This window comes from Desulfosarcina sp., from assembly GCF_046496365.1.
Lineage (GTDB): Bacteria > Desulfobacterota > Desulfobacteria > Desulfobacterales > Desulfosarcinaceae > Desulfosarcina.
On sequence record NZ_JAWOHB010000135.1, the window covers coordinates 1 to 115,343 of the forward strand.

General features: G+C 58.3%; 93 protein-coding genes, 1 pseudogene and 1 riboswitch (1 of these 95 running past the window's edge). Of the genes and pseudogenes, 47 read left to right on the plus strand and 47 right to left on the minus strand.

What is annotated here, in order from left to right; all coding sequences use genetic code 11:
* Together R6V78_RS12215 and thiS are read right to left on the minus strand one after the other, a co-directional pair.
* Window positions 1-416 (minus strand): annotated as a pseudogene (locus R6V78_RS12215) (hypothetical protein); the annotation flags it as partial.
* A gap of 4 nt (window positions 417-420) precedes the next feature.
* Window positions 421-624, minus strand: coding sequence for a sulfur carrier protein ThiS (gene thiS, locus R6V78_RS12220; protein ID WP_410289638.1), 204 nt, complete (start codon window positions 622-624; stop codon window positions 421-423).
* 84 nt (window positions 625-708) lie between these two features.
* A riboswitch (TPP riboswitch) is annotated at window positions 709-807 on the minus strand.
* A 211-nt stretch (window positions 808-1,018) separates the two neighbouring features.
* On the opposite strand from thiS, the gene R6V78_RS12225 reads away from it, so the two are divergent.
* From R6V78_RS12225 to R6V78_RS12265, 9 genes are all read left to right on the plus strand, one after another.
* On the plus strand, window positions 1,019-2,722 hold the full coding sequence (locus tag R6V78_RS12225) for a cation:proton antiporter (RefSeq protein WP_410289639.1): 1,704 nt from the start codon (window positions 1,019-1,021) through the stop codon (window positions 2,720-2,722).
* 141 nt (window positions 2,723-2,863) lie between these two features.
* A complete protein-coding gene (locus R6V78_RS12230) occupies window positions 2,864-4,477 on the plus strand; it encodes a glutamate synthase-related protein (RefSeq protein WP_410289640.1) in 1,614 nt (537 codons plus the stop codon).
* Window positions 4,478-4,615: 138 nt separating this feature from the next.
* Window positions 4,616-5,992, plus strand: coding sequence for a DUF2254 domain-containing protein (locus tag R6V78_RS12235; RefSeq protein WP_410289641.1), 1,377 nt, complete (start codon window positions 4,616-4,618; stop codon window positions 5,990-5,992).
* A 120-nt stretch (window positions 5,993-6,112) separates the two neighbouring features.
* Window positions 6,113-6,451 carry a tRNA-binding protein gene (locus R6V78_RS12240; protein ID WP_410289642.1) on the plus strand — a complete coding sequence of 113 codons (339 nt, stop codon included), beginning with the start codon at window positions 6,113-6,115 and terminating at the stop codon, window positions 6,449-6,451.
* Between the two features lie 17 nt (window positions 6,452-6,468).
* On the plus strand, window positions 6,469-8,196 hold the full coding sequence (locus tag R6V78_RS12245; RefSeq protein ID WP_410289643.1) for a thiamine pyrophosphate-binding protein: 1,728 nt from the start codon (window positions 6,469-6,471) through the stop codon (window positions 8,194-8,196).
* Window positions 8,197-8,243: 47 nt separating this feature from the next.
* Entirely contained in the window at window positions 8,244-9,518 is a 1,275-nt protein-coding gene (locus R6V78_RS12250) for an FAD-dependent oxidoreductase (protein WP_410289644.1), read from the plus strand.
* Window positions 9,519-9,550: 32 nt separating this feature from the next.
* Window positions 9,551-10,945, plus strand: coding sequence for a hypothetical protein (locus R6V78_RS12255; RefSeq protein ID WP_410289645.1), 1,395 nt, complete (start codon window positions 9,551-9,553; stop codon window positions 10,943-10,945).
* Between the two features lie 43 nt (window positions 10,946-10,988).
* Window positions 10,989-11,243, plus strand: a complete 255-nt coding sequence (locus R6V78_RS12260) for a GlsB/YeaQ/YmgE family stress response membrane protein (RefSeq protein ID WP_410289646.1) — start codon at window positions 10,989-10,991, stop codon at window positions 11,241-11,243.
* Between the two features lie 314 nt (window positions 11,244-11,557).
* Window positions 11,558-11,974, plus strand: a complete 417-nt coding sequence (locus R6V78_RS12265) for a hypothetical protein (RefSeq protein WP_410289647.1) — start codon at window positions 11,558-11,560, stop codon at window positions 11,972-11,974.
* 181 nt (window positions 11,975-12,155) lie between these two features.
* Here the strand turns inward: R6V78_RS12265 and R6V78_RS12270 are convergent, their stop codons facing one another.
* The 5 genes from R6V78_RS12270 to R6V78_RS12290 all read right to left on the minus strand — a co-directional run bounded on the left by R6V78_RS12270 (window position 12,156) and on the right by R6V78_RS12290 (window position 18,104).
* Window positions 12,156-12,893 carry a dienelactone hydrolase family protein gene (locus R6V78_RS12270; RefSeq protein WP_410289648.1) on the minus strand — a complete coding sequence of 246 codons (738 nt, stop codon included), beginning with the start codon at window positions 12,891-12,893 and terminating at the stop codon, window positions 12,156-12,158.
* Between the two features lie 74 nt (window positions 12,894-12,967).
* The gene (locus tag R6V78_RS12275) at window positions 12,968-14,527 is read right to left on the minus strand and encodes an FAD-dependent oxidoreductase (RefSeq protein ID WP_410289649.1); all 1,560 of its coding nucleotides are present in this window, start codon (window positions 14,525-14,527) and stop codon (window positions 12,968-12,970) included.
* A 121-nt stretch (window positions 14,528-14,648) separates the two neighbouring features.
* Window positions 14,649-16,307, minus strand: coding sequence for an adenosylcobalamin-dependent ribonucleoside-diphosphate reductase (locus R6V78_RS12280; RefSeq protein ID WP_410289650.1), 1,659 nt, complete (start codon window positions 16,305-16,307; stop codon window positions 14,649-14,651).
* Window positions 16,308-16,484: 177 nt separating this feature from the next.
* Window positions 16,485-17,480, minus strand: a complete 996-nt coding sequence (locus R6V78_RS12285) for a calcium/sodium antiporter (protein WP_410289651.1) — start codon at window positions 17,478-17,480, stop codon at window positions 16,485-16,487.
* Between the two features lie 60 nt (window positions 17,481-17,540).
* Window positions 17,541-18,104, minus strand: coding sequence for a DUF2179 domain-containing protein (locus R6V78_RS12290; protein WP_410289652.1), 564 nt, complete (start codon window positions 18,102-18,104; stop codon window positions 17,541-17,543).
* Window positions 18,105-18,290: 186 nt separating this feature from the next.
* Here R6V78_RS12290 and R6V78_RS12295 point away from each other — a divergent pair, with 186 nt between their 5' ends.
* Complete coding sequence (locus tag R6V78_RS12295) at window positions 18,291-18,473, plus strand: hypothetical protein (protein ID WP_410289653.1); 183 nt, start codon at window positions 18,291-18,293, stop codon at window positions 18,471-18,473.
* A gap of 39 nt (window positions 18,474-18,512) precedes the next feature.
* On the opposite strand, the gene R6V78_RS12300 is transcribed toward R6V78_RS12295, so the two are convergent.
* The 22 genes from R6V78_RS12300 to R6V78_RS12405 all read right to left on the minus strand — a co-directional run bounded on the left by R6V78_RS12300 (window position 18,513) and on the right by R6V78_RS12405 (window position 49,348).
* A complete protein-coding gene (locus R6V78_RS12300) occupies window positions 18,513-19,019 on the minus strand; it encodes a hypothetical protein (protein ID WP_410289654.1) in 507 nt (168 codons plus the stop codon).
* Between the two features lie 45 nt (window positions 19,020-19,064).
* Entirely contained in the window at window positions 19,065-22,163 is a 3,099-nt protein-coding gene (locus tag R6V78_RS12305; protein ID WP_410289655.1) for an efflux RND transporter permease subunit, read from the minus strand.
* A gap of 120 nt (window positions 22,164-22,283) precedes the next feature.
* On the minus strand, window positions 22,284-23,414 hold the full coding sequence (locus tag R6V78_RS12310; RefSeq protein WP_410289656.1) for an efflux RND transporter periplasmic adaptor subunit: 1,131 nt from the start codon (window positions 23,412-23,414) through the stop codon (window positions 22,284-22,286).
* 148 nt (window positions 23,415-23,562) lie between these two features.
* Window positions 23,563-24,729, minus strand: coding sequence for a hypothetical protein (locus R6V78_RS12315; protein ID WP_410289657.1), 1,167 nt, complete (start codon window positions 24,727-24,729; stop codon window positions 23,563-23,565).
* A gap of 299 nt (window positions 24,730-25,028) precedes the next feature.
* Window positions 25,029-27,032, minus strand: a complete 2,004-nt coding sequence (locus R6V78_RS12320) for a (Fe-S)-binding protein (RefSeq protein ID WP_410289658.1) — start codon at window positions 27,030-27,032, stop codon at window positions 25,029-25,031.
* A gap of 181 nt (window positions 27,033-27,213) precedes the next feature.
* Entirely contained in the window at window positions 27,214-28,170 is a 957-nt protein-coding gene (locus R6V78_RS12325) for an electron transfer flavoprotein subunit alpha/FixB family protein (protein WP_410289659.1), read from the minus strand.
* Window positions 28,171-28,182: 12 nt separating this feature from the next.
* Window positions 28,183-28,953 (minus strand): electron transfer flavoprotein subunit beta/FixA family protein, encoded by a 771-nt coding sequence (locus R6V78_RS12330; RefSeq protein ID WP_410289660.1) that lies wholly within the window; start codon window positions 28,951-28,953, stop codon window positions 28,183-28,185.
* A gap of 129 nt (window positions 28,954-29,082) precedes the next feature.
* Window positions 29,083-31,500, minus strand: coding sequence for an FAD-dependent oxidoreductase (locus R6V78_RS12335; protein WP_410289661.1), 2,418 nt, complete (start codon window positions 31,498-31,500; stop codon window positions 29,083-29,085).
* A gap of 96 nt (window positions 31,501-31,596) precedes the next feature.
* Window positions 31,597-32,616, minus strand: coding sequence for a branched-chain amino acid ABC transporter permease (locus R6V78_RS12340; RefSeq protein ID WP_410289662.1), 1,020 nt, complete (start codon window positions 32,614-32,616; stop codon window positions 31,597-31,599).
* Window positions 32,617-32,626: 10 nt separating this feature from the next.
* Window positions 32,627-33,667, minus strand: coding sequence for a branched-chain amino acid ABC transporter permease (locus R6V78_RS12345; RefSeq protein WP_410289663.1), 1,041 nt, complete (start codon window positions 33,665-33,667; stop codon window positions 32,627-32,629).
* Between the two features lie 19 nt (window positions 33,668-33,686).
* Entirely contained in the window at window positions 33,687-34,394 is a 708-nt protein-coding gene (locus tag R6V78_RS12350) for an ABC transporter ATP-binding protein (protein WP_410289664.1), read from the minus strand.
* A 12-nt stretch (window positions 34,395-34,406) separates the two neighbouring features.
* On the minus strand, window positions 34,407-35,162 hold the full coding sequence (locus tag R6V78_RS12355) for an ABC transporter ATP-binding protein (RefSeq protein WP_410289665.1): 756 nt from the start codon (window positions 35,160-35,162) through the stop codon (window positions 34,407-34,409).
* Window positions 35,163-35,250: 88 nt separating this feature from the next.
* The gene (locus R6V78_RS12360; protein ID WP_410289666.1) at window positions 35,251-36,507 is read right to left on the minus strand and encodes an ABC transporter substrate-binding protein; all 1,257 of its coding nucleotides are present in this window, start codon (window positions 36,505-36,507) and stop codon (window positions 35,251-35,253) included.
* Between the two features lie 290 nt (window positions 36,508-36,797).
* Window positions 36,798-38,219, minus strand: coding sequence for a trimethylamine methyltransferase family protein (locus R6V78_RS12365; protein ID WP_410289667.1), 1,422 nt, complete (start codon window positions 38,217-38,219; stop codon window positions 36,798-36,800).
* 51 nt (window positions 38,220-38,270) lie between these two features.
* Window positions 38,271-39,164 (minus strand): sugar phosphate isomerase/epimerase family protein, encoded by an 894-nt coding sequence (locus R6V78_RS12370; protein ID WP_410289668.1) that lies wholly within the window; start codon window positions 39,162-39,164, stop codon window positions 38,271-38,273.
* Between the two features lie 59 nt (window positions 39,165-39,223).
* Window positions 39,224-40,435 (minus strand): NAD(P)/FAD-dependent oxidoreductase, encoded by a 1,212-nt coding sequence (locus tag R6V78_RS12375; RefSeq protein ID WP_410289669.1) that lies wholly within the window; start codon window positions 40,433-40,435, stop codon window positions 39,224-39,226.
* 173 nt (window positions 40,436-40,608) lie between these two features.
* Complete coding sequence (locus tag R6V78_RS12380) at window positions 40,609-42,519, minus strand: aldehyde ferredoxin oxidoreductase family protein (protein ID WP_410289670.1); 1,911 nt, start codon at window positions 42,517-42,519, stop codon at window positions 40,609-40,611.
* 12 nt (window positions 42,520-42,531) lie between these two features.
* Entirely contained in the window at window positions 42,532-44,124 is a 1,593-nt protein-coding gene (locus R6V78_RS12385) for a BCCT family transporter (RefSeq protein WP_410289671.1), read from the minus strand.
* 24 nt (window positions 44,125-44,148) lie between these two features.
* On the minus strand, window positions 44,149-44,544 hold the full coding sequence (locus R6V78_RS12390) for a 4Fe-4S binding protein (protein ID WP_410289672.1): 396 nt from the start codon (window positions 44,542-44,544) through the stop codon (window positions 44,149-44,151).
* A 352-nt stretch (window positions 44,545-44,896) separates the two neighbouring features.
* Entirely contained in the window at window positions 44,897-46,639 is a 1,743-nt protein-coding gene (locus R6V78_RS12395; protein ID WP_410289673.1) for a sigma 54-interacting transcriptional regulator, read from the minus strand.
* A 124-nt stretch (window positions 46,640-46,763) separates the two neighbouring features.
* Window positions 46,764-48,287: a sigma-54 interaction domain-containing protein gene (locus R6V78_RS12400; protein ID WP_410289674.1), complete on the minus strand. Its 1,524-nt coding sequence runs from the start codon at window positions 48,285-48,287 to the stop codon at window positions 46,764-46,766.
* Window positions 48,288-48,469: 182 nt separating this feature from the next.
* On the minus strand, window positions 48,470-49,348 hold the full coding sequence (locus tag R6V78_RS12405; protein WP_410289675.1) for a MurR/RpiR family transcriptional regulator: 879 nt from the start codon (window positions 49,346-49,348) through the stop codon (window positions 48,470-48,472).
* A gap of 251 nt (window positions 49,349-49,599) precedes the next feature.
* Between R6V78_RS12405 and R6V78_RS12410 the strand changes: the two genes are divergently transcribed.
* The 7 genes from R6V78_RS12410 (at window position 49,600) to R6V78_RS12440 (ending at window position 58,259) form a co-directional block, all read left to right on the plus strand.
* Window positions 49,600-50,823 (plus strand): FAD-dependent oxidoreductase, encoded by a 1,224-nt coding sequence (locus R6V78_RS12410; protein WP_410289676.1) that lies wholly within the window; start codon window positions 49,600-49,602, stop codon window positions 50,821-50,823.
* A 13-nt stretch (window positions 50,824-50,836) separates the two neighbouring features.
* Window positions 50,837-51,097 carry a sarcosine oxidase subunit delta gene (locus R6V78_RS12415; RefSeq protein ID WP_410289677.1) on the plus strand — a complete coding sequence of 87 codons (261 nt, stop codon included), beginning with the start codon at window positions 50,837-50,839 and terminating at the stop codon, window positions 51,095-51,097.
* On the plus strand, window positions 51,094-54,009 hold the full coding sequence (locus R6V78_RS12420) for a 2Fe-2S iron-sulfur cluster-binding protein (protein WP_410289678.1): 2,916 nt from the start codon (window positions 51,094-51,096) through the stop codon (window positions 54,007-54,009). The genes R6V78_RS12415 and R6V78_RS12420 overlap by 4 nt, the downstream gene beginning before the upstream one ends.
* Window positions 54,010-54,033: 24 nt before the next feature.
* Window positions 54,034-54,678: a sarcosine oxidase subunit gamma SoxG gene (locus tag R6V78_RS12425; protein ID WP_410289679.1), complete on the plus strand. Its 645-nt coding sequence runs from the start codon at window positions 54,034-54,036 to the stop codon at window positions 54,676-54,678.
* A gap of 415 nt (window positions 54,679-55,093) precedes the next feature.
* A complete protein-coding gene (locus R6V78_RS12430; RefSeq protein ID WP_410289680.1) occupies window positions 55,094-56,431 on the plus strand; it encodes an NAD(P)/FAD-dependent oxidoreductase in 1,338 nt (445 codons plus the stop codon).
* 107 nt (window positions 56,432-56,538) lie between these two features.
* Window positions 56,539-57,306: an electron transfer flavoprotein subunit beta/FixA family protein gene (locus R6V78_RS12435; RefSeq protein WP_410289681.1), complete on the plus strand. Its 768-nt coding sequence runs from the start codon at window positions 56,539-56,541 to the stop codon at window positions 57,304-57,306.
* Between the two features lie 2 nt (window positions 57,307-57,308).
* Window positions 57,309-58,259 carry an electron transfer flavoprotein subunit alpha/FixB family protein gene (locus R6V78_RS12440; RefSeq protein ID WP_410289682.1) on the plus strand — a complete coding sequence of 317 codons (951 nt, stop codon included), beginning with the start codon at window positions 57,309-57,311 and terminating at the stop codon, window positions 58,257-58,259.
* Window positions 58,260-58,354: 95 nt separating this feature from the next.
* Here R6V78_RS12440 and R6V78_RS12445 read toward each other — a convergent pair whose 3' ends face one another.
* Both R6V78_RS12445 and trkA read right to left on the minus strand, forming a co-directional pair.
* A complete protein-coding gene (locus R6V78_RS12445; RefSeq protein WP_410289683.1) occupies window positions 58,355-59,803 on the minus strand; it encodes a TrkH family potassium uptake protein in 1,449 nt (482 codons plus the stop codon).
* Complete coding sequence (gene trkA / locus R6V78_RS12450) at window positions 59,804-61,168, minus strand: Trk system potassium transporter TrkA (protein WP_410289684.1); 1,365 nt, start codon at window positions 61,166-61,168, stop codon at window positions 59,804-59,806.
* A gap of 135 nt (window positions 61,169-61,303) precedes the next feature.
* On the opposite strand from trkA, the gene R6V78_RS12455 reads away from it, so the two are divergent.
* From R6V78_RS12455 to R6V78_RS12465, 3 genes are all read left to right on the plus strand, one after another.
* Window positions 61,304-61,510 (plus strand): hypothetical protein, encoded by a 207-nt coding sequence (locus R6V78_RS12455; protein WP_410289685.1) that lies wholly within the window; start codon window positions 61,304-61,306, stop codon window positions 61,508-61,510.
* Between the two features lie 61 nt (window positions 61,511-61,571).
* Window positions 61,572-61,709 (plus strand): hypothetical protein, encoded by a 138-nt coding sequence (locus R6V78_RS12460; protein WP_410289686.1) that lies wholly within the window; start codon window positions 61,572-61,574, stop codon window positions 61,707-61,709.
* Window positions 61,706-62,068 carry a hypothetical protein gene (locus tag R6V78_RS12465; protein ID WP_410289687.1) on the plus strand — a complete coding sequence of 121 codons (363 nt, stop codon included), beginning with the start codon at window positions 61,706-61,708 and terminating at the stop codon, window positions 62,066-62,068. The genes R6V78_RS12460 and R6V78_RS12465 overlap by 4 nt, the downstream gene beginning before the upstream one ends.
* Before the next feature lie 84 nt (window positions 62,069-62,152).
* Here R6V78_RS12465 and R6V78_RS12470 read toward each other — a convergent pair whose 3' ends face one another.
* From R6V78_RS12470 to R6V78_RS12495, 6 genes are all read right to left on the minus strand, one after another.
* Complete coding sequence (locus tag R6V78_RS12470) at window positions 62,153-62,800, minus strand: class I SAM-dependent methyltransferase (RefSeq protein WP_410289688.1); 648 nt, start codon at window positions 62,798-62,800, stop codon at window positions 62,153-62,155.
* A 15-nt stretch (window positions 62,801-62,815) separates the two neighbouring features.
* Window positions 62,816-64,987 (minus strand): DNA translocase FtsK, encoded by a 2,172-nt coding sequence (locus R6V78_RS12475; protein ID WP_410289689.1) that lies wholly within the window; start codon window positions 64,985-64,987, stop codon window positions 62,816-62,818.
* 28 nt (window positions 64,988-65,015) lie between these two features.
* Window positions 65,016-66,665 (minus strand): ribonuclease J, encoded by a 1,650-nt coding sequence (locus tag R6V78_RS12480; protein WP_410289690.1) that lies wholly within the window; start codon window positions 66,663-66,665, stop codon window positions 65,016-65,018.
* A 4-nt stretch (window positions 66,666-66,669) separates the two neighbouring features.
* Window positions 66,670-67,407 carry a lysophospholipid acyltransferase family protein gene (locus R6V78_RS12485; protein WP_410289691.1) on the minus strand — a complete coding sequence of 246 codons (738 nt, stop codon included), beginning with the start codon at window positions 67,405-67,407 and terminating at the stop codon, window positions 66,670-66,672.
* Between the two features lie 21 nt (window positions 67,408-67,428).
* A complete protein-coding gene (locus R6V78_RS12490; RefSeq protein ID WP_410289692.1) occupies window positions 67,429-67,761 on the minus strand; it encodes a hypothetical protein in 333 nt (110 codons plus the stop codon).
* Window positions 67,762-67,952: 191 nt separating this feature from the next.
* Window positions 67,953-68,423: a thioesterase family protein gene (locus tag R6V78_RS12495; protein ID WP_410289693.1), complete on the minus strand. Its 471-nt coding sequence runs from the start codon at window positions 68,421-68,423 to the stop codon at window positions 67,953-67,955.
* Between the two features lie 195 nt (window positions 68,424-68,618).
* Here R6V78_RS12495 and R6V78_RS12500 point away from each other — a divergent pair, with 195 nt between their 5' ends.
* The 10 genes from R6V78_RS12500 to R6V78_RS12545 all read left to right on the plus strand — a co-directional run bounded on the left by R6V78_RS12500 (window position 68,619) and on the right by R6V78_RS12545 (window position 83,675).
* Window positions 68,619-69,104 (plus strand): MFS transporter permease, encoded by a 486-nt coding sequence (locus R6V78_RS12500; RefSeq protein ID WP_410289694.1) that lies wholly within the window; start codon window positions 68,619-68,621, stop codon window positions 69,102-69,104.
* Between the two features lie 430 nt (window positions 69,105-69,534).
* Entirely contained in the window at window positions 69,535-69,930 is a 396-nt protein-coding gene (locus tag R6V78_RS12505; RefSeq protein ID WP_410289695.1) for a response regulator transcription factor, read from the plus strand.
* A 137-nt stretch (window positions 69,931-70,067) separates the two neighbouring features.
* On the plus strand, window positions 70,068-73,475 hold the full coding sequence (locus R6V78_RS12510) for an FAD-dependent oxidoreductase (RefSeq protein ID WP_410289696.1): 3,408 nt from the start codon (window positions 70,068-70,070) through the stop codon (window positions 73,473-73,475).
* 43 nt (window positions 73,476-73,518) lie between these two features.
* Complete coding sequence (locus R6V78_RS12515) at window positions 73,519-73,941, plus strand: hydrogenase iron-sulfur subunit (RefSeq protein WP_410289697.1); 423 nt, start codon at window positions 73,519-73,521, stop codon at window positions 73,939-73,941.
* A 37-nt stretch (window positions 73,942-73,978) separates the two neighbouring features.
* Window positions 73,979-75,127, plus strand: coding sequence for a Coenzyme F420 hydrogenase/dehydrogenase, beta subunit C-terminal domain (locus R6V78_RS12520; protein WP_410289698.1), 1,149 nt, complete (start codon window positions 73,979-73,981; stop codon window positions 75,125-75,127).
* Window positions 75,128-75,208: 81 nt separating this feature from the next.
* Window positions 75,209-78,622 carry a response regulator gene (locus tag R6V78_RS12525; protein WP_410289699.1) on the plus strand — a complete coding sequence of 1,138 codons (3,414 nt, stop codon included), beginning with the start codon at window positions 75,209-75,211 and terminating at the stop codon, window positions 78,620-78,622.
* Between the two features lie 90 nt (window positions 78,623-78,712).
* Entirely contained in the window at window positions 78,713-79,315 is a 603-nt protein-coding gene (locus R6V78_RS12530) for a 4Fe-4S dicluster domain-containing protein (protein ID WP_410289700.1), read from the plus strand.
* Window positions 79,312-80,187 (plus strand): CoB--CoM heterodisulfide reductase iron-sulfur subunit B family protein, encoded by an 876-nt coding sequence (locus R6V78_RS12535; RefSeq protein ID WP_410289701.1) that lies wholly within the window; start codon window positions 79,312-79,314, stop codon window positions 80,185-80,187. Before R6V78_RS12530 ends, R6V78_RS12535 begins: the two co-directional genes overlap by 4 nt.
* Window positions 80,188-80,242: 55 nt before the next feature.
* Complete coding sequence (locus R6V78_RS12540) at window positions 80,243-82,540, plus strand: PAS domain S-box protein (RefSeq protein ID WP_410289702.1); 2,298 nt, start codon at window positions 80,243-80,245, stop codon at window positions 82,538-82,540.
* Entirely contained in the window at window positions 82,533-83,675 is a 1,143-nt protein-coding gene (locus tag R6V78_RS12545) for a sensor histidine kinase (RefSeq protein ID WP_410289703.1), read from the plus strand. Before R6V78_RS12540 ends, R6V78_RS12545 begins: the two co-directional genes overlap by 8 nt.
* Window positions 83,676-83,807: 132 nt before the next feature.
* Here R6V78_RS12545 and miaA read toward each other — a convergent pair whose 3' ends face one another.
* Entirely contained in the window at window positions 83,808-84,743 is a 936-nt protein-coding gene (gene miaA, locus R6V78_RS12550) for a tRNA (adenosine(37)-N6)-dimethylallyltransferase MiaA (protein ID WP_410289704.1), read from the minus strand.
* A gap of 153 nt (window positions 84,744-84,896) precedes the next feature.
* Here miaA and R6V78_RS12555 point away from each other — a divergent pair, with 153 nt between their 5' ends.
* From R6V78_RS12555 to R6V78_RS12620, 14 genes are all read left to right on the plus strand, one after another.
* Window positions 84,897-86,336: a two-component system sensor histidine kinase NtrB gene (locus R6V78_RS12555; RefSeq protein WP_410289705.1), complete on the plus strand. Its 1,440-nt coding sequence runs from the start codon at window positions 84,897-84,899 to the stop codon at window positions 86,334-86,336.
* Window positions 86,326-87,741 (plus strand): sigma-54-dependent transcriptional regulator, encoded by a 1,416-nt coding sequence (locus tag R6V78_RS12560; protein ID WP_410289706.1) that lies wholly within the window; start codon window positions 86,326-86,328, stop codon window positions 87,739-87,741. The genes R6V78_RS12555 and R6V78_RS12560 overlap by 11 nt, the downstream gene beginning before the upstream one ends.
* Window positions 87,742-88,021: 280 nt before the next feature.
* Window positions 88,022-89,680: a response regulator gene (locus tag R6V78_RS12565; protein ID WP_410289707.1), complete on the plus strand. Its 1,659-nt coding sequence runs from the start codon at window positions 88,022-88,024 to the stop codon at window positions 89,678-89,680.
* A gap of 306 nt (window positions 89,681-89,986) precedes the next feature.
* A complete protein-coding gene (locus R6V78_RS12570) occupies window positions 89,987-90,367 on the plus strand; it encodes an FAD-dependent oxidoreductase (protein ID WP_410289708.1) in 381 nt (126 codons plus the stop codon).
* Between the two features lie 56 nt (window positions 90,368-90,423).
* Entirely contained in the window at window positions 90,424-90,924 is a 501-nt protein-coding gene (gene nuoE, locus R6V78_RS12575) for an NADH-quinone oxidoreductase subunit NuoE (RefSeq protein ID WP_410289709.1), read from the plus strand.
* Between the two features lie 21 nt (window positions 90,925-90,945).
* Window positions 90,946-92,850: an NADH-ubiquinone oxidoreductase-F iron-sulfur binding region domain-containing protein gene (locus R6V78_RS12580; protein WP_410289710.1), complete on the plus strand. Its 1,905-nt coding sequence runs from the start codon at window positions 90,946-90,948 to the stop codon at window positions 92,848-92,850.
* A 17-nt stretch (window positions 92,851-92,867) separates the two neighbouring features.
* Window positions 92,868-96,128, plus strand: a complete 3,261-nt coding sequence (locus R6V78_RS12585; RefSeq protein WP_410289711.1) for a 2Fe-2S iron-sulfur cluster-binding protein — start codon at window positions 92,868-92,870, stop codon at window positions 96,126-96,128.
* Window positions 96,129-96,207: 79 nt separating this feature from the next.
* A complete protein-coding gene (locus tag R6V78_RS12590; RefSeq protein WP_410289712.1) occupies window positions 96,208-96,639 on the plus strand; it encodes a hydrogenase iron-sulfur subunit in 432 nt (143 codons plus the stop codon).
* A 1-nt stretch (window position 96,640) separates the two neighbouring features.
* A complete protein-coding gene (locus R6V78_RS12595; RefSeq protein WP_410289713.1) occupies window positions 96,641-97,588 on the plus strand; it encodes a 4Fe-4S dicluster domain-containing protein in 948 nt (315 codons plus the stop codon).
* Between the two features lie 71 nt (window positions 97,589-97,659).
* On the plus strand, window positions 97,660-98,721 hold the full coding sequence (locus tag R6V78_RS12600; protein WP_410289714.1) for a 4Fe-4S dicluster domain-containing protein: 1,062 nt from the start codon (window positions 97,660-97,662) through the stop codon (window positions 98,719-98,721).
* Window positions 98,722-98,736: 15 nt separating this feature from the next.
* On the plus strand, window positions 98,737-99,582 hold the full coding sequence (locus tag R6V78_RS12605; RefSeq protein ID WP_410289715.1) for an FAD/NAD(P)-binding protein: 846 nt from the start codon (window positions 98,737-98,739) through the stop codon (window positions 99,580-99,582).
* Window positions 99,583-99,751: 169 nt separating this feature from the next.
* Window positions 99,752-100,069 (plus strand): TusE/DsrC/DsvC family sulfur relay protein, encoded by a 318-nt coding sequence (locus R6V78_RS12610; protein WP_410289716.1) that lies wholly within the window; start codon window positions 99,752-99,754, stop codon window positions 100,067-100,069.
* Window positions 100,070-100,228: 159 nt separating this feature from the next.
* Entirely contained in the window at window positions 100,229-100,621 is a 393-nt protein-coding gene (locus R6V78_RS12615) for a secondary thiamine-phosphate synthase enzyme YjbQ (RefSeq protein ID WP_410289717.1), read from the plus strand.
* Window positions 100,618-101,457, plus strand: coding sequence for a nitrilase-related carbon-nitrogen hydrolase (locus R6V78_RS12620; protein WP_410289718.1), 840 nt, complete (start codon window positions 100,618-100,620; stop codon window positions 101,455-101,457). The genes R6V78_RS12615 and R6V78_RS12620 overlap by 4 nt, the downstream gene beginning before the upstream one ends.
* Window positions 101,458-101,541: 84 nt before the next feature.
* Here the strand turns inward: R6V78_RS12620 and R6V78_RS12625 are convergent, their stop codons facing one another.
* Genes R6V78_RS12625 through R6V78_RS12645 form a run of 5 tightly spaced genes read right to left on the minus strand, consistent with a single transcriptional unit; the run spans window position 101,542 to window position 108,532 of the window.
* The gene (locus R6V78_RS12625) at window positions 101,542-101,940 is read right to left on the minus strand and encodes a DUF2914 domain-containing protein (RefSeq protein ID WP_410289719.1); all 399 of its coding nucleotides are present in this window, start codon (window positions 101,938-101,940) and stop codon (window positions 101,542-101,544) included.
* A 37-nt stretch (window positions 101,941-101,977) separates the two neighbouring features.
* Window positions 101,978-102,688, minus strand: coding sequence for a YkgJ family cysteine cluster protein (locus R6V78_RS12630; protein WP_410289720.1), 711 nt, complete (start codon window positions 102,686-102,688; stop codon window positions 101,978-101,980).
* 11 nt (window positions 102,689-102,699) lie between these two features.
* The gene (locus tag R6V78_RS12635; RefSeq protein WP_410289721.1) at window positions 102,700-105,834 is read right to left on the minus strand and encodes an efflux RND transporter permease subunit; all 3,135 of its coding nucleotides are present in this window, start codon (window positions 105,832-105,834) and stop codon (window positions 102,700-102,702) included.
* Entirely contained in the window at window positions 105,827-107,095 is a 1,269-nt protein-coding gene (locus tag R6V78_RS12640; RefSeq protein ID WP_410289722.1) for an efflux RND transporter periplasmic adaptor subunit, read from the minus strand. The genes R6V78_RS12635 and R6V78_RS12640 overlap by 8 nt, the downstream gene beginning before the upstream one ends.
* 6 nt (window positions 107,096-107,101) lie before the next feature.
* Entirely contained in the window at window positions 107,102-108,532 is a 1,431-nt protein-coding gene (locus R6V78_RS12645; protein WP_410289723.1) for an efflux transporter outer membrane subunit, read from the minus strand.
* Between the two features lie 361 nt (window positions 108,533-108,893).
* Between R6V78_RS12645 and R6V78_RS12650 the strand changes: the two genes are divergently transcribed.
* Window positions 108,894-109,124, plus strand: coding sequence for a KH domain-containing protein (locus R6V78_RS12650; protein WP_410289724.1), 231 nt, complete (start codon window positions 108,894-108,896; stop codon window positions 109,122-109,124).
* Between the two features lie 159 nt (window positions 109,125-109,283).
* Here the strand turns inward: R6V78_RS12650 and R6V78_RS12655 are convergent, their stop codons facing one another.
* From R6V78_RS12655 to R6V78_RS12670, 4 genes are all read right to left on the minus strand, one after another.
* Entirely contained in the window at window positions 109,284-110,462 is a 1,179-nt protein-coding gene (locus R6V78_RS12655) for an iron-containing alcohol dehydrogenase (protein ID WP_410289725.1), read from the minus strand.
* A 152-nt stretch (window positions 110,463-110,614) separates the two neighbouring features.
* Window positions 110,615-111,379, minus strand: coding sequence for a tryptophan synthase subunit alpha (gene trpA, locus R6V78_RS12660; RefSeq protein ID WP_410289726.1), 765 nt, complete (start codon window positions 111,377-111,379; stop codon window positions 110,615-110,617).
* A complete protein-coding gene (gene trpB, locus R6V78_RS12665; RefSeq protein ID WP_410289727.1) occupies window positions 111,372-112,598 on the minus strand; it encodes a tryptophan synthase subunit beta in 1,227 nt (408 codons plus the stop codon). Before trpB ends, trpA begins: the two co-directional genes overlap by 8 nt.
* Window positions 112,591-113,322, minus strand: coding sequence for a GntR family transcriptional regulator (locus R6V78_RS12670; RefSeq protein ID WP_410289728.1), 732 nt, complete (start codon window positions 113,320-113,322; stop codon window positions 112,591-112,593). The genes trpB and R6V78_RS12670 overlap by 8 nt, the downstream gene beginning before the upstream one ends.
* A gap of 258 nt (window positions 113,323-113,580) precedes the next feature.
* Between R6V78_RS12670 and R6V78_RS12675 the strand changes: the two genes are divergently transcribed.
* Entirely contained in the window at window positions 113,581-115,161 is a 1,581-nt protein-coding gene (locus tag R6V78_RS12675) for a response regulator (protein ID WP_410289729.1), read from the plus strand.
* Window positions 115,158-115,343, plus strand: partial view of a sigma 54-interacting transcriptional regulator gene (locus tag R6V78_RS12680; RefSeq protein WP_410289730.1) — the start only. 1,554 nt of this gene lie beyond the right edge of the window; 186 of the gene's 1,740 nt are visible here — the first part of the coding sequence; its start codon is at window positions 115,158-115,160; the stop codon falls past the right edge of the window. Before R6V78_RS12675 ends, R6V78_RS12680 begins: the two co-directional genes overlap by 4 nt.

The window sequence follows — 115,343 nt, forward strand, 5'->3', positions numbered from 1 at the left end:
GTGGCACCCGTTGCGGATGAGCGAGGGCAGGACGAAGGCGTCGTCCTCCGGTCGCCGGGAGGCCAGGCAATCACTGAGGAGAGTCGTGTCGAGATCGAGGTCGGCCGCCTGCAGCCCTCGATCTTGATGAAGTTGCCGCAGCCCGCCGCCCTTGCAATCCTGGCGATACGCACCGCCTCCTCGGCGGTGCGGGCGCCGGAGGTGTTGGGCAGCAGGACCACGTCTTTGGGGATGAAGTCGAGGATGTTTTCATTGGTGCCTCCGCCGTCAATGCGGCGCAACGCCACGGTGATCATCCCGGAACCGCTCGCCGCAAGCATCCTGGGAATCCAATTTTTGGCGGCAAACTTTCCGGTGCCGGTAAACAAACGGCTGGTAAAGCCGTGTCCAGCGATTATCAATTCTTCATCCTGCATGGACTCAACCTCCCCCGACGAAATTTAACAATTCAAGGACATCTCCCTGCTTGAGCACCACGTTGCTCCAGTCGGCCTGTTTGACGACCCGGCCGTTATATTCAACCACCAACGAAGCGGCAGCCAGGCCCTTGCTGACCACCAGGGCCTCAATGGTGCACGCGCTCAGCGGTTCAACGGTTCCATTAATGCGTACCGCAATTTCCATAGCTCATCCTCTCGGCAAAAAAAAACCGCCTCCCCATCCTACAGGAAAGCGGCATCCGGCCATTCTTTGTGCTTCAAAACCTCGGTTCCAAGCAGGCCGCTTCCCTTCGCCGGCATTGCCCGGATCAGGTTCATAGGGTTGGATATCATCCTCTCAGCATGCGCTGCACCCCTAGCGATATAGAACTTTCCTATTCGACTCGGCCCGATTTGTCAACGCAAGTTCTTGTCGTTTGGCATGCATAACACTTTCTTCTTCCGTTGGGGGAGAGAAAAGTGTTACCCTGATTTTTCAGATTTTGTACGAATTCTTAGTATCACGAACATATATGATGGTTTGTGGGGAACTAAAATATAGACATGTAAAGCGCGTCCATCCATATAAAAACGGCCATATGGAAACGTTGACATCGCATAACATCACCGTGATGTTCCTCTCTTTGGGGGTCCTGCTCTGTGCGGCCCGCCTGCTTGGCGAGATCGCGCAGCGGCTGCAGCAGCCGGCTGTGCTGGGCGAACTGCTCGCGGGAGTCCTGCTTGGCCCGACGGTCCTGGGCAGCCTGGCGCCTGGGCTGAGCGGGTTCCTCTTCCCCTTGCAAGGCGTTAACGCCATTGCCCTGGACGCCTTTGCGGCGCTGGCGATTGTGTTGTTTTTGCTGGTAGCGGGGATGGAAGTCAATCTGTCAACGGTTTGGAAGCAGGGCAAGATCGGCTGCAAAGTCGGGATCGCCAGCATTATCGTTCCTTTTTTTATCGCATTTGCTGCCGCGCTGGTCATTCCCGAAGTGCTTGGTCGGCATGAGGAGGCCGACCCGTTGATATTCGCATTGTTCCTGGCAATTGCCATGTCGATTTCCGCCCTGCCCATTATTGCCAAAACGCTTATGGACATGGGCCTGTATCGCAGCGACCTGGGCATGGTGGTTGTCAGCGCGGCGATCTTCAACGATCTCGTCGGCTGGATCATTTTCGCCGTAGTTTTAGGTTTTATCGGTGACCCTGCCGGCAAAGGCAACGCTATCATGCTGACCATCGTGCTGACGCTGGCATTTGCCGGAGCAATGCTGACGGTCGGCCGCTGGCTGATTCACAAGGTGTTGCCGTTTGTGCAAGCTTACACCCGCTGGCCTGGCGGCGAGCTGAGTTTTGCGTTGATCCTGGGGCTGCTCGGCGCTGCATTTACCGAGTGGATCGGAATTCATGCGATTTTCGGCGCATTCATCGCGGGTGTGGCTATTGGAGACTCATCCCACCTGCGCGAGCGCAGCCGGGTGATCATCGATAAGTTTGTTTCGTTCATTTTTGCCCCTGTTTTTTTTGCGAGCATCGGCCTCAAGGTGAACTTCTTGACTTATTTCGACTTCCGCCTGGTTTTGACGCTCCTTTTGATCGCCTGCGTATGCAAACTCGCCGGTGGCGCCATAGGCGCCCGGTGGGGAGGAATGTTGCCCCGGGAAGCTTGGGCTGTCGGTTTTGCGATGGTTTCCGTAGGCGCCATGGGGATCATTGTGGGAATCATCGCCCTGGAAGCAGGGATCATCCGTCCGCGACTGTTTGTCGCCTTGATCGTTATGGCCATTGTCACGTCCATGCTCAGTGGCCCGTCCATGCGGCTGCTTCTCCGCGCCGAAAAAAAATGGCGGCTGCGGGATATATTATCGTCGAAGCTCTTCCTGCGGGAACTCAAAACCACCTCCCGTCGCGAGGTCATCCACGAAATGACGGTGACGGCATGCGAGGCGGAAGGTTTGGAAGGTTTGGACGCACAAGGCGTGGCCAAAGCCGTCTGGTCGCGCGAGGAGGCGCTGAGCACCGGCATTGGAAATGCCGTGGCGATCCCCCACGCCCGTATCGAGGGGTTGCAGCGATCACTGGTAGTGGTCGGTATTTCCGCGACAGGAATCGATTTCGACGCGCCGGATGGCAAGCCGGCCAAGGTGATCTTTCTGATTCTTACGCCCGGTAACGATCCCAGCCCGCAACTGGGACTTGCTGCCGAAATAGCACGCCTGTTTCGCGATGAGCGCATGGCCGACAACGTGGTCCGCACGAAGAACTTCACTGATTTTTTGGCGCTGTTGCGTGCCGGTACCCAATAATTACAATAATTACAATAAGTAAGGGGCCAAGTCTGCGCTTGACGCGATTAAATAATTCCTTTAATGATTAGACAGGCCGTAATGAATCAAGGGCAGACGCGATCCTATTTTTTGACCCTATTTTGACCAGCACGTCAATGGATGACCCTATTTTCCCTGTTTTTATCAAAGGAGGTGCGCGAAATGAATTTTAGCCCCGACCTCGGTAGCCCGATAACCAATACCCGTTTGCGCAATACCGGCCATGTTGCCGATGTGTCTGGTATGTGCGCCGTCTGCACCGCCGATTGCATCGGCCCCTGCGAGATAGGCCTCTCGGCGGTACGCGGTTCGGAAGCGATCCTGCCCTTCTCGGCTGACACAAACCAGTTTGCTTCCGAGAAGCGCTACCCCCTCGATTTTTCCCACTTCAATATTAACGGCAGGGTATTCGGCGCGATCGGGCGTCCCTCCGATCCGTACGAAGCAAGTTACCCGAACGCCGATATCTCTTCCTCTTTCGGCGCTGTTCAATCGGTTCCGGTCAAGGCTCCCTTTATCCTCCCAGCCATGGCCAAATTGGCCTGGAAGGAATACTTCGCCGGAGCCGCAATTTCCGGGGTGCCCGTCGTCATCGGCGAGGATGTAATCGCCAAGGACAACGGACTTGTCGTCAGCGGTCACAGGGTTATCAAGGCGCCGTTGATAGACGAAATGGTTTCCATATTCAGGCGTTACCAGAATGGTTTCGGCGATATCATGCTTCAGGCCAACTTTGACGATGAATATCACGGCGTACTCGAGTACGCCATTGAACGGCTTGGCGTCAAATCCGTAGAACTGAAATTCGGCCAAGCCGCCAAAGGGATCCAGGGCATGGGTCGGGTTCCGAAAATCGAGGACGCACTTCGATTCAAAGCGCTCGGTTACATCATCCTGCCGGATCCGACAAACCCCACGGTCGCCGAGGCCTATTCAAAGGGAGTCGGCCCCGTGTTCGAAAAAATCGGCAAGCTTCCCATGTGGACCCCCGAAAATCTCATCCAGAGGGTCGCAGTACTGCGTAAGCTGGGCGCCGAGCGCATCTGTTTCAAGACAGGCCCTTTCGACCCTCGGGACATTGCCACGATTCTCGGGATCGCTTCGGAAACTGGCATCGATCTGGTAACACTCGACGGCGCAGGCGGTGGAACCGGCCACAGTCCAGCCAAGATGATGAACGAATGGGGCATGCCGACGGTAACGCTTGAGGCCATTATTTACCGTATCTTGCGCGGATTTGAACAAGCCGGAAAGCCGCTGCCACCGATCGCGATTGCTGGGGGTTTTGCAACCGAGGATCAGGTTTACAAAGGTCTGGCCCTCGGAGCGCCATACGTCCGCATGGTGGCCATTGGCCGCGCTGCCATGGCCGCGGCTACCGTAGGGCGGCAAGTAGGAGAGGCCCTCCGGAACGGTTCCGTACCCAAAGAATATGCCCGCTTTGGCTCGACCGTCGAGGCAATATTCGCTGATTTCCGCCTTCTCAAGGCTGAATATGGCGACGAGACCATGCATATCCCGACTGGGGCTTTAGGGCTTTATTCTTATCTGAACCGCGTATCGGTCGGCCTCAAGCAGTTCATGGCCCTGAATCGAAAATTCGCACTTCGGTATATCGACCGTGAGGATATTGTGCCCCTTACTGAAATTGCCGCGAGGGCAACCGGCCTGGCTACGTATGACGAACTTTTAAACACACCACCCAAAGATGGCACAAACGAGGGTTCTTATTGAAACCACCTTGGCACCAATCTCTTATAATTGCTGTCACTGCTGTCCGATACCCTTGAAAAAAAGAGGATATTGGACAGAATCAGGCGTAATCGGCAGAACTTCGAAGGGATGGTCGGTCCATTCCCATAAAAACAAATCATGAAAACAAGACTAATCAACTTTTGGGAAAGGTTAAGGACGAGTTTCTGGTTTATCCCCGGCCTGATGGTTTTTTCGGCAATCGGATTATCGTTTCTTATCATCGCCATGGATAGAAGGGTTGAACCGGATCAATATCGTCTTTTTGGCCTCTTGTATAACGGAGGAGCGGAAGGGGCGCGTGTTGTTTTGTCTACGATTTCCAGTTCGATGATAACCGTTGCCGGAGTCGCATTCTCAATTACCATTGTCGCCCTTACCCTGGCTTCCTCACAATTCGGGCCCCGTTTGTTAAGGAATTTTATGCGGGACACGGGCAATCAGATCGTCCTCGGTACCTTCATCGCTACCTATATTTACTGCTTGATTGTCCTTCGATCAGTCCATAGCGCTGGGGAAGATGTTTTTGTGCCGGATATCGCAGTTACCTTTGCGATGGCCCTCGCTTTAGTAAACGCCGGCGTGCTGATCTATTTCATTCATCATGTTTCCACTTCGATACATGCGGACCGGGTGATTGCGGCAGTGAACGGTGAACTGTCGGGTCATATACAGCAGCTTTTCCCCGATGAATTAAAAGATGAAATCGAGAAGATCGAAAATGACAGGCGCAGGCCGCAAACAAAAGCAGCCAGACATCATCAATTCCATGACATGGCCGCTTCCCAAAGCGGTTATTTGCAAGCTATTGACATGGACACGCTTATAAAAATCACCACAGAGAGTGACTTTATCATTCACCTCCCGTATCGACCGGGAGATTTCATTGTGGAGGGCGACACACTGGCTAGGGTGGAGAGCGTCCAACAGGTCGCTGACGACCTTGCCGAAAAAATTGTCAACGCTTTTATTGTCGGTCAGCAGCGCACCCCGGAGCAAGACGCAGAATTTGCAATTCATCAACTTGTTGAAATCGCCTTACGCGCCCTTTCACCCGGCATAAATGACCCCTTCACAGCGATTACATGCGTTGATCAGCTTGGCTCGGCGCTATGCCGCTTGACGGGCAGAGCATTCCCGTTAGCCTACCAATATGATGACGACGGTAAACTCCGGGTCATTGCCAACCCGCTGACTTTTGAAGGGGTCACCAACGCCGCTTTTGACCAGATTCGCCAGTTTGGCCGCACGAGTGTTGCCGTGACCATTCGGCTATTGGAAACATTAAAAACCGTCGCAGCGCATGCCCGCAATACAGAGCAGAGAGAGGCCGTGCTTCGGCAGGCTGACATGATTGCACGTGGGAGCATGGCGTCATTACCGGAAAAAAATGATAAGCATGATGTTCAGCAGCGTTACCAGGCCTTGATCGATGCACTCAATCAACACGCACTATCCGATAAAACCCATCCATTTCCTACACATGGAAACACTTGATTTGCTGAGGGATAGGAAGTAAGTTTATTTCACAACCCGATCGTATAACCCGGCTGATTCAGCCGACGCAAAATACCGCACGACCATTTGGCACGGTCAACTGCCGGAAACGTTTTGTTTATGGACGAAATTACATTTGAGGATTTCCTGAAGGTTGAGCTTCGTGTCGGCAGGATCATATCGGCCGAGGGGTTCCCGGAGGCTCGGAAGCCCGCGTACATCCTTCAGATAGATTTCGGCGCTGAATTCGGGATCAGAAAGTCCAGTGCACAAATTACAGATCTCTATGAACCCGATGACCTCATTGGCAAACTGGTGGTCGCTGTAGTGAATTTCCCCCCAAAACAAATTGGGCCGATAAAATCACAGTGCCTGGTTACAGGGTTTTACAACGCGTCCGGTTATGTCGCGCTTTGTGTGCCTGACAAGGCTGTGCTTGTCGGTACAAAACTGCTATGAAAAAGGGAGGAAGTGATGTGAACGGCTCACAAATCATCGTCGAGATGCTGCAGCAATACGGTGTCAATGTCATCTTCGGCGTACCCGGAGACACGAGCATCCCCCTTTACGAAGCCCTTCACGATAAGGGCGGCGCCATCAGGCATGTCATGGCCAGGGATGAACGATCCGCCTCCTTCATGGCCGATGCGTACGCGCGCCTGTCGCATAAACCCGGCGTCTGCGAATGCCCCAGCGGCGCCGGTCCCCTGTACGCGCTGCCGGGCATTGCCGAAGCGAATGCCTCTTCGATTCCGGTCATCCTTATCACATCGGACATACCGCTGTCCGGCGAGGGAAAGAAAACCATTACCGAACTCGACTGCCAGAGGCTGTTCGCTCCGGTGACCAAATGGTCCAGCCAGATCAAACAGGTGGACAAACTGCCGGAGACGATTCGCAGGGTATTTCGGATCGCCACCACGGGACGACCAGGGGCCATTCACCTGGCGATTCCCCAGGAAGTACTGACCGGCGTCTATACGGGCAGCCCGAAAGATCTCTATGCCGAAGCAGACTGCTGCAGCTATCCGGCCTATAGAACCCGTGGCAGCCGTAAATCCCTTGAAACGCTTACCGGACACCTGGAAAAGGCGCAAAGACCGGTGATTATTGCCGGCGGCGGCACCAAGCATTCCCAGGCCGGCGATGAAATCCTTCAACTGGCCAAGATGCTCAACGCACCGGTCGTGACGACGATATCCGGCCAGGGCATCCTTGCCGACCACCATGAAATGGCGCTCGGTGTCATCGGCGACAATGGTTTCCACCCCCACGCCCATCAAGCCGTCGAACAGGGCGATGTACTGCTTTACATCGGCTGCAAGATGGGATCGGTATCCACGATCAACTGGCAGATGCCATCGCCGCAACAGGAACAGATCATCCTGCAGATCGATCTGGATCCGGAATTGCTGGCCAATAACTATCGCAACACCCACAGCGTCGCCGGTGATGCGAAGCTGGTCCTGCAGGATTTGATCGCCCTGCTGAAAATCAATCACTTTAAGGCCAACCAAACCTTTTGGATCGATGAGCTGAATCGTTCAAGAAGGCAGTTCTGGAGCGCGTCCGAGGCGGTACTCCATTCAACGACGGTTCCGCTCAAGCCGCAACGGGTCGTGCACGCCTTGAATCAACGCATATCCGCAAACGCCGTCATCATTGCCGACGCCGGTACACCGACGCCTCACATCTCCCGATACCTCAGACTCCAGGGCCGCAACGCCACATTTATCATCCCCAGGGCCTACGGTGGCCTGGGATATGCCGTGCCCGCCCTGGTGGGCGCTCACTTCGCCCGGCCCGATGCGCAGTTGGTCGGTCTGTTCGGCGACGGCAGCCTGGGAATGTCGGCAGGAGAAATTGAGACGTTGGCCCGGCTGAAGATTCCCGCAGTATTGATGCATTTCAACAACGGGTGCTTCGGCTGGATCAAAGCACTCCAGGCACTGCATGCCAAGGAGAAATTCTATTCGGTGGATTTTTGCCCCACCGACCCGGCCAAGGTGGCCGAAGGGTTCGGCGTCAAAGCCTTGCGGATTCAAACCGCCGATGAACTGGAGGCCGGGCTGGACATGGCTTTTGCCATGGAAACGCCGGTATTTCTTGACATTGTCAGCGAAAGCGAAGTGTCGGAACTGCCCCCTGTCTTTACTTGGCAGAAAGCAGCGGAAAAAAACAAGAAGCCCATCGTTCACACATGATGACCGCTGGATCGCGTTTTTATCAACCCAACAAGGGGAATTGAAAAATGAGAATCGTGGTCGCAGGAGGAGGCTGGGCGGGTTGCGCCGCAGCGCTTTCAGCCAGGAAACAAGGCGCCGACGTGGTGTTGCTGGAACGAACCGACATGCTTCTGGGAACCGGCCTTGTCGGTGGCATCATGAGGAACAACGGCCGCTTCACGGCCACGGAGGAGCTGATCGCCATGGCCGGCGGCGAGATATTCCAGGTGATCGACAACAACCTGCTGCACAAAAATATCGAGTTTCCCGGTCACCACCACGCTTCGCTTTACAACGTCGCCACCATGGAGCCGTTGATCAAAACGTTCCTGGCGGAAAGTGGTCTGAAGATCCACACGGCAACCCGGGTCACCGATGTGGAGATGAAGGCGGATCGCATTCTGGCCGTCTCGGCTAAGCAACTCAAAAAGGCGATCCGATTCGAGGGCGATGCCTTCATCGACACCACCGGTACCGCCGGACCGCCGGCCAACTGTACGAAATACGGGAATGGGTGCGCCATGTGCGTGCTGCGCTGCCACAGTTTCGGGGGCCGCGTCAGCCTGGCCGGCAAAGCCGGCTGCAAGGAGATGAACGGGGAGAAGAACGGTCAGATCGGTGCATTCAGCGGTTCGTGCAAACTTCATAAAGAGTCCCTCTCAAAGGCGATTCGCGACCGGCTCAATGGGCATGGCGTGGCGGTCGTTCCCCTGGGTGAGGCGCAGAAGGTCAAGGGCAAACTGGCCTTAAAGGCCTGCCAGCAATACGCCATCGCCGCGTTCGAGGAAAATGTCGTGTTGCTCGACACCGGGCATGCCAAGCTGATGAGTCCTTTCTTCCCTCTGGACCTTTTGCGAACCATTCCCGGCTTCGAACATGCCCGCTACGAAGATCCCTATGCGGGCGGTATCGGTAATTCGGTCAGGTATTTCGACATGTCGCCCCGTGACGATACCCTCAAGGTTGCCGGTGTGGAGAATCTGTTCTGTGCCGGGGAAAAGGCCGGGCTCCTGGTGGGACACACCGAAGCGATATGCACCGGCACCCTGGCCGGGTACAATGCCGCACAATACGCAAAAGGTCGTGCCTTGACGACACTGCCTGATTCGCTGGCCATTGGCGACGCCATCCGGCATGTTCGGGAACAAATGGTCGAAAAACGCGAACGCGGCCTGAAATACACCTTCTCCGGCTCGGTCTATTTCGATAGGATGACCGCACTCGGGCTCTATTCGACAGATAAGCTGGCTATCGCCAAAAGAGTGAAAGCGGCCGGCGTGGGCGGCATTTTTCAATCATAGACAGCATCGAGGAACACCGAAAAGGGGGAGATATGGTCGAGTTGACTGCCGCGCATTGGATTTATCTGCTGGGGGTTATAGCGGTGCTGGTAACCATGACGCTGAGGAAGGAGACGCCGCTGATCTGCATCGTCAGCGCGTTCATCCTGGCCCTCGTCACCACGGGAAGTCTCATCGGGGCTGTGCAGGCGGTATTCAATGCGGTGCAGGTCGCCTTTGCCGAACTGCTGGGCGTCGTACTGATCATTTCAATCATTGTCGCCATGGCAAAGATGCTCGAAGAGACGGGGATTGCCAATCAGATATTCACGCCGTTCAGGGCCATGCTCAAGGGGCCGTTCATTGCCTTCTGGGTGATGGGGGTTGTCATCATGGTCAGCGCCTGGCTGCTCTGGCCGTCGCCGGCCATCGCTCTGGTGGGCGCCCTGCTCCTGCCGGCGGCCCTCAAAGTGGGACTCCCGCCGATTGGTGCAGCCATGGCGATCAGCATGTTCGGTTACGGGGTTGCCCTGACCACCGATTTCGTTATCCAGGGTGCGCCCAGCATTGCGGCCAAGGCCGCAGGCGTTGCGGTCACGGATGTCATGGTGAAGAGCATCCCCCTGGTGATTGTTTGGGCCGCGATTGCGCTGCCGTTGTCTTTTCTCTCCGTGCGCAAAGAAATCCTGAAAAACGGAGGAAGACCGATCGAATCGGATCTCTTCGCCTGCACGCCCGAAGAGCAATGTGAAATCGACAAATGGACGGCCGCCGCACCGGGCTTCAAAAGAGTGGCGCCGTGGGTGATCGGCATGTTCTTTCTGTTGAACATCGTGGCCATGCTGGCATTGAAACTCAGGGGCGGCGATGCCACCTCTCTGTTGGGCGGCACCATCGCCCTGATCATGGTCATCGTGGCCATCGGCGTTTATGGGAAGGAAGGGCTTGAAAAATTAACCGAACACGGGCGGAACGGATTCAGGTTCGGCATTAAAATTTTTACCCCCGTCTTCTTTATTGCCGCATTCTTCTTCATGGGTGCACCGGGTTCGGCCAAGGCCATATTCGGTGAAGGGGCCCGCGGGCTGCTGTTCGATCTGGGTCAGGCCTTCGCCGGCATCATTCCCATCGGTAAAGTCACCGCAGTCATAACCCAATCCATCGTCGGGGGCATCACCGGCCTCGACGGCTCAGGTTTTTCCGGGCTGCCCCTCATCGGCTCACTGGCCCAGGTGCTTGGGGCGCCCGCTGCCCTGGACACGCCCACATTGACGGCGCTCGGGCAGTTTTTCTGTATCGCCGTGGGCGGCGGCTGCATCGTCCCCTGGGCGCTCATCCCGGCCGCTGGCATCACCGGCACCGATCCGGTTGAAGTGGCCCGACGCAACCTCATCCCCACCCTGGCAGGGCTGGTTGGTGTGATCGTCGTCGCCGTGATCATGCTGTAGACTGGAATCCATCGAAGAGGCCTAATTTTCGAGGAGGACGGATATGAGTTTTATTATCTCGTTAATCATTGGCGGGCTCGTCGGCTGGCTGGCGAGCATAATCATGAAGACCAACGCCCAGATGGGCTTGATCGCCAACGTGCTGGTGGGCGTGGTGGGCTCACTGCTGGGTTTCTGGTTCGCTGGATTGCTGGGCATCGTGCCCACCGGCGGCATCCTGCGTTTCGTGGTCGCGGTCGCAGGCGCGGTGCTGCTGATCTTCATCCTGGGCAAACTCGGCTTCTTCCGGAAGCGGTGACCCTGTCAGCCCCACGGGCTCTCCCACCGAACAGGTCAATGCGGTATTTACGAACCGTGTGCATATTTCGCTATGCTTACGACCAGATCATGTAAAATTTTTCCCAAATCATATAACATAAAAGAAACAATAGGTATTCATTGTCACACACGCAAACCGATGAATGCCATGCTGCCGATGCTAATTTCCCCATTGATTGAAATCAGTTAAGTAAAAAATCAACCCATTTTAAAAAAAGATGCACTTGGTTCATTTTTTGCTTTTCTCTCGGCCAGTCGATCAAATCCCCAGCCAACAATCTGGAAAGGAATTCCATGCTCCGGTTCGGCGCTGCGCCCGAAAAAGCCTGTGAAATGGACCTCGACGATATTTTCATCTCCAGACTCAAGCTGCTGATCATTATGATACGGTCCTGTTTGGAAGGTTATCCCATGGGGGTGGTGCGCAGGATGGCTGTCGTCAGTAACGCAGGCTACATCGCCGCCGAAAGCATCGATCTGGAGGAGTTGATTCCCCTTGGCGACAAACCGCCGCTTAAAGACGGAATGAACTTTGACCATATATTCTACCAGCGGGTTAAACTGATGGCCTCCATGGCCAAAACAATCGGCAAGCGTTATCCCATGGGTGAGCACCGCAAAATGGCCTTAGCAGACAACCTCGATATAATCTGCGGCACCCTGGGCTTCTCGAGCGGGGTAAAAAAGGTCGAATTCCTCAAAGTAGCCTGATACAACCCACACGGTTAATGGATGAGACCACAGGGAGTAGACCTCACTGCGGTCTTTTTTTGTCCATGGGGAAAGCCGGAGTAATTCTGACCGTTGGCCGTCAACGATTCAGAGAATCGTACGGCTGCCTCCACCGTTCCGCTGCCGCGCTGAACTGCGCCCGCTTTTGCAGCGTTCGGATTTATTTCAACGTCTCTTCCAGAAATTCAGCAAAACGCTTCCAGGACTTCTCATCCGCATCCTTTCTGTAGCGCTCGGAACCGAATACGGTAAACGCATGGGGCGCTCCGCCGTAGGCGATCATTTCGTGCGGCACGCCCTTCTCCTCCAGCTCCTTGGCCAGCATGGCAAAATGATCCATGGTGATGCTCGAATCCGCGGTGCCATGGAGAATCAACAGCCGGCCTTTGGTGTTGCCGTAATCCTGGCCTTCGGGCGTGCTCAATCCGCCGTGGAAGGTGACAAATCCTTTCATGTCAGCCCCTGCCCGGGCAAACTCGAGCACAGCGGCACCACCGAAGCAGTAGCCCATCGTAACGGCGTTGCTCACGTTTGCGCCCCTGGCCCTGGCAGCATCCAGTGCGCCGTAAAGCAGGCTGCGCATGCGTTCACGGTTCTTGTATAACTCCCCGGTATGCTCGCGCCTGTCTTTAACTTCAGTGGGCCTGATTCCGGCACCGAACAGGTCGGCAGCGAAGACCGCGTACCCTTTTTCAGCCAGCATATCCGCCCGTTTGATTTCATAATCGGTAAGGCCATCCCAGTCATGGATCAGCAGCACGAATGGGGCATTGTCCGCCGGAGAGATAAAATAGCCTTCGAAGGCCTCCCCCTTCACGTCATAAGGTACAACCTGGCCGCCCGCAAAGGCAGTGGTTGTGAACATCGCCAGAAACAGTATTGCATATGGTATTCTCATCGTTACCTCCTGTCAGTGAATGCGATTGGTTGGTCGGGTGAAAATCGGTATCGGCAATTTTAAAAAGTTAAACATCAATGTGGAAGATAACCCCGGGCCACCTGCTTAAACTCCTCCACCTGCATCTGCAACCATTTCGAATCCCGGCCCAGTTCCCGGGCCATGAGGCGCGCCGTGTCCGCGGCAACCGCCATGCCGGCCGCAGCATCCAGGATCAGGGAGCGGGTGCGGCGGGCCAGGACATCCTCTAACGTCAAGGCCATTTCGTTGCGTACAGCCCAGATTATCTCGGCCTTGATATAGGGAAGCTTATCGTGCAGTTTTGCCCCCATCCCGGGATCCTTGTCGATGATCCGCCGGATAGAGACCGCGTCGGAACCATATGCGCACAGCGGGTCCTGCGGATCCATATTTTTCAACCACCCATGGATGCGCAGCTTGCGCGTCGGGCACTGGTTTTCAGGCAGCCCGGCGATCAGTGCCGCCTGGTCAACGGCGTCCTCGGCCATTTTGCGGTAGGTGGTCCATTTGCCGCCGGTGATGGTCACCAGGCCCGATTGAGACACTTGCAGATGGTGGTCCCTGGAAATGGCGGCGGTCTTCTTGCCCTCCCCTGCCCCCACCAGTGGCCGGAGCCCGGCGAACATACACAGGATGTCCGCCCGGGTGGGGTCCTCGACCATGTACTGGGCGGCATGCTTGAGGATGAATGCAATCTCTTCTTCCAGGGGCGCGGGCTCGAGACTGGCCCGATCCACCGGCGTATCGGTGGTTCCGACCAGCACCCGGTCATGCCAGGGAACGGCAAACAACACCCGGCCATCTTCGGTCTGGGGAACCATGATGGCGGTATTGCCCTTCAGGAAACGTTTGTCCAGTACGAGATGCACGCCCTGGCTGTAAGTGATAAGGGGTGCCGCCGCAGGCTGATCCATGCGCAGGATGTCATCGGTGAAGATTCCCGTGGCATTGACCACCACCCGGGCACGAACGTTGTATTGGGCACCGCTCAGGGTGTCGGTCAGCTTTACGCCGTCGATCATCTGCCCTGAATAGGTCAGACCGGTCACCTGCATGTAATTGACGGGCACACCGCCGGCGTCATCGATCGACTGGGCCAGGTTCACGGCCAGACGGGCGTCATCGAACTGGCCGTCGTAGTAGATCACGCCGCCGCGCAGCCGGTCCGGTTCCAGGGTCGGGATGCGTTCAAGGGTCTCCTCCTTGGACAGCCATTTGGACGCGCCCAGGCCCAGACGGCCGGCCAGCAGGTCGTAAACTTTCAGTCCCGCCCCGTAAAAGGGGCCGTCCCACCACTCGTAGTTGGGAACGATGAAGGCCTGATTGCGGACAAGATGCGGTGCGTTCCGCATAAGCAGCCCACGTTCGTGAAGGGCTTCGAGGACCAGGGAGATGTTGCCCTGCTGCAGGTAGCGCACGCCGCCGTGAACCAGCTTGGTGCTGCGGCTGGAGGTCCCTTTGGCAAAATCATGCTGCTCGACCAGCAGGGTCTTGTATCCCCGTGAGGCCGCGTCCAAAGCGCATCCCAGACCGGTCGCCCCGCCGCCGATCACCACAATATCCCAGTAGCCGTTGTAGATGTCGATGGTATCGATGGAATTTTTTCGATTCATGCTGTCTCGCTCCTGTCAGTCCGATAGCCATTGCCCATCGTGCCCCTGTTCATGAACAGGGCAATTGGTCCTCAACCCTAAGTGCGCTGCCTGAGAACTTCTGCCTGAAGTGATGGGCGCGTCACAGACAGGCTTCATTTTTCATGGAACAGGCGGACAGGATCTGGTTTGGGTGGGACTTGTCCCGGTAAACGGTGACACCCTTCAGATGCATAGCCGCCGCTTCCAAGAACAGTTCCTGAATCGCCTCCACGGAAATCGATTGGGGCAGGTTTATCGTCTTTGAAACGGCGTTGTCCGTATATTTCTGGAAGGCCGCCTGGACTTTCAGGTGCCACCGGGGGGAAACATCCCAGGCAGTTTGAAAGATCTCGGGATCGATGCGCCGACCTTCGCGCCGGTAGCGGTCATAAATAGGGTGCACATCCGTAAAAACCTGGTCCACAATCCGGCGCTGGACCTCAAAGGCGAATACGGGCTCGACGCTGCTGCTCACACCGGCCAGAATGCTGATGGTGCCGGTGGGCGCCACGGTGGTCAGGGTGGCATTTCGGCGTCGCTTCACCCCCCGGGCCGCAAATACGCTTTGATGAAAAGCCGGAAAATTCCCGCGTTGATCGGCCAGCTGGGCGGAAGCCGACTCGGCGGCCTGCTGAATGCAAAACATCAGCCGGTCGGCCAGCGCCAATGCCCGATCGCTTTGATAGGGGATACCCATCAAGATGAGCATATCGGCAAACCCCATTACCCCCAAGCCGATTTTGCGGTTCATCCGGCTCCACTCTTCGGTCCGTGGAATGGGATGGCGATTGACCTCGACCACATTGTCCAGGAAATGAACGGCCAGATGTACCAGCGATTCCAGCTTCGCAAAGTCAATGGCATGGCCATCAACGATTCGGCTCAGGTTGATCGAACCCAGTGTGCACGATTCGTAGGGCAGCAGCGGCTGCTCGCCGCAGGGATTGGTCGCTTCCAGCGCCCCCATTGAAGGTGTCGGATTGCCCCGGTTGATGCGGTCAATGAACAGCATGCCGGGATCCCCGGTCTCCCAGGCACACTCGGCCATCAGGCGCAGCAGCTGCACCGCCGGTTTCCGGCCCACCTCGACACCGGTACGCGGATGAATCAGCGGGTAGTCACGATCAGCCTTAACACAGGCGATGAAGTCGTCGTCCACAGCCACCGACAAGTTGAAATTGGACAGCTGGCCGCGGGCACGCTTGGCCGTTACAAAGGCCTCAATATCCGGATGGTTCACGTGCAGCACACCCATATTGGCGCCGGGCCGGACCTGGTTGCGATCGATGAGCTGCGTCGCCGCATCGAACAGCCGGATAAAGCCGACCGGTCCACCGGTATCGCCGGATGCGGGGAAGATGGTGTCCCCGGCCGGACGCAGCCGGCTGAAGGAGAATCCGGTGCCACCGCCGGTATGGTGAATCAGGGCGGCATCCTTGAGGCTCTGGAAAATCGACTCCAGGTTATCCTCCACCGGAAGAACAAAGCAGGCGGCCAGCTGGCCCAACGGCCGGCCGGCATTCATCAGGCAGGGCGAATTGGGCAGAAAGGAGAGCGAGGTCATGGCCGACTCGAAGCGGTCCGCGGTGTCCCGCACCGAAGCGCCGGCGTCGAACAGACGATCCGCATCGGCTACCACCCGGGCCACCCGTGAAAACAAATCTTCCGGCCGCTCGATGATCTCTCCCCGGTAGTTGCGCGCAAGATAACGTTTTTTCAATACTTCCCCGGCCAGCGGGGTGAACTCAGGAACGTGCATGGGGCCACCTTTCAAAGAGGGTCGCTGCGTTCAGCGGCCATGGGTCTGGTGACTTCCGCAGCATTGCGGCCGACAATACGAATGAACCTGACCAGAACGACCCGATTTTCCGCAGGTAATGAAAATATCATGCAGAAACAATAATCACGATTCGAAGCGGTTGCACCACCGGCAGCATCAGCCTGCCGAACCCATCGGAAAACCATTTGAAAACAGGGGGTAAAGCAGGTAGGCGATATAGAGAAGATAGATCAGCAGCACCCATGTCCCTTCCCAGCGGTCCATGATGCGCACCCGTCCGGTGAACATGAAAATGAACAGGGTAACACTGGCCGCCATCATCACACCCATATCCACATTGGCGGCCGGGTTGAAAGGCAGGGGCCGGAGGATCGCACTGACACCCAGGATAAAAAACACATTGAAAATGTTCGAACCGACCACATTGCCCACTGCGATCTCCACATCTCCCCGCCTGGCGGCCATGACGGAGGTGGCCAGTTCGGGCAGCGAGGTGCCCAGCGCGACAACCGTCAGCCCCAGCACGGACTGAGCAACATCCAGGAATTCTCCCAGCTCGACGGCGCTGTCCACAATCCAGCGCCCCCCGAAAAGCAGTCCGCAGAAACCAATGGTCATCTTCAGGGCAACCCGCACGGCCTCGTCAGGCGGCACCGGAATGACTTCCGGCAGGCCGGCAACCGGTGCGGCGATGGCGGCCGAATAGGCCACAAAAATTACGAAATATCCCAGCAGGACCAGACCGTCGGATCGGCTGATCGCTGCAGCGACCGCACCGTCAATATAGACATCACTGGCCAGAACCCACAGCATCACCGCAGCAAGCAGGCTGAAGGGGATCGCCTTCCACACGGTCCCCCTGGAGACCGTAAGCGGCCGGATCAGCGCCGATATTCCCAGAATCAACAGCACATTGGCGATGTTGCTGCCCAACACGTTGCCCAGCGAGATATCGGTACTGCCGCTTGTTGCGGCTGAAATATTGACGAACAGTTCAGGGGCCGAGGTGCCGAACGCCACCACGGTCAGGCCGATGGCCATCGGAGAGACATTCATACCTTGCGCCAGGCGCGCCGCGCCGTCCACGAAAAGATCAGCGCCCTTGATCAGAACGACAAATCCGGCCAGCATCAACAATGAAGGAACCAGCATGGCAAGCAACCGCCAATTTAAGGAACGTTCCGCCTGACAGTCGGAAGAACAGCCACCGGACTACTTGCGCTTGTCGGTAGCCCGCCACCCGCCCAGCGGTGTGGATAACGGCTTGAGCACCTTGCTCATGTCCCGGGCCTGCTCGACGACGTAAAACAATCGCGGATCCAGACGCTGCACATCAGATAATATCCATTTAAGGTCCCGGCGCCGGCAGGCAATGTAAAGCTCGTTGACCGGCCCGCGCATGCCTTCGCCCTGAAAAATGGTCACCGGCTGGCCCTTTTGCCTCAGGTGCGCGGCGATCTCCTGCCCCGCGTTGCGAGTGATGATTCGAAGGATCATCGTTCCGAAAGCCAGCCTGCGCTCCACCATGATTCCCACCACGTTGCCGGTGGCGTAACCGAATGCATAAAAGACCACCAGCAGCGGCTGGTCCTTGATCTGGTTGATCACCGTGCTGACAACGGTCAACCAGATGGAGATCTCAAAAATCGCCAGGCCGAACGCGATGGCGGTTCGTCCCTGAACCGTGACGATGGTCCGAACCGTGCCGATGGACACGTCACAGATTCTGGCCAGAAAGACTATAACGCCCGTCAGGAGAATGTGCGGATCAACCATGGTTTATTTTATCTTCCCTCACCCCTCAATTTACCTGTGGGCAGGTAAATTTGAAGACATGCCTAAAATTGGGCTGGCTGACCTGGAGACGACAGCCCCCGCGTGTGCCTGGGTCAACTGAAACGCATATATTACGACTATTTCATTAACCATGCAATCGGGATGATGGCAAGCACAACCAGTCCGATGGACACATTTTACGATCACAGCATTTTCACCCAAGGGAGGGTCTGGGATATCGATTCCTTCGATCAGTGGGGCGCCGAACTGGGAAAGGCACTGGCCCAGCGGACCATTTTCGAACTTGAAGGGACGGACGAGCCGCGGCTCAGCCATGACAGCTCCACCAACGCACTCATTCGGCGCTAGCGCCGATTCAAGGCTACCGGTTGAAGAGGGAATGGCGCATCAACGACCTCCCTTGCGGGACTTGATCAAAAGGCTTGCCTGGAAGATGACGCCGGCGGCGATAAGCAGCGCATACAGCACCGGTGCATAAGGGGCCTGCCTGCCTGCTGCTTCGATGATCAAGGTGGTGCCGACCACGGATGAGAGAAGGATCAGGGCCCAGTCAAACAGAAGATAAAGGGCCACCGCTCCGGCGACACCCCCGATCAGGACCACCAGCACACCGGCGTCGTACCCCGCCACCAGCATCAGGTGAAAGGCAATCGTGCTGCCGGCAATAAATCCACCGATACCGATGGCCAGCCGCTGGAAAAACAGTGCCATTATGGCGCCGATTCCCCCGCAGATCAGACCCGCCGCCCAAAGCATCCAGAAGGGCTGGGGGTCGAAAACCAGTTTCGCCGCCTGAAGGCCTGCGGCAAAGCCCACCACACCCACAAAAAGCCAGAACAGTTTCCAGCCCAGAACCAGCAGCAGCGCTCCGGCGGCAGCCAACCCAAGATTCATTTTTTTCTCCGCAAAGTAGAGAACGTAAATCGGCGGCCCTGCCGTTCAGGACGCTGCCTCATGTGAGGCGATCAACGTTTGTGCATCCCTGGAGTGGTCGCGGGCCACCAGCATGTAGATGGAAGGCACCACGAACAGGGTGAACAGCGTCCCTATGGCCATTCCGCCCACAAGCACCAGACCGATGGAGTTCCTGGCCTGGGCACCGGCACCGGTCACCAGCGTCAGGGGAAAATGGCCGGCAATGGTGGCACCGGTGGTCATCAGAACCGGGCGCAGGCGGGTCAGGGCAGCGGTGCGCACGGCGTCCCGCTTGACGCGTCCCTGCCGCTGCAGGCTGTTGGCGAATTCGACGATGAGAATGCCGTTTTTGGACACCAGCCCCACCAGGGTGACCAGACCCACCTGGCTGTAGATATTCAAGGTGGTGGTCCAGCCCGCAGTCCAGAAAGGCACGTTGGGATCGGGCATTTTCAGGAAGGTGAAAACCAGGGCACCGAACATGGCCAGGGGCACCGAGCCGGCCAGAATCACGAAGGGGTCACGGAAACTGTTGAACTGGGCCGCCAGAACGAGAAAGATAAGCACCACGGCAAGCCCGAAGGCCTGGATGAAGGTGTTGCCTTCGGTGCGCAGCTGACGCGACTCACCCGTATAATCCAGGACGTATCCTTTGGGCAGGATCTTGGCAGCTTCGTTCTCCAGGAAGCGCAGCGCCTCATCCAGAGGCCGTATGGCCACGCCGCTGATGGTGACCGCGTTGAGCTGCTGAAAGCGGTTCAGCGATCGCGGCACGGTGGAATTGCGGATCGTGGCGATGGTGCTCAGGGGCACCAGCTGGTTGTCCGGACCGGTTATATAAACACTGCGCAGCTGGTTCGGATTCAAGCGGTCCGTACGGCTGATCTGCGGTACCACCTTGTAGCTGCGCCCGGCGATGCTGAAACGGTTGACGTAGTTGCCGCCCACCATGGAACCAATGTCGCTGCCCACCTGCTGAAGATCCAGGCCCAGGTCGGCCACCTTTTCCCGGTCGATGACAAGTTCCGACTGAGGCTGGTCAATTTTTACATCTATGATCGGCGGAAAGGCGAACATCCCGCTCTGCATGGCCTTGAGCTGAAGCTGGCGGGCCAGCTCAAGCATCTCCACCGGCTCCGCCGTGGAGGCAAGGACGACCTCCACCGGGAAATCCCCCCCGCCGGGCAGTGCCGGGGGGGTAACCGCAAAAACGCGGATAGCGGGAATCGCATTGAGTTTTTGCTGCACCCGGGGCAGCAGTTCAAAAATGGTTGCCTCGCGTTCATCCCAGGGTTTGACCACCATGCCGGCAAAACCGGCATTGGCGGTGGTCACCTGAAAGGTAAACTCCGTTTCCGGAATGCTCATGTAGGCATCGTTTACCGCCGCGGCATAGCGGGTGTTGAGGTCAATCGTGGAGTTGGCCGCCGCATCGATGATGCCGAAAATAACGCCCTGGTCTTCGGACGGCGCCAGTTCCTTGGGAGACATGATGAACATGGGGATGGTCAGCAGGCTGACCACGATCCAAACCCCGTAAACCGCCGGGCGGGCGTCCAGCGTTGCATCTAGAAGACGGCCGTAAAAGGCGGTGAAGCGTTTGAAATCCCTGGAGATCTTTCCGGCAAAACCGCGCTCGGACATCCCCGGGGTCAGCAGTTTGGAGGCCATCATGGGCGATAAGGTCAGGGCCACGATGCCAGAGATGGTCACCGCACCGGCCAGGGTGAAGGCGAATTCCCGAAACAGGGAACCGGTCAGTCCGCCCTGGAGGCCGATGGGCGCATATACCGCCGCCAGGGTAATGGTCATGGCGATCAGCGGACCCACCAGTTCCCGGGCGCCGAGCAAAGCTGCATCGAGGGGAGACTTCCCTTCGCTCAGATGGCGTTCGACATTCTCAACCACCACGATGGCATCGTCCACCACAAGGCCCACCGAGAGCACGATGGCCAGCAGGGTCAGCAGGTTGATGGAGAAGCCCATCACCTGCATCAGAAAAACGGCGCCGATCAGAGAGATCGGAATGGCCACCACCGGCACCAGCACCGATCGCAGGGATCCCAAAAACATGAAAATAATGAAAACGACAATCAGCAGCGTTTCGGTCAGGGTTTTGACCACCTCGCGGATGGCGTTGCTGATATAGTTGGTGGCATCGTAGGCCACCCTTGCATTGAGACCCTCGGGGAGCTGTTCGCCGATGGCGTCCATCTCCTTGCCCACCAGACGGATCACCTCCACCGAGTTGGCATTGGGCAGGGGCCAGATTCCCATGAAGACGGCGGTCTGGCCGGAAAAACGCACCTGGGTGTCATAATCCTCGGCCCCGAGAACAACGTCGCCGATGTCTTCAAGGCGGATGACGGCTCCGTCCTGCTGCCTCACCACCAGGCGTTTAAACTCCTCAACGGAACGCAGGTCTGTGTCGGCTGTCAGGTTGACCTGGATCAAGGCGCCCTTGGTCCGTCCCACGGCCGCCAGAAAATTGTTGGCCGCCAGGGCCTGGCGCACCTGAACCGGGCTGATGTTAAAGGCGGCCATGCGTTCGGGTTTGAGCCAGATGCGCATGGCAAAGGTGCGGGCTCCGAGAATATCCGCCCGCTGCACACCCTGGATAGCCGACAACCGGGGCTGCACGATGCGCACGAGGTAGTCGGTAATCTCATTCTGCTGGAGGAGATCGGACGTAAAGCTCAGGTAGGCCGAGGCAAACTGGCTGTCGGCCGACTCCACGTTGATCGTTGGCACTTCGGCCTCCGGGGGCAGGTCGTTGCGCACCTGATCCACCTTGGAGCTGATTTCCGACAGCGCCTTGATGGGGTCGTAGTTGAGCTTCAGGCGTGCACTGATGGTGGAAAGCCCCAGGGTGCTCTGGGACTGGATATAATCGATGCCGTCGGCCGCGGCGATGGCACGCTCCAGCGGGACGGTAACGAATCCGCGCACCAGATTAGCACTGGCGCCCACATAGACCGTTGTCACCGTGACCACGGCATTGTCGCTGCGCGGATATTGGCGTACGTTGAGGGTTCGCACCGCCTGAAGACCGGCGATGATTATCACCAGATTGACCACCAGGGCAAGGACGGGCCGGCGGATGAACGGATCGGTTATTTTCATGGGGAGATGGGGTTTCCGGTCTCTGGTTCAGGGTTCGGGATCGGTTTCGGAATCATCAGGGGCACGGCGCGCTGCGCGCCATTTACCGACAATCTCCTGTCGTCCACAAAAAAAATTTGTTTACCCCTCTTCCGGGTGCGGAGCCAGATCAAACTCAGGGGAGAGCGTGTTGTCCACCACCACCGATTGTCCGTTGCGCAGCTTGAACGCACCGGTGCTCACCACGGTCTGGCCCTCCTTGAGGCCGGACAGCACGGCGATGTAATCCCCACGCGTATCCCCCAGGCGGAGGAACTGCTGGCGGGCGACACTTTTCGAAGATGCGTCGGTATCATCGGGCGGGTCTTCCACAATAAAGACCGAATCACTGTAAGGGGCATACAAAACGGCGGTGGATGGAATGGTCAACACCATCCGGTCTTCAGGCAGCACAACAGCCACGTTGACGAACATACCCGGGCGCAGCTGCTCTTTGGTGTTGGCCACGGTGGCCTGCACGCGGATGTTTCGGGTGGTGCGATCCACCTGCGGGTTTACGGCCGTAATGGCGCCCTCGATGGTTTTGCCGGGCAGTGCGTCGCTGGTCAGCGTCACGGATAGACCCCGCTGGAGTTTGGTCAGTTCCTGCTGAGGCAGTTGGAAATTGACGAAAATCGGATCCATGGACTGCAGCGATACAATCGGCTCCCCTTCATTGAGCGTCTGCCCCAGGTTGACCAGGCGAAGCCCCAGTCGGCCGGCAAAGGGAGCCCGAATCGTTTTTTTGGCGATGATCGCGCGAATGGTGTCCGCCTGTGCGGCAGCCTGCTTGAATTCGGCCTCGACGTTGTCGAAGTTGGACTGGGTGATCACGTTCTCGGGCAGCAGTTCCCTGGCCCGCTCCAGGTTGAGCCGGGCCAGCTGCATGGACGCCTCGGCCGCTCGGAGTTGGGCGGCCTCCGACGTGGTGTCCTGCTGGATCAGCAGTTCCCCGGCTTTTACCGCGCGTCCCGGTTCGAAGGCGATTTTGACGACCTTGCCGGAAAGTTCCGCGGCGACCATAACGCCCTGGACCGCCTCGAGAGACCCAACCGCCGTCAGTTCGTTGGGCCAGGTGGAAGATTGCACCACCGCCGTGGTCACGGTTTCGGGCGGGGGCACATATTGTTTTCCCTGGGCGATCATGCGGTTGATCTGCAACCCTTTGACTCCCCCGAGCACGCCGATGAGAAGGACAAGTCCGATAATGGCGAAGATGATTGTTTTCTTCATTAAAATTCAGCTTTTTAGCTTATGTCGAAGCATGCTTTCAGAATCTTGGAACCAGACCTCATCAATATTGTTACGGCCATAGCCAAAGTCAATACCGGAAAGGCATGGGGGTGGTTTCACAGGAAGGCACACATGGGCAGGTCATGGATCAGAATGGGTGGGACGTCATCACAGGATCATGTCCGAGAATCATTTTAAAATAGTCCAAGGCCAGGACGGCGTATAGTTCATCGCGGGTCATCTGATCGAGCATGGTGAGGCTGTCAAACTTACCGCCCACTTTTTTCAAGAGGGTTTCGGATGATGCGATGCGTTGTTGCAGGCCGGAAAGATAATCCTTGGCGTATGCCCGCAAGGTGGGGCTCGGAAGGTTCCTGGATTTTGAGAAGGTCTCAGCCAATTCGGCGGGCTCCGGCAGCCGGGGGTCTTCCATCACCACTGTAAAAGCGTCAGCCACACGGACCAGGCCCCGATGAATATGTTTGGACTGGACCATGTTGATACCCGCCCAGCCGGCCTTCACCCAACTGACGGTTCCACAGGTGACGGCCGGTTTTTCTGGGTCCACCTGGTAATAAACGGTTATCCCGAATGAATCGTACATGTAGGTATCGGCCCACCCCAGTCCCTTGACGTTCAGCCCCTTATCCCGGGTGTACAGGTAGTTCCATTCGTCGTCATTGCCCAGCACCCACCCTTTTCTGCCTACCGCCGATGGTTTCTGCTGCCGGTAGATATTGATCATCATCTTCCCCTTCTGATAGGGGCTGAGGATGATCATTTTGTCGACATCGTAACTGTAGTAGGCGCCGGAGTGCTGATCCGGTGTAATGGTGATGTGTTCGGCGCCTCTGAAAATGAACGGGGTATTCAGGTCGTCGAACGCCGACCGCAGCCGGGTCAGCTGATCCTCACCACCGTCAATCCATGTCCAGCTGGCCAGCCGCAGGGAAGACGGCCAGAAAAAATATGAGGGGATGTCGGCATGCAGGGTGTAGTCGATGATCTCCTGGAGACCTGCCTCGACGTTGAATTCGTTGTAGGCGGATGGTGCTTCGAACGATTCGTCGGCACGGTAGAAGGTGTTGGCCGGTTTGGGCGACTGCAGAAATTCCAGCCACGGTGCGATGCGGCGCGCATCAAAGGCGCCATCCGTTTTGTTTTTAGCCAGATCCAAAAGGTAATGCAGGCTCGGGAGGACACCCGGCGGCAAATCCGCACGCTGCTCGGATGCGGCAGCGCTGCCGGCAATCAACAAAAGACAGCCGACTATAAATGTTGCAATTTTCCGATAAGTCATCGCAAGGGTTCTCATAAAACGTTTCTCTTGTCAGGCAGTCGCCAGGGAGATCGACCTTAACATCAAACTATCACCAGATTGACGTTTAATGGATCAAACTCGAAAAGGCCAGTAAAAAAAATGTCACAGACCGGGAGGATGCTTGAACGGGGTCACCCATTATAGGGCGGCGCGGGCGATTCTCGCCGGCGCCGCCTGCAGGATGAGAGTGATGTCTGATGAATTTCGGCTGGCGGATTTTCTTAAACCTCCAGGCGCTGGTATCTTGGCCATTGCCCGCCACGGGCATGCACGCCGCCAATTCATCTCAATGGTCAAACGGTAGCGGCATCCACGATTTCGGCGATATCTTTGACGGCAACGGCCGAGGCTTTGTCCATCAGGCCATCGGAAAGCATGGTGGCGCAGAACGGACAGGCGGCGGCAACGGTGGCCGCGCCGCTGCGCATGATCTCTTCGGCACGATCCACATTGATGCGCTTGCCCAGGGTCTCTTCCATGAACATGCGGCCGCCGCCGGCGCCGCAGCAGAAGCCCTTTTCACCACTGCGCTGCATCTCGGTCAATTGGCCGTTGTTCATGGATCGCAGCAGGTCGCGCGGCGGCTGGAAGATGCCGTTCCAGCGGCCCAGGTAGCATGAATCGTGGAATGTCAGGTTGCCCAGGCTCTTGCCGTTGGGTTTCAAACGTCCCTGCCGGTGCAGGTCGAAGAGGAATTCAGCGTGGCTGACCACCGGGTAGACGGCACCGAAGTGGGGATATTCATTCTTGATGATGTTGAAGCAGTGGGGGCAGCCGCTGAGAATCGTTTTGGGCTTGTACCCGTTTAGGGTCTCCACGTTCTGCTGGATCAGCATCTGGGCCAGGTATTCGTTGCCGGCACGCCGGGCCATATCCCCATTGCAGGCCTCCTCCGGACCAAGGATGGCGAAGTCCACGCCGGCACGCTGCAGCACCCGCGCCATGGCCTGGGAGATCTTTTTGCCCCGGTCGTCGAAGGACCCGGCGCAGCCCACGAACCAGAGCAGCTCCGCTTCAGGGTTGTCACTCATCAGGGGAACATCCATGCCCTTGCACCAGTCGGCCCGGCTGTCTGCACCGAACCCCCAGGGGTTGGCCTGATTTTCCAGGTTGGTGAAGGTCTCCTGAACCTCCGGCGGGAAGCTGGCTTCCATGAGCACCTGATGCTTGCGCGCCTCGATGATGAAATCCAGATGTTCGATGTTGACCGGGCAGATGTCCTCGCAGGCCCGGCAGGTGGTGCAGGACCAGAGGACGTCACCGGTGACCGGGGAATCTTCACGGACGATGGGTTTCACCTGGTCACAGTCGCCGCCTAAAATGGCGTCGGAATGATCCAGCAGATCCACCTTGAGGTCATGGACCACCTTTTTGGGTGAGAGGGGTTTATCCGTATTGGATGCCGGGCACTGCTCTTCACATCGGCCGCACTCAGTGCAGGCATACAGGTTGAGCACATTTTTCCAGTTCAGCTCGCTGACCTTGCCCAAGCCGAATGTCTCCAGTGCTTCGTTCTCGATGTCGGTCCTGATAATGGCCTTTTCGCGCACCAGCGGCTTTAAAAAGACGTTGGGCGCCGCCGCCAGCAGGTGCAGGTGCTTGGACCCGGGAATATACACCAGAAAGCTCAAGATGGTGGCCATGTGGATCCAGTAAGCCACCTCGTAGCCGGCAAAGACCTGCTGCGGACTCAGCGTATCCAATCCCAAGAGCGGCACCAGCAGCCCGGAAACGGGAAAAATACCCCGGTAGTCGTAAGCGTCGGCGGCAAGGGGCAGCAAGGTCTGGAAGGCGTTGATAAACTGGAAGGTAACGATAATCAGGCAGGTGAACAGGATGATCAGGTTGGCATCGGTGCCCAGGGTCAGGTAGGGAGGGCGCAGCATGGTCCGCCGGTAAATGGCGTAGGCAAACCCGACCAGCACGAACGCTGCCAGGATATCGGCCACGAACAGGTAGCCGCCATAGAGCCCGGGGATCCAGTTGCCCACCTCAAAAGCTGGGCAGATCCCCTTGATCATCAATTCCAGGCTGTGGGGCTGCACCGCCAGAAAACCGAAAAAGATCAGGGTGTGGGCGATGCCGGGCCATTTTTTGCGCAGCACGTTGGCCTGGCCCAGCACATCCTTGAACAGCACACCGATACGCGTGGAAACCTGGTCCAGCTTGAATCGGGTCGTGCCTTCGACGGCCATCATCAGACGATAGAGCCGCCTGACCCGCAGGAAGAAAAAAGTAAACGCCCCGGCCAGGGCCATGAGCATGACAAATGATTTAATGATGGTGTACTGTTCCATACCTCACTCCGGGGAAATTCTGAAACTACTGGGCAACGGGTGTCCGTTCACAAAGGGTGGATTGGGGTTCTGGCCAAGGCCGCAGGGAGGTTGAAACCGCAGGCGTAGCGGCGCTACGTCGAGGATTTCAGCCGAGCGAGAATGCCGGCCTGGGCCCAAAGACGCCCTTTGTGGAGGGACACTACAGTTTTTCTTTGAGCACTTCGGTCAACACCGGCACCACCTCGAAAAGGTTGCCGACGATGCCGTAGTCGCATTTTTCGAAAATGGGAGCATCCTTGTCGGTATTGATGGCCACGATCACCTTAGACGTTTTCATGCCGGCAAAATGCTGTACCGAACCGGACAGGCCGCAACCGATGTACAGCCGAGGACTGACGGTCTTGCCGGTCTGCCCCACCTGCATGGCGTGGGGGGCGAACCCCGCATCCACAGCGGCCCGCGAGGCACCGATGGCGCCGCCCAGCAGCCGGGCGCATTCGGCCAGAATTTTATAGTTGTCCGCCGAAGCAATCGGCCGGCCGCCGGTGACGATGACGCCCGCCTCGGTGAGGTCAACGTTGTCCGAGGCCTCTTTTTTCACTGCTACCACCTTCACCCGACCCGGATCCTGGACTGGCGCTGCAAAGGTCTCCACGCAGGCGTCCACCGGTGCCTCCACGGCATCGATGGCATTGGGGCGCATGGCGCACAGCATGACCGGGCCGGACAGCTTGACGGTGGCAAACGTCTTGCCTGAAAAGTGGGATTTCCTGACCGTTCTGGTGGCCACATCCACGGCAATGCAGTCCGAGGCCAACGGAAGGTCCATCAATGCCGCCAGCCGGGCAAATATATCGCGCCCCTGGGCGCTGGCCAGACCCAACAGGGCATCCAGGCTATATTTTTCGATGGCAGCGGCCAGGACCCGTGCCTTGAGGTCGGGACTGGCACCCAGGTCGGCACCGTCCACGGAAACCTGCACCACCTGGTTGGCACCGTATTTTGCCAAGGCATCCTTAGCGCCCTCCGCCGAACCGTCCATTATCAAAGCGACGATCGTGTCGTCCCCCTGACCGCGGGCGGCCGTGAGTACACCGAAATTGGTCTCTTTAATCTTGCCCGCTTCGGTTTCAATCAAAACACCGATGGTAGCCATAATAAATTCTCCTTAAATCACCTTTTCTTCTTCTTTCAGTATCCTCACCAGCTCTTCCATCGCCTGGCGGATGTCGCCTCCCAGCATCCTGGCGCCGGTGCGCTCGGGTACCTTTTCCAGTTTGACCAGTTCACTCTGGGCACCGTCGATGGAAACGCCCAGATCGGCGATGGCCACCTGCTTGAGGTCCTTTTTCTTGGCCTTCATGATGTCCGGGAATTTGGGGTAGCGCGGTTCGTTGAGGCCTTTGGTGGCACCCAGCACGCAGGGCAGGGCAACCTCGAGCACTTCGCGTGCACCACCGCCGATCTCGTGTCCCACGGTGACTTTGCCGTCGCCCAGTTCCAGCCTGTTGATTTCATTGACCACCGGCAGATTCATGGCGGCAGCCAGTCGGTAAAGGGTCTGATACCCTTCGGAGTCCACGGCGCCCTTACCGGTGAAGATGATGTCCGGTTGGCCGTCCTGCTCGATGGCCGCCTTGAGCGCCCTGGCGGTGGTCTGGCTGTCCAGGAACTGACTTTCCACGGTCACCAGGATACCGCGGTGAGCCCCCATGGCCATGGCCGCACGGATCGTGGCAGCGGCCGCCGCCTTGCCGACAGTGACGGCAACCACTTCGCCGCCGTTTTTTTCCACCAGCTGCACGGCCTGTTCGACGGCGTATTCATCGTAGGGGTTGGCGATAAATTTGCAGCCGGTATCATCAAACCCGTTTTCGCCGACGATTTTTATGTTGGCTGCCGTGTCGGGCACATGTTTAACACACACATAAATCTGCATGATCGTGTCCTCACCTCTCTTGTGTTGTCAGCCGCTTCCCGGTTACCGGAGATGGCGGGACCGACCCGATTCGGGGAGGTGCCGCGGGTCGGTCCCGCCCCGGCAGCAGGAGGAGGCCCTGCATTCGTATTACGCTTTCATCCGCTCATTCTTCGGATCGTACAATGGCATGGCGACGACTTCGGCAGCCAGACGCTTGCCCAGCACTTCCACTTCCAGCCGGGTTCCCGGCGCTGCCAGTTCAGGGGGTACGTAACCCAGGGCGATGCTCTTGCCGGTGCGGTGTCCATACCCTCCCGAGGAGGTCATGCCCACAATCTGATCGCCATTGAAGATGGGGTTGTAGCCCCACGGATCGGCATCTTCGGCCTGGCACACGAGACAGATCAGCTGGCGGGGAGCGCCGGCGGCCTTCTGCTTCTCCAGCCCGGCCTTGCCGATGAAGTCCTTGTCCATTTTGACCGTCCAGGCCACGTTGGTCTCCAGCGGGGTGTGGTGGACGTTCATCTCGCTTTTCCAGGCCAGGTAGCCCTTTTCCAGGCGCATGGAATCCATGGCGTACATGCCGAACATCTTCAGGTCAAATTCCTGGCCGGCCGCCATGAGGGTCTGGAAGACCGCGGTCTGGGATTCGATGGGATGGAAGATCTCATAGCCCAGTTCGCCCACGTAGTTCATGCGGTTGACCCGGCACTTGATCCGGCCCACATAGATTTCGCGGCTGGTGCCGAAGGGAAAAGCTGGGTTGGAAACGTCATTATAGGCAGCCTTGGCCAGCACCTCGCGGCTCCTGGGGCCGGCAATTACCAAACAGCCCAACCGGTAGGTCACATCTTCCATGCATACGCTGCCGTCGGTGGGCAGGTTTTCCATCAGCCAGTGCTGGTCGTGACGCTTGCCCACGGAGGCGGTGACGCAGAAATACGCGTCGCCGCTGATCCGGGTAACGGTCATGTCCGACTTGAAATTGCCATTTTTGTCCAGCATGGGGGACAGCGCAATGCGACCGTCCCGGGTCGGTACCTTCTGACAGGTCATGCGGTTGAGCCAGGCTTCGGCACCGGGGCCGGTGATGCGGGTCTTGGCGAATCGAGAAAGATCCAGGATGCCGACCTTTTCCATGACCTGCCTGCACTCGGCACCCACATAGCCGTGGGTGTTGTTGCGTTTCCAGCCCGGGTTTTCCCGCCTGTCCGCGGCATTGTCAGTAAAATAGTTGGGACACTCCCAGCCGTAGTAGTCGCCGAACACCGCGCCAGCCTGCTTCTGATATTCGTAAATGGGTGCGGTGCGGTTGGGACGGGCGGCGTCACGCCAGTCGTTGGGACAGATAATGGAATATAGCCTGGGATAGGTATCTTCAATTTTCTCGTGGTTGTAGGCCCAGTTGGCATAGCTGCCGTAGCGGCGGCTGTCCACCGGCCACAGGTCGATCTCGGGCTCGCCGTTCATGATCCAGCCGGCCAGGTAGTGGCCGATGCCGCCCGCCTGGGTGATGCCGAAGCTGTACCCGCAGGCGTGGAAGAAATTTTTCAGCGGATAGGCCGGCCCCACCAGCGGATCGCCGTTGGGCGTGTAAGTGATCGGGCCGTCGGTGACGTGTTTGAAGCCGGTTTCACCCATAATGGGGAACCGGTAGATGCCGTTTTCGATAAAATCGGCGATGTGGTCGATGTCCGGCTGCAGTTCGGTCTGGGCATAATCCCAGGGCACCCCTTTGGGGTTCCACTGTTTGACCTTGCTCTCGTAAAGGCCAAGGATCAAGCTGTCCATCTCCTGGCGGATATAGATGGAGCGGTCGGGATCGCGCACCAGAGGCAGGTAAGTGTCGCGCTTTTCAACGACATCGATGGCTTCGAAAAGAATGTGGGTATGCTCACCGGCGATGGAGGGAATCTCCAGCCCGACCATCTGGGCCACTTGGGGAGCCCAAAGCCCGGCGGCGTTGACTACGAATTCACAGGTGACGTCGCCCTTGTCCGTGTGAACCAGCCAATCGCCGGCGGGGGTGCGGTCGATGCCGGTCACCTGGGTGTGGGTATTGATCTCTGCGCCGTTTTTTTTGGCCCCGATGCTCATGGCCATGGTGATGCCGTTGGGATCCACGTCGCCGTCATCGGGCCAGTAGAGGCCGCCGATGATGCCGTCGACGTTCATGAGCGGGTGCATCGCCTTCATCTTCTCCGGCGTAATCCAGCTGACGTCCAGACCCAGGCAGCGGTTCATGCTGTAAATATAGCCCAACTCTTCCATGCGGCCAGGGTTGTCGGCCGTACGGATGGACCCGGTGGTGTGCCAGCCCACGCTCTGGCCGGTTTCAGCCTCCAGCTGCTGGTAGATCTCAATGCTCTTCATATTGACCTGGGTGCAGTAGTAGTTGCCGTGGAAAAATGAGCAGTTTCCAGCGGCCATCCAGGTTGAGCCGGAGGTCAGCTCGTGTTTTTCGATCAGCACCACGTCCTTCCAGCCGTATTTGGCCAGATGATAGGCCACACTGACACCGATGGCACCGCCGCCGATGACGACCACGCTTGCATGTGTTTTCATAACGTTCCTTCTCCTTTTGATATGGATATTGCACCGGCGGAAAGTTGTCGTCGATACATGTTTATGTCACCACTGGGTTGCCTGTTCACGCAGTCCTCATTTGGCGCCCCCGTGGGCTCCGTTGAGAACATAGCCCATGATCCGGTTTTTGGTTTTACGAAAGGTCTTGTCGAAGAACTCGGCAAATCCGCCGGGGTAGTAGATCATCACCAGAATCAGCAAAAGGCCGTACAAAAGCAGATTCAGGCCGGGCAGGTTGGTCAGCGACGAACGCACCAGCTCCATGGCGAAGATGAAGGGAAAGGCGATGGCGGCCCCGCCCCACAGGCTGCCCCGCCCGCCGATGTAGGCCACCGCCAACACCTCCACCGTCTTGGAGGTGTGCATTATGTCCGGGGTGAGAATCGCGTAATAGTGGGCGTAAAATCCACCCAGCCAGCCGGCCAGGGCGCAGCTCAGGGTGAAGTTCACCAGGCGGTAGAATATGGGATTGATCCCCGAGGTGCGCGCCGCCTCCATGTTCTGCCCGATGGCCTTGAAGGCCAGGCCCATCTTGGTGCGCGTACACCACTTGCAGATGATGTAAATGATCACCATCATCGCCAGGCACAGGTAGTAGTAGGGCAGGTTGGAGGAGGATTCGAACAGCCGGTCCACGCGCATGCCCAACGGGCCGCGGGTCAGCCAGACCATTTTGGTGGCCAGGCCCATCAGCGCCAGGCCGAAGAACCAGGCCAGGCACGCGGCGAAGATGCCCCGCAGGCGCAGGGTGATGGCGCCGATCACGAAGCCCAGAAAGGCGGCCAGCAGACCGCCGGCGAGCATGCCCAGCCACGGGTTCAGGCCGAGGCGCTCGGCCAGAATGGCCGACGTGTAGCCCCCCAGGCCCATGATGGCCGCATAGCCGAAATTGACGATGGAGATGAACCCGGCCGTAAAGTCGAAGGCCACAGCCAGGGCGGCGATAAAGGCGGCGCTGATCAACCAGCGCAGCAGGTACTCCTGATTGAAGGGCGGAATCAGGGGCAGCACGAACAGCACCGCCAGGGCGATCAATCCGGCCGGGGTGAAGCACAACAGGTTCAGCAGCTTGTTGACGGGGTTGTTCTGGTCCATGAATCCTCCGCTATTTATCAAGGATGCCGCGCACTTCGGAACCGAATATGCCGCTGGGTTTGAAGATCAAAACGACGATGATCAGGGCCGAAGGCACCACGAAGTCCCAGCCGGAGCCAATGTACTCCACGGTGAGTACTTTCAAAAGAGCCACCATGAAAGCGCCCATCACCGCCCCGAGCACGTTGCCCAGGCCGGCCAGAATCACCACGAACCAGGCCATGTACAACGGCTCTAAGCCTACCGAGGGATAGGCGGGATACATGAACAGCAAACTGGCCCCGGCGATCGCCGCCAGGGAGCAGGACAGGGACATGGTCAGCATCAGGATGCCCTTGAGGCCGATACCCACCATCAGGGCGCCGTTCTCGTCCTGGGATACGGCCCGGATAGCCCGGCCGGTGCGGGTATAGGTCATGAAAAACCAGAACGCCGCCACCACGACGACCGCCAGGGCAAAGGACATGGCCCGGTCGCGGGAGATGAACACATCCATGACCGAAATGGGCATGCCGGCCCAGTAGCGGGTAATGCCTTTGAAGTCCGCCCCGAAGAAAAGCTGGTGGGCGTTGATCAGCACAACGGCCAATCCCACGGTGAGCAGAAAGGAGTTCATCACCCAGTTCTCCCGGCTGCGCTTTCTTAACTGGGAGAAGACCAGCACCTCCGAGGCCACTCCCACCAGGGCTCCCACGATCATGGCCGCCAGGATGGTGATCAGCGGCCCCAGAAAAACCAGGGACGAATCGGGGTTCATGGTGATGTAGTCGTTGATGGGCGTGAACACATAGTAGGCCGTCAGCGAGCCGATCATGAAGTACTCCCCGTGGGCAAACATGGGGATGTTCATCACGCCGAACACCAGGGCCAGCCCCATGGCCACCAGGGCCAGCATGCCGCCCGTGACCACCGTGTTGACCAGCACGTAGCCGCCGCGGTCCAAGGTCGCCGCCACGGCCACGACCAGGGTCAGAATCACCGCCAGGCCCGCTGAGGATCCGGCCCACTTGAAGACGCGTTCCCAGACGCGTTTTTCTACCTGTTCTACCATGAACCGGTTCCTTTCCGTATCAGACACCTAAAAACACTTTGCGCACATGGGCGTCGCAGGCCAGGTCGCTGCTCTTGCCGGCCAGTTCGATGCGGCCGTTTTCCAGCACGTAGCCCCGGTCGGTCACGGCCAGGGTCTTGGTGACATTCTGCTCCACCAGCATGATGGTCATGCCCTGCTTGACCAGTGTGTCCAGACTCTGGAACACGCTTTCGGTCAGCAGCGGGGCCAGGCCGAAGGAGGGCTCGTCCACCAACAGCAGGGTGGGGTTGGACATCAACCCCCGGCCGATGGCCAGCATCTTGCGCTCACCGCCGCTCATGGTCCCGGCCAGCTGGTTGCGCCGCTCGACCAGCCGCGGAAAAAGGTCGAAGACAAAATCCAGGCGCTCCTTTTGCAGCCGTTTGTCCTTGATGGTGTACGCCCCCATGGCCAGGTTCTCCTGCACGGTCATGTTGACGAACAGGTTCATGGCCTCTGAGACCAGGGCGATGCCCTTGCGCGCCACCTTGTTGCCCGGCAGACCGCCGATGGGTTCGCCCTTGAAGCGGATCTCGCCGCTCATGGGCGCCACCAGCCCGGCGATGGTCTTGAGCGTGGTGCTCTTGCCCGCCCCGTTGGGGCCCACCAGGCACACATACTCGCCGGTGTCAACGGTCAGGGACACGTCGCGCAGAATCTGCAGATAGCCGTAGCCAGCATTGAGGTTGTTCACTTCCAGTAACATCGCGTCTTCATCCTAAGCGGGTTGTTGGGCGTCGGGAACGCAGCTGTCCACCGCATCACCCAGGTAGGCCTTGGTCACCTTGGGGTCGTTGGCTACTTCCGCGGTGGTGCCCTCGGCGATCTTGATGCCGAACTGGATGCACACCAGCCGGTTGCAAAGGCCCATGATCAGCTGCATGATGTGCTCGATCATCAGGATCGTGATGCCTTTTGCGCGGATTTTTAAAATCAGCTGCATGATATCCTTGAGCTCGCCCTCGCTCAACCCCGAGGCCAGCTCGTCCAGAAAGAGCAGCCGCGGCCCGCTGGCCAGAGCCCGGGCCAGGTCCAGGCGTTTGAGCTGCACGGTGTTGAGCTGCTCGCTGATGGTGTCTTCGGCAATGGGGAAATCGACGAATTCGAGCATCTTGCGGCTGTGGGCCGCCGGATCCTTGACCGTGCCCGGTCGATTGCCGAAGATGGCCGCGGTCATGACGTTTTCCAGCACGGTCATCTTGGGGAAGGGGATGGGGATCTGGAACGTGCGCGACAATCCCAGTCGACACATCTTCTCCGGGGTCCTGCCGGTGGTGTTTTCTCCAAAAATGAACACCTGGCCCGAAGTGGGCGGGTTCAAGCCGGCGATGGCGTTGACCAGGGTGGTCTTGCCCGCCCCGTTGGGGCCGATCAGCCCCACGATATCCCCCTCGTTGACGTGCATGGACACCGCGTTGACGGCCGTCAACCCGCCGAACTGCTTGGTTAACTCCTTGGTCTCCAGTACGATCATTGGCCTCTTTTCTTTAGGTCGGGGTCCGTTGTAGCAGCGGGGCCGGGAACGTTCCCGACCCCGCCCGCGTCAGGAATTTGGATAACGTTTACTTGGCCTGAAATTCTTTCACTTTCCAGTCCTCAGGGAAGACGATGTCGCCTTTGCCGTTGGTGTATTGAATGACCGGGAAATAGTAGCCATCCTTGGCCACGACCGGATCCGGTACGCTTTCCGGGGTGTAGCGGTACTCATTCATGATCAGGGCGCCGTCGGCTTTACCGAAGGTCAGGTTGCCCGTATGGACCTCTTCGACAAAGGTCTTGTGGATGGTGACCTTGTCCAGCGTGCCGTATTTTTCAAGGGTGCGGTTGAGAATCTTGATGAACATGTTGGTGCCGTCGTAGCACAGACCGCCGGCGGAAGGGCTGGGGTTGAAACCATACTTGGCCTTGATGTCCGCGGCCCACTGCTGGGCTTCCTTGGTGGTCAATTGGGGAATCATGTCCAGCACGCCGTTGGAGGCGGGGCCGGCCATCGTATACCAGTCACCCATCCAGCCCAGGCCATCGGCGATGACCACGGAGTTCAGACCCACTTCGCCGACCTGCTTGACAAATGCCGTCATGGTCGGAGCGGCGGTGGAGGTTCCGGCCAAAACGGCGACACCTTGTTTTTTGTATTTGCCCAGCAGCGGATAAAAGTCGGTCTGCGTGAGCGGGAAGTAATCTTCGGAAGTGATCTCCCAGCCCTTGTCGGCAAAAAAGCCCTTCAGGGCTCCCCCGAGGCTGCGTCCCCAGTCGCTGTCCTCGCCATAAATAGCAACAGTCTTGCTTTTGGGTTTCCAGGTGCCTGCGGCGATGGCGTTTTCCAGGCACTCAACGTAGCCCAAGGCCATCTTGGCAGGAATCGGCCAGCCCTTGCCGCCCCAGTAGCTGTATTTTTGCGGGTCGGCCTTCCACTTTTCATTGACCACTTCGGTGGCACCAAAACCGAACCAGTGGGGAATCTTGTACTGGGCGGCCACATCCATGGCAGCCACGGCCACCGAGCTGTGCCAGTTCTGCATGGCGCAGTCGATGCCTTTGCGCTCAACCGCTTCGGCGTATGCGCTGGCAGCCTTGGCTGGATCGCTCTGGCTGTCAATCCAAACGATTTCAAGCTTGTAATCACCTACCGTATAGTCGATTTTGTCCAGCGCCATCTCGACGGAGGCTTTGAACTCGGCCCCGTTTTTAGCAGACGGTCCGGTAAAGGGTCCCAGTACACCGACTTTCAGCACCTTGGCCGCCATGGCTGGTCCGGCAAACAGGGTCAGCGCAAAACAGACCATCACGACACTCACTATCAGTTTCTTTCCTCTCATGGGTTCCTCCGTTGGGGTTTGGGTTTGACTGCTTTTGGATCAAAAAATGTGCCGCTTACCTGCAGTCCAATATACGAACGCAATAAACATACCGCAGCAACTAATTCTTATTCATCCAATCAAAAAAGCCTGGCCACTTGTTTTTTTTACATTAACAACAATCTGTTAATTAATCTTTGGGGAAAAATTCAAAAATAAATCTAGGGTTGACGAAATCAGCAGAAGAAAAAAAACTTTCTAATAAGCAAATATATTTTCGCCATGATGTGAAAAATCGTTTGCGCCTGATCCTATTTTCCGTATTTTTTCTCGATATACTTCGCCAGTTCACCAAGGGCCTCAGCGGGGAGGCTGGGTTCTTGGTAGGATTCCAGGATTTGCTTCCATTTACGGTTGGCCACCCGTTCCATGGACTCCCCGCCCTTTGCCTTCCATCCGGCGTAACTCTCTTTCTGCTCCATGATGGGTGTGTAGAACTCCTTGCGAAAGTTCTGGAAGGTATGCATGTGGGTCAGGTATTCACCGCCCGGCCCCACCTGGGCGATCACATCCAGGGCCAGCTTTTGCGGATCGGCATTCTCCCCGCGTTTGATGCGCTTGCACATGCCGCAAATTTCGTCGTCGATGATGAACTTTTCGTAGGAAGCCGTCATGTAGCCTTCCAGGATGCCGGCGGAATGCAGCACGAAATGGACGCCGGAAAGGGTGGCCATCAGCTGGCTCATCATGGACTCCATCCCGGCCTGGGCATCGGGGAGCTTGGAATCGGTGATCGCCCCGCCGCCGCGGCTGGGAATCCCGTAAAATCTTGCCATCTGGGCCGTGGCGGCCGTGTTCACCGCCATCTCGGGCGCACCGATGCTCAACGTGCCATAGCGCATGGCGGCGGCCGAGGATGACCCGGAGAAAACCACCGGCGTGCCTTCGCAGATCAGCTGGGTCAACACGATGCCGGCCAGCACCTCGGCGTTTTGAACCACCAGGGTGCCTTCCATGGTCACCGGTGAGGTGGCCCCGGCAATGGAAAGGGAGGAGATCAACTGGGGCATGCCGGCCTTGGCATACACCATGATCGCACCCAGCATCCGGTCGTCGTATGCCAGGGGCGTTCGGGTACACAGGATGCTGATCATGGGCATCTTCGCAGCCAGGTCTTTTTGGGAACAGCCGAAGACAATGGCCGCCATTTCGATGGTTTCACGGGCGGCCTCGGCCCCGATGGCGCCGCCCATGAACGGCTTGTCCGAATAGCGCATGGAGGCAAGCATCATCTCGGCATTGCGCCTTGGGTGGGGAATATCATTGGGCTCGGCCATCATGCCGCCGGTGATGTCAATGCTCCGGCTGGCATGGGAGAGTTTGACGAAGTTGGTGTAGTCTTCCAGGGTGGATTCACGCCGCCCCCGATCCAGGTCGTGAACAAATGGCGGTCCGTAGCAGGGAATGTAGGCGATGTTGTCGCCGCCAATGGCCACATTCTTCTCTGGGTTGCGGGCCTGCAGGGTGTATTCGGAAGGCGCTTTGGCCACCTGCTCCATAACCATCCTGGGAGAGAAAAAGACCCTTTCACCATCCACCTTGCAGCCGGCTTGCTTGAACACCTCGATGGCCGGTGGGTATCCAAAATCCACGCCCACCGTTTCCAGCACGCGCAGGGTCGCTTCGTGAATCTTGTGGACATCGTCGTCAGTAAAATATTCAAACCGCTGCATGGGAGCCCCCCTTTTCTTGGAAAACTTCAATTAGTCAAAAAACAGAAGCGGTTACCTGCCGATCCCGAGAACGTCGCGGGCGTATGCGATGCTCCGGATGCAGGCATCCATCTCTTTTTCCCGGGCCACTTCCAGGGAATCTGCGCCCATATCCCATTCGATTTCAAAAGTGATCCGGTCCGTCGGCGACACCTTGCAAATGGTTTTGTAGACCTTTAAGCAGTCGATGTCCCCGTCGCCCAGGGCGACCCCGTGGAAGCGGATGCCGAACTGGTCCCTGTCGAGCTTGTGGTCGCAAAAATGGTTGCAGAACGCATAGGGCGCAAGCTTGTTTACGGCGGCCTCCGGGTTTTCGAGGACGGCCATGGAATTGACCGTGTCGACGCAGGCCCCGACAAGGGGGTGGTCGATCTGGGCGATCAGCCACAGGATCTCATCGGCAAAGGTTTCGGTATGGTTTTCCAGGGCCAGCCGGATGCCGGTGCGCTCCACCAGGGGAAGCGCCGCCTTGACTTCGTCATAGACCGTGCAGAGCTGCGCCATGACGGTTGGGTGGAAGCAGCTGCCGTACAGGGGGCGGGGGCGCCGGATGTCCAGACTGATCTTTGCAAGGTCCGCACCGAGCTTCTGCGCAATGCGGATGCCGTCGGCGATAGGATCGGTCAGGCGCGGGTCGAAGGCTTCATCCCGGGAAAAATTATACTCCAGGTAGAGGTTGCGTGTCTGTGCGGCCGCCTTCACTTGCGCTAGCCGTCCATCGTCCTTGGTTTCCAGATCGCAGCCGGTGATGTGGAGCCCGTCCAGCCCCCATTCAACCGCCTTGTCCATGAGCTGAATCAGATTCATAGCCTTGGGGCGCGGTTCGGCCACGATGCCCCAGTTCTGGCCGAGCCCCCAAAGATGGAGGGTGTATGTATGCAGTCCCAGTTTCATTTTTTTGGCCATGACGATTTCTCCTACCTCACGGTGCAACCGTATTCGACTGGTATGCTTTCTATGAGGGTTCAATGTCTTCCGCGCATAAACGCTCCCGGTGGCGTGGCCAGCCCCTCTTCAAAGCGGCTCAAACGCAGCGGATTGTCCGCCGGCTTCATCCGGCCGGTGACCAGGTCGCAGGTCCAGCGGCCGGCCGCCGCCGACAGCATCACCCCCGGCCAGTAGGCGCAGTTCAAGTAGAAACCGGGAATCCCGGTGACTGGTCCGATCAGGGGCTGATCGTCGGGCGCATGCACATACTGGCCGGCGTAGACCGACAGATCCTCCTGCTTCAGGTCATCGACCACCTCGGTCCAGAATGGACTCAGGCGCGAGCACATCTCCAGGGTGAAAGCCGGAAAGTCCCAGTCCCCCTGGGGGTCTTCCATGGGTTCGCTCTTCTGCTCGTCGGGGTCGTGCCAGCCTAGCAGGGCGCCGCCGGTTTCCGGCCGCCAGTAAGACTCGTTATCCACATCCATGATCAGGGGTGAATGGTGCGGAATTTTTGGATGGGGGGCCACAAAAACACGCTGGCGGCGCATCTGGTAAATGGGCAGATCCAATCCCACCCAACGGCCCACGGTGATGGCGAAGGGCCCGGCGGCATTGACCACCACGCGCGTGTTGATGCGCCCCCGGTCGGTGAGCACCGCGCAAACCCCCTGCTTGTCGGTCTCGATGCCGACGGCCCGGGTGCGCACATAAAAGCGGGCATGGTCCGCCGCCCGGGCGAATCCCTGGGTCACCTCGTGTGCGGAGAACCAGCCGTCCTTGGCCCGGAACGCACCGGCTTTGATTTCAGGTGACAGCCAGGGCCACCGCTTCAGGATCTCATCCCCACCGAGGTACTCGGAATCGGCCACGCCCACCTGGTGGTAAGCCTTGACCGTGGCCGCGACATCGGCCACTTTTTCCTCTGCGGTGGTCAAAAACAGGTAGCCGCCGTGATGCAGGTCGATTGCATAACCCGCCAGTCCGGTCACCTGGGCAAAGTTCTCCCACACATCGATGGACTCCTTGGCCAGGGCCGCCATGGCCGGTTCAGTGAACTGGGCGCGAAAAGATTCGATGGATGCGGTGGTGGTAAGGGTTGAAAGCCCGTCACGCATCTCCACCAGGGTGGTGGACATGCCGGCCCGGGAAAGCCAGAAGGCCGTGGCCACACCGATAATCCCGCCACCGATGACCACGGCATCGGCCGTTTCCTGATTAAATCTTTCCGGTGTCAGTATTTTCCTCATGTTCTTTTTCTCCCGATTGATCTAGCTTCAAATCAAGCTGGCGCCCACTTTAAAAATGGTGGTTTGTGGTTCGGATCAAGGCCGCAGCGTTTTGGAAACCGGAGGCGTAGCAGCGCTACGTCGAGGATTTCGAAAACGCCAGAACGCAGATCTGGGCCGCAAGATGCCATTTTTTAATTGGGCAGCACACCTTCGGCACGAAGTACATCGGCCACCTCTTCCAATCCCATGCGCACCAGCGTTGCGCGGGTGGGCAGTCCGTTGGCATCCCAACCCCGGGCTGCGTAATACCAGTCCAGCAGCTGTTCCAAACTCTCTCTGGGAATGAAATAGCCCATGTTGGGACCGGAAGGGATCGGCTCGGTGGAAAACCGTTTGGGCGGGAAATCCCAGCTGCGGCCAAACCCTTTTATTTCCCTGGCGGAAATGGCGCGGGTCAGATTCCAAATGCGTTCGGATACGCCCAGCATCTCCTGCCAGGACCGTTTTTTACCGGTAATCAAATAGAACAGTTCCTCGTAATTCTCCACCTCGAAGCCCAGTTCCATGAATTGAAGCCGGCAGATGCCCAGGGCGTCAAACAGGGGGCGGGCGTGCTGGGAGTCGATGACGTAGCGGGCGCTGTCCGCCTTGATCAGGGCCGGGGGCTGCCGCTCCACCTTGCCGCCGCCGCTGACCAGGTCATGTACGTTGGTCCAGGCCCCGGCCATGTCGTGGCCCAGCACCCAGGCACGGGAGTGGTGGGCACCGATGTCGGCCGTCATGTAGGCCAGCATCATGGCGGGGGCGTTGCGGCACTCGTACCCGGTCCACTCCAGTCCCTTGACATGAATGGCAAAGGCGTCAGAGCCCTGCCCCACTTTCTCGGCGGCTTTTTTGACCCCTTCGGCCAGCAGATCGCCGATGCCCTCACGGGCAACGATTTTCTCCAGCAAATAGCCAATGGTTTCCAGATCCGAGAATTTTACCGGCCGGCCGATCTCTTTTTCTCCCAGCAGGCCTTTTTCATAACACTCGATGGTCCAGGAGATGACGGCACCGGCTGAAATGGTGTCCAGCCCCAGTTCATCGCAAAGATAGTTGGCGTAGGCCACCTCTTCGATGGTCTTGAGTTCACAGTTGCCGCCGAACAGGGCGATGGTTTCGTACTCGGGGCCTTCCACGTAGGCATCACCCAGTTTGGTTTGGGTGTGTCCGTATTTCCCGCAGGGTGTGGGGCAGCAATAGCAGCCCTTGTCGGTAATTTTCAACTTTTCGAGTATCGCCTTGCCGTTGATCGCCTTGTAGTGATCGGAGAAAGAGGTTTTGAAGTTCCGGGTGGGGAAAACCCCCACCTCGTTGACCCAGTTGGTGATACCGGCTGTTCCCTCGGGGGTCCATTCGGTGAACCCCGGTTTTGCGGCCACCTTGCGGTAAGCCGCTTTTCCGGCCTCAAAAGCCTTTTTCACATCAAAAATCGGCAGGCTTCCCGTCCCCCTCACGGCAATGGCCTTGATGCGCTTGGAACCCAGCACGGCTCCCACACCGCTGCGCCCGGCCTGACGGCCGAAGTCGTGGGAAAGGCAGGCATAGCGCACCCGCTGTTCACCGGCCGGCCCGATGGTCAGAATCTGGAAGTCCTCACCAAGGTCGGTTTTCAGATTCTTCTCCGCGGTCAAAGCCCCCTGCCCCCAGTATGCGTCGGCAGACCGGATCTCGACACGCCCGTCTTGGATAAACAGGTAGCTGGGCACCGGCGCGCGGCCGCTGAGTACCAGCACATCATAGCCGGCGTATTTCAACGCCGGGCCAAAATGGCCGCCCATGTTGCTGTCGGCGTAGCCGCCGGTGGCCGGCGACTTGGTGCCGAAATGCGTCTTGCCGCTGGCCGGAACCAGATGGCCGGACAGGGGACCGGTGGCGGCAATGAACAGGTTCTGGGTATCATAGGCGTCGATGCCGCGCGGCAGTTCGTCAAATAGCAGTTTGGCCACGAACCCGCGGCCACCAATAAACCGTTCCGCCATGGCTTCGTCCAGCGGCTGTTTGTCAATCACTCCGCTGGACAGATCGATCCGAAGAATCGTTCCGGCATATCCGTACATATATCCAACTCCTTAATTCAAGGGTCCCGGAACCGCTTCAGCCGTGGGAGCGACTGCCGCAGGCCGGTTTGCCGATTTGCGTTTTTTAGGTTTCAGGGCCGTCTGGGTCTCTGCCGAGACGGCCTTGATAAATGACCAGGCCATGAAAATCATCAGGATCATGAAAGGAAACGAGACCACGAAAGAAACCGTCTGGACCGCTTTGAGACCGCCTGCCACCAGCAACATGGCCGCAATGGACGAACAGACCAGCCCCCAGAATACTTTCAGGCCGGTTTTGGGCTCCAGGCTGCCGCCGGAGGTCATCATGCCCACGACAAAAGTGGCCGAATCGGCCGAGGTGATGAAAAAGATGGAGACGATGATCATGGAGATCAGGGACAAAAAGGCGCTCATGCTGAAGTTGTTGTAGAGGGTGAAGATGGCCGTGGTCACATCCTTGAAGGTGGCCTCGGCGATGCCCGGCGTGCCGTTGAGTTCCAGAAAAATGGCCGACCCGCCCAGAATATTGAACCAGAGGGCGCACAGCAGGGTGGGGGCCAGAAGGGCGCCCAAAACGAACTCGCGGATTTTTCGGCCGCGGGAAATGCGGGCGATGAAGACGCCGACAAAAGGGGCCCAGGTCAGCCACCAGGCCCAGTAAAAAACCGTCCAGGCGCCGGACCAATCATAGCCGGTGTGCTTGGCCACGCCGCCGCTGGCATCCACAAAAAAGCTGAGCCAGAGTATGTTCTGCAGGTAGTTGCCAATGGATTCGACAAATGAATTCAGAATGTAACGGGTCGGGCCGATGACCAGCACGAGAACCATGAGGCCGAAGGCCATGACCATGTTGGTGTTGCTCAGAATGCGGATCCCCTTGTTGATGCCGGTCACAGCGGAGGTGATGTATAAGGCGGTGACGATGGCGATGACGGTGATGGAGACCGCCGTACCCTTGCCGATGCCGTAGAGCAGGTCCAGGCCGGTGGTGACCTGCAGCGCGCCCAGGCCCAACGAGGTGGCCACGCCGAACAGGGTGGTGACCACCGCCAGGGAGTCGATGACCTTGCCTGCGGTTCCCTGGGCGGCCCGCTCACCGATTAACGGGGTGAGTGTCGCGCTGATCAGCCCGGGGTAGCCCTTGCGGAACTGGAAATATGCCAGCACCAGCGCCACAGTGGCGTAGCAGGCCCATGGATGCAGTCCCCAGTGGAAAACCGTGGTGCGCATCGCCTCAGAGGCCGCCGCCGCCGTTTTGGCTTCGGCAAAGGGCGGGCCGGCGAAATGGTAGATCGGCTCGGCAACGCCCCAGAAGACCAATCCGATGCCCATGCCGGCGGCAAAGAGCATGGCAAACCAGGTGCTGAGGCTGAACTCGGGGATTTCGTCGTCCTTGCCCAGCCGGATGTTGCCAAAACGGGAAAAGGCCACGGCCAGACAAAAGACCACAAACCCAGCCACGCAGGTCATGTAGGCCCACCCGAAGTTGGCGATGAAAAATTTAAAAATTTTGTCGAACAGTTCCTTGACCTGATCCGGCGAAGCCATCGTCATGAAAACGAAGGCCAGGCAGCACAGGGCCGAAATGATGGACACGGTTTTGTCGATCGTGTTGTCGTTCATTACCCTTCCTTTCTGAATATTCGGTTATGCATTCACCGTTTCGGTCATCACAATGGCACCGCGCGGACAGATCTGCGCACAGGCGCCGCAGCGTATGCATTTGGACGGGAAATCGGACTGCGGCTGGACGACCATGACCCCTTTGGGACACACGTCCACGCAGGTCAGGCAACCGGTGCAAAGGTCCGGGTCGACCCGGTAAACTCCGGATGCCATGACAATGGCCTCCACCGGGCAGTTGTCGGCACACTCGCCGCACTGATCGCAGAAATGAATCCGGTAATCTCCGGGGGAAGGAAAGCGGCCCTCAATCCGCAACAGTGCACGGGCGGGTTGAACGGCGCCGAAATTTTCCAGCGCACAGGCCAGCTTGCAGGTTCCGCAACCGGAACACCTTTCGTGGATAACCGTCGGCATCATAGATTGAACTTCCTTGATAAGGGTTGAACAGTCAACCGGCACTCCGAAAACCCCTGTGCTGTCGGGGTCGCGCAGATCCTGGCCGGATTCGGGAAAGCGGTAGGTACAACCAGCGACCCTGGCAAAGACAAGCAAACGTTGACTCACCATTGATGAATGAAAGGTTTCAATCTTTATGCCAGGCGGAGGGTCTTTTTCAGCCCCTTGAAATGAAAGAGAAAGTTTCTTTTTTTCAGGCGCAGGGATTCAGCCCGACTGGACAAAATTGTCCAGCCATTCAGGCAGTTATTCATTTAACTATTTGAAATTGAAGCGTTTAATTCCTTATGGACAGTTATGTCCATAAAATAGACTATTTTATGCCATGGGCTTTCATTTTGCGTTGAAGCGTCTTGTAGTTGAGCCGCAGGGCTTCAGCGGCCCGCCCGCGGTGCCATCGGGCTGCTTCCAGCGCTCCGAGAATGATCTTTTTTTCCAGGGCATCCATCCGCTGTCGGAGCCCGGCGCCGCCCGGCCAGGCCAGATCGGTCGCTCCCTGCCGGTCATCCGCAGTCTCCGAGATCTGGCCCATCAGGTCCAGTTTTCCCAGAGTGATATAGGTGTGCAGCACGTTTTGCAGTTCGCGCACATTGCCGGGCCAGTTGTAGGTCTCCATGGCCTCACGCACCCGCACCGGCAGGTGCATGGGCCCTTGCTTGCCTTTGGCCAGCACAGCCAGGAAATGATCGATCAGCAGGGGGATATCCTCTTTGCGCTCGCGCAGCGGCGGCAACTGGATGGGCAGAATACGGATGCGGTAGAAAAAATCTTCGCGCATCCGCCCGCCTTTGACCAGCTTCACCAGGTCGCGATTCGTGGCGGCGATTACCCGGAAATTGCTCTTCTTGAGTTTAATTCCACCCAGCGGGGTGTACCCCACCCCGTCGAGCACACGCAGCAGCTTGACCTGTATTTCCTGGTTGATCTCGCCGATTTCATCCAGAAACAGTGTACCGCCGTCAGCCGAATCGAGGAATCCGCCCTTGTCTGCATTGGCGCCGGTAAAGGCCCCTTTCAGGTGACCAAAGAATTCCCGCTCCATCAGATCCTTGGGAATGGCACCGCAGTTGACGGCAACAAAGTTCCCCGTCCGCCGGTCGCTCAGCTGGTGGATGGCACGGGCAACCAGTTCCTTGCCGGAACCGGATTCACCGAAAATGATCACGCTGGCGTTGCTGGCGGAAGCTTTGAGAATCAGGTCGTATACCGCCTGCATCCCCTTGCTTTTGCCAATAATGTCACCGAAGCGATAGCGGTCGCTGATGGAAGAACGCAGGCGCATGTTCTCCTTGCGAAGATCCAGTTCCACCTCTTTGTAGGCGGTCACGTCACTGATGAATCCCTCCAGAGCCACCAGTTGACCATCGTCGTCAAAAACCCCTTCGCCCTGCTCCCAAACCCATTTTTCGTCGCCGCTGGCCGCCCGGATGCGGTAGATGAAGCTGAACGGCCGCCGCATGGCCACGGTTTCGCGCACCAGATCGAGCATGTTCTTGCGGTCATCCGGGTGAACGATCCGCTGAAAGGCGTTGGGTCCCTTTCCGAGAAGCTCGTGGGGTTCAAAACCCAGCAACCGCTTGCTTCCCCGGCTGGCGAACTCCATGGTGAAAGATTCGTCAGCCCGGCAGCGATAGACGATCCCCGGCAGGTTGTTCATCAGGGTGCTCAACCGTCGCCGGCTTTCGATCAGGTCATTTTCGGCCGCTTTTTTTTCAGTGATATCCAGGCAGAGGCTCAACTTGGAAAGGGCACCGTCCGGGTGGGCGATAGGCGTGGCCATGTGGTAATACCAGCGCCCCGTGGTGGGGTTCTTGAACTCCCAGCGGACCGTTTTACCCTGGAAGGTCTCTTGTTCCGGGCACCACGGGCAAATTTCAGGGTTGCCGTAAAGAACCTTGTGGCAGGCCTCCCCCACTGGATTCCGCCCCAGCAGATCGATCACCTGCCGGTTGACGAATTCGATGCGGTTGTCCGACGAACAGACGTACACCATGCCGTCAAAGGCCTCGATAATGGCCGCGAAATAATTTAACCGCTTGCTGTCTGCTGCGTTCATACCACCTAAACCAACATGTCCGACTCGAATGCCCATCGAAAGTAAAAAATATGCCCTCACGGGCGCGCTGCGAACAGGTCCGGACTTGATCGTGACGCCATGACGGGCGCACCCCCACTCCCCTTCACGGAATATAGTTCCGTCGATCGATGCGGTACTTTTTTATCTTGTAGTTGAACAGCTGCCGTGAAATGCCGATGCTGGCTGCCGCCCGGGTAATATTGCCCCCATGGGCGGCCAGGGCGTCGACCACCACCGATCGTTCATGGTCCGCCTGGCTGGCCAGCAGGCCCTTGCCGCTGTCCAACGGACTGCGGCCGGCACCGGTGCGCGGGGCAGGCATGCCGAGGCGTGCCTGCCCGTGGGATGCATATCCATCGGATGGTGAACCCGCCACCGGCGGCTGAACGGCGCCCGGCTCGCCCCGCAACCGCCGCCAGGTGGTCAGGTGAGACTGCAGGTGCCGGCGCTCGATGGTTCGGCTGGAAACCACCAGGTTGATGGCGCCTTCGATGACGTGCTCCAGTTCACGGACGTTGCCGGGCCAGTCATAATCGTTGAACAGGGCCAGTACGTCATCGGAAATGTCGGCGACCTTGCGGTTCAGGGCCCGGCTGTGCTTGGCCAGAAAATGCCGCGCCAGCAAAACGATGTCCTCTTTGCGGTCACGCAGGGGAGGAATGGGAATGAAGACCACCCCCAGACGGTAGAACAGGTCAGGCCGCAGATTGTTTTCAGCAATGGCCACATGGGGCTCCTTGTTGACGCTGCTGATGATTTTCACATCGATCTCCGACTCCTTGAGGGAGCCCAGCCGGCGAACTTTGCGTTCCTGAATGACCCTGAGAATCTTGGCCTGAAGCCCGGTGGCCATGGAGTTGAGTTCGTCCAGAAAAAGGGTCCCGCCGCTGGCCCTTTCAAAAAGCCCCATCTTGTTCCGCGCCCCGGTGAAGGCGCCGGCGGTCGTTCCGAAGAGCAGTCCTTCGAGCAGGTTTTCCGGTATGGCGGCACAGTTCACCGCCGTGTAACGACCGTTTTTGCGCCCGCTGTGGTTGTGAATGGCCTGGGCGAACAGCTCTTTTCCGGTTCCGGTCTCCCCGTGCAGCATCACCGGCGAAGGGGTAATGGCGGCCATTTTGGCCGCATTGACGGCCCTGAGGAAATCGATATTACTGCCCACGATGGCATCGAAATCAAAGCGGGTCTCATTGGGCAACACCTGCTTGGGCCGGGGTATGGAAATGGCTGATATGGTCTCTTCCAGTACGTTGTACTCCCGCACCAGGCAGATAGCCCCTTCCAGCCGATCCCGTTTGAACAGGGGAAAGACGGTATGGATGGTATTGGCAACCTTTCCCCGCCGCGTCCGATAGAGCAGCGACTGGTCGACGATGGACTGCCGGTTCTGCAGACATTGCATGATCACGCTGCCCTCTTCGGACAGATCATAGACGTCAACCACTTTTTTCACGAGTACATCCATCGGATCCAGTTCGTCGATGGCAGCCATGGTGGGGTTGTAATAAATAATGGTGCCGGTCCGGTCGACAATCAGCAGCCCTTCACTGAACCCGTCGAAAAAGGGCAGAAATTCCCCATAACCGATGTCGAGGGTCCGGGCGATGGAATGGCGTGGAGAGGTATTCATAGCCTTCACTCCCTTGGTTGCGTCAAGGTTGATTTGGCGGTCCACAGGCTGAATCAAAGCATGCCATATTTTTGTTCATCCGGCAAACCGGCAGTCTTGCAGGGCTTGGCGTGATACCCGACCCACAGCCAGCCGGCGGGGGTCCCATCCGTCTGCCGGCGTCTGTTCGGCGAGGCGGCTTCTCACTCATGGGCGTACATGTTGAACAGGATGTCATTTTCCAGGTACATCTGCTCCAGCTTTTCCTGGTGGGCGTTGAGCTGTGGCTGCTGACGATTGACCAGCTCCAGCACCAGGTAGTTGATGATACAGGAGATGGTCGTCGGATAGCCGATCAGCGGTATGGAGCGGGACGGTACCACCAGGGAGAGATGGGCAAAGGGGATTACCGGGCAAAGGGCGTTGTCGGTGACTACCAGCAGGTTGTGCTGCAGCCGTCTGGCAACCTTGCCCAGCTTGATCAGCTCATTGGGGTAGCGCGAGGTGGTGATGATTGTCACCAAACTGTTGTCGGGCGCATTGGTCAGCCAGTCGATGGCCGTGCTGTCACTGCCTTTTAAAATATGGACGCCCCGCCGAACCTTGGTCAGCGACCAGCCCAGATAATAGGCAAACGTATAAGAGACCCGTGAACCGACCACATAAACGGAGGGGCTCTCCTGAAGGTGCGCCACGATGCGGTCCAGAATCTTCATATCGATGGATTCGTAAAACTGCCTCAGGTTGTTCATCTCTTCGAAGACCACCCGGTGCAGCAGATCGGTGCCGGGCCCTTTCATCCCGGGAAGGTCCACCCGATCCGGCAGACTCAACCCCGAATCCACAAAATCCCGCAACGCCTGGAGGAATTCGCCATATCCGCCATAGCCCAGCTGTCCTACGAACCGAACGACCGTGGCCTCGCTAACTCCGCAGGCTTCGGAAAGCTCCTTGGTGGTCATAAAAACCGCCTTGCGGGGATTCTGGATAATGTAGCTGCCCAGAACCTTTCCCTTGGGGGTCAGCGTGTCCAAATGATTGACAATACCCTTGATCACCGGGTGTGCCTGGGAATCATTCATGCTAATTCCTTAAAAGATGTTGAAATGAAAATTTTATTTCATTTTGCCATATAATGTATAAAGTACTTTTTTTACATATTTTTATTACTATAAAAATTTATTGTCAAGTCTGTTTGCATGTTTTTTTATCAATCTTAAATTTTATTATTGACATGTTTCCTTTCATTCGACTACGATTGCGGACAATTAGACGGTTCACGATTCATCTTCGCCCGGGCACTTTTTATCTTATAACCATGTAGGGAGAGCGTATGTTCTGGAAATCCAAGCCCCTGTGGGGCAACAAAACCAGACTGAAGTCCAGCTACGATGCGGTGATCATCGGCGGCGGCCTTCACGGTCTGGCCACAGCCTACTACCTGGCCAAGGAGCACGGCATCACGGATGTGGCCATCATTGAAAAGCGCTTCATCGGATTCGGCGGTGCCGGCCGCAACACGGCCATCGTGCGCGCCAACCAGCGCACGCAATACAACGTGCCGCTGTACAAGGAGGCGCTGGACCTTTGGCCGGTACTCACCAAAGAGCTGGACTACAACCTGATGTTCAACAACTGCGGCAACCTCAACCTGATGCACAGCGAAGCAGCCATGAAGGCGGCTCGCATGACCATCGCCACCGCCCAGTTCCACGGCGTGGAGAGCCACCTCATCGACGCCAAGCAGGCCAAGGAACTGGTGCCGGCGCTGAACATCTCCGAGGACATCACCTTCCCCATCCACGGCGCCATGTTCCACCCCCCTGGTGGCATCGTACGTCATGACGCCGTGGTCTGGGGCCTGGCCAAAGGCGCCGCCAAGCACGGTGTGCATATCCACCAGCACACCGAAGCCACGGCCATCCACACCGAAGGCGGAAAGATCACCGGTGTGGAGACATCCCGCGGCCGCATCCACACCCCGCGGGTACTGGTCAGTGCCGGCGGCTACAGTGCCGGCCTGATCTACCACATGCTGGGAATCAAGCTGCCCATCGCCGTGCTCACCATCCAGGCCATGGTCACCCAGCCGCTCAAACCGCTGCTCGACCACGTGGTCTCGTCGGGTGCGTACCACTGTTATGCCAACCAGACGCTCAAAGGCGAAATCGCCACCGGCGCCCATATGGATCAGTGGCCCAACTACACGACCCAGAACACGGCCCATTATATCAAGCACCAGGCCGAAGCCCTGTCAGACTGGCTGCCCTGCCTGCGCGGCGTCAAGTTCATGCGCATCTGGGGAGGTCTGGCCGACATGACCCCGGACATGGCACCCATCATGGACGGCAACGATCATATTGAAGGCTTCTACATGGACTGCGGGTGGGGTTACTTCGGTTTCAAATCCTGCAACGCCGTCGGCAAGTACATGGCCCAGTACATGGCCAGCGGGAACTGCCCGGACATGCTCAAGCCGTTCAACCTGCGCCGCTACGAAAACCACCAGTTGATGGGTGAAACCGCCGAACTGGTCAGCTACACGCCGAACAATTAAAGGAGATTGAATTATGGCCCTAACACTCACCTGCCCCGTGTGCGGCAAACGCAACGGCTATGAGTTCCGATATGGGGGAGAAGACAAGGGACCGCGCCCGGCGGAAGCCGGGCTGACCCCTGCAGCCTGGTGTGACTATGTGCACATGAACAAGTGCACGGCCGGTGTCCAGAAGGAGTGGTGGTTTCACCGCGATGGCTGCGGATCCTGGTTCACCACCTGGCGGGACACAACCAAAAACCTCGAAGTGGCTAAACCGGAGGCAAGCAAATGAACAGGCTTAACCAATTGCCCACGCTCCGCATCACCCCCTCGGAGAAACTGTCCCTGAACTATCGGGGAAAAACCGTCCAGGGAGTTGCCGGCGATACGGTTGCGACGGCCCTTTTTGCCAATGGCGTCCGGGTCTTTGCACGCAGTTTGAAATACCACCGCCCCCGCGGGCTTTACAGCCTTGACGGCGAGTGCAGCAACACCTGCATGGACGTCAACGGCGTGCCCAACGTTCGCACCGAAAACACCCTGCTCAAGGACGGCATGGTCGTCAAAGCGCAAAATGTCAAGGGGTCTGCCGACCATGACTGGCTGGCCTTTATCGACAAACTGGACTGGATGATGCCGGCCGGCTTCTACTACAAGACCATGCACAAGCCCGCAGCCATGTGGCCCGTGGCCATGAAGCAGATCCGCAAGGCAGCCGGTATCGGCGTCATTTCCGCCGATTATCAGATGAAAGGCCAGTATGACGAGATGTTCGTCAAAGCCGAGGTCACCGTCATCGGCGGTGGCGCCGCCGGCATGACCGCCGCCCTGGCCGCGGCCGAATCCGGACAGCGGGTAGTCCTGCTGGAGTCGCGCCCCCACCTGGGCGGATGCTTCGACTACCGGGTCAGCACCACCGCCGAAGGTACGCCTCTCTACGAGCGGGCCCGCGAACTGGCCGCAAGGGTGCGGCAGACCGCCAACATCCGGGTGTTCACGCACACCGCAATGGTGGGCGCCTACAACAACAACCTGATCACCGCCTTTCAGGTGGGCGGAGCCGCGGACACCTTCACCGAGCGCTACATTGAGATCCGCTCGGACAGCGTCGTGGTGGCCACCGGCTGCATCGAACGCCCCTTGATCTTCGATCACAACGAGCGCCCCGGCGTCATGCAGGTGGGCTGTGCCCATCGCATGGCCCGCACCTATGGCCTGCTGCCGGGCAGCGAAGCGGTCTTTTCCGTGGGCCATGACCTGGGCCTGGAGGCCGCCGTCGATCTCTTCGACCTTGGGCTGAAGATCAACTGCGTGGCCGACATCCGCGAGGACGGTCAGAATCCCGAACTGATGCTGGCCCTGGCCGAACGCAAGATTCCGGTCCTCAAGGGCTGGGTAGCCACCAGGGCCCACGGTTGCAAGAAAGTGGAAAAAGTGACCCTCGCCACCATCGAAGGCACGGTCAAACGCCAGTTCCCCTGCGACCTTTTGGTAGCCTCTGCCGGACTGACACCGGTGACCGGTCCCTTTATTTTGGCCCAGGCCAAGATGGGCTACGACACCCATACCGGCTACTTCCTGCCGACGGAGCTGCCTGAAAAGATGTTTCCTGCCGGCCGCCTGACCGGCATCAACGCCCCGGCATCCATCGAGGCCTCCGGCCGCTTGGCCGGCCTCAAAGCCGCGGCCGCCGCAGGGGCGGATATGGCCAAGGCCCTTGCCGCTGCTGAAAAGGCCGCCGCGGCCCTTCCCGGACCGGAGCGCGGCTGCAAGCTGGTCACCGCCCCGGTCAAGGGACGCAAGAGCTTCATCTGTTTCGATGAAGATACCACCATCAAAAATATCAAACAGGCCATCGAGATGGGATTCGATGTCCCCGAGCTGATCAAGCGGTTTACCTCGGCCGGCACCGGACCTGGCCAGGGCGGCATCCCGGGGCATAACCTGCCCCTGTTTGTGGCCAAGTACACGGCCTCCATCAACACGCCGGTGCCTACCACGGTGCGTCCGCCGCTGGTGCCCACCTTTTTGGCCACCTATGCGGGCTACAACCACCACATGTTCAAGCGCACGCCGCTGCACGCCTCTCAGATCCGAGACGGCGGGATTTTCCGCAACATCGGCGTCTGGCAGCGGGCGCGTTATTTTTCCGACGACTTCGACTGCAAGGAAGAGATCCTCAACGTACGTGAAAACGTGGGCCTGCTGGATGGTTCCACCCTGGGCAAGTTCCGCATCCACGGACCCGATGCCCTGAAAGCCCTGCAGCGGGTGTACGTATCGGACATGAGCAAGGTCAAGGAGGGCCGTATCAAGTATTCGGCCATGTGCAACGACGATGGCTGCGTCATCGACGACGGCGTGGTGGTCAAGCAGGCGGAAAACGATTACTACTTCACCACGTCTTCCGCCCGTGCCGGTCAGACCGTGGAATGGATCCGCTACCACACGCGTTTCGACGGCTGGAACTTCGCCCTGGTCAACCTGACCGATGCCCTGGGCGTAATTAACATCTCCGGCCCCAACGTCCGCAAGGTCCTGGCCAGGGTGGCGGACATCGACCTGTCCAATGAGGCCTTGCCCTTTTCCGGATACCGGGAGTTCACGATCAAGGACACCATTCTCGTGCGGGCCATGCGCCTGGGCTTTGTGGGCGAGCTCTCCTATGAGCTGCACGTACCCGCATCCTACACCCAGGCGGTCTGGGACATGCTCAAGGCAGCCGGCGCCGAATTCGGTATCCGCAACTTCGGCGTGGAGGCCCAGAACGTGCTGCGCATGGAAAAATGCCACGTCATTCTCGGGTCCGAATCCGAACAGCGCACCAATCTGCTGGATCTGGGTCTGGGCTTTCTCTGGGATCGAAAAAAGGCCGACGCCAAGACAGTGGGTGCCGTGGCCCTGCGCCAGGCCGAAAACACCCCGGGTCGGCTGAAGCTGGTGGGCATCCGCATGGAGGATGACAATCGGCCCGCCCGCGACGGCGCGTTGATTGTCGACAGCAAGGTTCGCGGCTACGTGGCCACCATGCGCAAAAGCTTCTCCACCGGCCAGGCCGTGGGTATGGCTCTGGTGGAATCCCAGCTGGCGGACATCGGCACCCGGCTGGAGATATTTGAGGATGAGTGCAATGGCGTGCGGTTGTACGCCCGAGTCGTGGCCATGCCCTTCTATGACCCGGATGGAAAGAGAATGAAAAATTAATTTAGGCAAATCGAGGTAACCACGATGACTGAAATAAAAAGACAATCGCCGGTGCAGTTCAAGGTCAGCCCCCGCAAAACCGAGGTGCGCGACAACTGGACGGTGACGCTGGAATACGATGAAGAGGGACAGGGACCCTGGCTGGTGGATCTGGCCCACAAAACCCGCTGGGACCTGCAGGACAGCAAGATCGGTGACCAGCGCCCCTGCGATCTGGCGGTGCCGGCGGATGCGGGTGCATGCACCTTCGCCAACGACACGCTGATCAACCGCATGAACCGCACCCAGACCTCCATCTACCACCTGGGTACGGCGGCAGCACCCGTCCTGCCTGATTTTGCGGGTTACACCGACGTGACCGAGTCCACGGTCTTTCTGGCCCTGTTCGGCCCCAAGGCGTTTTTTATCGCCGAAAAGCTGACTGCCCTGGATTTTCTGGACCCGGCCAAGCAGGCGCCATTTCTTTACCAGGGCCCCTTTTGCCATGTGCCCTGCCAGATCGTGACCCTGGAAAAGGCAGCCGAGGGCAGCGGGGGTTTCCTGTTGACCTGCAGCCGGGGCTACGGCGACAGCATGGTTCACGCCATAATAGAAGCCGGATCCGCGCTCGGACTGAGGCCGGCTGGCGAAAACCGCTTTACTGCCTGGATTCAAGCGCTTCAAGGGTAGTACCGTGACTGTGGGTTGTGGATAAAGCCCAAATCAGATAGCGTGAAAGAGCGGCTGAATCGGCGGTTTTACGCTTCAGCCGCTTGGTTTCAAAGAATCGGAACAATTACCGGCTGTCCGCATGGGCAGTTCAGTATCAAGTGAAAAATCTCTTTCCATTAAACAGAAAATATTTTTTCTTTTCAGTTTATTTTTTTTTACATTTGCTGCGCTGAACGGCAGCAATCGCCGTACCGGCGGCGGCAACCGCGAAATAACCATTCGCATTTATACGATAATAAATTAATTTTTAAAAAAAATTATTTGGTCTGTTTGCGGCGGTTATTTTGCATACGAAATCGGTTCGACCCGTGTCCTGAATCATTTCGAACCAACATTAACGAATCTTTACGTATTACCCGTGACGGAGGAAATCATGACCAAAAAGTATGACGCCATTATCATCGGGGCTGGCGTGATCGGTGCCCCCATTGCCTATGAGCTTTCCAAAATGGGATACAAGACCATGAGCGTGGACAAACTGCACGATGCCGGTGAAGGCTCTACGGCAGGCTCCTGCGCCATCGTCCGCGCCCACTACTCCACCGAGGACGGTGTGGCCTTTGCCTACGAGGGTTTCAAATATTGGCTGGACTGGGAGAACTACCTGGATCACGTCAAGGACGAGAAGGGCCTGGCCAAGTTTATGAACACCGGCTCCCTGCTCATCAAATCCCAGGGGCACAAGTGGCAGAACGTCAAAAAACACTATGATGCCGTGGGTGTCAAGTATAAGGAATTGACCAACGAAGAGATCCTTGAATTGGTCCCCGTGCTTGACCTGCATGAGTTCTGGCCGGTCAAACGCCCCGAGGATCAGGCATTTTGGGAAGAGCCCACCAAGATGCTCGAAGGCGGCCTGTTCTGCCCCGAGGGCGGCTACGTCAACGACCCGGCGCTTTCCGCCCACAACATCATGCGCGCCGCCGAGGCCAAAGGGGCCACGTTCATGTTCAACGCCGAGGTGGTCAAGATCCGCGCCGCCGAAGGCAAGGTCCAGGGCATCACCCTGGCCGACGGCACCGAGATCGACGCCCCCATCGTGGTCAACTGCGCCGGCCCCCACTCATTCAAGATCAACCAGATGGCCCCAGGGGTCTGGGAGGGCTGCAACATCAAAACCAAGGCCCTGCGCCACGAAGTCATGTACTGCCCCGCCCCCGAGGATTATGATTACATCCATAAGGGCTACCACCAGAGCGATGGTGACATCGGCTGTTACGTGCGCCCGGAAGTGGGCAACATGTACCTCATCGGTTCCGAAGACCCTGAATGCGATCCTCAGGAATGGGTGGACCCGGACGAGTTTTACGCCGGCAAGGGTGGCCACGGCCGTGACAATCAGCTGACCGAAGCGCAGTGGAAAGCCCAGTGCTACCGTCTGGGACGCCGTGTCCCCACCCTGCAGGTGCCCAACCAGCCCAAGGGTGTCGTTGACCTGTATGACTGCTCCGACGACTGGATTCCGGTTTATGACAAATCCGACCTGGGCGGTTTCTACATGGCCGTCGGCACCAGCGGCAACCAGTACAAGAACGCCCCGGTCGTGGGACGCATGATGGCCGAGCTGATCGAAGCCTGTGAAAAGGGTCTGGATCATGACCAGAAACCCTTCCAGTTCAAAATGAAATACACCGGACGCACCCTGGATGTGGGTTTCTTCTCCCGCAAACGCGAGATCAACATCAACTCCAGCTTTTCCGTCAACGGATAACGCCGGTGGCATCCGCTCTTGAAAAAGCAAGGAGGTAGTTCATAATACCACGGGCCTGCTGGAGCGGGCCCGTGGTATTATGAACCCATGAGATAGAGACCAACACCATGAACATCTATGTCTGCGTCAAGCACGTACCCGATTCCGCGGCCACCATCACCGTGGCAGGCAAGACCGGCATCAACGAGAAGATCACCTTTCTGCTGAACCCCTACGACGAACACGCCGTCACCGAAGCGGCCAGGATCAAGGCGTCATCCGCCCATACGGCGGTTGTTGCCGTCTGCCTGGGCAAAGCGGCCGCGGAAAACACCCTGCGCGCAGCCATGGCCATGGGGGCGGACCGCAGCATATTGATCGAGACCGACCAGCCCCATGACAGCATTTTCACCGCCCGCGCCCTGGCCGCCGCCATCAGGTCCGACGGCCAGCCGTGGTTGGTTCTCACCGGCAAGGAATCCATCGACAGCGAGGGGATGCAGACCCAGTTCCGATTAGCCCGAAACCTGGGCCTGCCCGTGGCCACCAACGTGGTCAAGGTTGACGCAAGCGCCGAAAGCGTGACGGTGGAATGCGAACGTGAAGCCGGTACCGTCGACGTCTTTTGCATGGCCGTTCCCTGTGTCATCGGCGTGGGCAAGGGGCTGAACACACCCAATTATCCGACCTTCCCGGACATCGTTAAATCCCGCAAAAAACCGGTAAGAAGGATCGGCCTGGCCGAACTGGCCATCGAGAGGCCTCCTGCCGGCATGTATATCCAGGAACTGGTGCCGGATGTCGAGCGGCGATCCCCCAGAGCACTCATGGGCAGCGCCGCCGAAATCGCCGCACAGATAGTGGACATCCTTAAAAATGAAGCCAAGGTAATTTGACCATGCAGCCTATCGGTTTGCTCATCGAGTTCAAGGACGGACGCGTCAAGGAAGCCAATTTCGGCATGGCCACCGCCGCCCGCGCAGACAACCGGCAACTGGTGGCTCTGGTGGTGGACGCGCCGGTCGACGATGCCCGCAAAGCGCTGCAGGCTTACGGGGTGACCCGCATCGTAGACATCCGCACCGAAAGCGGCAGATGGGACCCGGCCACGCATGCCGCCGCAGTGATGGCGGCCATGCGCAAACAGGGGATCACCACGTTGATCGGCCTGACCACACCCACGGGCCGCGAACTGCTGCCGCGAATCGCCGCACGATTGGACGCCCCGTTGGTTATGGACTGCATCGACATCGACCTGGAAGGCCACCGGGCGAAGACATCCCAATATTCGGGCAAGACGATCGCCACCATCGCGCTGTCCGGCAGTCATTGCATTTACGGCCTGCGCGCCAATGTCGTCACCGCCTTAAAAACGCCGGCGGTGGCGGAGGTTATCGATTTCGCCTTTGCGGCGGAGCGCGACAGCGGCTTCGAAGTGGTCGAAACACGCAGCGACGGCGGCGGCTCCCAGTACCTGGCCGAAGCGGACATCATCATCTCCGGCGGGCGGGGGTTGAAGAACGCCGAGAACTTCAAGCTGCTCTTTGACTGCGCCAGGCACCTCAACGCCGCCGTGGGCGCCTCCCGGGTGGCCGTGGACAACGGCTGGGTTCCCTATGCCATGCAGGTGGGCCAGACCGGCGTCAAGGTGAACCCAAAGGTATACATGGCCGTGGGCATCTCCGGTTCCATCCAGCACTTTGCCGGCATGAAAACCGCCAAAATGATCATCGCCATCAACACCGATGCCAACGCCGCCATCATGAGCAACTGCGACTATTATGCCGTGGGAGATCTGTTTGAAATTTTGCCGGCGCTGGAAAAGGCCCTGGCAACGCTGAAAAATTGAAGCCTTGCATGTCACCGTAAACCGCAACCCACTGCGCGTCAGGGTCAGCGTCTCGCATGGGGCCCCTGACCGATGCGCAACCCATTATGGCCGCATCATTTCCTCCAGAACTCCGGTACGACCAGAATGATAAGGGTATAAATTTCAAGGCGCCCCAACAGCATGCACCAGGAAAGGAGCCACTTGCCCCAGTAGGGAATCTGGGAATAGTTTTCCACCGGGCCCACCATGCCGAATCCGGGTCCAATATTGCCAATCGTGGCCGCTACAGCGCCGAGGGCGGTGACAAAATCAACACCGAGGCCGGCCAACAAGAGGGTACCCAGAGCAAACAGGGCCATATAAAGCGCCAGGAACCCGAGCACACTTCTCACCACGTCATCCGGCACCGTTTTCCCGCCGATTTTAATGTGGGTGACCGCCCGCGGATGAATCATGGAAAAGAGTTCTTTGTAGCAATACTTGAAACAGAGAATGATGCGGACACATTTCATGCCGCCACCGGTTGAACCGGCCGACGCCCCCACAAACATGCAAAAGAACAAAATGATCTGTGACATAGGCGGCCACAATTCATAATCGGCCGTTGCATATCCAGTCGTGGTAACGATTGAAATCACCTGAAACGCAGCATAGCGCAGTGCCTGACCGGCTTCAGGGTACACCGTGCGATAAATGTTTACACCCACAGCCAGGGTCAGGACCATGCACATCACCAGAAAAAAGCGGCATTCCGAATCTTTCCAGAAAGTCAGCGGCCGGCCTTTCAGCAGCTGGTAATGAAGTGAAAAGTTGATGCCGGCCAGGAGCATGAAAAAAATAATCACGGCGTCAATATAAACACTGTTGAAATGAGCCACCGATGCATTCCGGGTTGAGAAGCCGCCGGTTGGCAGGGTGGTAAAGGCGTGGTTCAGCGCGTCGTAAAGACTCATGCCGCCAAGAAAAAGCAAAAGCACCTCGGCTATCGTAAACACGGCATAGACTTTCCACAAAATAACAGCCGTCTCACGGATACGCGGTTTGAGTTTGTCCGGCACGGGGCTTGGCACCTCCGCTTTGTATAGCTGCATACCGCCGACGCCCAGGAAGGGAAGAATGGCTATGGACAGAACAATGATGCCCATCCCTCCCAACCATTGGATGAAGCTCCGCCAGAGAAGCATCCCCCGGCTCAACGCTTCGATGTCGGTTAAAATTGTCGAACCGGTGGTGGTGAATCCGGAGACGGATTCAAAAATTGCATTTTCAAAAGAAAAGGGCGCCCCGGAAAAATAGAACGGAAGCGCCCCAAACAGCCCGATGGCCATCCAGCCGACGGCTACAATGGCCATCCCCTCCCGCTGATTGATGGTCTCCGACCTGGCATGCCTGAAGATGGCAGCAAGGATGGCGCCACCGCCCAGGGTTGTTCCCATGGCTTTGATTGTCGGCAGCAGACAGGGGTCGTTGGTAAATAGGGCAAAGCCCAGAGGCAAAGCCATGGTCCCGCCGATAAACAGGATCAACACGCCAATGGTCTTCAGAATATAGCGCCAGTGCATTTAAAAATACTCCAGTTTTACCGCAAGGATCTTTTCAACACCGGGGATAGCATTGCGGACAGCGAAAATAATGATCCTGTCTCCGGGTTCGATGACGCTGTCCCCGTCGGGGATAATAACGGTCTCCTGGCGGATGATCCCAGCCACCATGGATCCTTTTGGAAACTGTATCCTTTTCAATGGTTTTGACACGATTGCAGATGTTTGCAATGCCAACGCCTCCAAAACCTCACCCTCTTCCCCTTTAAGGGATATCGCCGAGAGAACCTTTCCCCGGCGAATATGCTGCAGGATTGTATTTATGGCCGACAGCCGGGGGCTGACCACCTGTTCGATGCCAATGGTCGCCATGAGTGGGAAGTAACTGAATTTACTAATCTGTGTAATGGTTTTTGTGGCGCCCAGCCGTTTGGACAGCAGCGACGCCAGAATATTGGTCTCTTCGTCGTTGGTCAGGGTCACCACCAGATCCACGTCGTGAATATTTTCTTCCACCAGCATATTTTGGTCGGAGCCGTCACCATGGAGTACGATGGTCCGTTTCAGATGTTCAGCCAGAAAATTGCAACGCTCGCTGCGTTTCTCGATGATTTTGCAGGCCAAGGAGCGACTTTCAAGTTGCCTGGCCAACCGATAGCCGATCCGGCCGCCGCCCACAATCAGCACCCGTTTGACGGGATGGGCAGGTTTATCGAAAATGGAAAGCAGTTTAAACAGCTTGCTCTTTTCGCTGATGAAATAGACCAGGTCGCCGGCACGCAGATGGTTGTTGCCCTTGGGAATAATCAGCCTGTCGTCACGAACGATGGCGGCAATCAGGGGCCGATTGGTTTCCAGCATGCTTGGGAGATCGGCCAGCCGCACGTTGATCAACCGTGAGTCGTGTTCTATGCGGATGCCGACGAACTTGATTCGCCCGTCGCCGAAATCACCCACGTCCACGGCACCGGGAACATCCATCAGCCGTTCGATGGTCTTAACCACCTCGACTTCAGGGTTGATAATCGTATCGATATGCGGCGCGTTCAACTTTAACGTTTCGTGGTAGGGTTCAAAATCGGCTTCCCGCAATCGGGCCAGCTTCTTGGTGGCAGGTGAAAGGGTATCAGCCATCAGGCAGGCGACAAGATTCACTTCGTCGGAGTCGGTAACGGAAAGCATGAATTCCGCCTCCCGGATACCGGCCGCTTCAAGAATGACGGGACTGCAGCCGGAACCACATATTGTCTGAACGTCGATGGCTTCAGCAACCCGTTTCAAGGCCGCAGCACTTGAATCGACAACCACTACATCCTTGTTTTCAAATGCCAGGCAGCTGGCGATGTGAAAGCCAACTTCGCCCGCACCGATAATGACAATTTTCATTTCAACTCCCTGATTTTGGCAAGATCCCTCTCTATTCACCGGATAATGAGAACATCACTGCAAAGATGGATGTGGTATTGATCAGCTCGCAATATAAGTCAATGATTTTTTTGTACTTTCGAATTTTTGGCGGTGATGGTCAGCCAGTATCTGACACCGGGTCGAGGGTATCGACCTGCCCTGGACACGCGCTTTTCCAGAGGTGTGGTGGCCTTTCGCATGTCCTACCACCCGCCCCACGCCCATAACAAGATCCTGGACGGCAGCTACCCGGATACCATGCGGAACACTTATCTGGAAGCCCTGGAGCTGGGCTGGAAGCAGCATGTACTGGACAACTGATCTATTCTGCGGGTCTGCGCCACCCCTTGCATTTACCATTTGGTCCGGTTAAGAAGGAGACATGCAGCCAACTGCAATCGGAACCCGTCTCGAGACGGGCGAGGGGGGCAGCCCAAACATGACCTGCCTGAAAACGGGCAGGGCCATCGCCCCGATTGATATCACAGACACCTGCCAGCAGGTGCGGGAGCGCCAATGATTTCCATCGAAACCATCGATAGCTGCACTATTTTCAGGGTCACCGGTGATGTGACGGCCAACGAAATCATCGTGGAAGCGACCCGATACCTGGCCGGCAAACAGACCGATACGTCACTGTGGGATTTTAGCCTGGCGGGCAGTGTGAAAATTTCCACGGTTGAGATGAAAGGCATTGCTGAGAGTTTGAAGCTTTTTCAAACCGACGGGCAGTCCAGAAAGGTCGCCCTGGTGGGATCAAAAACAATCAATATCGGGCTTGGAAAACTGTTTGCCGCCTTTGCCCAGATCGCCGAACTCCCGCACACCTACAAGGTTTTTCGCAATTTCGACGATGCCATGCACTGGCTGGGTGGGTAACGGACCATGCTAGATTTCATGCTGTACCCCGCTGCCTGCAAAACGGCAATGGGAGTGAGTTGGTGTAACCATGAGAGTTGAAAACTACCCTGCAGGCGGATCAGCTGTTGTTCTCTTTAACACCCCCAGCGTCCTGAAACGGGACATTTCCTCGAAACAACCCGAGGCCACTGCCAGTTTATAGACCTCCCAGGGCGCCTGGCCGCCCTCGGCGGGATCCTCGAAGATGTCGTGAATCAGCAGGTAGCCGCCGGGGAGAATGTGGCCCGCCCAGCACTCGAAGTCGGTGCGGACGGTTTCGAGAGCGTGACCGCCGTCGATGAAAACCAGCGCCAGCGGGGAGGCCCAGCTGCGGCCGACGATGTCCGAGCGGCTGACGATGGGCACCACCGTCTCCTCGAGTCCGGCAAGGGCCAGGGTTTGCCGGAACAAGGGCAAGGTGTCCATGGAAAACGTTTTGTAATTATAAAGAGCGGGGTCGAAATAGGCTTCTCCGGGCTGCTGCTCCTCGGAGCCCCGATGGTGGTCAATGGAGAACAGGACGGCGCCATTTTCGCGGCAGGCGCAGCCGAGATACACCGCGGACTTGCCGCAGTAACTGCCGATCTCCAGGCAGGGCCCCAACCGCGAAGCCTTCAGGGCAATCTCGTAAAGCCGCCTGCCCTCCTCCGGGTCCAGGAATCCTTTGATGCTGTCGATAAGCATTGCGTGGGTTGGGTCTGTTGGGTTCATTGGGTGGGATTAATCCTATGAGATGTCACCGTAGTTTCTTGCAAGCACCTCCCTGGGCTTGACCCCGTCCTGGGGTCCGATGACACCCTCGGCCTCCATCATTTCGATGATCCGGGCCGCACGGTTATATCCGATGCGCAGGTGGCGCTGAACCATGGAGATGGATGCCTGGCCAGCCTGGGTGACGAGGGCCACGGCATCGTCGTAGCGCTCATCGTACTCCTTCTCGCCGCCGGCGTCGGCTTCCTTGACCGGGGCCTGGACGACGCTTTTATCATAGTCGGGGGTCTGCTGCTTTTTCAGAAATTCGGTGGTGCGGGTCAGTTCGGCCTCGGAAATATAGGCGCCATGGATGCGCTGAAGCCGAGCCGTTCCCGGTGGCAGAAAGAGCATATCCCCGTTGCCCAGCAGGCTTTCAGCACCATTGGTGTCGATGATGGTGCGCGAATCGGTCTTGGAGGAGACCTGGAAGGTCAGGCGGGTGGGGAAGTTGGCCTTGATGATGCCGGTGAGCACGTCCACCGACGGCCGCTGGGTGGCCAGAATCAGGTGGATGCCGGCGGCCCGGGCCATCTGGGCAAGGCGGGTCAAGGCCACCTCCACATCCCGCGATGCCACCATCATAAGGTCGGCCAGTTCATCGATGATGATGACGATGTAGGGCAGCGGTTTGGCCGGTTCCCGGGGTTTGTCCTCACCTTCGACCGGCGGGACGACAGGCTCTTTTTCGATCTTACGGTTATACTGTTCGATATTGCGGGTTTTCTTCTCCGAAAGCAGCTCATAGCGGTGTTCCATCTCACGCACGGCCCAAAACAGCGCGTTGGTGGCTTTCTTCACATCGGTGACCACAGGGGTGATCAGGTGGGGAATACCGTCGTACATGGACAGCTCGATGCGTTTGGGGTCGACCATGATCAGCTTCACCTGATCCGGGGTCAGTTTGTACAAGAGGCTGCAGATCATGGTGTTCAAGGCCACACTCTTGCCGGTTCCGGTAGCCCCGGCGATCAGCAGGTGGGGCATCTTCTCCAGTCCGGCGGAAACCGGGTTGCCCACGATGTCCTTGCCCAGGCACAGGGTCAGCGTGCTCTTGGCCTGTTCGAAGGAAGGCGACAGCACCATCTCTTTGAAGCGCACCGTTTCACGGTCGGCGTTGGGTATCTCCACGCCGATGACGGCCTTGCCGGGAATGGGCGCCACGATGCGGATGCTGATGGCCCGCAGGGCCAGGGCCAGGTCGTCGGTAAGGTTGACGATGCGGTTGATCTTGACGCCGGGTGCCGGCTCGTATTCGAAAGTGGTGATCACCGGGCCCGGCGTGACGGCAACCACCTTGCCGGTGACGCCGAAATCTTCCAGCTTCTTTTCCAGCAGCCGGGACTGCATGCGCAGGTTTTCTTCGCTGGTGGACTGGGGTCGCGCCTTGGGGTCGTCAAGAAAACTGACCGAGGGAAGGGAAAATCTCGTTTCGTCCTTCATGAACGCAAACACGGCCTGCTTGGGTACCGGTTTGATCGGCACCGGGTGCGGTTCCGGGGTCTTGATCTCGATCTTCTCTTTTTGCTTTTTCTTCTCGGCCTTGAGGTTCTGCCTGCGCTTGAGGTTTTTCTGGCGGCGCTCCTTCCACTTGATCAGTACCGTGGCCAGGCGATCGTACAGCGCAGCATTGGCCGATTTGCAGCGGCGATAGAATGCGACAACGGAAAAACCGGTGGCCATGATAAAACCGATCAACCACACCAGCATCAGAATCATCGAGCCGCCGGCCGGGTTGGAATAACGCACGGCAAAAGACTTGAGGGGAATGCCGACGATCCCTCCCGCCGTGAAGCGGCTGCCGAAAAGCACATAGTGGTCCTGGTTGAAGGCCAGCAGGCTTCCCGTGGTGATGATCAACAGCACGCCGCCGGCAGCCAGCGGCAGCATGGCCCGGCTCGGATTCTTGCCGAAAAAAAGGGTGCTGCCCAGCAGAAAAAGGAAGGGAATCCAGAAGGCGCCGATGCCGAAGAACCCCACGAGGATACCGGCAAAGTTGGCGCCGAAAGCGCCGAAGAGGTTTTGAATGTTCCCGGCCCCGCCGGCGTTGAAAAACAGGCATGGATCGTCCGGCTTGAAGGACAAAAGGCTGATCAAGCTGAACACCACCATGAAGAAAAAAAGAATGCCGATGATCTCTTTTTTCATAATCGGTGACTTTATGAATCCACTGTTGTTAAACTTCCACCAAAAAGGGAAGAATTACCGGCCGACGGCCGATGGTGTAAAAAAAATACTGCCGCAGGGCTGTCTGGATGCGTTTGCGGATCCGATCGACCCGATTGGGAACGTGCGGGGGAACATCTTCCACGATCTCCAAAACCACACACTGGGCATCCTGAAGCAGATACCCGGTCTCTGTCTCGAAGACAAACCCCCGGGATACAATATCGGGTCCGTAAACCACAATGCCGGTCTCTTCGTCAAAGGCCATGTTGACCACCACCAGACCCTCCTCGGAGAGCAGCCGACGCTCCTTGAGCACGCTGCGTCCCACGTCGCCGATGCCCTTGCCGTCGATAAGGACCCTCCCCGAGCAGATGCCGTCACGAATCCGGAATCCCTTTTCATCCAGTTCGATCATCTGGCCGTTCTGGGCCAGAATCAGGTTGTCGTCGGGGATGCCCACCGACCGGGCCAGCCGCGTGTGCAGCACCAGGTGACGGTACTCGCCGTGCACGGGCATGAAGAATTTAGGCTTGACCAGATTGATCATCATCTTGAGCTCTTCCCGAAAGGCGTGCCCGGAAACGTGGATTCTCGAAATCTTCTCGTAGACCACGTCGGCCCCGCGCCGGTAGAGGTTGTTGATGATGCCGGCAATGGCTTTTTCGTTGCCGGGAATGAACTTGGAAGAGAGAATCACCGTGTCATCCGAATGGATCTTGATCTGCTTGTGGATGCCGGCAGCCATGCGCGCCAGCGCCGACATGGGTTCGCCCTGGCTGCCGGTAGTGACCAGAATGATCTCATCGTCAGGGCAAGTGCACAATTCGTCGATGCCGATCTCCATACCCTCGGGAATGTCCAGATAGCCCAGCCGGCGCGCGATGGAAACACTGACTTCTATGCTGCGGCCATTGAAAACGATCTTGCGCTGGCGCGTTTTGGCGATGTTGACGATCTGTTGGATCCGGGCGATGTTGGAAGCGAACAGGGCCACGATGATGCGTCCGCCGGCCAAATCCGCAATTCGGGACAACTCGGCACCGATCTCCTGGGAGGAGATGGTGTGCCCTTCCTTCTCCACGTTGGTGGAGTCGGACAGCAGGGCCAAAACGCCCTCCTCCCCGCACTGGGCAAAGCGGTTGACGTCGGTGAGCATGCCTTCGACCACGGTTTGACTCAACTTGAAGTCGCCGGTGTGAACCACCATCCCCACCGGGGTGCGAATGGCCAGGCCCACACCGTCGACGACGCTGTGGTTGACCCGGATGAATTCCACCTCGAAAGGGCCGATCTTGAGATGCTCCCGCGCACGCACTTCGTGCAGGGAAACCGCAGCGAGCAAATCGTGCTCTTCCAGCTTGTGGCGAACGATACCCAGGGTAAAAGGGGTTCCGAAAACCGGTGCGTTGATCTCCTTGAGCAAAAATGGCAGCGCGCCGATATGGTCCTCATGGGCATGGGTGAGAATGATTCCGGCCACCCGGGTCCGGTTCTGGCGCAGATAATCCATGTCCGGAATGACGAAATCGACTCCCAGCATGTAGGCTTCGGGGAACATGATTCCGGCATCGATGACGAAAATCGTATCGCCGTATTCCACAACCATCATGTTCAGGCCGATCTCGCCCAAGCCGCCCAACGGGATAAGTTTCAGCATCGCCCTAAGATTCCCGGCTCTCTTTTTCAAAATTATCGATGAGGATGGTCCGGATTCTTTCCAACAGGGCATCCTTGGTTTTGCGTGAGTACCCGGATGTCTCCACCGGATCCAGTATCTGCATGGTCACCGGTGCCGGCCGGATCATGAAACGTCCCTTGGGAATGATATCCCGGGTTCCCCGGATGATGATGGGTACAATGGGCACCCCCGAGTCCACCGAGAGAACAAATCCGCCTTTCTTGAAGGGCAGTATGCGGCCGTCACGGCTGCGGGTCCCCTCGGGAAAGATCAGCACGCTGGTGCCGTTGCGGATGGTCCGGGCCGCCCGTTCCAGGCTCTCGAAAGCCGATTTGCGGTTGGACCGGTCGATGCTGATATACCCCACCCCGCGCATGGCCCGCCCGAAAACGGGTATCTTGAACAGTTCGGCCTTGGCCAGCCAGCGGAACTGAACCGGCAGCCGTCCCAGCAGAAGGGGGATGTCGGCATTGCTCTGATGATTGGGCATGTAGATGTAGGAGCGGCGGGGGTCCAGTTTCTCGATGCCGCTCACGGTGACCTTCACGCGGCTCACCCACAAGATGGAATTGGCCCAGAACCGGGCGAGCAGATGGGGACCGTTGCCCGTCCGGCTGAAAAAAGAGCAAACAATAACCGTGGTCGCGATAAGCGCTGTTGTCGGGAGGGTCCACACGACGATGATCAACGTCTGCAGGGTGTATAGAATCGATTTTAACATTGCGGGTGACGCCCCGTCCGGTCAGGTGACGATTTCAAGTTTTTCGAAAATGGCATCCACGGTCTGAACCAGCCAGTTGCGCTGCCGTTCATCTGCATAGTGAATGCAGTCACATCTTACCCGGCTGCGGGTTCGAATCAGCATTTCAGCGGCGAGACGATCCTGGCCCAATTCCAATGCAATGAAAAAAGGCGCACAATCGCCATGCGCCTGCTGGGCGTCGGAAAGCACCGACGCATCCAGGGGCATCCAATAAAGGCCGTCGACGCCTGAATCGCCGAAGGTTTCTTCCAGATATCCTTTGACTTTTTCGTAATCCTGGAGACGAAGTTCGTCAATCACATATTGTTTCATGCGCGCATTTTAATTCCGGAGGTCGTGCGTTGGCCGAATGCCTTCAACCCCCAATCGGCAATTCCTCAACTTAGCAGCCGTCCTAGCATAAATCGGTTCAAATCTCAATATATATGTTCAGCCCGGAACCTGGACAACAACCGGTAGGGGTCGTTTGGAAAGATAGACATCCACCATGGATGCAACGGGTTTCATCCGATCATGTAAGTGCCGGTCCCCACGGCGATCAGCAGATCGTTCTCGGCGTGCATTTCCATGCGCACCACGGCCACCTTGCGGCCCGACCGCATGATTCGCCCGCTGGCCGAGAACCGTTCACCCCGGCCTGGCCGCAGGTAATCCACCCGCAGATCGATGGTCCCCACCCGGGCCAACATCGCCTTGATTTTTTCATCGGGCAGGCCGGCGGCACGTGCCACCAGGCTGGCCGAGGCCGTCAGTCCGCCCACAGCATCCAATACGGCAGAAATGACGCCGCCATGCAGGGTGCGGTGAAAAACATTGCCGATGAGATCCTGGCGCATGGCAAAAGCCATCGTTCCGCCTTCTGCGTCCACCCCAGTGACATGAATGCCCAGCACCCGGTTAAAGGGCAGCTGTTGCCCATACAGCCCGGCCAACCGGTCAAAAAAATCCCGGTCGCTCTCCGCTTCATCATCCATTGCCTGCTCCTTTTGCCTCGCCCTTGAAAAGCCGCCGGGAATGCGATAACGCTTGAAGCATCAAAGGCATCGTTCCCGTCTCCTGCGGGGACATGGATAGCGTGATTGTATAATTGCGCTGAGCAAAGTCATGCGTTAACCCGCGGTGACTATAACAGAACAAGAGCACGAAAATAAACCGAAGTCTTGCCGCCCATGAATGATCACGATTTCGAATTGCCGAAAGACCACCTGCCCGAAGTGGTCATCCACAAGGAAGATGCCGTCTTCTGGATGGACGGCCACGGCCGGTGGCAGAACCGCCACGGTCGTTTTGAGCACAAGCGTATCATCGACTATTTCAACCACGCCATCCGGCGGGACCAGGATGGCTATTACGTCACCCAGACGCGCGGCGATGTTCGCGAAAAGGTTTATTTTGCTTACGATGACACACCCCTTTTCGTCTTCCAGGTCCTGGCGGGTGATCCGATGCGGATGACCCTCAACACCGGAGAAACCCTTGCTCTGGACCCTTCCCGCCTGTTCATCCAATCCGACCAGCTTTACCAGCAAAGGGGCGACGAACGCATCAAATTCACCGACAGGGCCCTGTTGACCCTAGCACCCTATCTGGCAGGGGACACGGACGGTGTATGCATGCTTATGGGTGATCGCTCCTGGCCGATAGAGAACCGGTGACCGCACCCAGGATGCAACAACCGTTGCGCAACAATATGCAACATGTTTAAAATTTTTAAATAATCCAAGTAGTAAAAAAAATTCCAGTTCAAAAAAACCTGCGGATACCGACGCTGCATGTGTTGCAAATGATGCAACGCCTGCAGGCCGGTCATCTGCAGCAACCTGCCGGAAATAATCAATTTTTCTTTTTATATCTGATGGTTATATCTTGATTTGGAATGGGTGGCACGCTCCGTGCTGGTTGATATCGGCATTTCAGTTTGGCGCCGTTGCGGTTCAACGCCGACTGCAGACGGCAATGTAGACCATGCCGCTGAAAACAGAAGCCCATGGGCGTATATTTCCCAGGGTTCGCCGCGGGAAACCGTAACTGGAGATCCCTTTGGATAACAGCAGCACTGAGGCCTCGGTGGCAACGGACAGGCACGTGAAAACCATTCTTGTGGTGGAGGACGATCCGGACACAAGCATCTTCCTTTCCAATCTGCTGACATCCAACGGGTTTTGCCCGATCTGTGCAGCCACCCTTGCCGAGGGTCTTAAAAAGGTTGTCGATGCGTGCCCCGATCTGATTATCATCAACGCCATGCTGCCCGGCGAAGCGGGGATTCGCCTCTACCACAATCTTCGCACCAACCAGAGCCTATGCCGTATTCCGGTGATCATGCTGTCCACGCTGGACAGCAGCACCTTTTACCGTTGCCCGGGAGCCAAGCGGTCGCCTGGCGGCAAGCCCATTCCCGAACCCGAGGCCTATCTTCAGAAACCACCGGAAGCGGATGAACTGCTGACCGTCGTCAACCGGCTTTGTTCGGCAACATAAAAAAGGGAAATTATGGGTTTTGGCATCGGGCCATTCAAGGAATTAAGATCGATGCATCGCTGGTATATCGGCCAACTCGATTCCCGAATCCCTGAATCCGTCGATCCCACCCGTATGCGGGGTGGAGGAGAACATCGATGACCATCAAAATCGGATTTTACATCTGTCACTGCGGCATCAACATCGCTCACAAGGTCAGGGTGAGCGATGTGGCAGACTTCGCCCGGGGCCTGAAAAACGTCGTCGTGTCCCGCGATTACAAATTCATGTGCTCCGACCCCGGACAAGAGATGATCGAAAATGACATCCGGACCTATGGCCTCAACCGGGTGGTGGTGGCCTCCTGTTCACCCCGCCTGCACGAAAAGACCTTTCAAGGCGCGTGCCAGCGAGCCGGATTGAATCCCTACCTTTTCCAGATGGCCTCGGTGCGCGAACAGGTTTCATGGGTCACCCCCGATGAAGATGAAGCCACCCGCAAAGCCAAGACCATAGCCGCCGCAGCAATCAATCGCGTGAATTTTCATCAGATGCTGGAAGCACGATCCGTCAGCGTGCACCCCGACGTCATGGTGGTGGGCGGCGGCATCGCCGGTATGCAGGCCGCCCTGGACATCGGCAACGCCGGCCACACGGTCCACCTGGTGGAGCGGCAGACCACCGTGGGCGGCCACATGCTCCAGTTCGACAAAACCTTTCCCACCCTGGACTGTGCGGCCTGCATCGGCACCCCCAAGATGGTGGAAGTGGCCCAGAATGCAAACATCAATCTGCTGACCTACAGCGAAGTGACCGATGTGTCGGGCTATATCGGCAACTTCCAGGTCACCGTCACCCGCAAACCACGCTACATCGACGCGGGAGTCTGCACCGGTTGCGGGGAGTGCGCCAAGGTCTGCCCGGTCTCCCTGCCCAGCGAGTGGGACGAGGGACTGGCCGACCGCAAAGCCATCTACCGGGCGTTTCCCCAGGCGGTTCCGATCTCCTTCACCATCGACAAAAAGGACCGGGCCCCTTGCACCACCACCTGCCCGGCGGGCATCAATGTCCAGGGCTATGTGCAGCTGATCGGCCAGGGCAAATACCGCCAGGCCGTGGAACTGATTCTCAAGCGCCTGCCCCTGCCCGGCGTGTTGGGGCGGGTATGCCCGCATCCCTGCGAAGGGCAGTGCCGGCGCCGGGAGGTGGACGCGCCCCTGGCCATCCGCGACCTGAAGCGCTTTGCCGCGGATCAGGTCAGCACCGATGACCTGCCTATTCCTGAAATTGAAGACCGGCCCGAAAAAGTGGCCGTGGTGGGCTCCGGCCCTGCCGGACTGACGGTGGCCTACGATCTTCGACTGAAGGGCTACCAGATCACCCTTTTCGAGGCCCTGCCGGCACTCGGCGGCATGCTGCGCGTGGGCATTCCCGACTATCGGCTGCCCCCCGGCATTCTGGATGAAGAGATCGATTACCTGCTGCGCCACGGCATCGATGCCCGCACCGGCGCCCGCTTCGGAACGGATTTCGACCTGGCGGGTTTGGCTGACCAGGGATATGGGGCCGTTTTTCTGGCCATTGGCGCCCATGCCTCCCTGAAGCTTCACATTCCCGGTGAGGAGACCCCCCACGGGGTAATCGACGCGATTGCCTTTTTACGCGAGGTCAACCAGGGCGACCGGCAACCACCCGGTGCACGGGTCGCCGTAGTGGGCGGCGGCAATGTGGCCATCGACGCCGCCCGGGTAGCCAAACGGCTGGGTGCCGACACGGTCACCGTGGTCTATCGCCGATCCGAGCAGGAGATGCCGGCCTATGCCGAAGAGATCCAGGGCGCCAGGGATGAGGGCATCGAATTCGCCACCCAAACGGCGCCGGTGCGCATCCTGGCCGCCGACGGCCGGGTGGCTGGATTCGAATGCATGCGCACGGAATTGGGTCCTCCGGACGACTCCGGCCGGCGCCGACCGATACCCGTGGAAGGGTCGGCGTTTGTCATCGACTGCGATGCGGTGATCCCGGCCATCGGCCAACGGACCGACATGGCCTGGACCAAAGCGGTTCCCGAACTTGACCTGACGGCCCGCCACACCATTGCCGTGAACCCCCAGACCATGCAAACGTCCATCCCGCATGTGTTTGCCGCCGGTGATGCGGTCACCGGGCCGGCCACGGTAATCGAGGCGGTGGCGGCCGGACACAAGGCGGCCGCAGCCATCGAACGTTTCCTCGACAACGCGGACCTGGGCGAATTCACCCGTGCCCTGAGTACTCAGCTCAAACCGGGAAGCGACTGGGCCGCCATCCCCGAGGGCATCGCACCGGTGCCGCGCGTGCGCCTTGGAGATCGTCGCAACGCCGCCAGAGCGATGACCTTCGACGAAGTCGATCCCGGCATGGACGAGGCGGACGCCCGGCGGGAAGCATCCCGCTGCCTGAACTGCGGGATTTGCAGCGAGTGCATGGCCTGTGTATCGGTATGCGAGGCCAAGGCCATCGACCACACCATGACAGCCACTCAGGAGACCTTTCAGGTGGGCAGCATCATTCTGGCCACGGGATACGACCTGCTGGATCCCACCCCCATGAAGCCCTTCGGCTACGGTCGCTATGCCAATGTCTTCACCAGCCTGGAGTTCGAACGCCTGAGCAACGCCACCGGCCCCACCGGCGGCCGCATTCTTATGCGCAACGAGGCCGGCCGTTTTGCCGGTCCACCCCAAAGCGTTGCCCTGGTTCACTGCGTGGGCAGCCGCGACATCAACTACCATCCCTACTGTTCCCGGGTCTGCTGCATGTATGCCCTCAAATACAGCCATCTGATCAAGGAAAAGGTGGGACACCACGCCCAGGTCTACGATTTCTACATTGATCAGCGCTGCTTCGGCAAAGGCTACGAGGAGTTCTATCGCCGCTGCCAAGAGGAGGGTACGATTTTCATCCGCGGCAAAGTGGCCGAAATTACCGATCAGGTTGAATCCGAAGCGGAAGCTGGCAAACTGGTGGCCATCGCCGAAGACACCCTGCTCGGCGAACGGGTGCGGGTACCGGTGGACATGGTGGTATTGTGCAGCGCCATGCAAGCGCGCGCCGATACACCGGAGGTGGGTCGGCTGTTCGGGGTCAACGCGGGTGCAGACGGGTTCTTTCTGGAAGAGCATCCCAAGCTGGGCCCCTTGAACACAGCCACGGACGGCGTCTTTCTGGCCGGAGCCTGCCAGGGCCCCAAGGACATCCCGGACACGGTTGCCCAAGCTTCCGGGGCTGCGGCCAAGGCACTCTCTTTGGCCACCCGGGGTGTGGTGGCGGTACCATCGGCCATCAGCTGGATCGACCCCGAAATCTGTTCCGGCTGCCAGACCTGCATCGGCCTGTGCGCCTATGGCGCCATCGAGTTCGACTGCCGGCGCCAGGTCAGCGTGGTCAACGGCGCCCTGTGCAAGGGCTGCGGCAGCTGCAGCACCGCCTGTCCGTCCAACGCAGCCCAGGTCCGGCACTTTCAGAGTCGGCAGATTTTTGCGGAACTGGACGGCATCATGACCGCCCTGGCCGCAGTTGGATAAAAGTATCCGTGCTTGGCGCGACAAATAAAACCGGAGGTTTTTTATGGAATCTTTCGAACCCGCCATCATTGCCTTCGTCTGCAACTGGTGTACCTACACCGCTGCCGACCTGGCCGGTACCTCCCGGCTCTCTTACCCCAAAAACGTCCGCTTGATCCGGGTGATGTGCACGGGAATGGTGGACCCCCAGTATGTCATCAAGGCGTTTCTGGAGGGGGCCGATGGTGTGTTGATCAGCGGGTGCCACCCTGGTGACTGCCACTACATCAACGGCAACTACAAGGCCCGGCGCCGGGTGAAGCTGCTCAAGGAAATCCTGCCCCGGTTCGGCATTGACAGCCGGCGGCTGCGGCTGACCTGGATCGGCGCCAGTGACGGGATCCAGTTCGCCCATATCATGGGCGAACTGGTGGCCCAGACCCGGGAACTGGGCCCCATGCTTCCCGACCTGAAGATGGTGATCTGATGGCGCGCTGCGCCCAAGGAGTGGTTCCGGAGGGATTATGACACAGGCAATTCTGATCGACATCGGCAACGGTGACTGGTTATCAGGCATGCGGTCCTTTTTGGCTACGCTCATGGAGAAGGCGGGAATCGAAGCCGTGCTCGTCCCCACCGGCCTGACCGTCAAGAACCGCATCATGCCCACGCTGGTGTCGGATCCGGCTCGACTGGCACAAGCCGATCCACTGTCACCGGCGTTTCCCGTAAACGGGGCCCAGCAGCTGGCCAAACTCACCCGCCAGCCGGCCGGCGGGCGGCTGGCGGCGGTCCTGCGCCCTTGCGAGATTCGCGCCTTTAATGAACTGGTCAAGCTGAATCAGGGGCAGCGTGACGATGTGGTGATCGTCGGGCTCGACTGTCCGGGAGCATTTTCCAACAGCGCCTTCAGAAACTTTGCCGACCAGTACGAAACGGCGGATGCGGCCACGCAGGCATTTTGCGCGGACCTCGCCGCCGGTGAGACCGGCCGGGAGGCGCTCCCGTTCTCTGCAGCCTGCCGCGCCTGCAGCCATCCGGTCCCCACGGGTGCCGACATCATCGTGGAGTGTTTCAGTGCCGACCCGACCGGTGGATTGACGGCCCGGGCCATCACGGAAATTGGGGAGACCGTGCTCACGGGTCTGGATCTTCCACCGGCGGGGGAGGCCGCACTGCAACGCAAAACCGTGATCAACACGACACTGGCGTCGCGCACACAATACCGGGAGCAGATGTTCGCATCCGTGGCCCAAGCCACCGGCAGCATCCAGGGGCTGTCAACCTATCTGGCCGACTGCGTCAACTGCTATAACTGCCGCACCGCCTGCCCGGTGTGCTACTGCACCACCTGCGTATTCAGCACCGACACCTTTCACCACGAACCTTTTCAATACCTGCAGTGGGCCCGCCGCAAGGGCAGCGCCAAGATGCCCACGGACACACTCTTTTTCCACCTGACCCGCATGGCCCACATCAGTACGGCCTGCGTGGGCTGTGGCCAATGCACCAATGCCTGTCCCAACGACATCCCCCTGGCCGATCTGTTCAGTTATGTGGCCCAGCAAACTCAAACCGCCTTCGGCTACGGCGCCGGACTGGATCCGTCCCAGCGGCCGCCCATGTGCGGTTTTGAGGAAAAGGAGTACGATGAGGTGGTGGGGTTGAATTAATTGGGTTTTGCGTTCTTGGATCCGTGGGATGAAGTCGCTTCGCACGCAGGGTTTTCAACATCGTCATCACAGGGGAGCAACATGAACCACAAAATCGGCAGTGCCCTCGTCGTCGGCGCCGGCATCAGCGGCATCCGCACCTCCATCGACCTGGCTCAGATGGGATACCGGGTGACCCTGGCGGACCGGGCACCGCATATGGGCGGCATCCTCAGCCAACTGGACTTCCAGTTTCCCACGGATCACTGCGGAATGTGCCGGATGCTGCCCATGGTCGACCGGGATTCGGGCACCCAGACCTGCCTGCGAAAAGGACTCTTTCACGAAAACATCGCCATCCTGCTGAACACCACCCTGGTATCGGTGGAGGGCGAGCCAGGCAAGTTCCAGGTCACTCTGAAACAAGCGCCCAGCGCCGTCGATCCCAACCGCTGCATCGGATGCGGCCAGTGCAGCCGAGCCTGCCCGGTGACGGTACCCGACAATTTCAACGCCGGCCTGACCGATCGCAAGGCGATCTACCTGCCGGTGCCCCACAACATTCCCAACACCTATACCATCGACCCGAAGACCTGCACCCGCTGCGGGGCCTGCGAGACCGCCTGTCCAACCGGTGCCATCCGTCTGTCGGCCATGGGCCGCCGGGGCTTTCGGATCCTGGTGGTTGACGATGAGTCCATTATCCGGAATTCTCTGCAAGCCTGGCTGGGTGACGAGGAAGGATACACGGTGGAGATGGCCGCATCGGGCCCCGAGGCCCTGGAAAAGCTCGCTGCAGCCCCCTTTCATCTCATGCTGCTGGACATCAAGATGCCGGGTATGGACGGTGTCGAGGTACTGGAAAAGGCCAGGGCCGTCGTACCGGACCTCCGGGTGCTGATGATGACGGCTTACGCGACCGTGGAAACCGCCGTAGAGGCCATGAAAATCGGTGCGATGGACTACCTGATCAAGCCCTTCGAACCCGAGGTCCTGATTCCTAAAATCACGGAAGCGTATGCGGCTTTTCAGGAAGCTGGCTATCGCAAACAGACAGTGGGCGCCATCGTCCTGGCCACCGGTACCACCTGCATCGACCCATCGGTGGGGAAAAATTCCATGGGCTACGGCATTGTGCCCAATGTGGTCACCAGCCTTGAGTTCGAGCGCATGCTCAGCGGCACCGGGCCGGATAATGGCCGTCTGCTGCGCCCATCGGACAAGCGCCCGGTGAAAAAGGCCGCATGGATTCAATGCGTGGGATCCCGTGATTTGCAGTCCGGTTCCGATTTCTGCAGCACCATCTGCTGCATGTTCGCCCTCAAGGAGATCGCCCTGGCCCGATCGGTGGCCGGGGAGGATTTCCAGGCCACGGTCGTCTACATGGACCTGCGAACCTTCGGCAAATCCTTTGAACGCTACGGGCAACAGATTGGATCGGGTGAAGGCGTCAATCTGTCGCGTGGCCGGGTGCATTCCATTGCGCCGACCCTCGGCAACGAGGATGTAACCATTCGCTGGACCACCGCTTCGGGCAGGGTGCACGCAGAGGCCTTCGATCTGGTCGTCCTTTCGGTCGGTCAGCGCGCCGGCGATCAGACGCGCCATCTGGCCGAAGCACTGGGGATCGACACCGACCCGTTCGGTTTCGTCAAAACGCTCCCCTTTTCCGACACCCGTACCGGGCGGGCCGGCGTCTTTGCCGGCGGTACCTTAACCGGCCCCACCGATATTGCCGAATCGGTAATCCGCGCCTCGTCGGCTGCAGCCAACGCGTCCCGGGCGATCCATCGCGCGGGAGGCGGCCTGGCCGAGAAGACCATCCCACCCACGGATACATATCGCGATGTATCCCGGGAGCCGCCCCGCATCCTGGTGATGCTCTGCCGCTGCCATACCCCAACGGAACATGACGGTGAATTGCACGCCTTGACCGAAGCGTTGAAACAGGATCCGGCAGTCGCGCGGGTGATGGTCATGGAGACCATCTGCACAGCCGACGGTTGGCAGGCGGTGCAGGCAATGGATACCGCCGATATCAACCGCGTGCTGATCGGCGCCTGCCTCACTTTCGTCTACGGCCGGAAGGCCAGGAACCTGGCCACCACCATTTCTCTGCATCCATCCCTGATTGAATCGGTCGTCGTGGACGATCACCAGGGATTGAATACACCGGCCACCCTCACCGCCATCAGGACCGGTATCGCCAGCTTGAAGAATATTTCCATGCAAGCAAGACGCCTTGCATCGCCCGCCAAGCATGCCCTGGTGGTGGGGGGCGGCATCGCCGGCATGCATGCGGCCCTGGCCATCGCCGACCACGGTGTGCCCGTGACCCTGGTGGAAGCCTCCGCGACCCTGGGCGGCAATTTGGTGTGGCTGCACCAGACCCTTGAGGGCCAACCCATCGCACCGTTTGTGGAAGAGACCGTCGGTCGGGTAAACCAGCATCCCGGAATCCGACTGATGGTGAACAGCCGTGTGGTCGGCGCCTTTGGTCAGGCCGGCCATTTTGTCTCATCCATCGAAACCGCCGACGCACCGACCACGACCCTGGAACATGGGGTGGTCATCCTTGCCACCGGCGGCCGCGAAGCGTCCACCGATGCCTACGGCTGGGGTACCAGCGAAGCGGTGATCACCCAGCGCGACCTTGAGGTGCGCATCCGTGAGGATCGGGTGGCCGACGACCGGCTGAATGCCGTGGCCATGATTCTGTGCGTCGGTTCCCGGGAGGAACCACGCAACTACTGCAGCCGAGTCTGCTGCCCCACGGCCCTGAAGCAGGCCCTGTGGCTGAAAAACCGCCAACCGGATCTGCCGATCTACATCTTCTACCGTGACATGATGACCTGCGGTTTGGCGGAGAGCTGGTTCACCGAGGCACGCCGCCGGGGTGTTCTCTTTTTCCAATACCGGCCCGAAGAAAAGCCGCAGGTGCGCATTGCCGTCGAAGAAACCACGCCGGTAAGGGTGCGGCACCACGATCCCATCCTGGATGCACCGGTGGAAATCGCCGCCGACCTGCTGGTGCTGGCGACTGGCATTGAAGCCCGCCTGCCCGAGGCGCTGTCCCTGGCTTACGGCGTCCCACGTGACCGGGATGGTTTTTTCCAGGAAGCCGATTCGAAATGGCGTCCCGTAGAGGCCATGCAGACCGGGGTATTTGCCTGCGGCATTGCCTTGTCGCCGCGGTCCATCACCGAATCGGTGGCCACGGCCGAGGCCGCCGCCGGACGCGCCCTGGCCATCCTGGCCGCCCTGGAGCTGCCGGCGGCCCGAACCACAGCCATCGTACGCCACAGCCTGTGCATGCTGTGCCTGCGCTGCATCGACACCTGTCCCTATGGCGCCCGTTTTCTGGATGAAACCAACCAGCGGGTGCAGGTCGACCCGATGATCTGCCAAGGCTGCGGCGACTGCGCCACCGTGTGCCCCAACAGCGCATCCATCGTGGACGGATTCGCCCGCCGCAGCCTGCTCAGTACGATTGATGGCGCCCTGATGGCCATGTAACCAAGGGGATTCCGATTCCCAGATCATGGCAGGGGCGCGGCACGCCGCGCCCCTGCAAAGCGAATGACCTTCGTGCAGTCATGAGGCAACATGAAAGAATCGAAAATGGTCGACCCATTACCCGTCGATGCAGCCGAGCGCGCCGCTTTCGACGATATCCGGACCATGGTCAGCGCCTGCATCCAGTGCGGCACCTGTACAGGATCGTGTCCCAATTCCCTTGAAATGGACCTGACGCCACGAAAAATGTGGCGCCTGGTAATTGTGGGCCGCCTGTTTGACGTGATGGCCAGCAAAACGTTTATTCTCTGCTCGGACTGCTACACCTGCACCCTGCGCTGTCCACGCGGACTGCCCTTGACATCCGCCATGGAAATGCTCAAAGGCATCGCCTTTGCCCGCCGGGAAGCAATCCACCGCAACCCGCGTCTGTTTTATGAACAATTCATGCAGACGGTTCGCCGCCACGGACGCATTCATGAAATGGCATTCATGACCCGCTATTTTACGGCGTTGAGAAATCCGCTGGCCCCCATGCGGTTTGCGCACCTGGGGTTGAAACTATTGGGCAAGGGCAAGCTGCGGCCGGCCGGCGGCAAGGCCGTCGACACGCCCCTTGCCGCCCTGTTCGACAAGGTGACGGCCATGGAACAGGCAGCCCGGGTGCCCCATGGGAAGGAGAGCCATCCATGAACTACCTTTATTATCCGGGCTGCAGTCTCACCACCTCGGCCCGCGAGTACGACCTGGCCACCCGGACGATCATGGCTGCCGTCGGCGCCGAACTGACCCCGATCGACGGCTGGACCTGCTGTGGCGCCAGTGCGGCCGCCCCCATCAGCCATCTGCTGGCCCTTTCCCTGAGCGCCCGCAACCTGGCCCTGGCCGAACGGATCGAACCGGAAGGACAGATCCTGGTGCCCTGCAGCGCCTGCTATCTGAATCTGAAAAAGGCCCGCACCAGGCTGAGAAACGACCCGGCGATTCGAACCGACATCAAAGAAGTCCTGGCCGCCGTTGATCTGACGGTCGATGGCCATGTCCGGGTTCGCCATCTGTTGGACGTACTGACCGTCGATCTGGGTCCGGCCCGCCTGTTGGAGCGGGTCTCCCGATCCCTCTGCGGCTTGACCGTGGCGCCCTACTATGGATGCCAGTGTCTGCGCCCCTTTGTGGAATTCGACGATCCAGAGCGCCCGGTTTCAATGGAACCGCTGATCGCGGCAACCGGAGCCGACATCCACAGATGGGAAATGGGTGCCCGCTGCTGCGGGGCTTCACTGGTAAGCACCCAGCCGGATGCCGGCCTGAAACGGGTCGCCGCCATTCTGAAGGCGGCCAAAGGTGCGGACCTGATCGTTACCGTCTGCCCCATGTGTCAGATGAATCTGGATGCCTGGCAGGCCAAGGCCTCTCATACCGCCGGGGAGGATCTGTCCATCACCGTGCTTTATCTGCCGCAACTGCTGGGTCTGGCATTGGGAATGGCGCATGCTGAACTCGGCCTGAATTTGAATTTGGCCGTGCTGGATGGGTTTCGAGAGAAGATAGGGCAATCACGGTGATTCCGGAATCCAGCTGTGGCGTCTAAAATTGATGCAATTCAAAGGTGTCGGACAGGTGTTCCTACTGATTCAAAATCTGCGCAATAGTCTGGCTGCCAAGCTCATTCTCTCGGTGGGCATCGTGCTGCTGATCACCATTGCAACCTGGGCCTTTTTCAACATCCGCTACCAGAAAGAAAAAATGATGCGGAGCATGCTGGCCAGCACCGACCGGCTCACCAACACCATCCGGTTGGGTACCCACTACGCCATGATGCTCAACTCCCGGGACGAAATCAACCAGATCATCAACAACATCAGCCGCCAGCCGGAGATCAAGATCATCCGCATCTACAACAAGGAAGGGGAGATCAAATACTCCAACAATCCCGCTGAGGTGGAACGGAGGACCAACATCAAGGCCGAGGCCTGCCACATCTGCCACCGCACCGATCCGCCCATGTCGACGGCTTCGCTGGAACAGCGCACCCGCATTTTTCTTTCCGATTCGGGCTATCGCCTGCTGGGCATCATCAGCCCCATCAGCAATGAGCCCAGCTGCAGCACCGGCGATTGTCATGTGCATCCCGAAGGAAAAAAAATATTGGGCGCCCTGGATGTGGTGGTCTCTCTGGAAGCCAACGATCGCGAAGTGCTCAAGGAAGAGCGGGGAATCATCGGGCTGGCCGGCTTTGTTTTCCTGATCACGTCGGCCATGATTTTCGTGTTCGTGCTGCGTTTTGTCAACCAGCCCATCAAACACCTGATCGGCTGGACCCACCTCATCGCCCGGGGCGACTACACCAGCAAGATTCGCCTGCCCCGGACCGACGAACTGGGCCAGTTGGCCATAGCCGTTAACCAGATGTCCGATGAGATCGCCTCCAGCCAGCGGGAGTTGAACAAACAGCGTGACGAGTATCAAAATCTGTTTGAGCGGGTTCCCTGTCTCATCACCGTCCAGGACCGCAACTACCGGCTGCTGCGCTTCAACCGTGAATTCTACCAGCGCTTCGCGCCCGAACCGGGTGATTTCTGTTACCACGCCTACAAGGGAAGAAACCAAAAATGCATCTCCTGCCCGGTGGACAAGACCTTTGCCGATGGTCTGTCCCACCACACCGAAGAAAGCGGTGTGGACAAGGATGGATCGCCCAAGCACTGGCTGGTGCGCACCTCACCCATCAAGGACGCCAACGGCGACATCGTCGCTGCCATGGAGATTTCCCTGGACATCTCCCAGCGCCGGCAGCTTGAAGTCGACCTGCAAAAGTCGGAGGAAAAATACCACGCCATTTTCAGCAACATCCCCAATCCGGTATTCGTGCTGGAGGTGGGGACCCTGAAGATTGTGGATTGCAACCAGAGCGTCACCGCCGTATACGGGTTCTCGGTGGAGGAGATCATCGGCCGATCCTTCATGACGCTGTTTCATCCGGATGAAAGGGACCACTATGCCTTCAAGGTGGTTACCTGCTCGGTCATCAACCAGGTCCGCCACCTGAATCGTGACGGCAAGGGGCTGTTCGTCAACATCCGCATCTCGCCGTCGGAATTCTCCGGTCAACGGGTGCTGCTGGTAACCACCAGCGACATTACCAAACGTCTGGAGACCGAACAGCAGCTTATCCAGGCCAGCAAGATGGCCACGTTGGGCGAGATGGCCACCGGCGTGGCCCACGAACTCAACCAACCCCTTTCAGTCATCAAAACCGTAAGCAGTTTTTTCATGAAAAAACTGGCGGCATCGGAGACCATCGCCGCGGATATCCTTGCCACCATGCTGGTCAAGGTGGACGGCAACGTGGACCGGGCCACGCGGATCATCAACCACATGCGCCAGTTTGCCAGAAAATCCGACCCGGAGAAGGTCACGGTTCAGCTCAACGACGTATTAAAAAGCGCGTTTGAAATTTTCAGCCAGCAGCTCAAGGTGCGTGGCATCCGCGTGGTATGGGAGGTCTGTGAAGCCCTCCCGCGCATCAACGCCGATCCCGGACGGCTGGAGCAGGTGTTCATCAACCTGCTGCTCAATGCCCGGGACGCCATCGAAGCCCGGTGCGGAGACCGGCCGGCCGCAGAAACGGAAAGGGAAAAAGCCATCCGCCTGTGGACCGGCATCGATAACGGGCAGGTCGCCTGCCGGGTCTGCGACACGGGTACGGGCATCCCGGACAACATCGTGGAGAAGATTTTCGAACCTTTTTTCACCACCAAGGAGGTGGGCAAAGGAACCGGGTTGGGTCTTTCCATCAGTTACAGCATCGTCAAGGATTGCGGGGGCACCATTGGGGCTGAGCCCAACACGCCCAACGGCACCTGCTTCATCCTGCGATTTCCAATGGCCGATGAAACGGAGCACGCCCATGGATGAAACCGATGGCAAGACCATCCTGATCGTCGACGATGAACCGGATATCCGTGAGGTTCTGGCAATCTCCCTGCAGGATATGGGCTATCGTACCGTGGAAGCCGAAAATGCCCGGCAGGCTTTCGAGCTGTTTGTCAGCGAGAGTCCGCCGGTCGTGGTCACCGACATCAAGATGCCGGAGGGCGACGGCATCGGGCTGCTGCGGAAAATCAAACACGAGAATCCGGACACCGAAGTGATTATGATCACCGGCCACGGGGATATGGATCTGGCCATCCGCAGTCTGAAATACGAAGCCACCGATTTCATCACCAAACCCATCAATGTGGACGCCCTGGAAATCGCTCTGCGACGCGCCCGTGAAAAGATCGCCATGCGCCGTCAGCTGCAGGACTACACCCGCAGCCTGGAGCAGCTGGTGCGGGAAAAGACCGAGCTCCAGAATCACCTGGCCTCATTGGGCCTGATGATCGGCTCCATCTCCCATGGCATGAAGGGGCTGCTCACCAGCCTGGACGGCGGGCTCTACCTGGTGTCATCGGGATTGAACAAAAAGGACCTGAATCGGGTGGAAGAAGGATGCGCGGCCGCCAAGGAAACCGCCGCACGTATCCGCAAGATGGTGCTCGACATCCTTTACTATGCCAAAGAGCGCGAACTGCAGCGAGCGCCGGTTAAGGCCCCTGCGTTTGTCGAGGGACTGGCCCGGGTGATCCAGCCCATGCTTGACGGATTCGGCATCCGTCTGGCATGTCATTTTGATCGAAGCGCAGGCCGCATGCATGTGGATGCCGATTACCTGCACGCAGCCCTGGTCAACATCCTCGAAAACGCCGTCGATGCCTGTACAAAGGACCACCGCACTCCGACCAACCAGATCGATTTCAGTATGGCCGATCAAGGCGACGAAATTATTATTACCATTGCCGATAACGGTATCGGTATGGACAGCGACACCCGCAGTCAGATTTTCGATCTTTTTTATTCGACCAAGGGGAAAAAGGGAACTGGCCTGGGGTTGTTCATCGCCAATCGAATCATCGGCCAGCACGGCGGCACCATCACGGTGGCCAGCAACCCGGGCGATGGAACCGTATTTCGAGTCAAAATTCCAAAAAAACCACCGACGGATTCCTAAAAGGCGGGGTTAGCGTGATCCGGCCGGGGAGTAAACGCCCGCATAGCCGTCGTCAGACGGTTTAGTGACCGCTTAAGCCGTTTGCGCCCCACCGCGGCAAACCGTGCAATCCCGGTGGTACCCGGCGGACAATCATGCAAGAAACGCCCGGATCCGGTCACCGGCCAATTCCGTTTGGTCCGGGGTTATCCAATGGACCGATTTCCGGGCACCGAACCAGGTCAACTGGCGTTTGGCGTAGCGGCGATGGTCCCGTTTCAGGGTGGCCACCGCTTCTGCCAGGGGCAGGGCGCCGCCGATGGCTTCGGCCAGGTGTCGGTATCCCAGGCTTTGCATGGATTTGAGATCCGTGCCGTAGCCACTGGCCAGCAGTTGGCGCACTTCGTTTTCAAACCCCAGAGCCATCATCCTGTCCACCCGCCGGTTGATGCGTTCGTAGAGAACCGGTCGCGGCCAGGCAAGACCAAATTCCAGGGTGTTGAAACGCTGCTCCCGAAACCGATGGCGCTGGTGAAAAACCGTCAAGGGCTCCCCGGTGACCTCAAACACCTCCAGGGCCCGGATGATGCGGTAGGTGTCATTGGGATGAATTCTTTCGGCGGACGCGGCATCGATCTTGTGCAGGCGCCGGATCATGCCCGTCGTCCCCTCCGATGCCGCCTGCTGTTTCAAGCGAAGCCGAACCGCCGGGTCCGACGGACCCTCCTCGAAAAGACCATGAACCAATGCCTTGATGTAAAACCCGGTGCCGCCCACGACAAATACGCTGCGCCCGCGTGCAATCGTCTGCCGGATAATGGCGCCGGCCATGGTCGCATAGGCGGCGGCATCGAATTCCTGGTCCGGGTCGACGATATCGATCATGTGGTGGGGAGCCGCGGCCCGCTGTGCAGCGGTCGGCTTGGCCGTGCCGATGTCCATGCAGCGATAGATCTGCATGGAATCGGCCCCGACAATTTCACCGTTGAACCGCTGGGCCAGGTTGATGGCCAGGCCGGTCTTGCCCGCGCCGGTGGGGCCGACCACCAGGATGATCTTAAGCGTTTCGGCCGCAGGGGTAGCATTCATGGTTTAGTCATCCCTATCTCTATTCTTTTGCTCCGTCAAGTCAGGACGATTGCCGGGCTGCGCTGTTGACAAAACACCCAAACCCAAGGATAAAAAAGAATTGCGGGAATCAAAGCGCACATTTTTTCCATCCACCATTGGGGAGATCCATCGATGAATATTGCCGTGGTAGGCGGTGGTAAACGCTGCAAAGATCTCATGGACGTCATCCAGCGCCACACGTTCCAGAATATCCATCCCAGAATCATCGCCGTTGCGGACATCGATCCCACTGCGCCGGGACTGATCGCCGCTATGGAAAAAGGCCTTTTTATTACCAGCAGCTACGATGATTTCTTCGACCGGGATGACGTCGATCTGATCGTTGAGCTGACCGGGTCCATGGATATCTACAATGATATTTTGGCCAAAAAGAGAAAGGACGTCCGGGCCATCTCCACGCTCACCGCCGAACTTTTCTGGGAAGTCGCCCGCGTCTCAACCATGCAGAAGAAAACCAAACAGGAGCTGCAGGAAGCACGTGCGCTTTACCACGTGGCGTTGAACGACCTCATCCAGGAAGAAGTACTGGTCATCGACCACCGTTTCCGCATCATCGACACCAATGACGCCTTCCTTGAAAAGTTCGGCCTGACCCGCGACCAGGTCATCGGCCAGTTCTGCTACACGATCACGCACCATCTTGAAAACCCGTGCTCGGGCAAAGACCACCCCTGCCCGTTGATTCAGACCCTGGAAACGGAGAAACCCTCCCAGACCACCCACATCCATCTGGACAGGGATGGCCGTAAAATCTATTACTCCATCTCGACCTATCCGCTGATCGAACAAGGGGATGTCGTCGGTGCCGTGGAGATCTCACGGGACATCACCAGGGACATCAATGTCCAGAAGATGATGATGCAGCAGGAGAAGCTGGCCTCGGTGGGGCGTCTGTCCGCAGGTGTGGCCCACGAAATCAACAACCCGCTGACCACGATCCTGACCACGGCCATGCTGATCCAGGAGGATCTTGAACCCGACGATCCCACCTACGCAGATCTGTCCATAATCGCCAACGAGGCGCTGCGCTGCCGCAAGATCGTCACCAACCTGTTGAATTTCGCCCGTCAGACCCAGCCCGACAAAAAAAAACACAACCTCAACGACATCATTGCCGCCTGCATTTCACTTACCCAGAAGCAGGCCGCCTTCAAGGATGTAAGCGTTACCCATGCCCTGTCCGAGAGCCTGCCCCGGACACGCGTTGACAAGGGGCAGATCGAACAGGCCATGATCAACCTGATCATCAATGCCATTGAGGCAACCCCGGCCGGCGGCGACATTCACGTATCCACACGGTTATCCGACCGCCAGGGATACATCCAAATCGTCATTTCCGATACTGGTGAGGGCATCCCCGATGAACGCATCGCCCGGATTTTCGATCCGTTTTTCACCACCAAGGAGAACGGCACCGGACTGGGACTGGCGATTACCCACGGTATTATCGAGCAGCATGGCGGCACCATAGAGGCCAGCAGCATCCTCAGGCAGGGCACCACCTTCACGATCACCCTTCCCGTGGAGGAGATGGTCGACCATGCTCCCTGATGCCGCCAGCGTGTTGATCGTCGACGACGAACCCAACATCTGCCACAGCTGTGTCAAGATCCTGTCCAAATCGGGCTATCACACCGAATTTGCCTTGAACGGCTACGAGGCATTGAAAATGCTGGCGGACCGGCAGTACGACGTGGTGGTCACCGATCTGAAGATGAGCGCCCTGGGGGGCATGCAGGTGCTGGCCCGCGTCAAGGAGGCCTGTCCGGACACCTTGGTGATCGTCATCACCGGGTACTCGACGGTCTCTTCGGCCGTGGAGGTGATGAAGATGGGGGCCTTCGACTACCTGCCCAAACCCTTTACCCCCCATGAACTCAGGGCCGTGGTGGGCCAGGCCCTGGCCCATCGGGAGAGTCGGCTGAAGAACCGGCAGCTGAAGAACGACACCGCCGCACCACGCCGGGTCTCCCACCAACTGGTGGGCAGCAGCCCCAAAATCAAAAAAGTCATCACCATGGTGGAAAAAGTGGCCCCCACCGATGCCACCGTGCTGATCTATGGTGAAAGCGGCACCGGCAAGGAGCTGGTGGCCCGGGCCGTCCATGCCAACAGCAGCCGGGCCGACAAGGTTTTTTTCGCCGTCGACTGCGGCACGCTCTCCGGCAGCCTGCTGGAATCCGAACTCTTCGGGCATGTCAAGGGGGCCTATACCGGCGCCCACCAGGACAAGGCGGGCATTTTCCGGCAGGCCGACACCGGCACCGTCTTTCTGGATGAAATCAGCAACATCGGCCTGGATGTGCAGGCAAAGCTGCTGCGCTTTCTGGAAACCCGCGAGCTCATGCCCCTGGGCAGCACCGCCCGCCACCCGGTTGATGTCCGGCTGATCTTTGCCACCAACCAGCACCTGGAAGAGATGGTTCGCGCCGGCACCTTTCGACAGGATTTTTACTACCGCATCTATGTTTACCCTATTCTGCTGCCTCCCCTGAAGGAGCGCCGGGAAGATATCCTGCCCATCGCCTACCACTTCCTGGACCAGTTCCGCCGCAAAATGGACAAACCCGTCACCGGCTTTGCCGATGATGCCGTGACCCGCCTGGTGGAATACGGATGGCCCGGCAACGTTCGCCAGCTGCGCAATGTGGTGGAGCGGGCGATCATTTTGTGCGACAAGGAGACCATCGGGCTCAAGGACCTGCCCCTGCTGAGTGCGATCAGCGATATCGAGAATCTGTTCGACCACACCCCGACCACCAATGACGCCCTGAAGGCCGTCAAGGCACTCATCCGGCAAAAGGCCGTCGCCCGGGTTGAATGCAATTTTATTACCCACGCCCTGGCAAGCAACGACTGGAATGTCACCCGGGCAGCCAAAGCCGTGGGCATGCAGCGCCCCAACTTCCAGAACCTGATGAAAAAGCACGCCATCAGCCTTCCCCAGCGTCGTTGAACGATTCCCATACACTGCATATATTTTTCATACATGCTGTCCGCCTCCCTGGCTCAGCCCGCCACGATTGACTCAGGGCGGATGCAAACTGCCGAAACGCGCCTGCCAGGGTGTATTCATTTCTCATACACCCAGAGGGAACCGGGTCCCGAAATTTTTGACTTACTCTTTGTTTACAGTATGATAGATAAAAATTTAAACCCTGGCACCCTTCCTGCTTCAACTGCCGTTAAAGCCTGATGAAGCGATGATTGACGTCAGAAAAAAGAAAGGGAAATATATGAACGCAATTCCGAAAATCATGGTGGTCGATGACGAAGTGGGGATCTGTAAGAACGTAGAAAAGATTCTAAAGAAAAGCAATTATGCAGTCACCCGCGCCTCAAGCGCCAAGGAAGCCCTGGCCATCATGGCCAAGGAGTCCTTCTCCCTGATGATTTCCGACATCGTCATGCCGGGGATGAACGGCCTGGAGCTGTTGAAAATGGTTAAAAAGGAGTGGCCGGTGACCCGCGCCGTTATGATGACCGCCTATGCATCGACGGACACCGCCGTCAAGGCCATCCGCATGGGTGCGCTGGACTACATCCCCAAGCCATTCACCCCCGACGAATTGCGCGCGACGGTTGAAAACGCCCTGTCCGGCCGCCTGGTGGAAGCCCGGATCTCCGAACAGGAGCGCGATTCCATCAACATTATCGATGTCGACATCCCCTTCGACGCCGAAGAGGTGTCCAAGGTTACCGGAAAAGGTTATGCTGACAGCCTGGGCCCGTCCGACATGCCCGTCGTAGAGGTGAAGATGCCCGCGACGCTGGAAGGATTTTGCGAAGTGGGCAACATGGTCTGCGATATCTTTAAAAAGCTCGGCACCACCTGCAAAGCAGGCTCCAAGACCGCCGCCTGCCCCCAGCTGGCCAAAAAAAAGAGAGCCGCCGCCGTGAAAACCGTGGATACCAAACGGCTGATCGGCATCGACCAGCCCTTCGACTACGATGAGGTGGCGGCCGTATCCGGCCCCGAGTATATTCACAACCTGCGCAGCGACGGCGTTTCCATTCCCTACTATGATGATCTGAAAGCCAGCGTGGCCCGACTGGCCGAACGGAACCGGATTGACGTGGATGTACCCTTCGATGCCGATGAAGTCGCCCAGGTTACCGGCAGAGCCTATGCGGATCATGCAACCAGAACCGACGTCCCGGTAGTGGAGATCACCGCCTCTGAACCGGTGGAAGGTTTTTGCCAGGTAGGTAACATGGTCTGCGATATTTTCAAAAAGCTGGGTGCCACCTGCAAGGCCGGCACCAAGACGGCCGCCTGTCCGCAACTGGCCAAGCAAAAGCGCGCCGCCGCCAAGCAAAGCGCTGCGGATACCGCGACCCTCATTGCCCCGGACATGCCGTTCAACTATGATGAAGTCGCCCAAGCTGCCGGCCAAGATTATGTGGACCATCTCGTCTACGACGGTACGGTGCAGATGCCCTACGCAACCCTGAAGGCCAATATGCAAAAAATAATGGCCGCCGAATCAAAGGCTGCTGCTCCCCAACCTGCCGCGCAGGCGACTGCCCATCCCGGAATCCTGGTGGTGGACGACGAGGTGGCGGTCAACAACAACATCCGCAAGATCCTGGCCAAGAAAGGCTACCAGGTGGACCAGGCCGTCACACGCGATGAAGCCATGGCTCACATCGACTCCAAAAAGTATGGGCTGGTGCTCCTGGATCTGCGAATCCCCGGTGTCAAGGGCCTCGAACTGCTTGAGGCCATCGGGGAAAAAAATCCGAATGCCAAGGTGATCATCATTACCGGATACGCCAGCATCGAAACGGCGGTGGCGGCTGCCCGCATGGGTGCCGTTGACTACCTTCCCAAACCCTTCACCCCCGAAGAGATCCGCAGCGCCACCGAACGGGCCATTCGGATCGCCGCATGAACATCCCCCGTCCGGCCTGCAGCACCTTCCGCAGGCCGGACGTCAACGCTGAACCCTTTCCCGCGACAAGCATATCCGATTCCACGTCCTCCCGAAAGCGCCCAACGGGTTAATTTTTTGGTCATATACGCATAATAAACAGCCCGCCAGCCCATAAAACCCACCGAATTTCATTGACAAGCCTACCTGACTGCATATAGGTAAATTTTCTGGCTCAATACCGCTCCCAGCAAAAAATTACTGAGCGATTTATTTAATTGAGAGATCTTCAGTGGAGCGGAAAAACATCAACAGGAGAGCGACACGATGGCACAGGATGTAGTGGGTTCCGTACTGGTTGTCGGCGGCGGCATTGCCGGCATGCAGAGCGCGTTGGATTTAGCAAACTCAGGGTACTATGTTTACCTCCTTGAAAAATCGCCTTCCATTGGCGGGGTCATGTCCCAACTGGACAAGACGTTTCCCACCAATGACTGCGCGATGTGAATTATCTCCCCTGTACTGGTCGAGGTCGGCCGGCATCTGAACATTGAACTGATCACCTATGCGGACCTTGAAAGCGTCGAGGGGGACCCCGGCAATTTCAAGGTTAAAGTCAGAAAACGCGCCCGCAGCATCAAAATGGATCTGTGCACCGGTTGCGGTGCCTGTGTTGAAAACTGTCCGGTGGTTCAGCAAAGCGCATAACATCAGCATTTTTCCTTCATTTTTGTGAAGCGTGATTTCTATTGGGAGATCGGCAAATGAGTGAGGCACATGCGATAGGCACAGAACAGGCGGTGGAGGAAGTCGACTTTGTAGAGTTGGATACCTTGATCGACAAGGAGTTTGGGAAAGATAAAGAAAACCTGATCATGATCCTTCAGGCCATCCAGCGACGCTACAACTACGTCCCTAAACCCGCGTTGACCTACCTTTCGGCAAAAATAGGCGTCCCCCACAGCAAAATCTACGAAGTGGCGACGTTTTACAGCACCTTCAGCCTGGAACCGCGCGGCAGAAATATTATCTCCATTTGTTTGGGTACCGCCTGCCACGTTCGCGGGGCCGAACGAATCCGTGAACGGCTGCACGAATCATTGCACGTTGCCGACGGCCAGACCACCGAAGACGGGCGTTTCACCCTGGAATCCGTGCGCTGTATCGGATGCTGCAGTCTGGGGCCGGTCATGAAGGTCAACGAGGATATGCACGGCCGGATTTCAACCGATGAAGTCGAAAAAGTCCTGGGTCAATACGAATAATCGAAGAACGAGGGCAACACCATGAAAATACAGTCTTCGGAAGACTTGAAAACCATAAGCCAGACAGCCGGAAAGTCCATCTACCATCCGGACACGATTAAGGTGAATATCGGCATGGCCTCCTGCGGTATCGCCGCCGGCGCCCAGGCATCCTTCGACAAGGCTGCGGCCGCCTTTGCCGATGACAAGGGAATTGCCATCTGCCAGACCGGCTGCATCGGATTCTGCGAGCAGGAGCCGTTGGTGGAAATCCTTGCCGACGGCAAGCCGCGGGTAATTTACAGGAATATCACCGCAGACAAGATCGTCGACGCCATCGAGGATTATCGTCAGGGCCTGTTCGAAAAGAAAAAATGGATTCTGGGGCAGATGAGAAAGCCGCTGAGCGTGTTGGAAGACGGCGCCGACAATCCGGTCGCCAAGGTGTCACCCCACGAGGGGATCCCCTTCCTTGAAGCGATCCCCTTTTACAGCAAACAGGTGAAAATCGCCCTGAGAAACTGCGGATACATCGATCCCGATGCCATCGAAGCGTATATCGCCCGAGGCGGTTACAGCGCCCTGCTCAAGGCGCTAAAAAATATGCGGCCCAAGCAGATCATCGACGAAGTCAAAGCCTCGGGCCTGCGCGGGCGTGGGGGCGGTGGTTTCCCGACCGGTATCAAATGGGCCACCTGCGCCAAACACGACGGGGATCGCAGCATCATCTGCAACGCAGATGAAGGCGATCCCGGGGCCTACATGGACCGCAGCATCCTAGAAGGCGACCCCCACAGCGTCATCGAGGGGATGCTCATCGCCGGTGTGGCCATCGGGTCAAGCAACGGCTATATCTACGTCAGAAACGAATACCCCCTGGCGGTTAAGCGTCTGGTCACCGCCATCAAGCAGGCGGAACAGTTCGGTCTGCTGGGCGACGGCATCGCAGGTACGGATTTTTGCTTTAAAATCAAGATTTCCACCGGCGCAGGTGCCTTTGTGTGCGGCGAGTCAACCGCCCTGATGGCCTCCCTGGAAGGCAAGGTCGGACGCCCCCGGGCCAAGTACGTCCACACCGTTGAAAGGGGGTTCAGAGATGGCCCCACCAACCTGAACAACGTCGAAACCTACGCCAACGTCCCGCCCATTATCATCAAAGGGGGCGCCTGGTATGCCGGAATGGGTACCGAGCACAGCAAGGGCACCAAGGTGTTCAGCCTTTGCGGCAAGATCAATAACACCGGTCTGGTGGAAGTCCCCATGGGCGTCTCCTTGCGGGAGATCGTTTTCGAGCTTGGCGGCGGCGTGCCCAAAAAAAAGAAGTTCAAGGCTGTCCAGACCGGCGGACCATCCGGCGGCTGCATTCCCGAACGTTTCCTGGACCTGCCTGTGGATTTCCAGCGCCTGGCCGAAGTGGGCTCCATCATGGGCTCGGGCGGCATGATCGTCATGGACCAGGATACCTGCATGGTGGACGTGGCGCGCTATTTTCTCGATTTTCTCAAGGAAGAGTCCTGCGGTCAGTGCAACCCCTGCCGGGAAGGCATCAAGCAGATGCTCAACATTCTCACGGACATCTGCGCCGGAAAAGGCAAACAGGGCGACATTGAACTTCTCGAAGAGCTGGGGTCCATGGTGCAGCGTTTTTCCCTGTGTGGTCTGGGAACCGCAGCCCCAAACCCGGTGCTGACTACGATCCTCTATTTCAGGGATGAGTATGAAGCCCACATCAAGGACAAAAAATGCCCGGCCGGCGTCTGTAAGGCCCTGTTCCACTACGACATCGACGCCGATGCCTGCACCGGCTGCGGCCTGTGCGCCAAAAAGTGTCCTCAGGACGCCATCACCGGCAAGAAAAAAGAACCCCACCAGTTGGACCAGGATAAATGCATCAAATGCGGTATCTGCTACGATGCCTGTAAATTTGATGCCATTGCCATCCGATAAGACGAAGGAAAAAACCGATGATCACCTTTAAGTTGAACGGTAAGACAGTCCAGGGAGAAGAGGGGCAGTATATTCTCCAGGTTGCCGAAAAGGTCGGCGTGGAGATCCCCACCCTGTGCCACCACAAGGCGCTTGAACCGGCCGGCATGTGCCGCATCTGCACGGTGGAGCTTTTTGACGGCCGCAGAACCCGATTTGTCACCGCCTGCAACTACCCCATCTGGGAAGGCATGGAAGTCAAGACGGACAGCGAGGCGGTGCACGCCGGACGCAAGCTGATCGTTGAAATGCTTTTTGCACGCTGCCCCGAGGTCCCCCTGCTAAAGCAACTGGCCAAGACCTACGACATCGAGACGCCGCGCTTCAAACTGGAGGACGACACCTGCATCCTCTGCGGCCTGTGCACCCGGATGTGTGAAAAGATGGGCAACAGCGCCATCAGCCTCACCGGCCGCGGCGTCGAAATGAAAGTCGACACGCCTTTTCACCTGCAAACCGACGTCTGCATGGCCTGCGGCGCATGCGCCTCGGTCTGCCCGACCGGCCATATCACCCTGGAGAAAATCCGGGAGGTCATTTCACGGCGGGGCTCCAAACTGATCCCCTCGGAATATGACATGGGCCTCAAAGGCCGGAAACCGGTGTATGTCCCCTACCCCCAGGCGGTGCCCAACACCCCGGTCATCGACCGGGACGTGTGCGTGCACTTTAAAACTGGCGGCTGCCAGGTCTGCACCGCATTCTGCGGCGTGGATGCCATCGACCACACCATGGAGGATGAAATCGTTGAGCTGAACGTGGGCTCCATCATCCTGGCCCCGGGTTTCGAGCCCTTCGATCCGTCCAAATTCGATGCCTACAACTATGCCAACCACCCCAACGTGATCACCGCCATGGAGATGGAACGTATCCTCTCCGCCTCCGGGCCCACGGGCGGCCACCTGGTGCGGCTCTCCGACCACAAGGAGCCTAAAAAGATCGCCTGGTTCCAATGTGTGGGTTCCCGGGACATGAACCGCTGCGACAACGCCTACTGCTCCTCGGTGTGCTGCATGTATGCCATCAAGGAGGCGGTCATCGCCAAGGAGCATGCTCCCTACGATCTGGACTGTGCCATCTTCTTCATGGATATGCGAACCCACGGCAAGGATTTCGAGCGCTTTTACGACAACGCCAAAGCCAAGGGCGTACGCTTCCTCCGCAGCCGCGTGCACACCATCGATCCGGTGCCCGGCTCCGATGATCTGAGCATCCGCTATATTACCGAAGCGGGTGAAACGGTCACCGAAACCTTCGATCAGATCGTTCTGTCCGTCGGCCTGCAGACCGATCCACAGGTGGTGGCCATGGCCAACCGCCTGGGCATCGAACTCACCCCCGGCAACTTCTGCAAGACCGGCACGTTCACGCCCGTGGAAACATCCAAAAAAGGTATCTATGTCTGCGGCGCCTTCCAGGGCCCCAAAGACATCCCCCAGTCGGTGGTGGATGCCAGCGCCGCCGCCTCGGCCGCCGGGGAGATTCTTGCCGAGGCCCGCAACACCCTGACAAAAAAGCCTGAAATCGTCCCCGAAACCAACGTTATCGGCGAACGTCCCCGCATCGGCGTGTTCGTCTGCCGCTGCGGCATCAACATCGCCGGCGTGGTCAACGTGCCCGACGTCCGGGATTACGCCGCCACGCTGCCCTATGTGGAGTATGTCTCAGACAACCTCTACTCCTGTGCCCAGGACACGCAGGAGACCATGACCCAGATCATCCGGCAGAAAAATCTCAACCGGGTGGTGGTGGCGGCCTGCACGCCCAAGACCCACGAACCGCTGTTCCAGGAGACGCTGATCAATGCAGGCTTGAACAAATACCTGTTCGAGATGTGCAACATCCGCAACCACGACTCCTGGGTGCATAAAAACAATCCCGACCTGGCCACCCAGAAAGCCAAGGACCTGGTGCGCATGGCCATTTCCAAGGTGGCATTGATGCAGCCGCTGAAGGAGGCCCAACTCAACGTCAATCAGACCGCCCTGGTTATCGGCGGCGGCATCGCCGGCATGACCGCGGCCAGAAGCCTGGCCAGCCAGGGATACCTCACCCACCTCATTGAAACCGGTGAAAAGCTGGGCGGTAATGCCCGCCGCATCTTCAAGACGGCCGGAGGCGACCGGGTCGCGGATAAACTGAACGAGATGGTGCGGGCCCTCGAAGGCGACGACAGGGTCAACATCCATCTGAACACCCGGCTCACCGAGGTGGAAGGATTCGTGGGCAGCTTCAAATCCACCCTGACCACCGGCCAGTCCAAACACGTGCTGGAGCATGGCGTGGCCGTGGTGGCCACCGGGGGAAGCGCGCTGACGCCCGATGAGTACAGCTATGGGCAGGACCCCAGAATTCTTACCAGCCTGGAACTGGATGAGAAATTCATGGCCGACGACCCGGGGCTGAAAAAAATCAATTCCGCCGTCTTCATCCAGTGCGTGGGCTCCCGACAGCCGGACCGCCCCTACTGCAGCCGGGTCTGCTGCACCCATTCCATTGACAACGCCCTGGAACTGAAAAAAATCAACCCCGCCATGAATGTGTATATCCTCTACCGGGATATCCGCACCTACGGCGAAAGGGAATACATTTACAAAAAGGCCCGCGAGGCCGGAGTGATTTTTATCCGCCACAGCCTGGACAACAAGCCGCAGCTGACAATCAAAGACGGCAGCATCCGCATCACCGCAACCGACCATGTGCTGCAGCGTCCCATGGAAATTTCCGCCGACCTGGTTACCCTGGCATCGGCCATCCTGCCCAACAAGGACGAAGCCCTGGCCCAGTTCTTCAAAGTTCCGCTCAACGAGGACCACTTTTTTGTGGAAAAACACGCCAAGCTGGGTCCCAGTGAATTTGCCACCGATGGCGTGTTCCTATGCGGCCTGGCCCATTATCCCAAACCCATCGACGAAGCCATCGCCCAGGGCCGGGCCAGCGCATCGCGAGCCATCACCCTGCTGGCCAAACAGACCATCAACACCAGCGGCACGGTGGCCGAAACCGAACCTGCCATCTGCAGCAGCTGCGGCGTGTGCGTGTCTATCTGCCCCTATTCAGCACCATCATTCATCGCCGCAGATGCACGCATGCATGCCGGCAAGGCCCAGATCAATCCGGTGCTGTGCAAAGGCTGCGGCTTGTGTGTAGCCTCCTGCCGCTCCGGAGCCATTCGTCTGAAAGGGTTTGACAACGACCAGATCTTCGCACAGATCTTTGCCATGAGCCAAGCGGTGTGAACAAACGCTCGGATAAACAACCGGGCGAGTGCCATTGAATTTGAAGCCGAACAAGTGATCAATCAAAGGAGACAAGCGCATGTCTGACTGGGAACCGAAAATTGTCAGTTTTCTCTGCAACTGGTGCAGTTACGGTGCAGCGGATCTGGCCGGCGTCAGCCGGATGGAATATCCGCCAAATATCCGGGTAATCCGCATTCCCTGCACCGGCCGCATGAGCCCGAAGTTTGCCCTGGCGGCGCTGCGGGAGGGAGCCGACGGGGTATGGGTAAGCGGGTGACATCCCGGCGAATGCCATTACCTGGAAGGTAATTACTACGCACGTCGGAAATTCACTCTGTTTAAAAACCTGATGGAGCTTATGGGCATCGAGCCGGACCGCCTGCACTTTTCCTGGATATCTTCGGCGGAATCCACCAAGTTCGTCAAGGTGGTCAAGGAAGTAACGGATAAAGTCAAAGCCATCGGGCCCAACAACCACTTCATCAAAGATACGGCCAAGGTAGCATAACATGGTAGGATACACTGAAAAGATAAGAGCAATTGCCGGTCGACTGCTCAAGGACTGCACCGTGGAGATGGTTATCGGGTTCCGCAAGGGATCCATGCCCATGATGAACGAACCCTGCTTTGCCAAGACGCCGGATGCGGTCGACACCTTGGTGTGGGACAGCAACTGCGGCATCAACCTGGCCAATTACCTGACCAACCGCAAAGAAAAAGTGGCCGTGATCGCCAAAGGGTGCGACTCGCGCAACATCGTCACCCACATCATCGAAAACAAGATCAAGCGTGAGCAGGTTTACATCGTCGGCATCCCCTGCACAGGAATGATCGACAAACGCAGGATCACCGGCATGGTGGCGGGTGAGATTCTGGAAGTCTCCGAGACCGAAAACACCATCAAGGTCAAGACCGCCGATGCGGAAACGCTGTTGGACAAGAAGGATGTGCTGCAGCAGAATTGCGCGCTGTGCATCCACCGCAACCCGGTGATCCACGACGAGATGGTGGCCGACCCGGTCAAGGAGCAGACCGACATCGACCGGTATGCCGACATCCGCAAGATCGAGGCAATGGGCACCGAGGAAAAGTGGCAGTTTTTCGAGGACCTGCTGTCACCTTGCATCCGCTGCTACGCGTGCCGCAACGCCTGCCCGCTGTGCTACTGCCCCACCTGTTTCGTGGATGAGGCCAAACCCCAGTGGGTGGGCAAGGGCCAGGACCCCGTCGATGTGCGTACATTCCATTTTCTGCGGGCCTACCACTGCGCCGGCCGCTGTACCGACTGCGGCGCCTGTGAACGGGCCTGTCCGGTGGGCATCAACATGCGCCTGCTCACGCGCAAGCTCGAGAAAGACTGCCTGGATCAGTTCGGGTGGGAATCGGGGCTTTCCCTGGATCAGCGCCCGCCGCTGGATGTTTACAAAACCAACGATCCCGAGGACTTCATCAAATAGCTGAGGGCCCGGGTCACGGGGGCGCCGTTTCCCCGTCTGCAATTTCCTTTAAGGCTGTAAAGGGTAAAGCCATGACGCTTGTTAGAATCGATAAAAAAAAATGGGCCGAGGGACTGACGGCCGCTGCCGACGCCTACCAGCTGATCGGGCCGGTCAAGGAAAAGGATTACCATCAGTTCAGGACGCTGGAAAAGGGCGAGATGCCGGATCTGGACATGGTCAACACCCGGCTTTCTCCCAAGGCGCTGCTGTTTCCCCAGTCTGAAACGATGCTCGAATACTCATTGGACGAGGCCCGGGACGACCACCATGTCATGAAAGAGGCGGCCAGGGACGACTCGCCCCGCGCCGTCATCGGTATCCGGCCCTGCGACGCCAAGTCAACCCTGCTGGTCAAACTGAATTTCGACACCCCGGATATCAAGGATCCTTACTGGCTCACAGCCTACGAAGCCACGACCTTCGTTGGAATGGCCTGTGACCGGCCCCTGTCCACCTGCTTCTGCACCACCGCCGGCTGCGGTCCATACCACGAAGAGGGGCTGGACATCCTGGTCATGGACCAAGGGGACGCCTACCTGGCCAGGATCCTCACGGACAAGGGCAGCGCCTTTGCCGCAGCCGCCGGCTGGCAGACCTCCTCCGATGATACGGCGGCGTTTGAGGCCGGCAGACAGGCAGCCGAAAGCCGGATCGTTTCCGCGGTCAAAACCGACAATCTGGCTGACAGCGACATTCTCGACCTGCATGGGGCACCTTTCTGGGATGACGTCGCATTTTCCTGCCTGAACTGTGGCGTCTGCACGTTCTCCTGCCCAACCTGCTGGTGCTTCGACATTCAGGACGAGGTTCACGGCAAGTCCGGTGTGCGCATGAAAAACTGGGACAGCTGCATGTTCCCCATCTTCACCGTCCACACCACCGGGCACAATCCCCGGGATACCAAGACCCAGCGTGTCCGCCAACGCTTCATGCACAAACTGAAATACTTCGTGGACAAGTACGAAGCGGGCATCATGTGCGTGGGCTGCGGCCGATGCGTTCGCCAGTGTCCGGTCAATATCGACATCCGCCGGGTATGCGAACTGATGAACAGCTTCAAACCCGCAGACGCATGCGCCGTGCAGGGTTGATGGAGGGAGGAACACGTGCAGAATCCATATTTGCCCTACCCGGTCCGCATTGACGACATCACTGTCGAGGCCGAAGACAAAAGTCTGAAAACATTTAAATTCGTTTTCCTCACGGATGGCGATGAAGACAAGTTCGCTTACCAGGCCGGCCAGTTTGCCGAACTGTCCATTCCCGGCAAAGGAGAAATCCCCATCGGCATCGCCTCGTCCCCCGTTGAAAAAGGGTATGTCAAATTTACTGTCAACCGTGCCGGCGTGGTCACCACCCATCTTCACAACATGAAGGTGGGCGATATTATGGGCCTGCGGGGACCATTGGGCAACTGGTATCCATGGGAACGCCTGAAAGGGAAAAACGTCCTCATCGTCGGCGGCGGGTTTGCTTTTACCACCCTGCGCTCGTCCATCGTCTATATGCTGGATCCGGCCAACCGGCCCAAGTTCGGTAATATCGACGTGGTTTACGGCGCCCGCTCTCCGGGCATGCTGCTCTATAAAGATGAACTGGTGGAATGGGAAAAACGCGATGACATCAATATGCACATCACCGTGGATGCCACCAGCGACCCCGGCTGGAAGTACAACGTGGGCTTCGTTCCTCCCATCACGGAGCAAAAAGCACCCCAGGGAGGCGACGACACCTATGCAATCGTGTGTGGGCCGCCGATCATGATCAAGTTTACCCAGCCGGTACTGGAGAAACTGGGCTACGCCCACGACCACATCATCATGAGCCTGGAAAACCGCATGAAATGCGGGTTCGGCATGTGCGGCCGCTGCGGCATCGGCAAGGAACTAGTATGCAAGGACGGCCCAGTGTTCACCCTGGATCAGATCAACCGGACACCGAGGGAGTATTAGCCCGGTGACGGTGGACCATGCGGTTTAAAGTTGTTTTTGACCCCGGTTATTTTTGGATTTCGTATTGACATGGATGGCTTAATCCGCTATCAAACGAAGATTCCAAACAAGAACATAAACGGCAGTGTGCCGGAAATACTAACAAATTTGTAAAGGAGGATTGAGTAACATGCCGACAGTCGAATTTGGTGGAAAAACCTTCACGGTAGATGAAGACGGTTTCATTGATGACTACACCAACTGGTCAGAAGAATGGGTGCAGTACGTTAAAAAAGAAGAGGGTATTGACGAACTGAACGACGAACACAAGAAGGTCGTCGACGTGCTTCGTGAATACTATGAAAAAAACGGCATCGCCCCCATGGTCCGCGTGCTTTCCAAAGTCACCGGTTTTAAACTGAAACACATCTACGAGCTGTTCCCCTCCGGGCCTGGAAAGGGAGCATGCAAGATGGCGGGTCTTCCGAAACCCACCGGATGTGTCTAATCACACCGAGTCCTGTTATTTAAAAAAGGCTCCGCCAGTAAAAGCGGAGCCTTTTTTTTTGGGGGGGGATCGGCGGGCCGAAGCGCGAAAGCGTCTGGCCCTTGTCGAATTTAAAAAACGCCGCCATCACCGCTAAACCAAACGGCCACCGAGGGCCCCATGCGCCTTTCCGTTAAAACCCACGCACAGACGGAAATGATCGATGTAACTGCCCGGGTTCAGCAACATGTGACCGACAGTGGTATGACACAGGGCCTTTGCGTGGTCTTCGTCCCGCATACCACAGCGGGAGTCACCATCAACGAATGTGCCGACCCGGCCGTCTGCCAGGACATCCTTATGGTGCTCAATAAGATCGTGCCCTGGAAAGAGGCTTACCGCCATTTGGAAGGCAACTCCCCCGCCCACCTTAAAACCGCCATGATTGGTTCGTCGCAGACCCTGTATGTGGAAAAGAGCCGGCTGGTCCTGGGTACCTGGCAGGGAATCTTCTTCTGCGAATTTGACGGGCCCCGGAACCGCAAATTGGACGTCAGGCTGATTCGCGCATGATCAACGATATCCGTGTGGCAGTGGTGGTCTGCCGATGCCCCGTGGGGCAAGTGGCACACAACCTGGAGCGCACACGCTATTGGACGATTCAAGCCACAAAGAAAAGGGCCGCCCTTGTCTGCTTTCCCGAGATGAACCTCACCGGATACAGCCACCGGGAGACGATCGCAGAACACGCAATTACTGCCCCAGGGCCTGAAATTGAAGCCCTGGTCCGTCTGGCCGCAGAACATAACATAGCGCTGTTGGTCGGTTTTGCGGAAAAGAGAGCGGACGGAAGGCTTTGTGCGAGCCATATGGTGATCACCCCGGCAGGCCGGACCGGCGTCTACCGCAAACTGCATCTGGCCCCGCCGGAAGCGGATCTTTTCAGCCCCGGCGAAACGCTGCCGATGTTCCGCCTCTCAGGGGTCCGATTCGGCATCCAGTTGTGCTACGATGCGCATTTCCCCGAACTCTCCACGTGCATGGCAGAGGCCTCGGCCGACATGATCTTCATCCCCCACGCCTCCCCTCGTGGCCAGGCGGCGGACAAACACCAGTCGTGGATGCGCCACCTGCCCGCCCGGGCCTTCGACAACGGTCTTTTCATCGTGGCGTGCAACCAGACCGGAGACAATGGAGACGGTCTGGTTTTCCCGGGAAACGCCGTGGTCTTCTCCCCTTCCGGAACGATTATCAAAACCCGCCTGTCGGGAAACCCGGGGATGCTGGTGGCGGACCTGACGGTCGATCAGATCCGTCATGTCCGCTGTCACCGGATGCGCTATTTCTTTCCCCACCGTCGACCCGAACTCTACCGCCAAAAGCCCATATTCAACGACCTGGACCCATAACAGGACCGGCCTGCCCGTCAGACGGCCGGCATGGTCATCGACATGCCGAAACTGATTTGAGCCTGGGGAGTTGCCTGACAACGCCTACTTAACAAAGAAGACAATGCTCTCCAGTGGGGCACCGTCTTTGGAAAGCACCTCCACCATCCACTCCCCGGTCCATTCCGGCAGCAGGTTCTTTGAACTCCAGGTTCGCCAGTCACTGGTGCGCACCGGCAGCACCACCGACGCCTTCAGGGCTCCCTTGTAATACCAGTTGTGGGTGATCGTCGTCTCTCCCTGGGCGCCGTTGATCCGGGTATAGCAAAAGACCCGTTCAGTCCCCGCAGGCATCACATCGCTGGATCCCACGGGCATGCGGTCCACGACATCCCGGCAAACCACCACCTGGGCAACGGTTACCTCCTGGGCCATGGCCATGGTGACAAAAAACAGCGTCATTGAAAGAAAGATGCAAAAGGTGAAAAAGCGCCGGGTGCTCATCAGTTTCTCCTGTTCAAAAAGGGTGGCCGGTTAACGTTCACGATTCGATCCGTCTGTTTTCCTTTGCGGTGGGCTCCAGCACCAACGCATAGTTCCCCTTTTCTTTAACCAGCTTGAGGTCAAACATCTTGATGGTGTCGGTCAGCGGGCGGCCGAAGATAAAATCCAGCATCCCGGCATCCAACCGGCCCTTTTCCACTGCCAGCCGGCGGACATGGGAATCGAACCTGAGCGTCTCGAGTATGGCGGCTTCCTGTTTTGGCCGCCGCCCATGGCTGCCCTCTCGCACCCATGCATCCAGGCTTGCATAGCTGCACCGCTGTTCATGGTCTTCGACCAGGTCCCACAACCCCTGGATGCTCGACAGCAGGTCCTGCCGCGTCAGCCGGTCGGTTGCGTAGACCCTTTCGATCCACCGGGTGTCACGGCAGTTCAATGCCCGGCATTCGAGCGGCCGGTATTCGTAGATGCTGCACCCGCGGCCTGCCTTTTCGTAAAACCGACAGGTCCAGCCACCGGACCGGCCCTTGATTTTGACGATCTCCCGGGGCAGTGCCGCCAGGATGTCCCGGACATTGTCCCATGCCAGCTCTCCCTGCCGGATAGTAACCAGGCACCGGCCGGGGATCTGGCCGCTTTCCACCAGGGGCAGATCCTCACGGTGCAGGGACGGTCCCCCCTTTTGGCAGCAGGTGCCGCAACGTTTGCAGGAATCGCCGGCTCTCTCAGGCTTGATATCCTCGGCCACGCAACCTTCTCCTAAAGCTTTGCATCGCAGGTTCGGGACAGGCCGACCCACTGCCTCAGATCTTCAACCACCAGGTATAGGCAGGGCACCAGGAGCAGGGAGATCACCGTGGCGAAAAGGATGCCGAAACCCAGCGAGATGGCCATGGGGATGAGGAAACGCGCCTGACGGGATGTTTCGAAAATCATTGGCGCCAGGCCACCGAAAGTGGTCAGCGTGGTGAGCAATATGGGGCGGAAGCGATGGATACCGGCATGGTGGATGGCACCGTGGCAGCCTTCTCCGCTTTGCCGACTCCGGTTGGCAAAATCAATTAGCACCAGCGAATCATTGATTACCACGCCGGAAAGTGCCACCACACCGAACATGCTCATCACGCTCAGGCTGTACCCCATGATCAGATGGCCAATCACCGCCCCGACAATTCCAAAGGGAATCGAGATCATAATGATCAGCGGTTGAATGAAACTGTTGAACGGTATGGCCAGCAAGGCGTAGATCACCAGCAGCGCCATAATCAGGCCCCGCATCAGGCTCTGCATGCTTTCGCGCCGTTCTGCCTGATTGCCCTCAAAACTGTATGTCAGCCCCGGATATTTTTCCTGAAGGGCCGGAAGGCTGTCCCCGACGAGGGACCCGAGCACCTGATCAGCCTGGCTGCGGGGATTGACATCAGCGGTCACGGTGATCACCCGGCGGCCGTTGCGCCGGTCGATGGATGTGTAGGCCCGGCCCCGATTGATATCCACCGCTTCCAGCAACGGGATTTCCTTGCCCGCAGGCGTGCGCAGGATCATCTCCTCCAGGTTGTGTTCGGAAACCCGCTCCGTTTTTGGCAGTCGAACCATGACCGTCACTTCGTTGCGTCCGCGCTGCTGGCGCAGGGCTTCGGTACCATAGTAAGCGTGGCGGAGTTGTCGGGCCACATCCTGTGCACTGAGTCCCATACTTCTGGCTTCCGGCCGGATCTTGAAGTCGATCTGCTGTTTTCCCGGAGAGTAGCCATCGTCGATGTCCGTTACCGTGGGGAAAAACCCCAGCGATTCGGCCACATCGGCGCTGGCCAGGGCCAGGGTCTCCACATTGCGGTGGCTCAGCTCGACGGCAATGGCGGCGCCTCGCCCCGGACCGCCCGCATCGGATTCAAATTTGAGGGACTCCAACCCGGCGATGGGCCCGACCCGCTCGCGCCACAAGGCTGTCAACCGGGCCGTGGATAAGGGTCGGACGTCCGGCGGGGTCAAATAAATGAGCACTTCTGCCCGGTTGCCGTTGATTTCAGCAAAGATCCCCTCGACCAGCTTTTGGCCACCCTGTTCGGCAGTCACCTGCTGGGCGGCTTCCACCAGGATCTTCTGGACGGCCTCGGTTTTCTGAACGGCGGAGCCGTAGGGCAGCACCGCGGTGACCATGGCATAATCGGATTCAATCTTGGGAAACAGCTCGAACCCCATGCGGCCGCTTTGCACATAACTGATCGTGAGCATCAACGCTATTATTCCGATGCTGATGGCGATGTAGCGATGGCCCAGGGCAAGATCGAGCAGGGGACCGTAACGCGTTCGAACCAGATGGGAAAACCGGGTGCTGAAACGCTGCTGCTGGTGCAGCACCCAGCCGAAGAGCCCGGCCTCCGAACGGGGCTTACGATGGCCGATGTGAGCCGGCAGGATAAATAGGCTCTCGATGAGGGAAACGGCGAATACGGCCACCACCACCACTGGAATCTGCCGAAACACCTTGCCCATGATACCGGAGACGAAAAATAGCGGGGCAAAAGCCACAATGTTGGTCAGCACACTGAAGGTCACCGGCATGGCAATCTCGCGGGTGCCGGTCACCGCCGCCTGAAGCCAGGGCAAGCCCGCCTGGCGGTGGTTGTACATGTTCTCCCCAGCGACGATGGCGTCATCCACCACGATGCCCAGAGTGATGATGAAGGCAAACATGGACATGATGTTGATGCTCACCCCGGCCGCCGGCAGAAAAAAAAGGGATCCGAGGATGGAGATGGGAATGCCCAGGCTGACCCAAAAAGCCAGGCGCGGTTCGAGGAAGATGGCCAGTAGAATGAACACCAAGGCAAGCCCGAAATAGCCGTTGCGCAACATCAGATCCATACGCTGGCGGTAAATATCACTGCGGTCGTTGCGGGCCACCAGATCGATGCCCGGCGGCAGGTCCGGCCGAATAAGGGCCACTTTTTCCCGGACGGCTGCCGAAACCTCGAGCGGAGTCTGATCCCCGATGCGATAGACGTTGATGAGAATGGCCCGCTGCCCGTTGTAGGTCGCAAAGCTGTCCGTCTCCTCGAACCCATCTGCCACCTCGGCAATTTCTGCCAGCATGACCTGGGTGCCGTCGTTGGTGGTGATGATGGGAATACGGCCGAACTCAGGCCCGAATTCCCGTCTTTCGGTCATGCGCACCAGCACGTCGCCGCTGTCGGTTTTGATTGATCCCCCGGGAAGCTCCACGGCCGCCCGCCGGATGGTCTGGGCAATCTGTTCCAGGGTCAAACCGTAGGTCCGCAGCTTGGCCTGGGGCACTGAAATACTGATTTCATAGTCCCGAATTCCGGAAAGATCCACCTGGGTAATGCCCGGATCCTGCAGCAGACGATCGCGAACCATCTCCGCTGTCTCACGCAAAATGGGTTCTCCCTGATCGCCGAAAAGTGCCAGAGAGACCACATACCGTTTCCGCTGGGCAACGGTTACCCGGGCGTCCTCGGCCTCGTCGGGAAAAGAGGTGATCCGGTCGATTGCATTTTGAATATCCTGGGCCACCCGCTGTGTATTTTTGCCTTCAACCACCTCGACCGTCACGCTGCCGGCGCCTTCATTGGCCACCGCGGTCACTTGCTTGATGCCGTCAAGGCCCTGAACGGCCTCTTCGATGGCCAGGATAATGCCCCGTTCGACTTCCTCGGGACTGGCACCGGGATAGGCCATGGAGATGGTCACATAATCCAGCTCAAAGTCGGGAAAGACTTCCTTTTTGATTTGACCGGCAAAAATAAGCCCCCCCACCAGAAAAACCACCATCAGCAGGTTGGCAGCCACCGTATGCCCGGCCATCCAGGAGATGGGGCCGAACTGACGCCGATCGCCATCCGGGGCAGGATTCGGGTTTATCTTATCCATCTGCTTTTACGGTATTTTTAATTTTTGATGCGGTTTTATCCGCCGGCCCTTCATCGCTGTCCCTCAGCGGCAGCCCGTCGACCGGTGCGGAGAGGTCCGAAACAATCAGCCGCTGGCCTGGAACGAGGCCGTTTTTCATGAGCACATAGTCGGCATCGCGCCAGACGGTCTCCACCGGCATGATCTTGAGGGTATCATCGTCGGAAAGTATCCAGATTGTGCTGTTGTCACGCAGGGCGCTTCTGGGAATACGATAGACATCCGTCAGGCGCTGTCCCTTAATTTCAACGCGGACGTACTCACCGATCAACAGCGGGGGCACAGGGTCCCCGGTCTTGGATTGCAGTACCAGCGGGTCCCGGACGGACACCAGGATACGGGCCATGCGCCCTTCCGTTTCCAGATCACTCAACAGCCGATACACGGTTCCCGGCCGCTGATTTCCACGATAGGAGACATTGACGTCGGGGCCTTTCTCTGCACGGGTCTTGGGAATCTGGATCCATGCCAGCCGTTCCACAGGAAGCGACACCTGGATCCAGTATTCATCGGTACCCACCAGCTGGGCCAATGCATCCTGGGTTGATACCTGTGAGCCCACGTTCACGTGGGTGCTGCGAACAATGGCATTGAAAGGGGCATAAATATCGGTTCGTGACAGGTCCAGGCGAGCCTGTTCGAGGTCTGCGCGGGCAGCGGCCAGATCCGATCGGGCTTTGGCCAGATGCGGCTTGCGCAGGGCCAACTCCTCCTCCTGGGCATCGGCCCTGCGCTCGGGATAGAGCAACGACCATTCCTGCCGGGCCACATCCTGGTATCCCATCTCGACCTTGAGCTCGTAATCAGCTTCAACCACGGCGCTTTCCCTGCGGGCAATGGCCAGCTGGTAATCCTTGTCATCAATTTTAAGCACCTTTTCACCGGCGCGGATAAACCCGCCCTCGACAAATTCCGGATGGACGAATTGAATCTCTCCGGACACCCGGGTCTTCAAGGTTATCTCTTTGGCCGGAATAACCGACCCCATGGCCGCCACCGAAACCTGGTGCGTATCCGGCAGCAGTGGTTGGGTTTCCACCAGGGCAACCGCACGCTCCGGCGGCCGCTTCTGGGCACGGGGAGCAGTCTTTTTGATGTAACTGGCTCCGGCGACACCCATCACGATTATCATGGTGCAGCCAATCAGTGTCCGCACCCAGGATTTGCCTTTGGCTGGCACAGGTTCGGTTTTTTTGGAATCAAAATCAATGTTTTCGTTCATCTCACCCTATCCTCGGCGCTGGTCACCCATGGATGCCCCCGGAGTATCGGCACGATCGATCCACCCACCACCAAGCGCCCGGTGCAGGCCGATGCGATATCGAACCAGAGCTTCCCGCTGCCGAATCAAATCCCTTTCGAGATCCTGGACGGCGATGAGTTGGGTAAGCACCGGCAGATAGTCGCTCAATCCCCGACGGTAACGCTGGATGGCCTCTTCAAGGCCTCTGCGGGCCGCCGCCATTACCGATTCAAGCCCGTGGATGTGCTCGCGCTGGCGGGTCTCGCTCTCCAGGGCGTCTTCCACCTCCTTGACGGCCGTCAATACAGTCTGTCGGTAGGTCCAGAGGTTTTCATCGGCCTGTGCCCGGGCCCGGTCAACCTCCGCCGCCCGCCGTCCGCCGTCGAAAATGGGTGCCGTCAGATTGGCCGCCAGGTTCAACAGCCAGGTATCGAAAAGGAGATCCATGTCGCTGGTGCCGTATTGGGCACCCGCACTAAAACGGAGCGCCGGCAGACGATTGGCCCGGGCCGCTGCCACCTGCCATTCGGCAGCCTTCAGGCGACTGCCGGCAGCCCTCACATCCGGCCGGTTGGCCAGAAGATCGGCAGGCAGACCTAGCCCCGGGAGTTGATCGACTACCGGTATCTGCGTCTGAATCAGACCCAGATCCGCCCTGGGCGGCCGGCCCAGCAGTACGGCAAGTTCGTGCATCAGCAATTGGCTTTCGGCTTCCACCAGCGGAAGCCTCGCACGCACACTCTCCACCACCTGCTTCTGCTGGTAGACATCCAGAGCCGAAACCATGGCTTTTCGAAAACGCAGTTCGATCAACTCCAGAAACGTTAAATTGTTTTTGAGCTGCTTGTCCAGAAGCTGCATCTGCAAGCGCTGGGAGACAATTTGCACCCAGCGGTCGGCCACCTCGGCCGCAAGGGTCACCCTGGCCGTTGAAAGGTCGTCTTCCCTTGCGTTCACCCCGAACAACGCCGCTTCCCGTTGGCTCCTGAGGCGGCCCCAAAGGTCCAGCTCGTAGCTGCTGACCAGGCCCAAGGCATAGCTGTCCCTGCCTGCGGAACTGCCCGACGTGTTTTCCGAACGAAGTCGGGTATAATCGGCCGATCCGGTTGCTTCCAATTCCGGATATAGGCCGGCACCCGCCTGAATGGCCAGCGACCTGGCCTGCTGCAGCCTGGCCCAGGCCTCTTTCAGCGTAAAGTTGTCCGCAAGCGCGGTGAGAATTAACCGGTTCAGTTCCGGTGCACCGACGGATACCCACCAGGGCGATGAAAGATCGGGTTCCTGGCCATACAGGGAATAGGCATCGGGAAGTTCACCTGCCGCACCCGGCATCAACCTCGGTTCAAAAGGGCTGCATGAAAACAGCACCGAAATACTGAAAAACAAAAGGAGATGCTGTCGAAAAAGGTCTTTCATGGGCTAACCGGGTTCACCTCCAAATCCAATTGCAGACCAAAAAATAATATGGCCCTCGGGACCGGCCTGTTGGTTCGGCTGCCGCTGCGCTGCAGCCCACCGTGGCTGGATCGACAAGACAGCCACAATTTAACACCTGTGCCCTGGCCCGTTTCTGTCCTGCCATATTTGACAAGATAATCCTGGATTGGTTTGTCACAAGGTTCAAGGCACCTGTTTCTACCACCCCGGAGTCGGCGAAACAAGCGCAAAACGCCTGACGCCCAGGGTGGTCGCATCACGATTGGATTGGGGTGTGCGATTATTTTTAACATTGTCATTTGCGGTGACTTTTATATAATTGGCCGGAAGGGAGCATACGATGAAAGAATTGATCATCACTATCGTGCGGTCATTGGTTGACAAGCCTGAACAGGTTGCCGTGGCGGAAGTGGAGGGAAAGCAAACCACCGTTTTGGAACTCACGGTGGCCAGAGAGGATCTGGGCAAGGTCATCGGCAAGCAGGGCAGAACGGCCCAGGCAATGCGGACCATTTTGAGTGCCGTGTCCTCAAAGATAAAAAAACGCACGGTGCTTGAAATCATCGAGTAGGGGCGTCGCCGCAGCCATCTGCCGGGCACGTGCGTGAATCAAAGGAGATCCTCCGACTCCGCTGCAAGCGCTGACATCAAGGCAGCCGCGCCTGCTCCGGTCCGATCATCCCTGAACGTATTACGTGCCTTTTCCCTGGTCTTCAACGCCTTGACGGGTTCATCGCCGGTCCTGAATCATGCGTTCAATCTGCCCGGCGGTGAGCGGCAGCGGATTATTTTTATTGGACGCCGCGTGAACGAGAATATCGACCCTGTCCGGGGTCAGACCAAATTGTCCCAGCCGGGGAATCTGCAGCTGATCCAGCCATCGGTAGAGGCTGTCTACCAGATGACGACAGCAGTCCATGCGATCTTCAAACCTGGCACCGAACAGTTTACCGATGCGGGCAAACTTGGCGAGGGTATGGTCGGCTTGTGCCGTGTGCATGCCAGCCAGATTGCCGACGGTGGCCCCCACGGCAAAGGGCAACAAGTTGGCGCAGGCGACGCCATGGGGAATGGCGATCAGACCCCCCATGGGACCGGCCACCCCGTGGACCACGCCCAAACCGGCATTGGCCAGGGTAACGCCGGAAAGAAACGCCCCGTAGGCTGCGGCACCGCGGCAGCCGATATCGGAAGCACCTTTTCCACAGGCTTCGGGAAGGGCCGGGATCAGCTGACGCATGCCTTCCAGAGCCAGGGCGTCAGAGAGCGGTGACGCCTGGGTGGAGACATAGGCTTCGATCAGCTGGGTCAGGGCATCCATTCCGCAGGCCGCCGTCACCGGAGGTGGGGCGGAGAGACACAAGCTGGGGTCAAGCATCGCCAGCCTGGGGATGTAGTTGTCGTGCCGCAGGGATTTTTTAAACCCGTTGGCCCCCACCTGGGAAATCACCGCATTCTTGGTGGCCTCGCTGCCGGTCCCCGAGGTAGTGGGCACGGCCACCAGCGGGATGGATTGCCCCGTAGGATGGCGTCTGCCGACCCCTTCCAGGTAATCCATGACCGATCCACTCTCTTTAAGCATGGCCGCAATGGCTTTTCCCGCATCTATTACGCTGCCGCCGCCCACGGCCAGAACCACATCGACGGTCTTGCCGCTCAGATCAGTTACCGCCGCATCCACCATGGCTGGCGACGGCTCACCGGCAATTCGGCATTGCGCCACGTGAACACCGGCGGTTTCAAGATTCTCCAGCAGCAGGGCCAGGTACCCGGATCGCTCAAGGGCGCCCATGCCGGTCACCAGAAGTGCGTTTCCGCCGAACGATGCCGCGATGGCGCCCAGCTTACAATGGCTTCCTGCACCGAAGATCAGCCTGGGCATGGGGCTGAATGAGAATAGCTGCTGCACAATGGGCCTCATACCATAAGATGACGTCGGCATGGGTCGAAAACAGAAACCAAGCGCAGGCCCTTGATCACCAGCAGGGCCGGCGCAACGACCGGCCGATTTTTCCAGTCGATTTTACCGGAGACCGGAGCGCTGAGCATGCTCTCCACTTTTCAGGCATGCAGGTCACGAATAAAGCTGCCCAGCGCGGCAATGCCCCGGTCTTCAACCAGCTGCAACGCCTGGGTGCCGATGACGGCAATATCGGCCTTACCCCTGAGAAACGCAATATCGGATTTCTCCTTTACGCCGAACCCAAGCGCCAGCGGCAAATGCGTGGCCGCCCGGCAGCGCGCCAGGTAATCGCCGATCCGCCGGGAGAACGCCGTCCGGTCACCGGTGACCCCCTTGCGGGCCACACAATAGACAAAACCATCGGCCACCCCGGCAATCGCGCCCATGCGCGCATCGGATGTGGTCGGCGAGAATATAAAGATGGGGGACAATGCGTTGCGGCCCATGGCGTTGAGATAGTCACCGGCCTCCTCCGGAGGCAGGTCGGGAATAATCGCCCCCTTGAGGTTGGCTGACTTCATGTGGTCGGCGAACCGGTCGACGCCGTATTTGAAGACAACGTTGTAATAGGTCATATACAGAAAGGGGATCGTAAATGTTCGGGCTGCCTCCCGACCGAAATCCAGGCACTGGTCCACCTTCACGCCATTGGCCAGGGCGGCCTGGCTGGCTTTTAAAATCACCGGACCGTCGGCGATAGGCTCGGAAAAGGGAATCTGCAGCTCCATCAGGTCCACACCGGCCGCGACCATGGTTCGCACGATCTCGAGGGAATCGTTGAGGGACGGGTAGCCGATGACGATATGGGTCATCAGCAGAATCTGTTTCTCTTTGAGCCGCGAACGGATATAGGATTCAAGCATGATAGCGTTTGGCCTTGTCTAGGATGAATTGTTTCCATTTGGGGTCATCGAAGGCATCCGCGATAGTAAAGATGTCTTTGTCCCCCCGGCCGGACTGATTGATCAGGATGATGTCGTCGGCAGACATCTCCGGCGCCTCCTTGAAGGCACGGGCAAAGGCATGGGCCGATTCCAGCGCCGGGATGACGCCCTCCTTTTTCATGGTCAGGGAAAGCGCATCGATCACCTCCACGTCCGTTGCCCCTTCAAAGCGCACCCGTCCGCTGACCTTCAGATGCGACAGGATCGGAGAAACACCGACATAGTCCAGGCCGGCGGCGATCGAATGGGTCTCTCTCATCTGGCCGTCTTCATCCTGCAGGAAATAGGTCTTGTACCCCTGGGCCACACCTACACTGGCGTCAGCGGAGCAGAGTCGCGAGGCATGTTCACCTGAATCCAGGCCCCGGCCGGCGGCTTCCACACCCACCAGCTCGACGTCGTCATCAAAGAATCCGCTGAAAACGCCCAAGGCGTTGGACCCGCCGCCCACGCAGGCGAATACCCGTGAAGGCAGCCGACCTTCCCTTTCCAGAAACTGCCGGCGGGCCTCCCTGCCGATAATGGACTGAAACCAGGCGACCATCTCCGGAAACGGATGGGGTCCGCAGGCGGTGCCCAGCACGTAATGGGTGGAATCCATATGGGTCACCCAGTCACGGAACGCCTCGTTGATGGCGTCTTTCAAAATCCGTGTACCGTCGGTCACCGGCACGACGGTGGCGCCCAGCTGTTCCATCCAGAAGACATTGGGCCGCTGGCGCGCAACGTCCACCTCTCCCATGTAGATGGTGCATTCAAAGCCGAATCGGGCTGCCATGGTGGCCGTGGCCACCCCGTGCTGGCCGGCCCCGGTCTCGGCAATCACCCGGGTCTTGCCCATGCGGTCGACCAACAGGCCCTGCCCCATTACATTGTTGGCCTTGTGGGCGCCGGTGTGGTTAAGGTCCTCACGCTTGATGAAAATCCGGGCACCGCCGAAGTGGCGGGTCAGATTCTGTGCAAAGGTGATCGGGGTGGGCCGGCAAGAGTAGCTGGCCATCAGCCGTTCGTATTCCTGCCAGAAGGCTGGATCATTGCGGGCGTCGGTATACACCCGCTCCAGTTCATCGAAGGTGGCGACCAGGATCTCGGGCAGGAACGCCCCGCCGAAATTGCCGAAATAGCCCCGCTTACGCATGGTTCAGTCCTCCGATCTGCTGGGAAAAGACAAAGGTCTCCGTGTTGCAGGTCAGCACCGAGAAAACGGCGTTGTCCGCCTGCTTGAAATTCAGAAACCGGTTGACTATCAGCAGTGGTGTGTCTGCTTTGACCTCCATGAGTGCCGCTTTTCTGGAATTGAGGCAGCCGATGCAAAACGTCTGCCGTCCACTTGTCGGTCGCATGTAAAAGCGGGTTTCAACCACCTGGGACAAGGACCGTCCGGCAAGCTCAATCGATTCTATGCCCCTAAACATTACCGGATGGAGATAGATCTCCTCCATCAGCACCGGTGCCCCGTCTACCCGGTTCAGTCTGGAGAGCCGAAAGGCCTCGCCGCCAGCAAAGGGATTCTTTGCATCAACCGCGACCTTGATCCGCCGCGGTCGCTGAAGCAGCTGGACATCCACGGCGATCCCCTTCTTGTGAAAGGCCGCGCTGGTTCCGGCAAGGGAGAAAAGGTCGATTTCCTGCTGCGGGGTCCGCACATAAGTCCCCGACCCCCGCTGCCGCGACAGCAGGCGTTGGCGCACCAGCACATCGATGGCCTGCCGGACCGTGGGACGACCGATTCCGTAATCTTTGGCCAGCCGGGGTTCCGACGGAATCCGGGCCCCCGGCGGGTATTCGCCGGAACGGATGCCTTCCCCGAGGATCTCGGCCAGCTGGCGGTACAAGGGAATGGGTGATTGCGTGTTGAGCATGATTCGAAGCATCCCGGCCTAAAATTTCATCGCGTCGTGTCAGATACATCTGCCATCTATTTGTTAAGTTGTCAATACAAATTGACACGGTTTGTCAGGGCACCTTGCCGGAACCTTCGAGAAAACGTCCTGGATCCTTGACGGTTCACCAGGGATTGCCTATGATGATTTCCGGTTGCAGATCCCGTCACTCGCCCCCCATGCATTGAAAACGGCAACGCATCGGTGATTTTTAAAGACCAGGGAAAGCAGACCGCCATGACAACCACCGACCAATGGCCTGTCCTGATCATTGATGATGAAGAAGACATCCGCGACGTCACCGCCCTGACCCTCCAGGACGCCGGTTACCTGGTGGAAACCGCACCCGACGGGGCCGTCGGGCTCGCCCGATGTGAACAGTTCGCCCCGCGCATCGTCATCACCGACATCCGCATGCCCGGCATGGACGGCATCCAGGTGCTGGAAGCGATCAAGCGCCGCTTTCCGGATACCGAGGTCATCGTCGCCACGGCATTCGGCGAGATGGGGGTCGCCATCCGCGCCCTGCAGCTGGACGCCTCGGACTTTATCACCAAGCCTATCCACACCGAGGCCATGATGGTCGCCCTCGAACGCGCCCGCCATCGCTATTCCACCCGACGGCAGCTTAAGGACTATACCCGACAGCTGGAAAAGGGATTGACCCGTACCACCCGACAGCTGGAGGAAACCGCCGCCTTTCAGGAGCGGCTGATCGAAAGTTCAATGGATGGGATCCTGGGATGTGACCACAACGGCAAGGTCGTCACCTTCAACCGCAGCATGGAGCAGATGCTGGGGCTTGATCGCGCCGGGGTGATGCATCGGGCTACATTGGCACATTTTTTCAGCCATGCGGAATACCGCCGATTTCAGGAAGATCTGTCCGCACCCGGCCATGGCGGTGTCAATCGGCTGATGCTTTACGATACCCGCCTGTTGGATCATCAGCAACGACCGGTGCCGGTGCAGCTGTCGGCAGCTGTTTTGATGGAAGCGGCACGCGCCACCGGTCTGGTCTGTTTTTGCCGGGACCTCCGGCGCATCCATCGACTGGAACAGGAGATGGCCGATCAGGCCCGCCTGCTGCACCAGGACAAGATGATGTCCCTGGGACGCCTGGCCGCCAGCGTGGCCCATGAGATCAACAACCCGCTGGCCGGAATTCTCAACTACATCCGGCTGATGCTGCGGACCTTCGAGAAAGGCCCTGTGTCTGCTGACAAGCAGTCGCAATTCGCCCGCTATCTCGCGCTGGTCGAAACTGAGACCGACCGCTGCTCGAAAATCGTGGCCAGCCTGCTCACCTTTTCCCGCCGATCACCGGTATCGGTGGGTCCCGTGTCCGTCAACGGGATACTGGAACGAAGCATCGTTTTGGCCCGGCACAGGCTCGAACTGGGCCACGTCACGCTGGTCACCCGCATCCCGGACCACCTGCCCGACGTCAACGGGGATGCCAACCAGCTCCAGCAATGCCTGCTCAACCTGATATTCAATGCCGTGGATGCGATGCCCGACGGCGGCACCCTCACCCTTGCCGGAGCATCCGAGGAGAATCCCGGGATCGTGGTCATCCGGGTTTCGGATACCGGCATCGGCATCCGAGAGGAAGATATGGCGCACATCTTCGAACCGTTCTATACGACCAAGCAGGAAGGCCACGGCATCGGACTGGGGCTGTCCACCACATACGGGATCATCGGCAGGCACGGCGGCAGCCTGACAGCCGCCAGCCAACCGGGCCGGGGTACCACCTTCGAAATCAGGCTGCCCGTGGAGGCGGCCGTTATAAATTCTCCCGGAGGTGTGGCATGACAACGGCCAAGACACCGCCATTCAACCGTCTGAGCATCCGCTGCAGCCACTGGCTGGAAGTCATGGACGAGCTGAACATCGGTGCATTCGTGGCCGACGGCAGTCGGCGGATCACGGCAATCAATCTCAGTGCCCAGGCCCTGCTGGGGCTACGGGAGCCGGAAGTGGTCGATCGGGACTGC

What these genes read in the sequence shown, in the direction of transcription:
- thiS (WP_410289638.1), bottom strand. Translation starts at nt 624, where the DNA reads ATGGAAATTGCGGTACGCATTAATGGAACCGTTGAACCGCTGAGCGCG.
- R6V78_RS12225 (WP_410289639.1), top strand. Translation starts at nt 1,019, where the DNA reads ATGGAAACGTTGACATCGCATAACATCACCGTGATGTTCCTCTCTTTG.
- R6V78_RS12230 (WP_410289640.1), top strand. Translation starts at nt 2,864, where the DNA reads ATGACCCTATTTTCCCTGTTTTTATCAAAGGAGGTGCGCGAAATGAAT.
- R6V78_RS12235 (WP_410289641.1), top strand. Translation starts at nt 4,616, where the DNA reads ATGAAAACAAGACTAATCAACTTTTGGGAAAGGTTAAGGACGAGTTTC.
- R6V78_RS12240 (WP_410289642.1), top strand. Translation starts at nt 6,113, where the DNA reads ATGGACGAAATTACATTTGAGGATTTCCTGAAGGTTGAGCTTCGTGTC.
- R6V78_RS12250 (WP_410289644.1), top strand. Translation starts at nt 8,244, where the DNA reads ATGAGAATCGTGGTCGCAGGAGGAGGCTGGGCGGGTTGCGCCGCAGCG.
- R6V78_RS12255 (WP_410289645.1), top strand. Translation starts at nt 9,551, where the DNA reads ATGGTCGAGTTGACTGCCGCGCATTGGATTTATCTGCTGGGGGTTATA.
- R6V78_RS12260 (WP_410289646.1), top strand. Translation starts at nt 10,989, where the DNA reads ATGAGTTTTATTATCTCGTTAATCATTGGCGGGCTCGTCGGCTGGCTG.
- R6V78_RS12265 (WP_410289647.1), top strand. Translation starts at nt 11,558, where the DNA reads ATGCTCCGGTTCGGCGCTGCGCCCGAAAAAGCCTGTGAAATGGACCTC.
- R6V78_RS12270 (WP_410289648.1), bottom strand. Translation starts at nt 12,893, where the DNA reads ATGAGAATACCATATGCAATACTGTTTCTGGCGATGTTCACAACCACT.
- R6V78_RS12275 (WP_410289649.1), bottom strand. Translation starts at nt 14,527, where the DNA reads ATGAATCGAAAAAATTCCATCGATACCATCGACATCTACAACGGCTAC.
- R6V78_RS12280 (WP_410289650.1), bottom strand. Translation starts at nt 16,307, where the DNA reads ATGCACGTTCCTGAGTTCACCCCGCTGGCCGGGGAAGTATTGAAAAAA.
- R6V78_RS12285 (WP_410289651.1), bottom strand. Translation starts at nt 17,480, where the DNA reads ATGCTGGTTCCTTCATTGTTGATGCTGGCCGGATTTGTCGTTCTGATC.
- R6V78_RS12290 (WP_410289652.1), bottom strand. Translation starts at nt 18,104, where the DNA reads ATGGTTGATCCGCACATTCTCCTGACGGGCGTTATAGTCTTTCTGGCC.
- R6V78_RS12295 (WP_410289653.1), top strand. Translation starts at nt 18,291, where the DNA reads ATGGACACATTTTACGATCACAGCATTTTCACCCAAGGGAGGGTCTGG.
- R6V78_RS12300 (WP_410289654.1), bottom strand. Translation starts at nt 19,019, where the DNA reads ATGAATCTTGGGTTGGCTGCCGCCGGAGCGCTGCTGCTGGTTCTGGGC.
- R6V78_RS12305 (WP_410289655.1), bottom strand. Translation starts at nt 22,163, where the DNA reads ATGAAAATAACCGATCCGTTCATCCGCCGGCCCGTCCTTGCCCTGGTG.
- R6V78_RS12310 (WP_410289656.1), bottom strand. Translation starts at nt 23,414, where the DNA reads ATGAAGAAAACAATCATCTTCGCCATTATCGGACTTGTCCTTCTCATC.
- R6V78_RS12315 (WP_410289657.1), bottom strand. Translation starts at nt 24,729, where the DNA reads ATGAGAACCCTTGCGATGACTTATCGGAAAATTGCAACATTTATAGTC.
- R6V78_RS12320 (WP_410289658.1), bottom strand. Translation starts at nt 27,032, where the DNA reads ATGGAACAGTACACCATCATTAAATCATTTGTCATGCTCATGGCCCTG.
- R6V78_RS12325 (WP_410289659.1), bottom strand. Translation starts at nt 28,170, where the DNA reads ATGGCTACCATCGGTGTTTTGATTGAAACCGAAGCGGGCAAGATTAAA.
- R6V78_RS12330 (WP_410289660.1), bottom strand. Translation starts at nt 28,953, where the DNA reads ATGCAGATTTATGTGTGTGTTAAACATGTGCCCGACACGGCAGCCAAC.
- R6V78_RS12335 (WP_410289661.1), bottom strand. Translation starts at nt 31,500, where the DNA reads ATGAAAACACATGCAAGCGTGGTCGTCATCGGCGGCGGTGCCATCGGT.
- R6V78_RS12340 (WP_410289662.1), bottom strand. Translation starts at nt 32,616, where the DNA reads ATGGACCAGAACAACCCCGTCAACAAGCTGCTGAACCTGTTGTGCTTC.
- R6V78_RS12345 (WP_410289663.1), bottom strand. Translation starts at nt 33,667, where the DNA reads ATGGTAGAACAGGTAGAAAAACGCGTCTGGGAACGCGTCTTCAAGTGG.
- R6V78_RS12350 (WP_410289664.1), bottom strand. Translation starts at nt 34,394, where the DNA reads ATGTTACTGGAAGTGAACAACCTCAATGCTGGCTACGGCTATCTGCAG.
- R6V78_RS12355 (WP_410289665.1), bottom strand. Translation starts at nt 35,162, where the DNA reads ATGATCGTACTGGAGACCAAGGAGTTAACCAAGCAGTTCGGCGGGTTG.
- R6V78_RS12360 (WP_410289666.1), bottom strand. Translation starts at nt 36,507, where the DNA reads ATGAGAGGAAAGAAACTGATAGTGAGTGTCGTGATGGTCTGTTTTGCG.
- R6V78_RS12365 (WP_410289667.1), bottom strand. Translation starts at nt 38,219, where the DNA reads ATGCAGCGGTTTGAATATTTTACTGACGACGATGTCCACAAGATTCAC.
- R6V78_RS12370 (WP_410289668.1), bottom strand. Translation starts at nt 39,164, where the DNA reads ATGGCCAAAAAAATGAAACTGGGACTGCATACATACACCCTCCATCTT.
- R6V78_RS12375 (WP_410289669.1), bottom strand. Translation starts at nt 40,435, where the DNA reads ATGAGGAAAATACTGACACCGGAAAGATTTAATCAGGAAACGGCCGAT.
- R6V78_RS12380 (WP_410289670.1), bottom strand. Translation starts at nt 42,519, where the DNA reads ATGTACGGATATGCCGGAACGATTCTTCGGATCGATCTGTCCAGCGGA.
- R6V78_RS12385 (WP_410289671.1), bottom strand. Translation starts at nt 44,124, where the DNA reads ATGAACGACAACACGATCGACAAAACCGTGTCCATCATTTCGGCCCTG.
- R6V78_RS12390 (WP_410289672.1), bottom strand. Translation starts at nt 44,544, where the DNA reads ATGATGCCGACGGTTATCCACGAAAGGTGTTCCGGTTGCGGAACCTGC.
- R6V78_RS12395 (WP_410289673.1), bottom strand. Translation starts at nt 46,639, where the DNA reads ATGAACGCAGCAGACAGCAAGCGGTTAAATTATTTCGCGGCCATTATC.
- R6V78_RS12400 (WP_410289674.1), bottom strand. Translation starts at nt 48,287, where the DNA reads ATGAATACCTCTCCACGCCATTCCATCGCCCGGACCCTCGACATCGGT.
- R6V78_RS12405 (WP_410289675.1), bottom strand. Translation starts at nt 49,348, where the DNA reads ATGAATGATTCCCAGGCACACCCGGTGATCAAGGGTATTGTCAATCAT.
- R6V78_RS12410 (WP_410289676.1), top strand. Translation starts at nt 49,600, where the DNA reads ATGTTCTGGAAATCCAAGCCCCTGTGGGGCAACAAAACCAGACTGAAG.
- R6V78_RS12415 (WP_410289677.1), top strand. Translation starts at nt 50,837, where the DNA reads ATGGCCCTAACACTCACCTGCCCCGTGTGCGGCAAACGCAACGGCTAT.
- R6V78_RS12420 (WP_410289678.1), top strand. Translation starts at nt 51,094, where the DNA reads ATGAACAGGCTTAACCAATTGCCCACGCTCCGCATCACCCCCTCGGAG.
- R6V78_RS12425 (WP_410289679.1), top strand. Translation starts at nt 54,034, where the DNA reads ATGACTGAAATAAAAAGACAATCGCCGGTGCAGTTCAAGGTCAGCCCC.
- R6V78_RS12430 (WP_410289680.1), top strand. Translation starts at nt 55,094, where the DNA reads ATGACCAAAAAGTATGACGCCATTATCATCGGGGCTGGCGTGATCGGT.
- R6V78_RS12435 (WP_410289681.1), top strand. Translation starts at nt 56,539, where the DNA reads ATGAACATCTATGTCTGCGTCAAGCACGTACCCGATTCCGCGGCCACC.
- R6V78_RS12440 (WP_410289682.1), top strand. Translation starts at nt 57,309, where the DNA reads ATGCAGCCTATCGGTTTGCTCATCGAGTTCAAGGACGGACGCGTCAAG.
- R6V78_RS12445 (WP_410289683.1), bottom strand. Translation starts at nt 59,803, where the DNA reads ATGCACTGGCGCTATATTCTGAAGACCATTGGCGTGTTGATCCTGTTT.
- trkA (WP_410289684.1), bottom strand. Translation starts at nt 61,168, where the DNA reads ATGAAAATTGTCATTATCGGTGCGGGCGAAGTTGGCTTTCACATCGCC.
- R6V78_RS12455 (WP_410289685.1), top strand. Translation starts at nt 61,304, where the DNA reads ATGGTCAGCCAGTATCTGACACCGGGTCGAGGGTATCGACCTGCCCTG.
- R6V78_RS12460 (WP_410289686.1), top strand. Translation starts at nt 61,572, where the DNA reads ATGCAGCCAACTGCAATCGGAACCCGTCTCGAGACGGGCGAGGGGGGC.
- R6V78_RS12465 (WP_410289687.1), top strand. Translation starts at nt 61,706, where the DNA reads ATGATTTCCATCGAAACCATCGATAGCTGCACTATTTTCAGGGTCACC.
- R6V78_RS12470 (WP_410289688.1), bottom strand. Translation starts at nt 62,800, where the DNA reads ATGAACCCAACAGACCCAACCCACGCAATGCTTATCGACAGCATCAAA.
- R6V78_RS12475 (WP_410289689.1), bottom strand. Translation starts at nt 64,987, where the DNA reads ATGAAAAAAGAGATCATCGGCATTCTTTTTTTCTTCATGGTGGTGTTC.
- R6V78_RS12480 (WP_410289690.1), bottom strand. Translation starts at nt 66,665, where the DNA reads ATGCTGAAACTTATCCCGTTGGGCGGCTTGGGCGAGATCGGCCTGAAC.
- R6V78_RS12485 (WP_410289691.1), bottom strand. Translation starts at nt 67,407, where the DNA reads ATGTTAAAATCGATTCTATACACCCTGCAGACGTTGATCATCGTCGTG.
- R6V78_RS12490 (WP_410289692.1), bottom strand. Translation starts at nt 67,761, where the DNA reads ATGAAACAATATGTGATTGACGAACTTCGTCTCCAGGATTACGAAAAA.
- R6V78_RS12495 (WP_410289693.1), bottom strand. Translation starts at nt 68,423, where the DNA reads ATGGATGATGAAGCGGAGAGCGACCGGGATTTTTTTGACCGGTTGGCC.
- R6V78_RS12500 (WP_410289694.1), top strand. Translation starts at nt 68,619, where the DNA reads ATGAATGATCACGATTTCGAATTGCCGAAAGACCACCTGCCCGAAGTG.
- R6V78_RS12510 (WP_410289696.1), top strand. Translation starts at nt 70,068, where the DNA reads ATGACCATCAAAATCGGATTTTACATCTGTCACTGCGGCATCAACATC.
- R6V78_RS12515 (WP_410289697.1), top strand. Translation starts at nt 73,519, where the DNA reads ATGGAATCTTTCGAACCCGCCATCATTGCCTTCGTCTGCAACTGGTGT.
- R6V78_RS12520 (WP_410289698.1), top strand. Translation starts at nt 73,979, where the DNA reads ATGACACAGGCAATTCTGATCGACATCGGCAACGGTGACTGGTTATCA.
- R6V78_RS12525 (WP_410289699.1), top strand. Translation starts at nt 75,209, where the DNA reads ATGAACCACAAAATCGGCAGTGCCCTCGTCGTCGGCGCCGGCATCAGC.
- R6V78_RS12530 (WP_410289700.1), top strand. Translation starts at nt 78,713, where the DNA reads ATGAAAGAATCGAAAATGGTCGACCCATTACCCGTCGATGCAGCCGAG.
- R6V78_RS12535 (WP_410289701.1), top strand. Translation starts at nt 79,312, where the DNA reads ATGAACTACCTTTATTATCCGGGCTGCAGTCTCACCACCTCGGCCCGC.
- R6V78_RS12545 (WP_410289703.1), top strand. Translation starts at nt 82,533, where the DNA reads ATGGATGAAACCGATGGCAAGACCATCCTGATCGTCGACGATGAACCG.
- miaA (WP_410289704.1), bottom strand. Translation starts at nt 84,743, where the DNA reads ATGAATGCTACCCCTGCGGCCGAAACGCTTAAGATCATCCTGGTGGTC.
- R6V78_RS12555 (WP_410289705.1), top strand. Translation starts at nt 84,897, where the DNA reads ATGAATATTGCCGTGGTAGGCGGTGGTAAACGCTGCAAAGATCTCATG.
- R6V78_RS12560 (WP_410289706.1), top strand. Translation starts at nt 86,326, where the DNA reads ATGCTCCCTGATGCCGCCAGCGTGTTGATCGTCGACGACGAACCCAAC.
- R6V78_RS12565 (WP_410289707.1), top strand. Translation starts at nt 88,022, where the DNA reads ATGAACGCAATTCCGAAAATCATGGTGGTCGATGACGAAGTGGGGATC.
- nuoE (WP_410289709.1), top strand. Translation starts at nt 90,424, where the DNA reads ATGAGTGAGGCACATGCGATAGGCACAGAACAGGCGGTGGAGGAAGTC.
- R6V78_RS12580 (WP_410289710.1), top strand. Translation starts at nt 90,946, where the DNA reads ATGAAAATACAGTCTTCGGAAGACTTGAAAACCATAAGCCAGACAGCC.
- R6V78_RS12585 (WP_410289711.1), top strand. Translation starts at nt 92,868, where the DNA reads ATGATCACCTTTAAGTTGAACGGTAAGACAGTCCAGGGAGAAGAGGGG.
- R6V78_RS12595 (WP_410289713.1), top strand. Translation starts at nt 96,641, where the DNA reads ATGGTAGGATACACTGAAAAGATAAGAGCAATTGCCGGTCGACTGCTC.
- R6V78_RS12600 (WP_410289714.1), top strand. Translation starts at nt 97,660, where the DNA reads ATGACGCTTGTTAGAATCGATAAAAAAAAATGGGCCGAGGGACTGACG.
- R6V78_RS12610 (WP_410289716.1), top strand. Translation starts at nt 99,752, where the DNA reads ATGCCGACAGTCGAATTTGGTGGAAAAACCTTCACGGTAGATGAAGAC.
- R6V78_RS12615 (WP_410289717.1), top strand. Translation starts at nt 100,229, where the DNA reads ATGCGCCTTTCCGTTAAAACCCACGCACAGACGGAAATGATCGATGTA.
- R6V78_RS12620 (WP_410289718.1), top strand. Translation starts at nt 100,618, where the DNA reads ATGATCAACGATATCCGTGTGGCAGTGGTGGTCTGCCGATGCCCCGTG.
- R6V78_RS12625 (WP_410289719.1), bottom strand. Translation starts at nt 101,940, where the DNA reads ATGAGCACCCGGCGCTTTTTCACCTTTTGCATCTTTCTTTCAATGACG.
- R6V78_RS12635 (WP_410289721.1), bottom strand. Translation starts at nt 105,834, where the DNA reads ATGGATAAGATAAACCCGAATCCTGCCCCGGATGGCGATCGGCGTCAG.
- R6V78_RS12640 (WP_410289722.1), bottom strand. Translation starts at nt 107,095, where the DNA reads ATGAACGAAAACATTGATTTTGATTCCAAAAAAACCGAACCTGTGCCA.
- R6V78_RS12645 (WP_410289723.1), bottom strand. Translation starts at nt 108,532, where the DNA reads ATGAAAGACCTTTTTCGACAGCATCTCCTTTTGTTTTTCAGTATTTCG.
- R6V78_RS12650 (WP_410289724.1), top strand. Translation starts at nt 108,894, where the DNA reads ATGAAAGAATTGATCATCACTATCGTGCGGTCATTGGTTGACAAGCCT.
- trpA (WP_410289726.1), bottom strand. Translation starts at nt 111,379, where the DNA reads ATGCTTGAATCCTATATCCGTTCGCGGCTCAAAGAGAAACAGATTCTG.
- trpB (WP_410289727.1), bottom strand. Translation starts at nt 112,598, where the DNA reads ATGCGTAAGCGGGGCTATTTCGGCAATTTCGGCGGGGCGTTCCTGCCC.
- R6V78_RS12670 (WP_410289728.1), bottom strand. Translation starts at nt 113,322, where the DNA reads ATGCTCAACACGCAATCACCCATTCCCTTGTACCGCCAGCTGGCCGAG.
- R6V78_RS12675 (WP_410289729.1), top strand. Translation starts at nt 113,581, where the DNA reads ATGACAACCACCGACCAATGGCCTGTCCTGATCATTGATGATGAAGAA.